This is a genomic window from Phaeocystidibacter luteus (assembly GCF_008933115.1).
Taxonomy (GTDB): domain Bacteria; phylum Bacteroidota; class Bacteroidia; order Flavobacteriales; family Schleiferiaceae; genus Phaeocystidibacter; species Phaeocystidibacter luteus.
Genome location: NZ_WBVO01000001.1, coordinates 461,373 through 573,621, shown reverse-complemented (window position 1 = coordinate 573,621; position 112,249 = coordinate 461,373). Strand labels below are relative to the sequence as shown.

Here is a 112,249-nt window from a genome sequence, read left to right as displayed (position 1 = left end):
GTCGGCGTGTTTTCAATCACACTTACATTAGGTATGTTCTTCACAACCGTATCAGGACCGCAGTCGTTTTCAGTAATCAACATGATGTTGTACGAGCCTCCCACAGTGTAGGAATGAAGTGGGTTTGCAGCAGATGAGGTGTCCCCATCGCCGAAGTCCCAGTAGTACGTATCAATCTGTCCGCTACTGATGTTGGACGAGAACTGTACGTCTAGTCCATTCGTATTTGTTACGAAAGCGTAGGTGTAGTCAGCCGTTGGCTTCTGATTGATTGGCCAAACGACATTCGAACTAACCGTTCCACCAGCATTGGTAGCTGTCATTTCAACCAACTTAGAACCACCGAAGCTGTAGGTCACATTATGCGGACCAGCACCTACGGCCGTGGCAGGTGTAGCTCCAGATCCAAAGTCCCAAGATACGGACGTACCCGCTGTCGTGTTATACGAGAAGCTGTAGGTTCTAGCCAAACAGCTATCTACCAAGTTAGCTGTAAAAGCAGAACTAGGTGGAGTTACACTCAAGTCGTACAACTGGATATTATCAAGATATAGAGCGTTACCACCATCTGTAATGTTGATAAACCTAATCTTGACACTGTTTCCAACATAACTTGATAGGTCAATTGTATCTCTCTTCCAGAATCCACTTCCCGTAGGAATAAATTCGGTGTTGGTGTTGAAATTGAACGTTGTTAATGCAGTACCTGTCGCATCAAACACGGGTGCATCCCACGTATTGCCGCAATCTGAAGAAATCTGAATCTGCAGACGGTCGTTTTTATTCGTGGTAGTACCGATGTACGATAGGTCGTAAACGAGCGCAGGAGAGGTTACCGTTCCCAAATCGATGGAAGGTGAAATGATTCTATCCTGCTGACCATTTGAACCATACACGAAGTTGTTTACGCGCACTGCCATCGTAGCATTTCCATCATATCCAATGCAGCTCTGACCTTCCCAGGTGGTCAGGCCATCTGGGTTTTCGAGTTGCCATCCTGCAGGAAGGAATGGTCCCTGGAAATCTTCCACGTAAGGAAGAGGTAAGCCATTGCCTACGATTACGGCAGACTGAGCAATCACTGAATCTGCGCCATTCACATTACTTGCAACAAGCTTGATGTCGTAATTGCCCAAAGCACTAAATACAACTTCTGGGTTCTGGCTTGTCGCGCTTGTTCCATTCACAAAGCTGTGTGTACCTGGTGTGATCGTCCATGCCCATCCCGCAGGCACGTTCGTGCTTTGATCTGTAATTTGAACCACCTCTCCAGAGCATGGCGTAGGGTTGCTCACACTGAATGCAGCAACAGGAGCGCCAGCAGCTTGAGTGATAGAGAAATCGTCAATTGCCAAGTCACCTTGATAATCGCCCGCTGTTGAGGCTCTAAAGCGAACAGAAACGATTTGTCCCTGCCAAGGGACTAGGCTCAAGTTTTCACCAATCCATTGGTTTCCTTGGTTTCCGATAATCGGCGTAACCACATCCAGATGCCAAACCCCATTGCTGAAGATATCCACGTGAAGTTCACCGATATCACCACCATTCATATGGTAGAAGAATTCCAACTCAGGAAGGGTGATCGTAGAGAGGTCGATACAAGGTGAAACGAGATATGCCCATTTGAAGCTACAGCCTCCACTGGCTTCTAGGTATAGGTATTTACCCGTATTGTTTCCTTGCGTATTGTCGAAAGACGGACCTGTACCGCTCGATGGTGTGCTTCCGTTGTTTGTGCGGAAATCAATATCATCAAACCCACCATTCGTAAGGTTATTCCAATCGTCGAAGAGGTTACAAACTCCCGCCTCGCAGTTCGTCGTTGTGGCACATGAAGTCCATGCATCAAAGTTCTGGGTGTATGGCGCTGATTTAGTTGTGCCGCCGTTGTTTACATCGTATGAAACGAAGGCAGAGTCGTTATAACGGTTGCCATCGTCTGCAATAAAGTTCCAAGCCTCAAAGGTGTATGAACCGATGCTCGATGTATTGTACGTCGTCGTAAAGGTGTGGTTGATCGTTCCTCCAGAAGGAATCTGCGTATAAACGGTATCCCACATGGCAGTTCCGCCATTAAAGCTAATGGCCAATGGAATTGAATCGATCGCCGTGAGACCAGGGTTTGAAATTGCAACCGTTGCCTGAATTGTATTCAAGTTGTGGCAATCACCAATCACCCCGCTTTGAGGAGATACGAACTCGATGGCTACGTCAGTATTCACCAAGCATCCTTGTAAACCAGATTCTTTCTTGCGAGCAATTGCGCGCTGTCCGGCAGGTTGACCTGCAGTTGGGACTGCTGCCACTGACCACCAAACTTCTTGAGTAGGAGGGATGCCCGTGAAAATCTGGAAGGTATCCGTTGTTCTGTTGATACTGTCCATGTACTTCTGTCCAAGCGCGTAAACCTCGTATTCAGCAGCTCCGGCTACTGGGTTCCAACTCACAATAAAGCTATCTGGACAAGCCTGCACTAATCCAAGGCGATTCGGAACGTCAATTAGAGTAACAGGAGAGTCAACCATGTCCGTTTGTGTTCCTCGAGTGATTCTCACGAGTAGATCATTCGTGGCGACATTTGGAAGGTTATTCCAATCCAACTGACGCGCATTTGCGCCCGCTGTGCCAATCGTGCTCCATGAAGTGCCGTTGTCGGTACTGTATTCAAGAGTAAAGCTAGTCGAACCTACTGAGGCGTCCCAGTAAATTGTGGTTGGGTTCGAAGCGTCAATAGCTTCTCCTCCAAATGGATAAGTCAATTCTACTGCGTCAGGTACGAAGCTGTACACCACATAATATTTTTGTGGACCTAGTGGTACATTGGTTCCGTTTACAACGAACCAGTATGACCCTGCAGAAGGAGACGCTACTGTTACCTGCTCTGCATTATTCATGGTATCCGTTGCGCGAACTGCATTTTCGTTGAGCAGTGTAGCATTTGGAGTTGGATCAAGTACCCATGGCTGATATACCGTTGAACCCGGCGCTCGTAGTGTAGCATCAAGATCGTTGACAAGTGCACGCGCCGCAGCTGGTGTCGCGGCAGGATCGGTCCAGTAAAGCATTACACGTACTTCTGCTGTATTCGCAGGAACGTTGATTTGAAAGCTGTCTGCTTGTCCAGTCGTTACCGAATCTGTGAAGAAGTTTCCAGTTTCGATATCGCGAATAGAACGAAGCAAGTTCATTCGGCCGTAACCGTAGATGAAATCTGGACCAGGGTTGCCAAGGTCATCAGCAGAGTTCATCAAGAAAGCTTTCTGCAATCCACCGTCTGGCTCTGAGCCATGAGAGGAGACAAAAGCTTCAAACATTTGTGCCATACCACCGGCAATACCAGGGGCTGACATACTCGTACCCGTCTTAAATGTGTAATCGTCTGGGTCGGTTGTGGAGTAAACCGAGGTACCTACACTTGCGATATCGGGCTTCAGGCGACCATCGGCTGATGGACCGCGTGAGCTAGAAGGCGCAATCGCGTCAGTAGAAGTGATGTTTGCCGTTGCAATAACGTTTTTACCGATTTTATGTCCACCTGTAACGTTACCCCAACCAGCACCTGCGCCGTAACCACAGTTACTAGACCCGCTGTTTCCGGCGCTGAATACGTGCATCAGCTTCGGGTTTTGGATGATGTCCTCATCCATTTGCTGCGTGAACGCGGTATATCCAGCATTACATCCGTTTGAGTAGCTTGAGTTTGTGATACGCACCGCATGTGATGCATAGTCGGCATCTACATTGTTCAAGTTTCTCGGATAGCGATAGTAGAACATGTCTGCACCTGGGGCCATACCGGCGGCAAGTGGATCAATGTTACCCGCTCCGAAGATTGTTCCAGCCACGTGGTCACCGTGGTCACCCGAACTGGCATTCGTATTTCTTGCGATGATACGTCCAGAGTAATCGACGTGTGGACCAATGTCTCCGTCGTCACCTAAACCTACAACAACACCAGAGCCGTCGTAAGCTCGACCACCCGAGTATCTTGTATTTACTGCTCTAGAGCGTGCAGATCTTGTTGCGTTGAAGTTTTCTGGAGATCCGGGATCTTCACCTTCATGCAAAAAGGCTACGGAAGGGTCTGCTGCGATAGTCAGACGATCGTCGATATCGATGATGAGCGTAATCGTGTTGTTTTCAGGGTCATACGAGACCACAGAAACGCCCTCAGAACTCATGCGCTGTGCGATGGCGCTAGTGTTCGAGTACTTTACGAGTCCGGCTACAACTTCAATTTGTCGATCTCCGCGCCAAACATAATCTGGAACATTTAATTCTCTCAATCTGTCGGATATCTTCATTTCCGCTGAGAACTTCTCGACTGCGTGAAGTGGAAGAGAACCAAAATCGTTTAGCTCTGTTCCATTTGGCAATAGCATGGAGTAAGCGTTGATGGGAAGGTAGTTGATGATTTCACCAACATTGTTTTCTAACCATTCGCGTTCTTCCTGAATGAGAGGTCGGCTAAACTGCACAATGCGCAGCATGGTCATCGATTCCTCTTGAGTAGCAGAAAGCGAAACAGAGGATTGCTGAGGATTTAGGGAATAAGTACCGCTATTCAGGAGTAACCTAGGCTCATTTTGCCCAAATGCAGGCTGAGCCGCTAGGCCTAAGGCCAATAGCGAGTACGTGTAAAGCTTCTTCATCTATACAATAGATATAGTTAAACGTGCGAGTGTTTCGGCTAAGTTAACGAATATACGGCATGACATGTTCGAAATTACATTCACTTTGTGGTTGTGTTTGGTATCTTCACCACTTAATCAGGGGAAATTTTATGCGCATTAAATTCACGCTGACCGCGTCTGCACTGCTTTTCACGTTTGTGCTTCAGGCTCAGTCATCTGCAGAAATTCAGAAGAAGTTTCAACGCCTTAACAGTTTCAAAAAGGTTCTCTATGTAGCGGCTCATCCCGATGATGAGAACACCAGGGTGATTGCTTGGTTGAGCAACGGCGAGAATGCGTACGTGCGCTACTTGTCGCTAACTCGAGGTGATGGAGGGCAGAACATGATAGGTACCGAACTTGGTCCACACCTCGGTATTCTTCGAACCCAAGAACTTCTTGCCGCAAGGTCTATCGACGGTGGAACACAAGCCTTCTCCAGAGCTGTGGACTTCGGCTACTCAAAAACAGCGGATGAAACCATTGAAAAGTGGGACAAGCGTCTCGTCCTAGGCGATGTAGTTTGGGCCATACGTAAATTTCGTCCTGATGTGATTGTTACGCGTTTCCCACCAGACGCAAGAGGCGGACACGGGCATCACACCGCCTCGGCTATGCTTGCTATAGAGGCATTCGGACTTGCCGGAAGTGATACCGCATTTATGAATCAGTTAGAATGGGTAGAGCCATGGCAGCCTACTTCCATTTATTGGAATACGTACAGCTGGCGCTGGGATCCGAATTTGGATTCACTCGCAACGCACGACCCCAATTATTTCAAATCTGACATCGGCGGATACGATCCGATCATGGGCGTTTCGTATAACGAGATTGGCTCACTAGCAAGAAGTCAGCACAGATGCCAAGGGTTTGGGGTGAGCATTATGCGCGGCGAAACTTTCGAATACTTTCAGCACCTCGACGGTGAGGTCCTAGAAGGTGATCTTCTAAGCCATATTGAAACTTCATGGGAAACCATAGGAGCTTCGGAGAAGATCATATTGATGAGTAAGGCAATTCAAGAGCAGTTCAACCCTGCTGATCCCGCTGCGAGTTTACCGGCGTTGGTAACCTTGAGAAATGAAGTGGCTTCCTCTGATATTGAAGACCATTGGAAAAGCATAAAGATGCGCGAGTTGGATGAGTTGATCGCCATGTGCGGCGGACTATTTGTTGAAGCCGTTGCGCATGAATACGTTCTGCCAACGGGTGGGGTTCCTCAAATAAAACTGAGGTTCATGCCGCGTACTACGGATGAAATGGTGCTTACCCAAGTGAATTTCAAAGTGATTGATGGCATGGGGTCTGCATATCTTAAGCAACCACAGCCACTGCCACAAAATGAGTATTGGGAAATGGATGTGACACCGTCAAATCCACAAAAAATATCCCAACCCTACTGGCTTAGAGCGCCTTTTGGAACTACCTATGAAGTTGATAATCAAGAGTTGATTGGACTTCCTGAGAATCCGCCCACAATTGTGATGCACTTGATGCTTGAGTATCAGAATATGCCTTTTGAAGTTGTGGTTCCTGTGGATTACCGTTGGAGCGATAGAGTAGATGGAGAGCAGCGACGTCCGTATATCGCATCTCCTATGGCCACGGCAACTTTCGATAAAGATGTTGAGATTTTTGCGAACTCCGAATCGAAGACCGTACGGGTAAGAGTAAAAGCATTTGATCCAAATTTCAGTACATCCGTGAAACTCGATGTACCTGAAGGATGGACGTATACCCCTTCTAGCATCCCGCTTTCGCTCACAAACCTGTATGAAGAGAAGGTTGTGGCCTTTGAGGTTACTCCACCTGCCAATGCAAGTGAAGGGGAAATCAGACCGCTTATGGATCGCGTGAAATCGCCTGTTCAAGAGTATTCAGAAATAGAATACACGCATATACCTACTCAGTCTGTTTTTGGAGACGCTTCAGTACGCGTAGTGCGTCTTTCCCTCGACATCAATGCTGGAAATATAGGATACATTCAAGGAGCCGGCGATGAGGTAGATATTGCCATTGAGCAGATGGGATTCACGGTCGAGCGTTTGTCGGAATCCGATTTGGCCTCCAAATCATCTCTAAGTGAATACAAGGCCATCGTGATTGGGATTAGGGCGTACAATGTTCATCCTTGGCTGTTGAATTATCGCGAATCCTTGATGAACTATGTTAGCGGAGGCGGAAACCTCATTGTTCAATACAACACGGCCACGAGAGACTTGCTCACCTCTGATCTCGGTCCATATCCATTTGCATTGAGCAGAAGCCGAGTAACAGAGGAAGATGCCGAAGTTGAGATTCTAGTAGAGGACCACCCATACTTTACCACGCCAAACGAGATTAGCTTTGACGATTTTGAAGGCTGGGTTCAGGAAAGGGGACTTTATTTCGCAGGTGAATGGGACGCTAAGTATACTCCGCTAATTTCATGGCACGACACAGGTGAAGATGATCAAATCGGTGGCTTGCTATTTGCGGAGTTCGGCGAAGGAACATTTACCTACACGGGAATTAGTTTCTTTAGAGAGCTGCCCGCAGGTGTTCCTGGAGCATTCCGACTACTAGCCAATATTTTGTCCTATGAGTAAACCACTATTCAAACAATGGAGCCAGGTCTACGCTCTAGTGCTCGTCGCACTACTGGTAGAAATCGCATTATTCGGCTTTCTAACCTATTTCTATAACTGATGCATTTAGTTGACTGGTTAGTTCTAGGCGGAACACTTGTACTGATCGTGCTCTTTGGAATTTACAAGAGCAGGAATCAAAACTTGAATGGATTCCTTCGTGGCGAAGAGATGTCATGGTCGACCATTGGCCTTTCCATCATGGCCACTCAGGCATCGGCAATTACCTTTTTGAGTACGCCTGGACAAGCCTACGAGGACGGCATGGGCTTCGTCCAATTCTACTTCGGCTTGCCCATAGCAATTGTCATTATTTGCGCCTTTTTCCTCCCCATATATTATAAGTTGAAGGTCTACACGGCCTATGAATATCTAGAGGGGAGATTCGATCTTCGTACCCGACTTCTAACCGCGTTGTTGTTCTTGGTATCTAGAGGGCTTGCGGCTGGAATTACGATTTATGCTCCGGCAATTATTCTTTCCAAGATTATGCAGTGGAACCTTCAGATGACCATCTTGATTGTGGGCATTCTTGTGGTTCTGTACACCGTAAGCGGCGGTACGAAAGCGGTGAGCATGACGCAACGCTGGCAGATGACCATTATCCTCGCGGGTATGGTCTTGGCCTTCGGAATCATTGTTTGGAAACTTCCGGACTCGATGAGTTTCACCGACAGTATTGATTTAGCGGGTGTGTTGGGAAAGATGGAAATCATCAATACAGATTTAGACTTTGAAAACCGGTATACGATATGGTCTGGCTTGACAGGAGGACTCTTCCTGGCCCTGAGCTATTTCGGTACGGATCAGAGTCAGGTTCAGCGCTATCTTGGTGGTAAATCCTTGAAGGAAAGTAGGATAGGGTTGATTTTTAACGGGCTCTTTAAAGTCCCAATGCAGTTCTTTATTCTCTTGGTGGGGGTGATGGTTTTCATTTTCTATCAAGTGAATATTCCGCCCGTAGTATTCAACACGGCCGGTATTGAGAAGGCCGAAGAAATGGGTTTTGGAGGTCAAGTTGAGATACACGAAGAACGATTCCGAGATATACAGATGCAGAAGCAAGAAGCCGTGGCTAAATGGCTCAATGCTGACGCAGCGCATAGGATGGAATATGAAGAGGACATCCTTCACTTCGACCATGCAGCAGAAATTGAGCGCCGTGAGATGAAGCGCTTCTTGGAAAGGGTTGATGAGGATATTGAAACGGAGGACAGCGACTACATCTTTCTCACGTTTATCATGGACCATATGCCGATTGGCATCGTTGGGCTATTGCTGGCGGTGATTCTTTCGGCGGCGATGTCATCAACCGCAGGAGAATTAAATGCGCTTGCGAGCACAACGGTCGTGGACTTCTACAACCGGCTTCGATCCCCTAAATCAGAAGATGAGGAAGAGGAAGAAATCAATGAAGCTGCTACGTTAAGCGTATCGAAGCTGTTCACAGCTCTTTGGGGAATGCTTGCCATAGTTATTGCACTTTCGGCACAATTGGTAGACAACTTAATTGAGTTGGTTAACATTCTTGGATCCCTGTTCTATGGAACCATCTTGGGAATCTTCCTAATCGCTTTCTTCTTTAAGAAGATAAAGGCAAAAGCGCTTTTCCCTGCAGCTGTTATTGCGGAGCTGACGGTACTTACGGTGCACATCCTCAATGTGATGGACGTAATCGAATTGGGATACCTCATGTACAATGTGATAGGTTGTGGGGTTGTGATTGGTTTGGCAATCTTACTGCACATGACCATTAGTTCAGAACTAAATGATCCGATCGAAGAGTGAGCTGGTTTACAGAATTGTGGAAAGGTAAGGAAGAGCCAACCGTGGGACTATGTCTTTCGGGAGGAGGCGCCAGAGGTGTCGTTCACATTGGCTTGTTGAAGGCTCTAGAGGAGCACAAAGTGCCCATTCATGCTGTTTCTGGAACGAGTATGGGGGCTATTGTTGCGGTCATGCATGCTTCGGGAATGAAATCGGACGACATGCTTGAAGCATTCATCAACCTCCATATTGAAAGTCGGATTTCGAAGTTTGAATTGCTCAGAACCGTATTCAGCAAAGGATTAGGAGGACTCTATGAAAGACTTCATGAGACCGTGGGCGTATGCAACTTTGAAGAACTGAAGATACCATGTTCGCTTACCGCTAGCGATGTGAAGGGCGGCCAACCGGTTATTTTTACGAGCGGGGATGCCATTCATGCGGCTCTGGCAAGTGCGACCATTCCCATCATTTTTCATCCCTATGAGATGGATGGGAAGGTATTCGTGGATGGTGGACTATTCAACAACTTTCCGGTGGATCCATTGATAGCTTCTTGCTCTCACATTATTGGATCGCACGCGAACCACATGGGCGCGGTTGACGAGATTGATGGAACAGCTGCATTGGCTGATAGAGTTTTTCGCTTAGCCATCTTTCAGAACGTTCGTTACCGAATGGATTTATGTGACGCGCTAATAGATCCGCCAAAGGCGAGATCTTATGGAACGTTGGATTTCGACAAGGTGAAATTGAAAGAGCTCTTCGACATTGGCTACGAGGCTGGTTGCTCGGAAATCGATGCCATTAAAGACGCCTTGAAGTCTGAGAGCGAGAAGAAGGGCAAGCGTGACAAGTTTACCGACATCATTCAAATCGAGCAGTTGGGCATGTCATAATGCATCACCATTCTGCCTCTTTGTCGGAATTGCTTGATTTCCATGGCATTTCCTCTCATTGGCCTTACCTTTGCCGCTCTTATTTGAAAAAAGAAAACGGATTATGTCCACAGTAAAAGCAAACGACAAAGTACGCGTACACTACACCGGCAAATTGAACGACGGTCAGATCTTCGATTCAAGCGTAGACCGTGAGCCATTGGAGTTCACAGTTGGCACTGGAATGATGATTCCTGGGTTTGACAAGGCGGTTGAAGGTATGGAGGTAAACGAGAAGAAAACGGTTACTCTTAAGCCTGAAGACGCGTACGGCGAAGTAAATAAAGATTTGTTCCACAAGGTTGAGCGTTCACAGCTTCCAGAAGATCTCAAGCCTGAAGTAGGCCAGATTTTGGTTGCGGGTTCACCAGACGGACGTGAAATGCAGGTGACAGTTCAAGAAGTAGAAGAAGAGACTATCACTATCGATGCTAACCACCCATTGGCTGGTAAGGATCTTACATTCGACATTCAAATTGTAGAGATTCTCTAATCTCGCAGTTTTCGAAATAGAAAAGGCGCTCGATTGAGCGCCTTTTTTTATGTCTAATTTTCCAAAATCAAGGAATCCACTTGATATCGGAAAAGTCTGGTTTTCTCTTTTCGAGGAAGGCGTTTCTTCCTTCCTTGGCCTCATCTGTCATATAAGCCAAACGAGTTGCCTCCCCAGCGAATACTTGTTGACCAACCATTCCATCGTCGGTAAGGTTGAAGGCGAACTTGAGCATTTTGATGGAAGTTGGAGACTTTTCGAGGATCTCTTGTGCCCATTCGTACGCTGTGTCTTCTAGTTCGTCATGCGGAATTGAGGCATTGGCCATTCCCATAGCAACCGCATCATCGGCCGAGTAGTTTCTGCCCAAGAAGAAAATCTCGCGCGCTTTCTTTTGCCCAACCATTTTGGCGAGGTATGCAGAACCATACCCACCGTCGAAACTGGTGACGTCTGCGTCCGTTTGCTTAAAGATAGCGTGCTCTTTACTCGCAAGTGTAAGGTCGCAAACGACGTGGAGGCTATGTCCACCACCAACTGACCAACCAGGAACAACGGCGATAACGACCTTCGGCATGAAGCGAATAAGGCGTTGAACCTCGAGGATATTCAAGCGTGGCATTCCGTCATCGTCTACATACCCCTGATGCCCACGGGCATTTTGATCGCCTCCGGAACAGAAGCTGTATACACCATCCTTCGGGGAAGGACCTTCAGCGCTGAAGAGCACGACGCCAATGTTGGTGTCTTCGCGTGCATCAAGAAAAGCTTGATACAGTTCTGCTACAGTCTTTGGTCGAAATGCATTGCGTACTTCGGGGCGGTTGAATGCGATTCTAGCAACCTTACCAGACTTTTTGTACGTGATGTCTTCAAATTCTCGGACGGTGGTCCAATTTGCCTTGCTCATATTCGGTTTGTTCTATTCTGTGGAAACCCGCGTGGGCGGAGTGGTGTCAAAGATAAATTAGATAGATAACGTGGCCTATCGCTTGATGTTCGCTTCGTAGAGGTCAATCCAATCTTGTGGAGTCATTTTGGTGCACAGTTCTCCAAAGAGGTCGTATGGAATGTGCTCGGTTTTTTTGAGTCGGACACAGCTTTTCCCCATATCGAGCTTAGTAGGAACGCGCTTGGTATATTCCTCTTGAAACCACTTGATCAGTTTTGGATCTGCATAGACCCCCATGTGATACACGGCGATAAAGTTCTTTTGGGATGCAATGCTCAAGAAGGGGAGAGGTAGCTTTGTATCGCAATGATAACCAGCGGGATATAAACTGTGAGGAACTACCCATCCTGGCATCCCGTACGATAAGGTTTCCTCGAAACCGGCAGGGATGTTTTGGTTGATTACTTCGCGGAGCTTTTCCATGGCGGCTTTGCGCTCTTCTGGAATGGCCTCCATATACTCTTCGATGGAACTTACTTTATAATTCATTCTAATCTCGATTATAGGTTGATGTGTTTCTAGGTCTACCGGCTGTCCAGTATATGAATAGACTTATCAAACTGAAGAAAAGCAGAAAGAAAACCCACATAAATCTTTGCGTTCCACTGAACTGCTTCTGCTTGTTTACATCATATATCGTGTAAAATACGGCAAAGTAAGCGAGAACTAGAATGATTGTCATGATGACACCAGTACCTGAGACCACAAAATCCATAGTCGAATGAGTTTAGAGCGAAATCAAAATTACTAAAGGTCAGCAGGGCTCAAAAGAAACGGAGGAGGAGATTCGATGGAAATGAGACTTCCAGTCTTTGGATGTTCGAAAGAGTATCGACTTGAATGCAATGCGATGCCAGTATTTTTCCATGAATGCCCACCATAGATTTCATCGCCAAAAATGGGATGTCCATTCGCACTTGCATGCATTCGAATTTGGTGAAAACGGCCAGTTTTAAGCTGAATGGTAAGGAGCGTTTGATCCGATAAATGAGCACTGACCTTCCATCTGGTTTCCGCACTCTGACAGTCTTTTCCCGCGTCTTTACAGATTTCGGCACGCTTTCTATCGGTCGATCTACGCAATGATTGGGTCCACTTTCCAGACCCAGTCAGTTGGCCACTGACTAGGGCCATGTATTCCTTTTGAACAGACCTATTTCTTATTTGCTCGTTCAGCGATTTGAGAGCCATTGGGGTCTTGGCAAAAACGAGAACACCAGAAACCGGACGATCCAGTCGATGAACGACGCCTAAGCCGGTTTTCATCTTTGGCTTCTTTTCGAGCAAGAGTTCAGTTTGACGCACCACGCTGGGATTCCCAAATTTGTCGGGCTCCACCATTAAACCAGCAGGCTTATTTACTGCTATGAGGTAAGGGTCCTCATAGAGGATATCTGCTTTTGATATGCTGTTCAAGACTCGTATTGCTTGGCGGCTTCGCGAAGGTGACTGTAGATTTCAGTTGCCAATGAGGTTGGCTGAATTACCTTCACCTTGGCGCCCATCATGAGAATTCGCTGGACGAACTCATAATTTGGAATCACCTTTACCTCGAATACGGTTTCTAGTTTACCATCGCGAATGATTTTCTGGCTTCGATGAAGCGGAAGTGTCTTCAGGTATTGCGCTTGCACCGGTTCGCAAGAGAAGCGCACAGTTTCCACCTTATCTCTGCTGTGGTTTAATCCAACCACATTTCTAAATCGATCACGAGGATCTCCTTCTGGAGGGGTGAAAGACTGATCGCGCACCTTCAGTTCTTCGATTCGATCGATTCCGAAGGTTCGGTCTTCGCCGTTCTGTTGCTGACCAATCAGATACCATCTTCCTTGATACTGTTTGAGAAGAAGGGGCATTAGTGAATAATGCTTCACCTGATCGGTTTCAAACTTTCGGTAATCGAATCCAACCCATTTATGAGACTTCACGGCCTTCACAAGTTCTGGAAGCCAGCGCGTACCGGCCCACTGGCCTTCGTGCTCAAAACTGAGATAGGGCGAAACCTCTTTTTGCTCTTGCAGAGCTTGACCCACAATCTCCGAAACGCGCGAAACTCCGATGAATTCAAGGAAACGATCTGTGGCTTCTTTACCTCCCTCTGAAATGAAGTAGGCATCCTTTCCTTTGTGAAAGAGGATATCAATATCGAAGGTGTCACGGATGTCGGTAATATCCTTTTGAAGCGACTTCACCGTGGCCTCAAATCCACGGTCAACCAGTTTCCGACTTATTTGAATGCCAGTCGCAAACTCAAGGTTAACGATGGTTTCTATGATCACGGCGTAGCGTGGAAGGGAAGCGTTGAGGTTCATGGGGTAAAAGTAGGGAATTTGGAGAGGCGTATGGAAGGTTAGAGGGTTGGAGGGTTGGAGGGTTAGAGGGTTAGAGGGTTAGAGGGTTGGACGCAGAGCTTGACCTTTCCTGAAATAGAGTGACGCTAAGCCAGCCTCAAGCCTCAAGCCTGAAGCCTGAAGCCTGACGCCTGAAGCCTGAAGCCTGAAGCCTGACGCCTGACGCCTCAAGCCTGACGCCTGTAGCCTCCCGCCACGATAAATCACGCATTAATTTCCAATTTGCGTTTTGCGATTATGCAGCTTGCCAGCCATCCGCCAGTAGAAACACCACCCTCAGCCACTAATTCTCTCACCGCTATTTCACTATATTCGTTCTATGACCATGAAAGCTAAACTGGAACGGATAATTTTCGAGTCCGATACTCCCTCTGGAAAAGCATTTGACGTAATCCTCATTTGGGCCATTGTGGCCAGTATCCTAGTCGTACTGCTCGATAGCGTTCAAAGTCTGAACGAAAAGTATCACGACCTCTTCCTAATTCTGGAATGGGTGTTCACAGCGCTCTTCACCATTGAATATATTCTGCGCGTGGCCATTTCAGAGAAACCCAAAGGTTATGTCTTTTCCTTTCTCGGTGTAATTGATTTGATTTCGGTTCTTCCAACGTATTTATCGTTGCTCGTAGCAGGACCACAGTATTTGATCGTGATTCGTGGTCTGCGAATTTTACGCGTCTTCCGTGTCATGAAGCTGTACCATTACAGTCGCGATGGCATGCTAATGATGCGCGCACTCATTTCCAGCAGCCGTAAGATTAGCGTGTTTATTCTGAGCATTCTCATTCTAGTGACCATTCTTGGTTCCCTGATGTATGTGATAGAAGGGGAGGAAAGTGGATTTCAGGATATCCCCAATTCTATTTACTGGGCAATCGTAACCCTTTCAACTGTGGGGTATGGCGATATCTCACCTGAAACTCCACTGGGTAAAATGCTCGCCTCTGTCATCATGCTTTTGGGATATGGAATCATTGCCGTTCCAACTGGCATTGTAACCTCTGAGTTCGTCTATGCTAGGCGAGACGAAAAGAAAGACCTCAAGGGGCCCATTTGTTCCAATTGTGGGGCCGAAGGGCACGTTGAAGATGCAAATCATTGCTTCAATTGCGGAGCAAGCCTCAAAATAGAATCAACCAAAGACTCATGATTGTAACCACAACAAACTCAGTAGAAGGCCGGAAGATTTCGGAATACAGAGGCGTTGTAGCAGGTGAAACCATCATCGGCGCCAACTTCTTCAAAGACATTTTCGCAGGTATTCGCGATTTCGTAGGCGGCCGATCTGGTTCCTATGAAAAAGTACTTCTCGAAGCTCGAACTACAGCACTTAGGGAGTTGGAACAGCGAGCGGCGCAACTTGGAGCAGATGCGGTCGTAGGCGTAGATATCGACTATGAAGTAATCGGAGCGAATGGAAGTATGTTGATGGTCAGCGCCTCTGGAACAGCAGTAAAACTCGAGTTTTAAGATACCCGTGTTCCGTTATCAACCGGGCGCTCTGGTTGGAGAAGTACGACTTCTGTATCGGCGTCGTCTGACGAGGGTAGGCCAAGTACCAGGCATTCCGATATTACCTTGCCCACCTGTCGTGGAGGTAGGTTTGTCACGGCTATAATCTGCTGTCCAATAAGGTCTTCCGCATTGTACAATCGCGTGATTCGTGCAGAGCTTTTCTTGATTCCCAAAGGGCCAAAGTCAATGGTGAGTACCCAAGCCGGAACATGCGCTTTTGGCAACGGCTCAACTTGAGTAATCGTTCCCACATGTAGTTCTGATTCGAAGAAATTATGAATATCTGTGGTGCCCATCAGAATTGTTCATTGAGCTTTTCAAGGATGGTGTAAACGGCCGGACAAACCGATGCATTTCTCCGTGTAAGATTCAAAATCTGCTGCTGCTTGATTCTGTCCGTATGTGGATATTCTCTGCAGGCTTTCGGACGTACTTCATAGATGCTGCACTTATTGTCATCTTCCAAGAACCTGCATGGAACCTGCTGAAGAACAAAATCATTGTCCTCATCTACCCTCAAGTACTCCGACTCGAACTCCGCAGGCTTCATTCGTAAATGCTTGCTGATTCGATCTATGTCCTTTCGCGTGAAAAGAGGTCCTGTGGTTTTGCAACAGTTCGCACATTGGAGGCAATCGGTGCATGCGAACACCTCGTCGTGAAGCTCATGAATTGCCTTGTCGACCTTTTTCCCGTCAGCCTTGGCAAGTCGGCGCATCAATTTCTGATGCGGTTTCCGCTTGGCACTTGCCAATTGTCTCAAGTCGGGAAGAAGTTCGTGTGACATACTATTCGCCGAGCATTTCTTCAATCAAAGCTTCTGTTTCCACAGAGTAAGGCTCAAATTCGCTCGTTCCTGGTCCGCTGAACCCGGTATGAATTCGTCGAACATTACCTTCAGAATCTATGAAAATTGATGTTGGATAAGACATGAAGTTTTCAATCATGGGCAGGGTAGTGGCGATGCTTTCTGGATTAGCCAAACCTCCATAAACAATGGTGTACGGGATGTCGAGGTCTCGAATCATTTTTTGAATCGCAGGTTTTGCCTCTTCCAATTCAGGTTTGTACTCGTATGTGATACCGATGATTGTCAAGCCTCGTTCAGCATACTTTTCGTGAAGTTGTTTGAAGTAGCGAGTTTCATCCATACAGTTAGGGCACCAAGATCCCATAATTTGAATAATGGTTGGTCCATTTGTACTCTTACCATCAAATGTGAAGTCCTCCCCATTTACAGTAGGAAGACTGAACGAAATGCCTTCGTAACCGTCTTTAATGAATGTTAGCTGCGTAGGATCTCGAAGTTCAAAGTCATCATTAGGAATAGCGGTCCAAGGCTGAGCATAGGTTTTACCACTGTAGTGTGTTCCGCTTAGCTGTTGACCGTCATATACGGCGTCGAAGAAGTAGGCATGAGTTCCATCAAAACCAGATAGTTTAAGATTTCTGCCGTCAAACATGCCTTGTAGAAAACGGTAATCTCCGGTTTCAGTTAGAAATGTGCCTGTTGCAGCTCCGTTCGGCTTCACGTGAAATTCACCGATGGCCGGTTTTTCATTATCGGTCCCTGAACGCAAGGTGACTTCCCATTTAGCGGGGAGACTTATTTCACTTTTCCAAACCACGTTATTGAATCGATATTCGACTCCTTTACTTGCCGTGAAAGGCATGCGGTAATCATCCGCGTCTAACTTTTGCCAGTATCCATTCCACGTTTTAGTATCGCGGTGCACTTTGAAAACAGTTTGGAATACAGGTAGATACAGTTCCGTAGTATCACCAACCTCAACTATTGAATCGATAATCACCTTTTCCTCGCCATTAGTAATAGTCACCAGATCATCTTCTACAACGAAATTGAACGGTAATTCGGTGCTGTCATTCATTTGAAGCACTCCACGCCAAGTTACGGCCGTGTTATTCGCCTCTTGAATGGGCGCTTTTGATGAGTCCGAGTTATTTGAGCAGCTCAGTACAAGTGCAGAGGCGAAGAGTATGGTTAGTGCTGATTTCATCATTTTGCTTTTTATTCCGTCAACAACAAATACGTTTCCTCCACGGCATCCTTACGGGTCTCATTATTCAGGAACTCAGGTGTTGGCATGGTCACGGGGTAAGAAGGGTACATTTGAAGAATCGTATACTCAACGCCACTCTCGTCTAATCGACGCTTACCGCGTTCATCTACGTAGATATAAACTCCGCTTTTGAATCCTCCTTCTTCAGCCACATGTTCCTGTGCGCTGTTGAGTATGAATCCTGTGAAGTATGCCATGCTAAATCGGCCACGCTTGGAATCAATGAAGAACTCGTCTTCTGAAACATCGTATCCTTTCAACGTCTTCGCTACTTCATCTGTAGGCTGATAGTCGGTCAAATTTGGGAAGTAATGCCCATTGATGAACGCATATCCTGTTAACGCGGCAATAGAGCTCGAAAGAACGAGTCTATCCAGGTTTAATCCTTTGAAGAAGAAGTAGAGTGCCACAACCATTCCTGTTCCAAATACAAGCCATAACGACCAAGGCACATCGGGGAAGACGTAGAATCCAATCAACAAGCCGATAATTGTTACCACGGTGATACTCAGTCCTTGAAGAACGAGCGCGGTGTTGTACCAGCCTTTCGATTTCTCGTAGGCAATTCTTAGGGTGAATTCAGAGGTGAAGATGGCCGCAAAAGGAAGTACGACATAGATGTAATGCGGCAGCTTGTACTGCGAGAGACTCAGAGCTATTATGGGCAAGATGAATCCTCCGAGGGTGAGCCATTCTTGCTTCTTTTCTCTCCTCAGTACACTGTTGATGGCACCTACAACCCTCCAGAAGAAGGCCCAAACTGCCAAAAGGGACCAAGGGAAAAAGCTCCATAAGAAGGTGTGCACAAAGAAGAACGGTCCGGCATTGTTGTGCCAAGGGTTATCCCCAGTAATTCTTCCGAAACTCTGATCCCAATAAAAGAACTTGAGTCCGCTCAGGCTATCCTGCGGTACCAATCCATCGGGTGTCGGCATGTATACGACCTTCTCCGGGTGAGCGTCGAACTGCGTATACAATCCGTAACTCATTGGGATGAGTAAAACGGCTACAAGCAAAATTCCAAGTACCCACTGGTATCGGAACAAATCCTTGTATTTCTGTCGTCCGATGGTATAGCTTCCAAGTGCCATAAGCGGGATGAGAAGTCCTAGCGGACCTTTTGTCATCATGGCTATGGCAATGGCTATGAATCCCCAAATCAAATCCCGCTTTCGCTTGTAGTACAAGTAAGCGGTGAGTTTCCAAACGGCGATTACTACTGCTGAGGTGAGAATAGTGTCGGTTCGTACGTCATTGTTCATGAGGACGAAAGCCAAACTACTCATCAGCATAAGTGCGGCTACAAAGCCAATACGCTTGTTATACAGCAGGTTACCTAGCTTATAGGTGGCGATTACTCCAACCGCGCTAAAGAGTACACTGCCTAATTTGAAACTCCACGCGGCATAGCCGAACAAGTAGAAACTAGCTGAGTTCAACCAGAAAAGAAAGGGAGGCTTGTCAAGGTAATCTCGCCCTTGTTGATATACTTCCAGAAAAGAACCGCCTTCCACCATCTCTCGACTGAGAGCGGCGTATTGGGCTGAATCAATCTCGAGAATTTCGACAAACAACCCGAGAAGATAGACTAGTCCGGTTAGGATGAAGATGAGGTTTACAGCCCATCTTTTAAATAATCCCATAGGATAAAGGTGAGGTTTGAAGTCAGGTTATATCGACAAATCCTTCAGCATACGGTCGATGATGCCGTTCAGTTTCGTCTCCATTTCGGTCGAAGAACCACCGGTCCAATCGCGTTTTACGGAGAAATAAAACTTAATCTTCGGCTCAGTTCCCGAAGGACGAGCTGTCGCGATATCGCCATTCTCATTAACAACTTGGATCACATTGCTCTTCGGTAAGCCGGTTGGTTTTTCCGTTCCATCCACCAAGTTGCGAATGATGCCTTGCTGATAGTCTTTTAGTTCTACTACTTTTCTTTCGGCAAGCTCTTTTGGTGGATTTGCGCGTAGGTCTTCCATCATCTTCGCGATGGCTTCGGCACCAGCCTTTCCTTCTTTTTTGATTGAAATCAATCGCTCCAGATAGAATCCATGCTTCTTGTGAATTTCATCGAGTAGACCTAGGTAGCTCGAACCAATGGACTTTGCATAGGCTGCAGCTTCGGCAATCATTACAGCCGCAGATATGGCGTCTTTGTCTCTGACGAAGTCACCAACCATATAGCCATAACTCTCTTCGCCGCCCACAATGAACTTCTTAGCGCCTTCATTCTCACGAATCAAATCGGCAATCCACTTAAATCCTGTAAGGCAGCGCATAGATTCAACTCCGTAACCCAATGCGATATCCTCCATCAAGTTACTCGTTACAATGGTCGTTGCAGAGAACGCGTTGCTAGGAAGTTTGCCCTTAGCGTGAAGTTGACCAAGAATATAGTCCATCAGAACGGCACCCGTTTGGTTACCGTTTAGGAGTTTCATATTTCCCGCGTGGTCACGAACAGCAATACCAACGCGGTCCGTGTCGGGATCGCACCCAATCACCAAGTCGGCTCCTTCACGGTCGGCTTGTTTTACGGCCATGTCGAGCGCAGCGGCTTCTTCGGGGTTTGGGGAATCAACTGTTGGGAAATTTCCATCAGGTTCGGATTGATCTACAACGAGACTAACATTCTTGAATCCAGTGAGTTTTAGTGCTTGTTCCATCAGAACTACACTGGTGCCGTGGAGCGGGGTGAAAACAATCTTGAGTTCATCTTTCCCGGCATTGCCAATGGATAATTGCTGTACTTGCTCTAGGTAGGCGCGGTCAACAGATTCGCCGATGCGCTTAATCATTGCGTCATCATTCGAGAACTGAACTTGAGATAGTTCTACGTTTCTCACTTCTTCAATGATGGCCTTGTCATGCGGAGGTACGAGCTGACCTCCATCATTCCAATAGACCTTATAGCCGTTGTATTCCTTGGGGTTGTGCGAGGCGGTGAGAACGATTCCAGCGTGGCAATTCAGATGTCTGATGGTGAACGAGAGCTCGGGAGTCGGACGAAGGCTCTCGAAGAGTCGAACAGAAATACCATTGGCCGCAAACACCTTTGCCACATCGAGTGCAAGGGTGTCGGAATTATTCCTTGAATCAAAAGCGATAGCTACCGAAATAGTCTCGTTTGGGAACTGTTTTCTGAGGTAGTTCGACAATCCCTGTGTTGCTTGCCCGAGGGTGTAACGATTAATGCGGTTTGAACCTACACCCATGATTCCGCGCATTCCGCCGGTTCCAAAGTCGAGGTCTTTATAAAAGCATTCAACCAGCGCGTCGTGGTCGGTGTCAATCATACGTCTAACCTCGGCTTGAGCTTTGCCATCAATGGGTTCGCGCAGCCAAGATTCAGCTTTCTTGAGGATGTTCGGATCCAAGGTCATAGGGTGTGTTGGATTTTATCGTTTGGTAAGAGAAGAAGCGTAGGAGAGCTCTGATTCGATTTGTGGGTCGCCCTTATACTCAATGTCTGATGCCCCCATAGCTTCTACTTCAAGCGTGTCGAGCACATGAACACGAGCCGAACTAGCGCCCATCGTTTCAATTTCCATGCGGTTCACGATGAGTTCAAACGCCTCGATTTCGGAAGCGCCCATAAGTTCAAACTCGGCAGATCTCGCTTTACCGCGCAGGGTGATTTCGCTTGCTCCGGCAGATTCTAAATCGAGACTAGAAACATCGATGGAAAGATAGATTTCGCTTGCTCCACTGGTAGAAACGGTGAGGTTGGTGGCGTCAATCGTGTTTTTTGATTCAAGCGTAACTGCACCTGAAATTTCAATGTCCGACAAGTTCTGAACGGTTATGTAGATGCGAGTTTCATCGTCGTCACTCGACCATTCCCACATGTCGTTGTCGTGAGCGATACTCAAGGTGCCGTCTTCAACTTCAACTTCAATATCGTCGAAGTTCTCGGACATGGCGATTACTTCGCAAGAAGGGCCTTGGCGAAGGAATACGGTATAACTTCCAGAAATTTCAATTTTGGTGAACTCCTCAGTAGTGAGCGTTCGTCTTTCTTGAGCCATCCCCAAGGTGGTGAGGAGAACGGCAAAGGCTAGGGTGAAAAAATGTCTCATGGTTAGTCCATTTTTGTTGATGGACTAATTTACGGAACTACATTTCAAAACGCGCGTTATCGAGCCTTTCTCTTGCACAAATCCACCATTTTCACGGCGGCAACGGCGGCTTCTACGCCTTTGTTTCCATGTTCTCCACCCGAGCGCGCACGGCTCTGTTCGATATTCATATCGGTGAGTACGCAGAAAATGGTTGGGGCAGAGTAGTGATGGTTGAGCTCAACAATGCCTTGTGTTACGCCATGACAAACGAAATCGAAGTGCTTGGTCTCGCCTTGAATGACTACACCAATGGCGATCACTGCATCGACCTTGTCGTTTTCCAGAATGAGCTTTGCGCCGAATGGCAATTCGAAAGACCCTGGAACGTTTTCTCGAACGATGTTATCTGGAAGAACCCCTAGGTCAACAAGTGTTTCGTATGCCCCGTTGTAGAGTCCTTCGGTGATCTCTTCGTTCCATTCAGAAACAACAATGCCGAAGCGCATCTGAGACGCGTTCGGCATTGTGTTTTTATCGTAGTTCGATAAGTTCTTATTCGCTGTTGCCATTAGCTCTGTGCTACTTTGGCTTCACAGTAAGAAATGAACTTTTCAACGTCTCTCGACTGATCTGCGTTAGGGAATTCTTCTCTCATGCGGTTGTAGTACTTGAGAGCAGTCTTCCAGTCTTTCAACATTTCAGCAGTTTTTGCTGCCTTTTGAAGATAGATTGGGGTAGTGAATTCATTTCCAGAAAGACCAGCAGCCTTCTCGTAGTATTCTAGGGCTTCTTCTGGCTGGTTCAGCTCGTGGAAAGCATCGCCAATAGCTCCTGTCGCGATAACGTTCATTGTTCCGTCATTGCTAGAGAAGTCTTCCAAGTAAGCGATAGCATTCTTGTAATCTCCAGTATTCAAGTAACAAACACCCGCATAGTAGTTTGCAAGGTTACCTGCCTTTGTGCCACTGAATTCGTCAGCTACCTGAACAAATCCCATGTTACCGGCATAACCGTTCAACGCTTTATTCAATGAGTCAGCCTCAAAATATTCTTGTGCAGGGAATATTGCTTGCTGTGCTTCGAGTTCAGCTGGTTCAACGATGTATGACTGATATCCGAAATAGAGGAGGATAACAGCGATTACCGCGCCGATAGCGATACCTACGGAGCGCAGGTTGTTCTCGATAAACTGTTCAGCTCTTGAGATGCTCTCTTCAACACCTTCAATTGGGCTGTGTACTTCTTGGTTTTGTTTCTTCTTTGCCATGTATAGTCTAATTGACAGACCGCAAAAATACCATTTTTATGATACCGTCCAAGTTCTTGTGAACCCAGTCTTTCTCGTACTTTTGAGTCCATGAATACGGCCGTCATATCAAATCTCCATCTGCTTGATTTTAAGAACTATCCGGAAGCGAACCTCGTGTTCTCTCCCAAAGTGAATGTTTTTGTTGGCGATAACGGTGTGGGTAAAACCAATGTCCTCGATGCCATTCACTACCTCGCCGTCACCAAAAGCTACTTCAATCCGGTTGATTCTCAGAATATTCGACATGATCAACCTTTTATGGTTATCGAGGGGGATTTTGAATCAGATCAAGGGAAAGATCACATCTACTGCGGGGTTAAACGCGGTCAAAAGAAGACATTCAAGAAGAATAAGAAGGACTACGAAAGACTCGCCGATCACATTGGGGAAATTCCACTCGTGATGATTTCTCCGGCCGACAGAGATCTAATCCTTGACGGTTCAGAAGTTCGGCGCAAGTTCATGGATGGAGTGATTTCACAGAGCGACAAGCATTATCTCGACGATCTGTTATCCTATAATAAGGCACTGACTCAGAGAAATAGTCTCCTTAAATATTTTGCAAAGAACGGTGTATTCGACCCTGCACAGCTAGAGATATACGATGAGCAACTGATCGAGCGTGGACATCGAATTCACCAGCGTAGAAGCGCATTCATGGAGCAGATGAAGCCAATCATGTTGGAGGCATACGCAACCATTGCTGGTGAACAAGAAGACGTCAGCATCACATATTCATCAAAGTTGAATGAGATGAACATGGACGAAGCTTTGAAAGCTTCACTTCAAAAAGACAGAGTTCTTCAGTATACATCTGTAGGGATTCACAAAGACGATCTCGCTTTTTCACTTAGATCTTATCCGCTCAAGAAAACGGGGTCTCAAGGACAACAGAAGACTTTTACCATTGCATTGAAGCTCGCCCAGTTTGACTTTCTAAAGGAGATTACTGGGAGAAAGCCAATCCTTCTACTAGATGATATCTTTGATAAATTAGACGAGAAAAGGGTGGAATCCATCATTAGTATGGTGAACGACCATCGTTTCGGTCAGATTTTCATTACCGACACCCACGCCGAGCGTACTGGGGGGATTGTGAAGAGAATTGCCGAGGAAAGCAGAGTCTTTAATGTGACATCGAACGGAGAAATCGCACCTTTGGAGGAATGAAGAGATCAAACGAACAGAGTTTAGGTGAGGCCATCAAGGCCTTTGTAAAGAAGCATGAACTTTCAGGCAAGCTGGCTGAAGCAGAGATAGTTGCGGCTTGGTCGAAGGTGCTTGGCCCTGCAATCGACCGAAGAACAACCCAGATTCGTTTGGAGGCGAATGGCTTGGTCCGCGTGAAGTTGGATTCATCATCACTCAGGCAGGAGCTTTCAATGAATCGCACAAAACTTGCCGCCGCGCTGAACGAATCCATCGGCAAGGAGTTGGTAAAGGACATCGTCTTTTCATAATTCTGAAATCTCATTGCGTTGATTCTACGTTTCACCATAGCTCTACTGTCCATCTTCTCAATATCCGCATCGGCACAATTCGATACGCTGTGGTTGAAGAATGGACAAATGCTCTACGGTGAATTCAAATCGATTGATATTGGAATAATGACCTTCGACGCCGAGGTTATTGACGATGTGGAGGTAAAACACTACGAGGTTGCAACCTTCAAGGCTACATCCAACTTTTATCGAATGCGCACCCTGCAAGGAGGGGAGCATTTTGGGTGGGTTCTTCCGGGAGACACTGGAGAAGTGGTCATCTATGATCTCATTGATTCCCTTGAAATTCCATTGCGCGAGTTGGCTTACTTAACGGGGTATGAGGAAGATTTTTTGGAAAGATGGAGCGGCCTCATTGGCGCGGGGTATTCCTATACACGAAGCAGTGATATTGGTCGATTCAACTTTGACTTAAACATCCATTACAAAGGGGAAACGACAGATTTAGATTTTACTGGCAGCGCCATTTTCACGAGTGAAGATGGGATCTTCCTCAGGGAAAGGGAGGAAGCGAGCTTCGTAGTCAATCGCTATGTCTCTCAAAAATGGTCGGTCTTTGGACTCGTCACCTATCAACGGAATGAGCAACTCGGATTGCTCTATCGATATCAGTCGGGTTCGGGTATGACCTATTCCCAATACATCACCAACCAAATGCGACTTGCGCTTGGTGCGGGTGTGGTTTACAACACGGAAGAGAACTTCGAAGGTGTAGATCTACAATCCTGGGAATTACCCATTTTCACCAACTTTCGCTTCTTCAAGTATCGTGACCCGAATATCAGCCTGATTTTTGAACAATCCGTGTATGTGGGGCTCACTGAAATTGGACGTATTCGTCACGATGGCGAGCTACGCCTGAGATGGGAAATCATTGACGACCTTTCGATTGATATCAAAGTTTATGACAACTACGATAGCCAGTCGCCTTCTACCGGGCAAGCCGCGCTTGACTACGGCATTGTTTCAGGCATTTCATACTCCTTGTAAATGAAGTTCTGGCGCACATTTCTGTTGGTTGTCCTCCTTTTGTCCACGTGGACAGTTCGTGGACAAATCAATTATGATTCGTGGGCAGACGTTCAATTACACTGGGGTGATGATGAGGTTCAGCAAGTGGCGGAAATGAGTATCCGCCATAGGTGGAAGTATATCGATTTTACCCAGCAGCTGTTCAGGTATTCCTATCAGCACACGATTAGTGATACGTATAGAAGAGATAGGGGAGGTGCTATCGTTCCAGCTTCCGTCAATTATCAATTGGAGTTTGACCTTGTGGAGCTTCGGTACTTCGATGGATGGCGATTCCGAGTTGCGAATGCTTCTAACATGGATATACATCTCTATCTCAGAAATGAAGTTCGGGGCTTCTTTGAATGGGAGTCAGGAGAATATGACGGATTTTCCATTGCCGATAGAATAAGGGTTCGACCAGAGTTAGGTTACACCATTTGGCGTTCTAGATCAGGCGAACGGGTTTTGGGCGCTTCATTTGATGTCGAGTTTCTCGGAACCTTGGTGTATCACCCTCAATTGCTGTGGGAGTATGATTTGGTGAATCGCTATCGAGCAGGATTGAACTTCAGGATTTCCCCGAAGTGGCAATTGGAAGCGACCTACACCTTGGAGCAAAGTCTGGATGGTGGTGCTGATCGCTCAATGGGAAGGATGGCGGTGAGTTATTTCCTTTAAAACGAAGAAACCCCGACGAATCGCCGGGGTTTCTGCTAAATACTCTGTTCGATTTTACATCCACATAAATCCAATTCGGATGCCCCAATAGGCTTGTGAATTCAAGTTATCGCGCTTAGCGAGGAAGTTATAGTATCCAGACAACTGGAACTTCGTGCTGTAGTCCATATCGAAATTGATACCCACTTCAGTACCTACCGTAAACGGCCACTCTTCATTGTTGAATCTGAAAATACCAACGTCAGTAGTTGACTTGGCCCAACTAATTCCGCCGGCAGCTGCTACGAAAGGAACGTACTCGCTAGAATTCTCAAAGAGGTAAGTGTACTTCAAGAGAATCGGAATAACATTGAGGTAGCGGTATTGATTCCCTGTAACTGTTGTAGAACCAATGGTTTCGGTAACATTATTTACTTCGTCATACAGTGTTACCCAGCCCGTTTCAATTCCTACAAACGAGTTAGAGTGAACATCGTGACCGAATTCTAGGTGATATCCGATCCAGCTAGTGTTATTAATACGCTCGCCGGTATTGGCGCCAGCGCCCCAGCTTATTGGGTATGACATTCTCGTGTACGTCTGAGCATTGAGCATACAGCCGAAAAGGAGAAGTGCGAAGGTGAAATATCTTGCTTTCATGATTTACGGCATTAGGTAAGGTGATTGATCAAATGCTTGGTCGATTGCACCCAAGATGCGATCTCTGTTCGAAAGTGGGTTACCAGAAGCGATTCCGTTGGCAAGGCCCATCCAAACTACGTCGAGTTCGTCAGCCGAATCAGCATCTTCTAGGTCAACCATTTCAATTACCAGTGTACCGATGTCGTAGCTATATGAACCGCCACACCAGCCGTAACCCCAGCCATATCCAGGGTACCCGCCGTACCAGTAGCCCCAGCCGCCCCACCAGCCCCAGCCGTAGCCTGGGTAATAAGAGCAATATGTACCTGAAGCTGTTACCTTCAGTAAGGATACTCTTACCAAGAAGTTTGGAGGAGTAGTGGAAGGCGTGTTCGTGGTGTCGTACTTCTCGTAATTTCTATCGAGTAAGTTTGAGTTTACACGTGCGAGGATATCATCATCCAGAGCACGGCTGAGTGCTTCATCATCATCGCCGATGTGTACAACTGAATCGATAAGTGCATAGGTCGTTTTACCCGCGAATTCGAAACTAGGTTCGAAGTGGGTCATAACGATGTCTAAATCTCGCGTGTTCTCTGCTCCGCCTGGATAGCAACTCGTGAGGATGAGAATTGAGGCGACGCTCAATCCGGAGAGTAATTTTCTCAACATCTTGAATAGTTAATTGGAATTGACTCCGTGAATGTAAGGAATCCCAGCAATACTGGGCTGTATAGAAACAAAAAACTCCGACCATCTAGCCGGAGTTCTATGTTTATGATGCGAATTCGCTTAGTAACGCTCGCGAGCAGAGAAGAAGAAGTTTCCTTCAATCTCAGCGTTTTCGTCACTGTCAGATCCGTGAACCGCATTAGCTGCGATGCTAGTTGCGAACATCTTACGGATGGTTCCTTCGTCAGCCTTAGCTGGGTCAGTGTTACCAATCAAAGTTCGGAAATCAGCAACTGCGTTGTCCTTTTCAAGGATTGCAGCTACGATGTGACCGCTTGTCATGTATTCTACCAATTCACCGAAGAACGGACGCTCTTTGTGCACTGCGTAGAAGTTACCCGCGTCACGACGGCTCAATTGAGTCATTTTCATTGAAACGATGCGGAATCCCGCTTCGTTGATCTTTGCCAAAATAGCACCGATGTGTCCGTTTTCAACAGCATCAGGCTTAATCATGGTGAAGGTTCTGTTACCAGCCATAGTACTTGTGTCGATTAAATCGTAATTCGGCCGCGAAATTAGGCAATTACAACGAATCTCACACGTGAAAGTGTTAAGGAATCAACATTAATCCCAATCGTGAATGATGTTCAACGCATCTTCAATCATCTCATTAACAACACCACTAGGGTCTGGATGGAATTCGCCATTCATTCTATTGGCCAAAAGTGCTGAGATGCTTACCGCATCGTGACCCAAGATTTGTGAGAGACCATAAAGTCCTGCCGTTTCCATCTCTAGATTTGTAAGCCGGCCTCCATCCCGAAAAATAAAGTCTGCGAATCTTGAAAACCTCGTAGCCGTTGGATTTGAAAGTCTAAGTGCTCGCCCCTGTGGCGCATAAAACCCCGGCATAGTGAGTGTATGCCCGCGCTTGTACTTATTCTCTGGGAAGTGTGCCGCAGCTCTTTCAGAGTAAATCGCTCGATAGGGAAGAGGTAAGCCCTCTAAATAGTGTTGAAGCAGCTCACATTCCGATTGGTCATTCGGTAGACCTCCGTAAAAATGGAGTAAATCATCATACCCAAAGGCCGATTCAGAAAGGAGCCAAGTACCCAATGGGATGTCTCGTTGCAAAGCACCTGACGTACCGAGACGGACAAAAGTGAGTGAGGTGTGCTCTTCTTTTACCAAGCGAGTTTTCAAGTCGATATTGACCAGCGCATCCAACTCGTTGAGAACGATATCGACATTGTCCGTTCCAATGCCGGTCGATATAACGGTTATCCGCTTTCCCTTGAAGTAACCTGTGTGGGTGACGAACTCTCGGTGTTGTCTGACGAGCTCGATGGAGTCAAAATGGTCACTAACCTGCTTTACGCGGTCTGGATCGCCCACGGTAATAATGATAGGTGCAATATCTTCCGGTAGAAGATGTAGGTGATAGACTGAACCATCTGGGTTCAATATCAATTCTGAGGGGCCTAATTCGTTTCGTTTCACACGTCCGAAAATACGTATTCGTAGGCTACGCGAAAAGTTCTACATTTGGTGAATGTTCAACTCAGCAAAAATTGACCATGAGTACTAACACCAATAGAATCTTGGTGCCAATTGGCTTCTCAGAGCAATCTATTCAGGCACTTGATCACGCGGTATCTATCGCAAAAAAAACCAACTCTGAAATTACTTTGCTCTCAGTCCTAGAAGACGCCGGCCTTTTTGCGCGTTTGTTCGACAGCGAAGTAGAAAAGCAGAACGAAAGAATGAAGTCTCAAGTAGTAACCAAACTTGAGGAACTCATCGAAAAGCACGCTGGTTCAGGTGTGCGAATGACACACATGACCGCTCAAGGAACTGTATACGAGGAAATTGCTGAGGTAGCAAAGATGTTGGACGTAGACCTCGTAGTAATGGGTACGAACGGTAAGCCTTCAAACGCTCGTAAAGCGGTTCTAGGTTCTAACGCCTACCGCGTTGTGAACAATGTTAAGCCACCGGTATTGACAATCAACGGAGGTATCTCACCTAAGCCTATTGAGCGTATCATCTTCCCTCTTGTTTTGGATAGAAGATCTCGCGAAAAGGTGGGGCCAGCACTTCACTACTCGCGCATTTTCGGAAGCGAAATTCGCATTGTTGGTGTATCCAAGAATAAGGAGGAAGCTCAAAAGCTTTCTGCCAACCTCAAGCAAACCATAGCATTCATTAAAGATGCAGGAGTAAAGGTTGAAGGCGAAATCATTCGTGAAGAGGGCAAAGGTGTTGCCGAAGCCACTCTCGAATATGCGTCTAAAGAAAAAGGCGATTTGATCATCATTATGGAAGAAGGCGATCAAGGACGTAACCTGCGTTTGAGAAGCAGCGATGTAGAAAAAATCCTCTACGCAGCTTCAATGCCTGTAATGAGCATTACGCCATCTAAAGTAGCTTACGAAGCACAGTTCTCGAACTTCTAAAGGAGTTTCGAATAAATGAAAAACCCCATCCACCGCGAGGTAGATGGGGTTTCTTTATTTAGGACATTTCTACGCTTGTGCTGACGGAATCTTTCGTGTGAAGTACATCAGTACGCCCAGCGCGATGAAGAGTATCAGTGCTCCAATCAGTAGTGCGACGTCTTCTAGTTGCATTACCACAAATAGGAATCCATAGGTAAGTACCAAAGTTGAACCTAAGGCAATAGTTGGATTCCTCTTCTTATATATACTGTGCGCATACCAAGTAATCAGTGCAGTAGTCATGATCGAAGCAATCAAGTAAGCAGGAGAGAAGCCGATACGCTCCGAGAATGCAACGAGTAAGAGATAGAAGAGTACAAGCCCAAATCCAACCATCAAATATTGAATCGTGTGAACTTTCAAATTCACTACAAGTTGAATCAGCAAGAACGCGATGAAAGTCAAGCTGATAATCAAGATTCCATATTTGGCTGAACGCTCCGACATCGTGTAGTGGTCTACCGGTTTCATAAGCTCCACACCGAAGTTGTTGTACAGAATCGAATTGTCGTAATCGTGGAAGATTCGGGCATAGCCTCTGTTCATTTCTAATACCTGCCAAGATCCGGCAGATTGACCTTCACCTACTTGTGGTGTTTCTGAGGTTATGTAATCGCCGATGAACTTTGGATGACTCCAGTTTGAGCGGATTTCACCGTTTGTAATGGAGCCAAGTGGAAGTAGCCCCAGTGAGTTTGTTCCATTGATAGAAATGGATCCTTGAAAGTTGATTCGACCTCCTTCGAAGTTTTCAATATTAGCTACAAGCGCTTCTCCGCCAATGAATTTACCCTCGCTTCGCGGATTGAATTCGAGTGACTCACCGTTGAAGAGGAGTTTTGGTGTGGTTCGTAAGCCCTTAACGTCACTTACCTTTAACAGAACCCTTGCACGGTCCCAAAGTATCACACCGTTGTCTTTGCCGATAGCCTTTAATATGTCATCCGTTTCGATGTGTCCGCGGAAGGCGATGTCGGCTTGATAGAGCGGAATACTGTAGATCCCGCGCTTGCGTTCTTCAGCTTTTACGTCAGCCTTATAATCCAGTTGATTTGGTAAGACTACAATGTTGTTGATGTAGTATTTGCTCTCGTTTTCATCGGGATTGGATTTCTCCAGTTGCACTGGGATAATGAGCGCTGGGCCACCGATGGTCTGCGCATTACCCCATTTATAACTGACTTCCCGTATGGCTTCGTTGGAACGACTTTCACGTTCGCGAATGACATCTTGCACCATGGCGAGAGGAATGAGGAGTAGTAGGATGAGCACGCCTACAAAGAGCACACGCGCCGAAATGGATTCGCGAATCCACTTTGAAAAGGTTGAAGCTGGACTTGATTCTGACATAGTTCGTGTAGTGTTAAGTTCGCGGATTTAACGCAGTGGATTCATTTTTAACATTTTGAAGCTCTACCTTTAACAGAATCTTGGCTCATTTAATTGTAGTCCACATCCTGCGATTAGACTGAACAATGAAATGTAGCTTTGCACGGATTAACAGCTCCCGCTATGAAAACCCTCGCAATCATTCCCGCTCGATATGCCTCAACTCGTTTTCCCGGCAAGCCGCTCATCGATCTCGTTGGAAAATCAATGATTCGTAGAGTGTACGAACGAGCTTCAATGGGAGCGGATCACGTTCTGGTAGCTACAGACGACGAGCGCATCATCGAGGAAGTGAAGAGCTTCAATGGAAACGTGATTATGACGGCCTCGCATCACACAACCGGCACAAACCGTTGTTTGGAGGCTTATGAGAAGTATTCAAGGGAATCTGGGGAGACTGCTGAAATCGTAATCAATGTACAAGGAGATGAGCCTATGCTCAATCCCGCTTCGTTGAGAACGCTTATTCATCCATTCAACAATCCGGAATGCGAGATGTCTACACTCGTTCGTCCAGTTACAAACACCGAGACCCTTTCCAATCCCAATAATGTATTCGTAACCTTAGACCAAAATGGAAGGGCGTTGTATTTCAGTCGACACCCCATTCCATATGTACGCGGGGCCGAAATGGAGGAGTGGCTAAACAAAGCCGATTTCTACCAACACATTGGGTTATACGCCTTTCGACCACAAGCCTTGCGCTCGTTTGCTTCAATGGCTATGGGAGACTTGGAGCGCGCAGAATCTCTCGAGCAATTGCGCTGGCTCGAAGGTGGGAGAAATATCTTCTGTGGAATCGTGAACGAAACATCCGTCAGCGTCGACACTCCGGAAGACGCCGACGTCGTTCGTGCACTTTTGGAAAGCTAATTATAAGTTGAAAGCCGACTTGATGTCGTCAACGCGGTCTTCTTTTTCCCACGTGAACAACTCAACTTCGAGTTCTTTCACTTCGGTCTGACCACTATCTGGTCTTTCAAACTTCTTCTTGATAACCTGCGCAGCTCGTCCCATGTGTCCGTATGCTGCTGTCTCACTGTAGATAGGCTGACGAAGCTTTAGGTTCTTTTCAATCAAACCTGGACGAAGGTCGAAGAGCTCTGTTACTTTCTTTGCGATTTCACCATCGGTCATGTTCACCTTTGCAGAACCGTAGGTGTCGACAAATACTCCTGTAGGTTCAACTACACCAATGGCGTAAGATACCTGTACAAGCATTTGATCAGCTACTCCAGCTGCCACCATGTTGCGGGCGATGTGGCGCGCAGCATAAGCCGCAGAACGGTCAACTTTAGATGGATCCTTACCGCTGAAGGCTCCGCCACCGTGGGCGCCTTTACCCCCGTAAGTGTCGACGATAATCTTACGTCCCGTCAGACCAGCGTCGCCGTGTGGACCACCAATCACGAACTTGCCAGTAGGGTTGATGTGGTACTGAATGTCGTCATTGAAAAGCTCTTGAACGTGAGAAGGAAGTTGGGCTTTCACTCGAGGAATGAGAACTTCCTTGATAGCACGCTTAATGTCGTCGTTCGTCACGTCCTCATCATGTTGCGTACTTACAACGATGGTCACGATTCGCTGTGGGGTGTGATCGTCAGAATACTCTAGAGTTACCTGTGCTTTCGCATCTGGACGAAGCCATGTCACTTCTTTGTTTTCTCTGCGAATGTTTGCCAATTCGCGAAGTAGGCGGTGACTTATGTCGAGCGCAAGTGGCATGTAATTGTCGGTTTCGTTTGTAGCATAACCGAACATCATACCTTGGTCGCCTGCGCCTTGTTCTTCAAGAGCTCCGCGATCTACACCTTGATTGATGTCGCTAGATTGCTCGTGAAGGGCAGAGAGCACACCACAACTGTTCGCCTCAAACATATACTCGCTCTTCGTGTATCCAATCTTTGTGATTACTTCACGAACAACTTTTTGAACGTCGATGTACGTATCGCTTTTGATTTCGCCGGCGAGCACAACTTGACCCGTGGTTACGAGGGTCTCGCATGCTACCTTTGAATGTGGGTCGAACGCCAAGAAATTATCAAGGATGGCGTCACTAATTTGATCGGCAATTTTATCTGGGTGTCCTTCTGAAACGGACTCTGATGTAAAGAGATAGCTCATCTTTCTCAATCAATTTTTGCAATTGTATTCTGTGGTGAGATTCGAGTGAGCAAAGAGCCGCTAAGGGCGCTGCTTTAGCATTTTTTAAAGTGGTTGCAATCAGTCAAATCTCTCCACGCGGACGACAAATGTAACAGATAGGCTTGAATATGGGAAGTCGATTTTTAAAAAACTCCTATCACCCGCGTAGCTCGATATATTTCTCATGAGCTTCTTCGGCTTCATCCTCCATGTCAAGACGATTGTAGATGAGCGAAAGCGTGTTCCAGATCATGGCTTCTTCAGGGCGAAGTGCCGATGCCTGTTGGAAGTATGGGAGCGACTTTTCGAGCAAGAATTCAGCTCGCTCCTCGTAATCGTCCTTGTTCTCCTCGTAGGTTTCTTGGTCCATATCATCGAGCTCCCCATAGATATCTGCCGCCTGGTTGAAGTAGTACACGGCCAAGTTGTACACAGCGTCGAAATACTCGGGATTTACCTCAATGGACTTCTTGTAGGCTCTGAGCGCTTCTTCCATGTTCCCCATATCCTCGTTGAGGTAGCCGAGATTGAACCACAGGTTGGCGTTTTCGGGTTCGGTTTCCAGTAACTCGAGCAGACCTGCCTTGGCGGTTTCAGCTTGACCGGTTTGAATGAGCAGGTTCACTTCGTGTTTCATGAACTCCGTTTCATTTGGGAAGCGTTTTCGGGCCTTGCGAGCCCATTCGAGGCTTGCATCCAGATCGTTGTAAATGTTCTTGGAGTAGTAAATAAGCGACAAGTAGATGTCGGGATTGTTATAATCCAATTCCGTAAGCGTTGTGAAGCTTCGCATTACCTCGTCGTAGTTTCCCATTTCCTGCGCGGCAATTCCGGCATAAATGTATGCCGTAGTATCCTTTGGATTGATGATTTGGGTTTCTCGGAAACGTTTGATGGCGAGCTCGTAATTTCCGGAGGAGTATGCCGTAACTCCTTTTGTCAGAGCACCGTTTCCGAGTTGGGTGAGTGCGAGTTCTGCCAGAGCTCCAAAGTTTGCAGGTCCGAGTTCGATCGCCTTGTTCAGCGCATCCACAGCTAGAGGCAGGGCTGAATCCGGATTGGATAATGCTTCGGAATCATTGGAAGTGTAGATATCCCCATAGATTACTCCGTAGAAATACCACGCTTGCCCGTTGTTCTTCGTCGCATCGTTGGTTACCACCTGGTCTATGGAGGATTTTGCAGAGCTGAGATCACCCATTTGATGAAAGGCTTGTGCCTCTTTCATTAGGTCCTCTTGGGAAAAGCCGGTGAGGGAAAAGGTGAGAAGGAGTAGGGTCGAGATATACTTCATAGGAAACGAAATGAAGGGAGAAAGTTACTTAGATGGTTTATAGAATCAAAGGCGAGTACTAAGGGAGGTTGATCAAATAATTCTCTACAAACTGAAGATTAGTCGCTTCGAAATGAAGGGGATATGAAATCAACTCTAAAATGATGTTCTGAGATTCGAATTCTTGAAAATCGCATAAATACCTTTGAAAAATGAACGATATTCGCATTATGAACTTCAAGGAATTCATCACTATCGATCCCAATAAGCGGTTTGGTCGTCCTATTATAAAAGGGACCCGTATTGGTGTGAATGATATTCTGAATTGGCTTGCCAACGGTATGACGAAATCCGAAATTCTTGAGGATTTTCCTGAGCTATCAGAGGAGATGATAGATGCCTCATTGTTCTACGTTTCTTCTCGCTAGGAGTATTCATAGAATCCGCGGGCTTCAAAGTTATTTTCTTGTTCTCATTTGGAACTTCCAAATTTTTGTCACTTACTTTGTGGCATCGTTCTACGACATATTGGCTTATCCAGAAAGGTGGAGGGACATGGCCCTATGAAACCTTAGCAACCTGGTCTATCGACTAAGGTGCTAATTCCTGTTCCCGCAACAAAGAAGCGGGAAATAGATGAGTGAGTGGAGACTTCAGTGCACATTTCGAAATTCGAGAAGTTCTCTCCTGACACATCGGGAGGAACTGATAAGCTGTACTTGTATTTGCCCCGGCAGATATGAGCTACGGCTTTTGGTGTTTCCCGGCGTCACGTTTGATTCGCATTTCTGGATGCCGTTGTCTTCACTCAAAAAAATGACTAGAAATGCGAAGAGAAACGAAACTTATTCATCAAATCTCAGGGTGTGGCGAAACTGGCGCCATCAGCACCCCTATTTATCAAACTTCCACCTTCGTGCAAGACGCACCTGGCGTCAACCGAGGGTACGATTATGCTCGATCTAACAACCCAACGCGAGCGGCTCTGGAATCATTAATTGCCGAGCTCGAAGGAGGTTCAAATGGCTATGCATTCGCAAGTGGCCTCGCCGCTGTGGATGCGGTGGTCAAACTTCTATCTGCCGGAGATCACATTGTTGCAGTAGATGATATCTACGGAGGCTCGTACCGAAGTTTTACCCATATCTACGAAAAGCTTGGTATTGAGGTGTCTTACGTTGACACTAGCGACCCCGTGAATGTGGCAGAAGCCATCCGTGAGAACACCAAGTTAGTTTGGCTTGAATCGCCCACAAATCCAACGCTCAAGGTGTCGGACATCAGCGCGATATGCGAGATTGCACACAGGAGAAATGCACTCGTAGTAGTCGATAATACGTTCGCATCGCCCATTTTACAGCGACCCATTGAGTTCGGTGCCGACATCATCATTCACAGCGCCACAAAGTACCTCGCTGGTCATAGCGACGTTATTGCTGGCTTGGTTGTTACCAAGACGCCCGAGCTTGGCGAGCAAATCAAATTTGTACAGAATGCCACTGGCGGAATTCTAGGTCCTTTTGATTCGTGGCTTACCATCCGAGGCATTGAAACAGCCGATCTCCGCGTGAGAAAGCAGTCGGAATCGGCACTCAAGATTGCACGATGGCTGCAAAGTCAACCAGAAGTCGATATCGTAAACTATCCCGGACTCGTGACCCATCCAAATCACGAAGTAGCCAAGAAACAGCAAGAAGCTTTCGGAGGGGTAATTTCGTTCTCATTGGTAGACGACACTCAAGATGCGGCCATCGAGTTCGTGACCAAAACCGAACTGTTCCAACTTGCCGAAAGCCTTGGAGGCGTTAAGAGTTTGCTTTGCCACCCCGCAACGATGACGCATAAATCGACCCCAAGAGAACACCGTCTTCAGGCGGGTATTCACGAAAGTACGGTTCGATTGAGTGTTGGTATTGAAGCGGCAGAAGACCTCATAGAAGATTTACAGAACACCTTTGTTTCACTCCAAAAATCTGAACCATGTCTGGAAAAAGCCTAACACTCGGCGTGTTCGGATTCGGTTGTGTAGGTAGCGGTCTCTATGAAACACTTCGCCAATCGAATTTTAAAGGTGCCAATATCAAACGGTTCTGCATCGCTAACCCAGATAAAGAACGTAGCGCTCCAAATGCCTTGTTCACTACCGAGGCCGATGAGCTGCTGAATGACCCTGAAATAGACGTGATTGTTGAGCTGATCGACAATTCGGAGGCAGCCTATCAGATTGTCACCAAGGCCTTGAGAAACGGAAAAGCAGTGGTTACCGCCAACAAAAAGCTGTTAGCCGAACACCTCCAAGAGCTCATCGCGCTTCAAGATGAAACCGGCCAGCCCATTCTATACGAAGGTGCAGCTGCGGCAAGCATTCCTATCATTCGGAATCTAGAGGAATACTACGACAATGACCTTCTTCGTGAAGTTTCAGGGATTCTAAACGGGAGTACAAATTTCATTCTTTCAGCTATTGAAGACGGGGGAACGTTTGACGCAGCGCTAGAATTGGCCCAAAAGCTAGGTTTCGCTGAGTCCGATCCTACGTTAGACGTCGACGGATGGGACGCAAAGTTTAAGCTCACCATCCTGCTTGCGCATGCTTTCGGCATTGTGGTCGAACCTTCTGACATTCCACATGTTGGAATCACACGAATTAGTCCCCAAGTGCAACGTATAGCCAATGAACGACGTGAACGCGTCAAGTTGGTGGGTAAGTGTTGGCGTGAAGACAAGAAGGTCTTCGCCCACGTCATTCCAACGTTTGTGACTCAAGAGGATGAGCTAAACCAAGTGGAGAACGAAGTGAATGGAGTAGTAGTGGAAGGCGCATTTTCGCAGCGACAATTTTTCAGAGGAAAAGGCGCAGGTAGCTTTCCAACTGCGGCAGCAGTGCTTTCGGATATATCGGCACTGACCTATGATTATCGCTACGAATACAAAAAACTGAATCGAGAAAAGGACTTCGAATTCGTCAACGATCACAGTATTTGGGTTCATGTCAGCGGAAATAATAGGGATGTTCTGCCACTTTACGCCTTTGAAGAGGTGGTGAATACGTTCCGCTCACCTGAGCATTCGTACGTTGAAGGAAGAATCGGGCTTCGCAACCTGATAAACCTCAGTAAAGAAGGGAATTGGTCTGCAGTAGCATTATCTTCAGCGGCTGTTTCTCAATTTGAAAAACAAAACAACTTAGAATTAGCAAATTGATGAGTTTGAATTCTGAATTATCGCGTATCGCGAAGGAGCGAATATTGGTGTTAGACGGTGCCATGGGCACCATGATTCAACGCCATAAACTCGATGAAGCTGGATACCGCGGAGAGCGGTACGCCGATTATTCGGAACCGCTTATGGGGAACAACGACCTGCTGTCTATCACTCAGCCAGAGATCATCCTCGATATTCATAGGAAGTATCTTGCCGCAGGAGCAGATTTAATTGAAACCAACACCTTCAATGCCAATCGCATCTCTCAAGCGGATTATGGATTGGAAGATGCCGTTGTTGAAATTAATGTTGAATCAGCCAAGCTTGCCGTTCAGGCGGCGAAAGAATATTCAACGCCAGATAAGCCTAGATTCGTGGTTGGTTCCATTGGTCCAACGAACCGTACGGCATCCCTTTCACCGGATGTCAACAATCCGGGTTTTCGCGCTGTTACCTTCGATGAACTTGTGGAGGTTTATTCCGAACAGGTGGAGGCACTGATAGATGGTGGAGTGCACTTGCTGATGGTAGAAACCGTTTTCGATACACTCAATGCAAAGGCTGCATTATTCGCCATTCAATCGGTATATGATCGCCTGGGTGTTGAGCTTCCTATCATGGTTTCGGGGACCATCACAGATGCTTCGGGGAGGACGCTGAGCGGACAAACTGTGGAGGCCTTCCTCATCAGTTTGGAGCATGTGCCACTATTCTCTATTGGATTAAATTGTGCTTTAGGTGCCGAGCAGTTACGACCTTATATTCAAACACTTGCGGAAAAGGCTCCGTTCTTAGTAAGTGCTCATCCAAACGCTGGCTTACCCAATGCATTTGGTGAGTACGATGAATCTCCAGAGAAGATGGGGAATCAAATTAGCGAGTTTATCGACCGCAATGCTGTGAACATTATTGGGGGCTGTTGTGGTACGACACCTGAGCATATAGCGACCATTGCAAGACTTGCCCAACAGGGTGAGGTAAGAGCTCTTCCTCAAAACTCCGAAGCACTCTAAGTATGGCTAATCTCAGACTATCAGGCTTAGATCCACTCGAGCTTACGCGTGAGTCCAACTTTATGAATGTTGGAGAACGAACCAACGTAACAGGCTCGCGCAAATTCCTGCGTCTCATCAAGGAAGATAGATTCGATGAAGCGGTTGAGGTGGCTCGAGATCAAGTAGAGGGTGGAGCCCAGGTGTTGGATGTCAATATGGACGAAGGCATGATCGACGGCGCGGAAGCGATGACCAAGTTCCTCAATTTGCTTGCTGCCGAACCCGACATTGCCCGAATTCCGATTATGATTGATTCCTCGAAATGGGAAATTATTGTAGCCGGATTGAAATGCGTTCAAGGAAAGTCAATTGTCAATAGCATTAGCCTTAAAGGTGGTGAAGAAGAGTTCATTCGCCAGGCTCGTTATATCCAGCGAATGGGTGCGGCCGTGATCATTATGGCCTTTGATGAAAAAGGGCAAGCCGATACATACGAACGCAGGATAGAAATTTGCGAGCGTGCCTACCGCACCTTGGTGGATGTTGTAAACTTCAATCCTTCGGATATCATATTCGATCCCAATATCTTCCCTGTAGCTACCGGAATGGAAGAGCATCGCCGCAATGCCTTGGATTTCTTCGAAGCCACACAATGGATAAAGGAGAATCTACCAGGCGCAAAGGTGAGTGGGGGAGTTAGTAACGTCAGCTTTTCTTTCCGGGGCAACGACGCAGTGCGAGAAGCAATGCATTCCGCATTCTTGTTTCATGGCATTCGCTATGGAATGGACATGGGGATTGTAAACCCTACACAGCTCATTGTTTACGAGGAAATTGAAGAAAATCTTCGCAAACACGTTGAGGATGTGCTGTTCGACAAAGATGAAGATGCCGCCGAACGGTTATTGGAGTTTGCTCAAAGTGTAAGCGGTGAGCGGAAAAAGTCGGAGCGCGACCTCTCATGGCGAGAGGCCCCCGTTGAGAAACGAATGGAGCATGCCCTTGTCAATGGAATAGGGGAATTCATCGAAATCGATACACGTGAAGCGCTTGCCGAACTTGACTCGCCCTTGCGCGTCATTGAAGGTCCGCTTATGGACGGGATGAACGTGGTTGGCGACCTCTTCGGCTCCGGGAAAATGTTCCTGCCACAGGTTGTGAAGAGTGCACGGGTAATGAAAAAAGCGGTTGCTTGGCTTGAACCGTATCTACTTGAATCCATGAAGGCAGGTGGACAAGCGAATAAGGCAAAACCGAAGATTCTACTTGCAACGGTCAAAGGGGATGTTCATGATATCGGGAAGAACATCGTGAGCGTTGTTCTTCAATGTAATGGCTTTGAAGTGGTCGACCTCGGGGTGATGGTTCCTCCTGAAAAGATTCTCACTACAGCGCTAGAGGAAAAAGTAGATATTATCGGATTGAGCGGACTCATCACTCCATCGCTCGACGAGATGGTGTTTCTCGCAAAAGAGATGGAAGCGAGGAAGCTAGATCTCCCACTCCTCATTGGTGGAGCAACGACTTCAAGGGCGCATACCGCTGTGAAGATTGCACCAGTATATTCTGGACCTGTAATTCATGTGAACGATGCCTCGCGCAGTGTTCCAACAGCTCAGAAGCTTCTGAGCACAGAATCATCAAACTATCATGGTGCCATTCGAGAGGAGTACATCAAACTGGCCGAGCAATATTCAAAGCGACAGCAGAGTAAACCCATCCTCTCACTGGAGGAGGCCAGAGCAAATGCGTTCATTCTCGATAGAACCGGAAAGGCGTCAAGGCCAAACAAACTAGGCGTTCATTCCATTACCACGGACGTTCGCACCCTTCGTCAGTATATTGATTGGACTCCCTTCTTTCAAACGTGGGACCTTCATGGCAAGTTTCCTCGTGTATTGAAAGATGAGGTGGTAGGTGAGCAGGCGTCGGCCTTGTACGAAGATGCGACCAAAATGCTCGATCAAATGGAACGCGAGCGATGGGCTAGTCCAAGCGGCGTATTTGGCTTGTTCCCTGCGCATCGGATCGATGATGACGTTATGGTAGAGCATAATGGTGAAGCGATTCCGTTCCTTAGCCTTCGTCAACAAAATGCCAAAGCCGCAGGAGCTCCAAATTTCGCATTGGCTGACTTTATCGATACACAAGACGATTATATTGGCTGCTTTGCCGTAACCGCAGGAATCGAATTGGCCAAACGTGCTGACGATTTTGAGGCAAGGGGTGATGATTACAACAGCATCATGCTAAAGGCATTGGCAGACAGAATTGCTGAGGCCTTCGCTGAATACTTGCACGAGCGCGTACGGAAAGATTACTGGGGTTATGCGTCGGACGAAAACTTGGATAACACCGATTTGATTGCGGAGAAATACCGCGGCATTCGTCCCGCACCTGGATACCCGGCTTGTCCGGATCACCTTGAGAAGGATACTATTTTCAAGCTGTTAAAGGCAGAGGAATCGACGGGAATTACGCTTACAGAACAAAAAGCGATGTACCCTGCGGCCTCCGTTTCAGGGTATTACTTCGGCCATCGCGATGCCAAATACTTTGGATTGGGAAAAATCGGGAAAGATCAAGTGGAAGATTACGCAGCTCGTAGAGGGATTGCTGTAGAGCTGGCAGAACCTTGGTTGGGACCAACATTGAATTATTAGAGATGAGAATTAATCAACATATAGAAGAAGCTCAGAAGAAGGATAAAACCCTATTCACTTTTGAAATTCTTCCCCCGCTGAAAGGACAGACTATCCATGACATCTATGGGAACATTGATCCGTTGATGGAGTTCAAACCGCCTTTCATCAATGTGACGTATCACCGCGAACAAGTGGTGTACAAGCGACTTTCCAACGGATTGCTAGAACAGAAGGTTGTGCGTAAGCGCCCGGGGACGGTAGGAATATGTGCCGCTTTGATGAACCGCTATCAAGTTGACCCTGTACCTCATTTGTTGTGCGGTGGCTTTTCTAAGGAGGATACAGAAAATGCGCTCATCGACCTCCACTTTTTAGGGGTAGAGAACGTACTCGCCCTCAGAGGCGATGGAATGCAGGATCAAATGTACTTCGTTCCTGAGGCAGATGGCCATACCTATGCCTCCGAGTTAGTAGGCCAAATCGTGAAGATGAACAAAGGGGAGTACCTCGACGAGGAACTCGCTAATAACGCAGCTACCAACTTTAGCATCGGCGTTGCAGGCTATCCAGAAAAGCACTTTGAAGCACCGAGTTTAAACGTTGATATCAGTAACCTCAAGCGAAAGGTAGACGCAGGAGCCGACTATATTGTTACGCAGCTTTTCTTCGACAATTCCAAGTACTTCGAATTTGTCGATAAGTGTAGAAATGCAGGTATCAATGTTCCAATTATCCCAGGGTTGAAGCCAATTGCCACTAAGAAGCATTTGAGTATGCTACCACATCGATTCCATGTCGACTTGCCAGATGAGTTGGCCATGGCGGTTATGCAGGCAAAGGACAATGCAACGGTTCGACAAATTGGAGTGGAGTGGGCTACCCAGCAAGCTAAAGAGCTGAAGGCAGCTGGAATTCCAGTCATCCATTTCTATTCCATGGGCAAGAGCGACAACATTTACGCCATCGCAAAGGAGCTGTTCTAGGAGCTTGAAATGGTTGGAATTGCTATCTTCAACGCAACCAATCATTCCTATGACAGCTACAACGATGAAGTGTGTGACCTGCGGGCATACACAAGACTACGGTCCCGGCGAAACGTATTGCTCTAATTGCGGTCAAAAACAGCCCACCGGTCGCTTTAGTATACGTCACATTTTTAAAGACGCCTTTACCGTATTCCTGAACCTTGAACGCGGACTTATACCGAGTACGAAGTATCTCTTCGTGAATCCGGGCAAACTCGTTCGTGGCTATTGGCGAGGCCAAACTCGGTCCTACACCAATCCACTTCGCTTTCTATTCGTAGCCGTAACGCTGAGTACGTTGACCACCATTGGTACAGGTGTTTACGACAAGCAGATGGAGCAAATGAAGGAGATGAACGCGGGTATGTTTAGTCCGCAAGTTCGCGAGGGAATGACCGAAGAGGAAATTGCGCAACAAGCAGAAATCCAGGAAGCTACGCAACGGTACATTCGAAAATACTTGAATCTATTCTCGTTGATTATGACACCGTTTGCAGCGGCCGCTCTTTGGATATTACTTAAGGATACCGAAGTGTATTATGGTGAACATATTATTTCGGCCTGTTATTACATTGGTCTGACATCCGCTTTAGGCATACCGCTCACATTCCTTTCATTGGCCGATGTTCTTGGTCCATATGAGAATACGGCCATCTCGTTGGGATTGAGTACCGTGTATGGAATGTACATGCTCAAATCAATTTATAAGATTCCGTGGTGGAGGGCGATTATTACTACGCCTGTCTTAATGATACTCACAGCGATTCTGATGACCGTTGTACTCATCGTATTCGGATTCCTCATTGCCTTGATTTTCTAGATATGGACGTAGCCGTTGATTTGGTAGTGTTTGCCTGGCATAACGCAAGTTGGAATGTGCTGCTTGTCAAAAGGAAATACCCACCCTTCGAAGGTCGCTGGGCAATTCCTGGCGGTTTTGTAGAGAATGATGAGGATTTGTCTGATGCCGCCCTTCGAGAGCTAGAAGAGGAGACTGGTGTTCAACTTAGCGGCGTTTATCAAATTGGAGCATTTGGTCAGCCTAAAAGAGATCCTCGTAAAAGAGTAGTGAGCGTAACGTATTGCGCAGTCCTCCATAGAATAGCTTCTACTCAAGCAGGGGATGACGCCGCAGAAAGCGTTTGGCATCCAGTGAATCAACTTCCAGAGTTGGCGTTTGATCACGATGTAATTCTGAAGGTTACTACGACAAAAATGCAGGAGTATTACGCATTGAAAAAGGAGCTCCCTTCTAGCGGACCCCTTGAAGAGGAGGCCGTTGAGGCATTCAGTGCAATCGAATTGTAGGGATTGTTTAGACTTCCGCCTTCAGCGTTCTTCGTTGTAGACTTAGATAACCGGCATATCCTAAGGCTGATACCTGACTGATTAGCCCAGCAACCATTAGAATGTTGGCTCCAGCCATTTCTAGGAATCGCATACACGCACCCAGAATCAATTCACCTGTTCCCGATAAAGTAAGTAGGAGTAAGATTCTGTACGAGCGCTTCATAGGTCTAATTCTTAACGATTCTCTCAGTGTAAATGGCCTCTTCGTCCATGATAACCTCTAAGATGTAAACCCCAGAGGATAAGGTGGCTAAATCGAATTCAAGATAATGTTTTCCACTAGTAATCCTAGAATCTTCGATTAATATCATCTCCTTGCCATTGATATCGGAAATTCTAGCTAGAATGTTGCCTTCTCTTGGACTTTCGAACACCACACCAACAAACCCAGTAGTTGGATTTGGGTAAGTCATGGCTTGATTCGGTACTTCAAATGGAACAACATATTCTCGAACTAGTTCACAACCGCGATCGTCAACAATATTTACGAGCAATGTATCTCCACCGCATGCGGTTTCAGTTCCAGAGCTTGTCTGACCATTCACCGTAATCGTGTAGGGTGTAACTCCTCCGCTAGGGGTAATGTCCACCGTTTGCGAGCATCTTCGGTTACTCGGATTGTGCACCAGCGCTACCTCCAGCTTCGTGCTATCTGGCGATGTCAACTCGGCAAAGTAAGCGGTATTGCTTCGCGTGCTAGTTCCCATAAAGCCGGCTACGTATACCTTACCGGGACGGTTATACTGAGTTTGAATGCCAAAGTAATCACCCCAACGATCTCCGCCGGTTAGTCTTTGGACATAGCCCTCTCCCGCCTTGATCTGAAGTACATCTGAATAGTCGCCATCATTGGAGTAGTAAATGGCGCTCATTCCTGCGAAGTGGGTAGGAGAGGTGTGGTTGAAACCAATAATCATTTCACCGTCACATTCCTCATTACCAGTCCACGTAAGGTTCGGATACCCATAATCTCTCACCGCATCGCCGATAACATTGGCAGTAATGCTGCTTTGTGCTGATCCTGGCTGATGGATGGTGCCATGGTAAATAGCAGCGCGTTGGTTTGTGAAATTGCGTGTTGTACTGACAAATTCGATGTTGCCGTTGGGCATACGAATCGCTCCCAGAACTCGTCCATCATTGGTTTGAAGCCCATCGGTAGGGTCATTCGGATCCGTGTCTTGCTGACGCCCATTTGGCGGTACGCCGTATGGAGTATCGCTCTGACGAACACGAATGCGAAGGTCTTCGGGTTCATTTAAATCACTGTGTAGTGACAATACAAAGATGCTATCGTTTTGAATGTCGAAGTTCCGGTTCGACAGGAAGTAGGCGGTATCAATTTCACCATCATAGCCCTTTACGCAATGTAGGTTTCTGATGAATCGGTTGCCAAACTTTATGTCGTGATGAAGTCTATTCGGCATAACCGTATCACCCGCGAAACCTGCTTTTTTGTCCAATTGCCAAATAATAGAACCATCGAATCCAACTTGCCATGATACATTTGGAATGATGAGGTTACCGGTGATGTATAGGTGGTCTTCCGTAATGCTCATGGCAGGGAAATCTGTCCAACGGTTATTGTTCAAAGGATTGCCGGGAAGTATATAGGTGTACCACGGATCATTTGGGTCGTTGGTAGAGGAGAAGCAAACGGCAATCTTGCTGTTTGAGGGAAGGTTGTTCTTTAGGAAAACCAGAATGAATCTATCAGCATCCTCGTCATACATGAGCTTTGGATCGAATCCACGATCGTTTCCTGCATCTGGACCAACGTTGTCCAAATTGACATAGCTATTTACAATATGTACAGTATCGTTGGGAATGTCATAAGCCCATAGGAATGAATTCACGGCCCCGAGCATCATCCCACCATTGCTGATGGCAAGTGCATTATCGTTTGGAATTCCGGCGTAAAGTGGTCCGGTTGTGCCAATTGTGGTAAACACGCGGTACATCTCTGTACCCCAACCTAAAATGGGCTGTGGCGCGGTTCTTTTAAAATCCGGAAGGGGGTTTACATCCGTAAATCTAAGTGCAGCTTCTTTCTTGATTTCATTGAGCTGAGAGCGCCAATGCATGGCGTCTGGTGCTTCCAGCGATGTTACCCTAGCGTTGAAGCTTGGTTCGATTTCGCGGGGAGTGAAATCGTCTGTTCGCTGCACGTTGAAACTTGTACTTTGTACAGACACCTGTGCGAAGAGGGATAGTCCGATACAAGTTCCAATAAGCGTTGCGTAAAATTTTTTCATTTCGTGTGAGCCTTTAGCCAAATATAGGAAATAGGCTCGTGTGAATTTGGAAGGATGATTGAGCAGACAACGAATCTCTTATTACCTTCGTAATGACCATACCTAAAACCCCCTCCATGGCCAAGTACTTTATCGCATTCTTGTTCGCTTCATTTTTATCGAGTGCGCAGACGGATTCTATTTCGCTAACCGTCCCTTTTAGTACGGATTCAACCTCATTAACTGCTTGGAATGGCGAGCGATATGTTCCCATGTTTTTGAAAGGTATTAACCTGGGAGTGAGTGTGCCGGGTACGTTTCCTGGTGAGTTAGCGGCCACCACGCAAGACTATCAGCGTTGGTTTGAAATGATTCGAGCGGCCGGTTTCAATGTTATTCGAATTTACACGCTGCATTATCCTCGATTTTACGATGAAATTACGGCTTACAATGAGAAGCATCCAGATAAGCCATTGTACTTCATACAAGGGGTTTGGCTAGAAGAGGAAATTCCGAATTACGACCATAACCTTTACTCGTTGAACCCCAGCTTTCATGCAGAAATGATGGCTAATGTTCGCGCTGTTCACGGCGACACTTCCATTCCGCAAAGATTTGGGAAAGCGTATGGTGATTTCACAACAGATGCGAGTAGATGGTGTATGGCCTATTTGATGGGGAGGGAGATCTATCCAGAAGAAGTACTCAACGCAAACGATAGCAGACCCTCAACAACGTCATACAATGGGCGCTTTTTGAGCATACAAAACACGTTTGCAGCGGAGGTTTTCTTAACGGCGCACATGGATTCTCTCATTCAATTTGAGTTTGATGAATACCAAACCATGCGACCTATTTCGGTGAGCAGTTGGCCAACACTCGATCCCATTCCTCATCCCGAAGAAACATTTAGAAACGAGGATACCGCTCAGGTAGACTTCTCTATTGTTGATTTCTCGAATGCGCCAGCGGGATTGTATATCAGCTATCACGCCTATCCTTACTATCCCGATTTTATCAGTAAAACTGCTTCCTACCGAGCTTATTCGGATGCATACGGTCAGAACAGCTACCTCGGCTATTTGCATGATCTCAAGTCGCACTACCAGAATATGCCTCTGATTATAGCCGAGTTTGGTGTTCCTTCAAGTTGGGGAGTGGCGCATTATTCGGCTAGTGATATGAATCATGGTGGACATACTGAAAGGGAACAGGGTGAACTCGGTATGCGCATGCTCAAGAACATCTATTCAGCAAATTGCGGTGGAGGATTCTATTTTGCCTGGATTGACGAATGGTTCAAACAAACCTGGATTACGAATCCATACGAGACTACACCTTCCGCGCGAATCATGTGGCCAAACTACACCGCTGCTGAGCAAAACTTCGGGCTAATTGGTTACCTCGACACTGCCGCACAATGGGAGTTTATTGACAGTTGCGCTGCGTGTCCGATTACAACGGTTTACGCCAAGCCAACAATAGGTGACTTCGAAGTGTACCTCGAAACCAATCCAGTGTTGGCAGAAGGCGACACGCTCTACGTGGCTTTCGATACTTATGGAGATGCCGAAGGGGAAAGTGTACTTCCAAACGGCGACACGCTGAATATCAATGCCGAGTTCTTGCTCGAAGTGATAGACGGTGCAGCCAAGCTGTACGTCATGCGCTCATATGACCTCTACGGCATTTGGCATGGCATATCAGATCCAGATCAGTTGTACCGATCTGTGCCTAGTCAATCCGGTGACTGGCGTCTCGTGCGATGGAAAAACAACCAACCCGATCAGGATATTCAGTACATCGGAAACCTCGACATGACGGATAGCTTCCGCGGGCAGAGTAGTAGGGATGCCGTTATCATTGACACAAACGAAATCTTCATTCGCATTCCATGGACGCTCCTTCAAGTTTCCAATCCTACTCAGCGGATTGTAATGGATGACGATCGCAGTACCGCTGTTACGGAGTACGATACTACAGATGGTATTCACCTAGAAGTTCGCTTCGATGGAGATATCCATAACACTTCCAATCGCATTACTTGGCCAACCTATGTACGTGTCACCCAAGTAGAGGAAATCGAAAAGCGTAGCTATACTATCATGCAACAAGAAATGCCTACCATGGTAGACTTCTCGCTTGCAAGGACGGACGAGTACGATGTGAACGGACGTCTAGTGGTAGACGTTTCAGAAGGCGTTTTAGCCAATGACGAACAACTGAATGGAGGAGAAATGGAGGTTGTGCTAAAAGACGCACCGGCTCATGGTCTACTTCAACTCAGAAGCGATGGTAGCTTTGAATATCAGCCAGAGCCCGATTTTCTGGGAGCCGACATGTTTACCTACAGCGTATTCTCCTTGGGCGATATGAGCGAAAAAGTGACCGTTCACCTCAATGTGCAATCGGGCAGCGACCGCGAATTGCTGCGTGTAGGTCCGGTTCCGACAACCGACGTTCTGCACGTCTATTCAGACATTCTGGTGGATGAAGTGATTGTTTCAGACATAGACGGAAGGATAGTGATGACATATATCCCATCTAATGCCGATTTCGACTTGAATTTAGCCAACCTTGCGAATGGGGCGTATGTGCTTCAGTTTATGGTAGGAGAGGACGCATGGGTGCGGAAAATCACCGTTCAATAATCTTCAAACACCGCCATTTTCACGTTTACTAGGCTGTGATAAATGGTGTCGCCCAACCCGGCTGTAGTATTCACATTCCCGAATTGGTAAAAGGATGCCGATTTTTCAACGTCCGTGAAAAGCTCATACAACTCGAGATTTCCTTCTGAAACATCGTAGAAAAAGTAGTCGTACGTAATAGGCTCACCAAGGTAAAGCTCTTCGTAATACGCAATGTCGTTTATCAAGCTGATTGCGAAAGTGGTATCCCCCTTAAAGCCATAGTACCTCCGCATATAGTCGTGTTTTGGTGCAATTTTCCTCAAGAAACGACTCTTCTCAGGATGGTTTGAATTGTATTCGATTTCAATCTGAATTCCTGGGTCGGGTGATTCCCTATCAAGATTCAAATCGGCCATTTCGAAGTACATCGAATCTTCAGCCTCGTAGAAATACTCCGTCATGATCGTGGCGAGCTTGCCGCTACCGGGTTTGACGGAGCTGTTGATAACCATTCCCCTGGCTTTAATCCAATCAGGCTGTGGTTCGAAGTAGCCGTTCTTCCAGCCGATGTACCCTATACCAGTCAGAATGATAGCTAGAAAGATGAGCGCGAGAGATTTGGTACTCATTTACGCCTGAATAACTCCTGGGTTGTACGGTTTTTCGATCGGAGCTTGGTTAGCCGCTTCAATCCCCATGCTAATCCACTTTCTCGTGTCTAACGGGTCGATAATCGCATCTACCCACAAACGAGATGCGGCATAGTATGGAGACATTTGCTCATCATACTTCGACTTGATCTTGTCGAGAAGTTCCTTCTCTTTTTCCTCTGTAAAGTCATCGCTCATGCGCGACTTCTCGATGGATAGAAGAACCTTAGCGGCTTGATCGCCGCCCATTACGGCGAGTTTTGCATTCGGCCAGGCAACAATTAGACGTGGATCGTAGGCCTTACCATTCATGGCATAGTTACCTGCGCCAAAGCTGTTCCCAATGATTACCGTGAACTTCGGAACTACACTGTTGGCTACTGTATTCACCATCTTCGCTCCATCTTTGATAATTCCGCCGTGTTCAGAACGGCTACCTACCATGAAGCCAGTTACGTCCTGAAGGAAAACAAGCGGAATTTTCTTCTGGTTACAATTTGCCACAAAGCGAGAAGCCTTGTCGGCTGAATCGCTGTAGATTACGCCACCGAATTGCATTTCGCCCTTCTTGCTTTTTACAATTTCGCGGTTGTTAGCTACGATGCCAACGGCCCATCCATCCATACGAGCATATCCCGTAATGATGGTTTGGCCATATCCTTTCTTGTATTCTTCCCAAGAGTCAGCATCAACCAGTCTTTTGATGACTTCGATGGTCTTGTAGGGCTTACTATCGCGCGGAATCAATCCATAAATCTCTTGCTCGTCTTCGGCAGGAGCCTTCGGTTTAATTCGGTTAAATCCTGCGTCTGCCGGCGTTCCCATTTTATCCATGATGTTGCGAATGGATTTCAATGCTTCCTTGTCATTCGGCATTTTGTAATCCGTCACACCACTGATCTCAGTATGGGTAGTCGCTCCACCGAGCGTCTCATTGTCGATATCCTCACCAATAGCAGCTTTAACCAAATAGCTTCCGGCTAAGAATATGCTACCTGTTTTATCCACAATCATGGCTTCATCGCTCATGATTGGCAAGTAGGCTCCACCCGCAACGCAAGAGCCCATGATAGCGGCAATTTGTGTTATGCCCATGGAACTCATCACCGCATTATTGCGGAAAATACGTCCAAAGTTTTCTTTATCAGGGAAGATTTCATCCTGCATTGGAAGGAATACACCGGCGCTGTCGACCAAGTAAACAATAGGAATTCTATTCTCCATCGCAATCTCTTGAGCGCGGAGATTCTTCTTACCGGTAATAGGAAACCAGGCTCCGGCTTTTACAGTAGCGTCATTCGCTACAACGATGGTCATTCTGCCCTTCACGTAGCCTAGTACTACAACTACGCCACCACTCGGACAGCCCCCGTATTCCTCGTACATGCCTTCGCCAGCAAAAGCACCAATCTCAATCTGTGGACGATCCTCGTCGAGGAGGTGAGATACGCGCTCGCGAGCCGTGAGTTTTCCCTGAGCGTGTTGTTTTGCAATTCGCTTTTCTCCGCCGCCTTTCGCTACTTTCTTCCAACGTGAATACATGTCGGAAACTAAGAGCTTAAGCGTGTCTTCGTTTTTGTTGAATTCCAAGTCCACAGTTTCTTCTTTTGTTAGGTTTTGCTTCGTCTACTTACACTTTTCGATAGTCCAGGTAGACGCGAGTTCGTAAAGACCAGTCTCAAGGTTTACGTTACTCATCAACATCGTGAAGACGTTCTTGTTCTCCTCAGGAGAAACATAGATGAGCTCAGGGTAGTTGTCGCCGTTCAAATCGCCAAACCAGTACATATCAGGCATACCACATTCACCCATGGAAGGGAACAGCGGGGTAATATCTTGAACGATTTCGTCACGAGGGCCTTGAGTATTGATCTTAAGGGTATAATCTTCAATGACAGGGCACGCACCAACTTCAATCACTTTTCCAGTGGCAGAAACGAATACGTTAGCTGCGCTAGGCTGGTTGTAGTAGGCGTAGGTTTGGAGTTGCTGTCCAGGGTACAGTTTAGAAGGAGCAATGTAGAATCGATCGGGCGCGAGCTGGTAGGGTCTCGTAGTGTCCAATCTTCGGTTAATGCCAAACAAGAAGTGTGAAACTTCTTCCGAGCTGTTGCGAATGTCAAATTCCATTCCGCCACTGCCGAGTCTGCTTCTGCTCACCAGAATTTCCAAGTTCACTCGCTTAATTCTGTAGTTGCCCATTTGTTCGTTAGGCAAAACGGCGTACCAATTCATGCTTGGGTCCAGAGCGCCAATGTCTCCGCAGTAGTTGTAAGCCTCGGTTACCATTTGCATTTTGATAGGCGGCGGACCTTGTTCTTTTGGCTTTTCTGCAGGAGTGGTTCTTGTAGGAGTAGTGACTGCCACAGTGGGAGCAGCTACTCGCTTTCCACCTGGCATTCCTGCATCAATCCAGGCAATAACTGAATCTTGACTTCCCTTAGTGGGGAGCTTGTGGAGGAAACCAATGAGGCTATCCATGCGCAGATCGTGCTTTCTCAGCGCCGTGGCCAATCCTCTAATTTGTCCTTGATCTAAGCGGCCACCAGAGGGCATTTCGTCTCGCTCGGTTCTTTCCCAAACAAAAGGGGGAACTTGAGGTACGGTGTCAGGCTTCGGCACAACAGCTAGTGCACTATCTGAGATTGTACTGTCCGGAGTTGAAACAAGGGCGGTGGAATCTACTTTTGGGGTGCTAGGTGTGTCCACACGGGTAAGGAATCCGTCAAACATGTAACCTTCATTGCCTTTGTAGTTCACCCTTCGCCAATGTCCATCTATCTCTTCGAATGTGGCTGCACCAAAGGTTTCATCACAGGCTGTAACCACGCTGTCGTGCATGACGTAGGTTACCACAGGCGTGCCCGCTTGAGGCTGTGAGCGCATCTTCATTCCCGATTCTGCAGCAATGATGTAGGTGCGAGTGTATTCACAATCGACCTGCGCAACTGAAAGCACAGAAATTGAAAGAAAGAGAAGTGTAAGTAGCTGTTTCATTGGTGCGCTAAGTTAACAATCATCAAGTGTTAGTGGAAGGGAGATGAGGTCATTCTTGAGAGAATGGAAAAAGCTTCGCTTGTCGCTGTAGAATGTCATAGGCCAAAGGACCTTCATTCATGAGTAAATCAAGCGTGCTCAAATTCGATTGAAACCCATGTTTGTGCGAAAACACTTGTCGATATTCTACTCCATCGACTGCCTTTGAAGGCTTGATGGACATCAGCTCCAAAGGTTGTTCTGATGAGTCAGCCGGCGCATCACAACGCAATTGTCCACACATCCAATTCATCGCTTCTTCAATTCGATCAAGTAGGAAATCATGTTCCTTCAAAATGATACGCGACAACTCGTCTTCAATTGCTTCAAAAAAAGAAGCATTCCGATACGCAGTTTGAAGGGCGCGCCACTCTTTCTCGGTCCAATTGTTTCGACGTTCAAGCTTGATATTGCTCAAACTCGATTTGTCCGATGAGTGATCTATGGGAGCGGAGAGGTCCATTGTTCCGTTGGGACCATAGATTCGGTACCTATTACGCCATGAACCTTTTTGAAATGCGGCAGCCGTATTCCAACTCGCCTTTTCGGAAATCAACCATGCCATGTACGACGTAGGAGGGAAGAGGGCGGGATAGAATACGGCTGGCTTCATGGGTTAGGCCTGAGCCTTCTTCTTGCGACGGTAACGTCCAATGAGGGTCCAGAGAACCACGATTATACCAAATGGAAGCAAGTACGAGAATCTCTCACCCGAACCATTCACAGTGGTGAAGACGCGCTCATTTCTGATTTTCTTAGCACCCGGAGCGTATTTATCGTAACTCATCCAAATAAACACTGGCTTACCTACCAAATGAGTTTCAGGTACGAATCCCCAAAAGCGGCTGTCGAGTGAATTGTGACGGTTGTCTCCCATCATCCAGAAATAGTCTTGTTTGAAGGTGTAAGTAGAGGCCTCTTCACCGTTCAGCACGTACTTACCATCAATCTGTTCGAGGGTGTTGCCCTCGTGAACTGTAATAGCCTTGTAGTAAAAGTCGAGATTCTTCTCATTGAGCTCAATCGTAGCTCCCTCTTGAGGAATCCAAACAGATCCGTAGTTATCAATGGTCCATTTATACTGAATCGGTTCATGGATGTTATTGTTCATAAACATCTGACGTGCAGATGCTTCCATGATTCGGCTTTCATCAGGATTGAAGGACGAAGGATTTCCGTATTCAAGAATCACAGGTTCCATCTGCTTTGCAAAACCAGATTCGCGCATGGCTTGAGCGTTCTCTTCTGTCATTGTGAACCTCCATTTGCTCGCCTGTGCCGATTGTTGAACGGTACCTAGTCCAGGTTGAATATCACTTGGGTCAACCTCAAATTTTTCACGTAGGTATTCAAGTCCGTTTTCATTCAAAATGAAACCCTGGTCAAGCTGCACATAATAGCTAATCTGGCGCTTGGCTCGGTCTGGCAGCTGATTTTCAACCCCATTAATGAATAGAACGCCGTCCACAATTTTGATGGAATCTCCCGGAGTGCCTACGCATCGCTTTACGTAGTTCATCTTTTTGTCGATTGGATCGTGATCTGAATCGGCCGGATAGTTGAAAACTACGGGGTCGTTCAATTGTACCTCAGTGAACTTTGGCAAACGAACGTATGGGAGTTGAACGAGATCCGAATACGATTTCCCTCCAATCAACGGCAATTCGTTGTGAAGTAGTGGAACGGTGAATGGCGTGATAGGAAGTCGAACCCCGTAGTGCATCTTGCTCACAAAGAGGAAGTCACCTGTGTAGAGAGACTCTTCCATAGAGCCAGTCGGGATCGTATACGATTCGAAAGTTGTAGATCGGATGAGGGTAGCAGCGACCACCGCAAAGAGGATGGCGTTGACCGTAGTACCGAGGTTTTTCTTAATCCAAGAATCGTCACGCTGACCATAGTTTAGCGGCTGGGTATAGTTCAAATACCCGAGGTAGAGACCTAGAGTGACAACAGAAAGAATCGCAAATGTGATTTTTCTGAAGTTGAACATGTGTAATAGCTCATACGTAAGAATGATGGCCATTACGTTGTCTACCACAGGAACATAGTAGATGAAAATCCACCATTTTGGACGCTCCGTGATTTGAAGAAGCACATAGGTGTTGTAGAAAGGAACAAAGGCTTCCCAGGCTTGTCGACCTGCGGCAGTGTAGAATTTCCATGTGATTAGGCCGCGGTAAAGGGCGAGCCCAACGAAGAAGTACAAATACATCATAACGGTGTATGCGTAGAGGGGTTAGTTCAGTCCAAGTACGTTATTCATCGTTTGAATTCCCGGGTTTTCAAAAAGGAATTCGGCAGCTATAACGGCGCCAAGGGCAAATCCATTGCGATTGTGTGCCGTGTGTTTTATTTCAATGTCATCAATCTCCGATGAATAGTTGATGACATGCGTTCCAGGTGTAGGGTCAACTCGCTCCGCTCGGATTGGAAGTTCACCTTTTTCAGCATCCTCATTTTTCTCAACGAGTTTCCAAGAGCTGAGCGAATCGCTATTGTCAATTAAGTCTTCAGCTAAGGTAATCGCCGTACCACTAGGAGCATCGAGCTTTTGTGTGTGATGTACCTCAAGCATCGATGCGCGATAGTCATGCGGGTTCATCAAGTTCGCCAGATGCTTATTTAGAGCGAAGAACAAGTTCACACCTAACGAGAAGTTGGATGCGTAAAGGAAGCTTCCGTTCACCTCTTTGCAAAGCGCTTCTACTTCGGGTTTCTTTTCGAGCCAGCCCGTAGTCCCAGAAACAACCGGTACTCCAGCCTTTAAACAAGCAGTGATGTTTTCAAAGGCCACGCTTGGAAGTGAGAAATCAATGGCGACGTCAATGTCGTCTAGGTCAGATGCGACAAATCCTTCACGTCCAACCTTTAATGGTACAGAATGACCTCGTTCGGTGGCCATTTTCTCGATGATCTTACCCATCTTTCCGTATCCCAGAATCGCGATGTTCATGGCTAAAATCTAATACTTACTGATGCTCCATAAATCAACCCATTAAACCGCGGGTCTGCCGCTAAGGTAGGTTCCCAGTTCAAAGAGATGTCATCGGTTACATCAAAATTATACAGGTGAGCATCTACATTGGCGTCAAGAATCTGCAGTCCGTAAATCGCCACCGTAAATATGATGCTCAAATCTCGGTATCTCCGATAGGAATTTTGAATCGTGAAGAGCTGATTATCAGAATAGATACCTTCGTAAATGTCCGTTTGGGTGCTGTCCAGGCGTTGATCGATAATCTCCGACCAAATGTTTAGCTGACGGTTGTTCTCATAGATGTAATACCCGCTGACAGCAAATCCTGTGTAAATGATTGGCACCTTCCACCATCTACCGTTGTACACCTGGCCAGCTCCGGGCAAAGCGACGCTGAGCCATGTAGCTGTGGCAGGGGAGTGGCCAGTATCTCTTGAAACATATTCTGAGGTGTCCTTCAGCGACTCGTCATCGCCTAGTCGAAATAAATCTTGACTCGCTTCCATGCTGGGGAACTCCTTCACAGTGTCTTGCTCAACAGTAACCTGAGCGTGGCCCTGAAATGACAACAGCAGCACTAGGGCCGCTGTTAGCATGAAAATATGATTGGCTTTCGCTATCAACGGTTGATTAATTCAATGATTCGTTCCAGATCTCTATCTGAATCGAACTTGATAACGAGGCTTCCCTTTCCTTTAGCATTTCGCTTTACGTCAACTTTAGCGTTAAAGTATCCTGCAAGCTGCGACTTCAACTCGAGAATCTCGTCGGGCGTCTCAACCTCGCTAGTATTACTTGCTCTGGTTGGTTCTTTAAGCTGACGTACGCGATCTTCAACTTGACGAACGCTTAGGTCGTTCGCGATGATATCGCGGTAGATCTTAAGTTGTTCGTTTTCGTCTTCCACATTCACAAGCGCTCGGGCGTGTCCCATGCTCAGCATTCTATCGCGAATACCGGCTTGAATCAACGGTTGAAGCTTGAGAAGGCGAAGATAATTGGTAACTGTCGAGCGCTTTTTCCCAACGCGATCCGACATCTGCTCTTGGGTGAGGTCGCATTCTTCAATGAGTCGTTTATAGCTCAAAGCAATTTCGATGGCATCGAGATCCTGGCGTTGGATATTCTCGACAAGCGCCATTTCGAGCATGCTCTGGTCATCCGCGATGCGCACATATGCTGGGATGGAGGTGAGTCCAGCCATCTTCGATGCACGAAAACGACGTTCCCCTGAAATCAGCTGGTACTCGTTAAAGCCAACCTTTCGTACGGTGATGGGTTGAACGATTCCAAGTTCCTTGATGGAATTGGAAAGGTCTTCCAAAGCACCTTTGTCGAAATGAGTTCGAGGTTGAAATGGATTGACTTCAATGCTATCAATATCAACCTCCGCAATGTGACCAACAACTTCGGGTGCGCGTTCATCTTTAGCTGAACTCACATTTGTAGATGGGTCTTTGAGGAGGGCGGAAAGTCCTTTTCCGAGGGCTTGCTTCTTCTTTGCGGTCATCTTAAGCTTCTGCGGTTGCTTTTTGGGCGCTGCCGTTTCGCGACAGGAATTCGCGGGCTAAATTAAGATAATTCACCGCACCGTTACTTGTTGCGTCGTACATGATAATAGATTCGCCGAAACTCGGCGCCTCACTCAAACGCACATTGCGCTGAATTATGGTGTCGAAAACCATCTGCTGGAAGTGATTCTTCACTTCGTCAACCACCTGATTTGAAAGTCTCAAACGCTGGTCGAACATGGTGAGGAGCAGCCCCTCAATATCCAAATCCGGATTGTGAAGCTGTTGGACGCTCTTGATTGTATTCAACAATTTGCCCAAGCCTTCAAGTGCAAAGTACTCGCACTGAATAGGAACAATTACCGAATCAGCAGCAGTTAGCGCGTTCAGGGTAATCAATCCTAGCGATGGTGCACAGTCAATCAGCACTACGTCGTAGTTGGCAGCCACTCCTTTAAGCGCGCTCTTGAGCATGTACTCACGGCGATCTTTATCTACCAATTCGATTTCAACTGCTACCAAGTCGAGGTGAGCTGGTACCAAGTCTACATTTGGGGTCTCCGTTTTGAGAACAATATCCTTTACATCGGCTTCGTGCTCGATAGCTTGATATGTTCCTAATTGAATATTGTCGGGATCGAAGCCCAAGGCCGAAGTTGCGTTAGCCTGAGGATCTGCATCAATCAATAATACCTTCTTTTCCAATACACCCAGTGCTGCAGCGAGATTCACAGCAGTGGTTGTCTTTCCTACGCCACCTTTTTGATTGGCAATTGCAACGATTTTACCCATTCTCGGTTATGTTTCTGAATTTTGTCCCCGATTTCGTCCTGTGAAATAGGCGTGTGAGGGGAGGAATCGCAATGTCTTTATAGACGAGTTAAAAGTACAAAAGTCATTCGTCAGCCTCGGGTAAGAATAGCCTCACGTTGACGAATTTTATGAACAGTTTTGATGATTACTATAATCTGCGCAACCAACCGTCCGAAGAATCAAACACTTAAGGTGGTTGAAGTATATAAATCTCTAATCGAGGAGCAAGGTGAGGAGGTTTCAGTCTTCCAAATGGCCGAGCTTCCATCTGATTTTATCGTTACCGATACCTTCGGAAACCGAACCGAGATTGTATCCGAGCTTATTCAAAATAAGATTGTACCAGCCGACAAGCTCGTGGTCATTTCTCCCGAGTATAACGGAAGCTACCCCGGGGTTTTTAAAGCTTTCTTAGATGGTGTGAGTCCCAGTATCTGGCATGGGAAGAAAGCCGCTTTAGTTGGCGTAGCGAGTGGAAGGGCAGGGAACTTGAGAGGGATGGATCACCTCACACATGTTCTTCACCACCTCAAAGTAGAGGTCTACTCAGCCAAGGTTCCGATCTCGAAACTTGATGATCTGCTGGATGACGATGGTTCATTCGTCGATGCCGATACGGTCCAAGTGCTGCGAAATCAGCTCAAGGGTTTTCTCAAATTTTAAATGTCCTCGAACTTTACATCACTGAATTGCTTCACCGTTTCCTCAGTTTCCGAGTCGTTTTCTACAACTTCAGCTTGAGCAACGTGATAATTCGGGTCATGTGTGTCTGAAATTACTTCAGTGCCTTTTCGGCTCACAATGTAGTCGGTGACTTCTTCGAGAATTTCGCAAAACTGCGCGAAATCTTCCTTGTAGAGGTAAAGCTTGTGCTTCTTGTATTGTTCCTGTCCGTCAGGACCAACCTGCTTCTTGCTTTCAGTGATGGTGAGGTAGTAGTCGTCAGCTCTGGTTGCACGAACATCGAAGAAATAAGTGCGGCGACCTGCGCGCATCACTTTAGAGAATATTTCTTCTTTCCCGTTCATTTTCTTGGGATCCATCATCAGTTGGGTGTTTCATAGGTTATCTGACCAAATCTAAAAAAAGATTTCACATAATCTAACACCCCCAATAGCTGTCAACTGATTGGCCATGGCTTATTGCTCCTATATTTCAGGCAAATAAGCGCTGAAATAATACCTCAAAAAAGGTGATTTATACCTGCTCCTCCGCTTCGGTTTGTAGCTGTTGGTCGTACATTTTCTTGTACGCTCCTTCAAGCTCCATGAGTTCAGTGTGGCTGCCGCTTTCAACTACCTCGCCATTGTCTAGAACAAGGATCTGATCTGCGTGCTTAACACTCGATATTCTATGGGCAATGATTACCGTCGTACTGCGGTTAATCATTTTAGCCAAGCTATTTAGAATGATATCTTCAGTCTCCGTATCCACAGCCGACAAGCTGTCGTCGAAAATCAATATTCTAGGTTTCTTAATGATAGCTCGGGCAATCGAAACACGCTGCTTTTGTCCTCCAGAAAGGGTAATGCCACGCTCGCCAACTCTCGTTTCGTATCCGTTAGGGAAATCGATGATGTTGTGGTGGACATGCGCATTTTTGGCAGCCTCCTCAATATCTTCCTGCGTGGCATTGTCCAATCCAAAACCAATATTGTTCCCAATGGTTTCAGAGAAGAGAAAGCCCTCCTGAGGAACATACCCCAACTGATTTCTCAAAGCGTCAAGGTTGATTTCTTTCAGATCAACCCCGTCGACCGTTACAGAACCTTCGGTTGGATCAAATAGTCGACCTATGAGTGTAGCGATGGTCGATTTACCAGAGCCTGTTTTGCCGACAATCGCCAAGGTGTTTCCTGCTTTAACTTTGAAGTTTACCTTGTTCAAAGCGCGAATGCCGCTGTCTGGATAAACGAAGCTGACATCCTTAAACTCTATTTCGCCCGTGTATTCTGCGGCTTCAGGATTCGAATTGACGATTTCTGGCTGGGTAGACCAAAACTCATTGATGCGCTCTTGTGAGGCCGCCGCCCTTTGTACGATACTCGTTACCCAACCAATAGAAGCTACGGGCCATGTGAGCATGAATACGTAGTAAACGAACTCTCCGATGTTTCCAACCGTTATCGTTCCCTCAATCGCTTGCACACCTCCGACGTACACAGTGATTACTGTACTCATGCCTATCAACAATAGCATAACCGGCATGAAGAGGGCGTTGATGCGATATAGACGTTCATTCAAACGATGGTATTCGTCTGCTTCAACCTTGAAATCTTCGTACTGTTTCTTCTCTTGAGCGTAGGCTTTTACGACACGAATCCCAGAGAATGTCTCTTGAACGTAGGTGCTTATGTCGCTCAACTTTGCCTGTACTTTTAAGCTTCGCTTATTGATCATGTCGCTCACCTTATATATCACATACACTAGCACGGGAAGAGGTGCAAGAGTAAGAAGGGTGAGTTTTACATTGATGCCTAGCATGATGGTGATGACGATAACCGTCATGAGTACGGTGCGCACGGTGTACATTACGCCGGGACCGATATACATTCGAACACGACTAACGTCTTCGGAAATTCGGTTCATAAGGTCGCCCGTGCTGTTTCTCTTGTAAAAAGCCAGACTGAGCTCTTGGTAGTGCTTGTACACATCATTCTTAAGGTCAAACTCAATGTGACGTGACATCACAATGATGGTTTGGCGCATGAGGAAGGTGAAGAAACCAGAGATAAGGGAAGAGCCAATGATGAGCAAACCAAAGTTGACAAGTTGACTCGTAACGCCGTCCCAATCGGCTTCGCTCATACTACCAGCCGATTCTACCGTTTCATTAATCTTATCAAGCGCTTCGCGGATGGCAATGGCCGGATAAATTTGAAAGAGGACAGATGCAATTACGAAGAGAACACCGAGTGCCAACAACCACCAGTAACGGAGGAAATATTTATTGAGTGCAGCTAATGATTTCATGAATGTGTTCGTGGTGAAAATTGCTACCTTCGCAGCGCTTAATTGTGAAAACAGATACAACCGTTCTTTTACACTTCGGTTCAAAGTTACAACATCGCAAGTCGATAGACACGACTAATCCGAGTTAAGAACGGCAGATGAAACCCATAGTCGAACTTATATATCACGTGTTATGATCGTTCAGGAACCTTCTAAATCAACTGCGAACCTGCAAAGTGTGTTCGAAAACGACGCATTCCTCGGCCACGAGCAGCTCGTTTTTTGCAACGATGAAGAGACAGGACTTAAAGCTATTATCGGAGTACACAGCACCGTTCTCGGCCCAGCTCTAGGCGGAACCCGTATGTGGAATTACGCCAACGACGCAGAGGCTGTACGCGATGTTCTACGCCTTTCTCGAGGCATGACCTACAAAGCATCTATTTCTGGTTTGAATCTCGGTGGCGGTAAAGCCGTTATCATCGGCGATAGCCGTCAGCATAAAACCGACGAAATGATGCAGAAATTCGGTGAATTTGTAAACCGACTTTCTGGAAACTACATCACCGCAGAGGACGTGGGTATCAATACGCACGACATGGAGATGGTGAAGATGAAAACCGATCACGTAACAGGTATTCCAGAGTCGATGGGCGGAAGTGGAGATCCATCTCCAGTAACGGCTTACGGCGTATTCATGGGAATGAAAGCTTCTGCAAAGTACCGTTGGGGCAGCGATGACTTGGGAGGTAAGAAAGTGCTTGTGCAAGGTGTTGGACACGTTGGAGAGACCCTTGTAAAGCATTTGACCGAATCAGGCGCTAAAGTCATGATCAATGACATCCACGAAGATACTTTGGAGCGTATTGCCAATACGTACAATGCTGAGATTGTTAGAGAGAATATCTACGATTTGGATATGGACATCTACGCTCCATGTGCGCTCGGTGCCACGGTAAATGACGACACCATTGGTCGCTTGAAAGCAGAGGTTATTGCCGGAGCGGCCAACAACCAATTGGCTGACGAAGTACGACACGGTAAGTTGCTTCAAGATAGAGGCGTAGTTTATGCTCCAGATTTCTTGATCAATGCAGGAGGACTCATCAATGTGTACTCTGAAATCGCCAAGTACGATCGCGCAGAAGCCCTTCGCAGAACGGAAGATATCTACAATACAACGCTTCGCATCCTCACCGATGCTGAAACACACGGAATCACTACCCACGCTGCAGCACTGAAGCTTGCAGAAGAAAGAGTGGAGGCCAAACGCAAACAAATGAGAGGCTAAGTCCTCCCCAAACCAAACAAGCATGCTAACGCGCCGACATATTCGGATCAAAGTTCTTCAATCGCTTTACGGTCTCTCTCAAGGGCCAGACGCAGACTTGCGCCTAGCTTTGAAGGAGCTCGATAAGAATTTGGATAGAATCTATGAGCTCTACTTGTACGAGCTCAGAATCTTCATCGAAATGCACCGCCTAGCGGAGGAGCGCATCGAGAAGAATCGCAATAAGTTCCGTCCGACAGAAGAAGACCTCAAGCCGAACATGAAGTTTGTGAATAACAGAGTTTTGCGCGCTTTAGCGAACAATGCTCCGCTTCAAAGAGAGTTTGAAGACCACAAAGTTCATTGGGGTGAAAACCGCGAAATCTTGCAGAAGATTTTTACCAATTTCAGAGAGAGCGAAACCTTTGAACGTTACATGAATAGCGGAAAGGACTCTTTGAAGGAGGACAAGCAACTTCTCAAGATCTTTTATGCGGAGTTCCTGACGAACAATGAAACTATGCACCAGTTGTACGAAGACATTTCGATGCACTGGGCAGACGATCTCGATGCCGCTCAAATGTTTGTGGTGAAGACGTTCAAGTCATTCCAGGAAGTTGATGGGGTAGTTTTCTCTAAGATTTCGTTGAACTCTGAGGCCGATCCTAAATCTGCTGCCGATCTACCTGACGGTTATGATTTATCATCTGCAAAGCTCACGGTAAGCTTGTTTAAGGATGATGACGATGCCGAGTTCGGTGAACTCTTATTGCGTCATACGGTTAATGAGGGAGACGAAAATGAGAAGTTGATTTCGTCGAAAACTAGAAACTGGGATACCGATCGTATTGCAGCCATTGACATTTTGCTCATGAAAATGGCGATTTCGGAGATGATGCATTTCGACCAGATTCCGGTTAAGGTTACGCTCAATGAGTATATCGATTTGAGCAAAGAGTACAGCACACCCAAGTCTGGACAGTTTATCAATGGTATTCTCGACAAGCTCGTTTTGCAGCTTAAGGATGAGAAGAAGATTGTGAAAGTTGGTCGAGGATTGATGTAGCCGTATATTTGATGTCGGAACAATAAAAACAGAAATTAATATGAAATATAGCTTCGGAACATTGGCACTTTTGTCGGTATTCGCGTTGGCGTCATGCGACAATGCTTCTAGCAAAATCAAGGATGACAACACAGCTGCTGTGAATTACAACGATTCGGAAGAGGCTGGCATTAGCGCGGCTGACGTAACAGCTTCTGGATCTCCTGCTTTTGAATTCAACGAAACCACGCATGATTTCGGCGACGTTGAAGAGGGCAGAACGGTTCAGACCGTGTTCACGTTCACAAACACAGGTGATGCGCCATTGATTATCAGCAACGCTAAAGGAAGCTGCGGATGTACAGTGCCAGAATGGCCACGTACTCCAATCCAGCCTGGTGAAACAGGGGAGATGAAGGTGAGCTTCAACTCTTCAAACAAGAGTGGTATGACTCAAAAGCGCGTGACTATCACGGCTAACACCACGCCTCCAACAACCGTACTTAATATCAAGGCGAACGTAATTAACGGCGCTCAATAAGAGAGTAATCTCTAGAATATCTCAAGAAAAGAGAAAGAATGAATTTATCAGCTATGTTCCTTCAAGCCCAAGGTGGCGGCGGTATGCAAACCATTTTGATGATGGTCCTCATGATCGGAATCATTTGGCTCTTCTTCCTTCGTCCACAGGCAAGAAAGCAGAAGGAGGAGACGAAATTCCGCGATCAAATCAACAAGGGAATGAAAGTCGTGACCACTTCAGGTATTCACGGAAAGATCCAAGAAGTAGGAGACACGTACATCATTCTTGAAGTTGATGGCGGCCGTATGAAACTCGAGAAGTCTGCCATTTCTAAGGAACTGAGCGCTCAGTATCTTCCAAAAGAAGACAAGAAGAGCGACAAGAAGAAGTAAGCTTCACCAAAGCGATTTGAAGAATCCTCTGCCGGTTGGTGGGGGATTTTTTTTGTGGGTGATGCTCGTGGGATGTGGTTATAACGAGATGTATTTCTACCGCCGGCTGGCGGGCAAGCTGCAAAATTGTGTTTCTCGCAAAATCGCAAAAAGCAAAACCGCAATAGATAAAGGCGTGAGACGTGAGCCATCAGGCTTGACACTCTCTAGAGTCGACGCAGTCTCTGCGTCTGACCATCTAACCCTCTGACCCTCTCCCGAATCGGCTTCGCCTCTCGGGATTCCTCCTTGCAGTCGGAACTTGCAGTCGGAACTTGCAGTCGGAACTTCCAGTCGGAACTTCCAGTCGGAACATCATCCACGCAGTCCATGAGTCTCTTAGTCCAAAGGTCTAACCCTCTAACCCTCTAACCCTCTAACCCTCTAACCCTCTAACCCTCCCATAGCCCATTAGTCCAAATTCTTCCCTATTTTCCCACCATGGCAGCACCCAATAAAAAATGGAAGTCTAAAAGAGCCCTGTGGCTTAGTCGATTCGGCTTTTTAGTGCTGTCGTTTTTCCTGTGGTCCTTACTCCAACTTGGTCAGAATAAGTTCAGAACAACCGTTGAAGTGCCAATCCTTCTCATCGATACACCCCACGATAGAATGATCTTGGATCCTCCAAAAACAGTTTCCGTGGTGTCGAAATCCGGTGGACTTTACGCCCTGCGTGAAATGTGGAAGTCACAAGATCAAATTGAACTGTCTTTTAAGGCCTTCGAAAGAGGAGGAACCACCGACTTGTACTTGTCGCCAGAAGCTTTTTCCGAGGCTACCACAGACGATGTGCCTGGACATGTCGAATGGACATTATCTGATACCTTGTGGATTCATACCAGCACGCTCCAGCGCAAAGCCCTGCCAGTAGTAGCGCGGCTCGATCTTCAGTTTGAGCATCCCTATTACAAGCATGGTGCTCCGGAAGTCAATCCAGATACCATATTCTTATTCGGACCTCCTGAAGTTCTCGATACCATGTCGGTTTTCAAAACCCCAGTTTTTGCTATGACTGGGGTAGAGGAGGACGTAAATATTACCTGGGAAATTGTAGCTCCCGAAGGTGTGCTCAGTCCGGTTGAAGAACTCGAAATCGTTCAAAAAGTGGCTCCTTATACGGAGAAGTGGGTTGATGTAGAGCTTAATAAAGTGGGAAGTAGACTTTCATGGAAGCCTATTCCTAACAAGGTTTCAGTGAAGTGCAGAGTGCCTCTCGATGAGTATAGTCGACTTCAAGGAAGCATGATTCGAGCCGAAGTAGAACGAATCTTATCCGGCGATGCCGAAGTACCCGTGAAGTTTGTTCACCATCCAGACTTTGCCGAGATTGTAGACTGGGCCCCACGCTATGTCGAAATAATCGAAGTCGAATAATGTCGAAAGTGATACAAGTTGGATTGACCGGAGGTATCGGAAGCGGAAAGAGTACCGTAGCAAAGATCTTCGAAGCTTTCAATATTCCCTGTTATTATGCCGATGATCGGGCCAAGTGGTTGATGGAACACGATGATGAGCTTGTTTCAGAACTAAAAGGTGCATTTGGCGAAGAGTTGTATACCGAAGGACGTTTGAATCGCCCGTGGTTAGCCGAACGCATCTTCAATAATCCGGAAGAGAGAAAGACCGTCAACGCCCTCGTTCATCCTGCAGTGGGGCGAGATTTTGACAAGTGGAGCGCAGAACAGGATTCACCTTATGTGTTGAAGGAAGCGGCAATCCTGTTCGAAACGGGCGGACATGTCCTGTCAGATTTCAATATCCTAGTTACAGCACCAGAGGACCTGCGTATTCAGCGCGTGAAAGATCGAGATGGATCTACCACAGAACAAGTGAAGTCTAGGATGGATGCACAATGGTCTGACGAAAAAAAGGCGGAGCTTGCCGATTTCATTATATTGAATGATGAAAAGCAACCGCTCATTCCTCAAGTAAAGAACATTCATGAAGCTATTCTCCGCAAGTCAAATTAGAGAGATTGATCAGGCAACCATCGAAAACGAGCCAATTTCGTCAATCGATCTTGTAGAAAGAGCTGCCAGTACATGTTCAGATTGGATTATTGAAGCGTATGATCACTCCGTCTCCTTCCACGTTTTCTGTGGTATGGGAAACAACGGGGCAGATGGATTGGCCATCGCGCGTCACCTCGCGCTCGCAGGGTATTCCGTACAAGTTTTCGCCATTGCGCACAGGAGTTCAGGTACTTCAAATTTCACCAGAAACATAGAGCGCTTAGCCGAAGTTAAGCTTGATGTTCACTACGTCAACGCCAAGAAGGAAATGCCCGAAGTTGACGAAACCGCCGTTGCCATTGACGCCATATTGGGCATAGGCCTCGACAAACCGCTCCGCGGCATTTTAAAAGATGTAGTTCAAGCCATTCAAGAGGGATACGACCATGTGATTAGTATTGATGTTCCCACCGGTTTACCTTCCGATCTCGATTCAACTATAAAACTTAGCGAATGTGTCGAAGCGACGCACACGCTCACGTTTCAGTTTCCCAAGCTAAGTTTCATGGTGGCTGGATTGGGTGAATACACAGGCGATGTCCACGTGATGGATATTGGCCTCGACGAAGAAAAGATTCATGATATCGACACCCCATATCACTTGACTACAGGGTATGACGTTGTTGGAATTCGACAAGATAGAAAGGCCTTCAGCCACAAAGGGGATTACGGTCACGCCTTGATTGCAGCCGGACATAAAGGAATGTTAGGCGCAGCCGTTCTAGCCACCAAAGCTTGTTTGAGAAGTGGCGCTGGATTGGTCACCACCCATATTCCTAGCATGGGGTGTGACGTTCTGCAAATCAGCGCTCCGGAGGCAATGGTGCAGCTCGACCATAGCGAGACGTCAATCACGTCCATTCCAATACCCAAGAGGATAACGGCAGTCGGCATTGGACCAGGTTTAGGAAGGGAGAAGTCCAGTTTCAATGCACTCACAGCCCTGCTTGAAGATGTTCAAGTTCCTCTGCTCATTGATGCGGATGCCTTGCACCTTATGAGCATTACAGATTCTTGGTCGAAGTTGCCAGCCAACTCAGTATTAACACCCCATGCCGGCGAATTTCATACGATGACGGGTGTAGAGTTTGGGGATTCAATTTCTCGACTTGAAGCCGCGCGAAGATGGGCTAAAGATCACCATTGCATAGTTCTACTTAAAGGTGCCTATTCCGCCATTTGCGACTCGAGCGGTAATGTTTACTTCAACGGGAGTGGTCACCCTGCCATGGCAGCAGGAGGTAGTGGAGATGTATTGTCGGGGTTGATAACCGGCCTTCTTGCACAAGGCATTGCGCCACTTAAGGCCGCGATTCTCGGTGCTTGGCTTCACGGTAGAGCAGGTGAAGAAGTTGCCATTGATAGAGGAGAGCACGCGGTAGTCGCATCGGATCTGATCGATTATTTATCATAAAAAAGGCGACAGATTTCTCTGCCGCCTCCATGAAATCAATTCACTCGATATTAAGAAGCCGTTGATGAACAGGTCACCTCGTTGGTAAGCGTGACGTCGTTTAATCCTTCAATGGCTTTAAATCCTCCTTCAACATTCGTAAGGTTGGTGTATCCTTCTGCTTCAAGCATGGATAATGCAATCACCGATCGATATCCACCTGCACAGTGAATGAAGGCGTCGTTTTCACGGTCTAACGTTCCCATTTCTCTTAGGATGTCATCCAAGGGGTAAAGTAGGGCGTTTTCCACATGACGACGGTTGTATTCACCTGGCTTGCGAACATCTACTACATTCTTTTCACCGGCAGAGAAGCGCTTGTTAAACTCGTCGGCAGAAATCGATTTTGAAGACTTGGTATCAAAGCCCGCAGTACTCCAAGATTCGATACCTCCATCAAGGTACCCAACAGCGTGATCGTAACCCACACGGGCCAATCGCTTCACTACTTCTTCTTCGCGACCTTCATCGGCCAAGAAAACAATTCTGCGCTTTAAATCGGTAATCAAAGCGCCAACCCACATGGCAAAGTTACCATCAATGCCAATAAACATGCTGTTTGGAATGTGAGCCTCCACGAATTTCGCAGCACTTCGCGTATCTAATACAAGTGCTCCAGCCTCCATATCTGATTGCACATCACTCGCAGATAGCGGACGAACTCCTCGCTTCATGATGTCATCAATAGAGTCGTAGCCAAACTTGTTCATGCGGGCGTTCTCAGGGAAATACTGCGGCGGTGGCGCCAATCCTTCTGTCACTTCCTTTACAAACTCTTCACGAGACATGTTTTCTCGTAGCGCATAGTTGGTACGTTTCTGGTTTCCCAAGGTATCGACCGTGTCTGAGGAAAGATTCTTTCCACATGAAGAACCCGCGCCATGTCCCGGGTATACCGTAATAGAATCTGGCAAAGGCATAATCTTGTTCCGAAGTGAATCGAACAACATGCTCGCCAAATCTTCTTGGGTTAAGTCGGTTTTGATCGCAAGGTCTGGGCGGCCTACATCTCCTAAGAAAAGCGTATCTCCAGTAAAGATTGCACGTTCCTCATCGTTTTCGTCGATAAGAAGGAATGTGGTTGACTCTTGTGTATGACCTGGGGTGTGGAGGACTTTCAGGGAAACATCGCCAATCTTAAAAACCTCGTTGTCTGTGGCTTCGTGAGCCTCAAAAGTTGGATTTGCCTTTGGACCGTATACAATGGTGGCTCCGGTCTTGCGAGCAAGGTCAAGGTGCCCTGAAACGAAATCTGCGTGGTAGTGTGTTTCGAAGATGTACTTGAGTTTCACGCCATCGCGTTCGAGTCGCTCAAGGTATGGCTCGCTCTCGCGAAGCGGATCGATAACAGCGGCTTCTCCGTTAGAAGTGATGTAGTATGCTGCTTCGGCGAGACAATTAGTATATATCTGTTCTACGTTCATATAGACTCCTTTTTCAATTTTGATAGGACAAAGATGCGAAGCTTGGCTTTCATGAAACGTGACTCAAATCACGATTCTAGAACCTCCACACGGTTGCGTCCAAGGGTAACCATGCCGTTTTTCTCCATTTGCTTCAATAAACGACTGATTACTTCACGACTAGAATGTAGGTCGTTGGCAATCTCTTGGTGACTCGCTTTAATGACATTGTCGCCACCCTGATTGTCGATACGCTCGTTAAAGTAGCGCATCAAGCGCTCGTCCAGTTGCTGGAAGGCTATGGCGTCGATCGTTTCGAGCAACTCTTGAAATCTGTCGTGGTAAATGCGCATAACGAAGGCCTTCCATTCCGGAAATTCTTCCATCCATTCGTCCACCAAGTTTGAAGGGATAGCCAGAACTTCGGTGTCTTCTTCAGCAAGAGCTTCCACTTCGCTATTCGTTTTCCCCATACAGCAAGTGAGGCTGCTAGCACAGGTTTCGCCAGCGCGTAGATAGTAGAGTAGGAGTTCCTTATCCTCATCATCTCTCCTCATAATACGCAGACTTCCGGTGAGAAGAAGTGGAATGAACTCAACGGGCATTCCTCGGTCCATTACATAGTCGCCTGCAGCGTAGGTTCGGATGGTTCCTCTGTCGGCCAACACATTCAAAAGTCTTTGGTCGGTAAACAGTGGAAAGATGGAGGAAATGGTTTGTGGATCTGCTTGTATCACGTTGGAAAACGTTTATTGGATTCTGTGGGGTTCGCGATGAGCCGAACATTAAATGTACGTAAATCGCATGGGCGATTAGCGACAAGTTACCAACAGATTTGGACCTCATCTTGTTGATACTTACCCTTCAAAAAATTGTGATTCGGAATAGGGGTTCTTTATCTTTTGACAAACGAATAAATCTATGCCGACTAAAACCACACGGGCGAAGAAATCAACAAAGAAGATTTTTGTGCTCGATACATCTGTGATCCTTTTTGATCACAATGCCATTCTCAACTTCGATGAACACGACGTTGCCATTCCGATTACGGTTTTGGAAGAGCTCGACGAATTTAAGAAGGGGAATGATACCAAGAATTATGAAGCTCGGGAATTTATCAGATTCCTAGATAAGAAAGCGGGAACCGAGAAGGTGAACGAGTGGATTAATCTGAACGGTCCGAAACGAGGTAAGTTCAAGGTGGTGATGTCGGTAACCGGCGACAAAGTAGATGCTCAAAAGGTGTTCGCTTCGCACAAGATGGATCACCGCATCCTAAATGCTGCGCTGAAGCTAGAGAGCGATGAGCCGACTCGTTCCGTGATCCTCGTTACGAAAGACATAAACCTACGTCTGAAGGCAAAAGCTTTAGGGTTAAATGCGGAGGATTATCAAACGGGTAAAATCGAGGACATCTCGAACATCTACACGGGTAAAGAGCAAATCAATACGTTCCCGCAAAAGGTGATTGACAAGCTTTACGCTGATGGACATATTCAGAGAGATAGTCTTACGAAGCTGACAAAGAAGATCAAGCCGGTAGATAATAAGTTCTACATCCTCAAAGGAACGAGAAGCAGCAGCCTAGCCTTTTTCAATGCGCATTCTGAATCTCTTGAACATATTGAGAAGAAGTCTTTCTATGGCGTAAAACCTCGGAATGCGGAACAAACCTTCGCACTTCATGCTATTCTAGACGACAACATCAAGCTGGTGACGCTCACTGGAGTTGCGGGTACGGGTAAGACGCTATTGGCGCTTGCAGGTAGCCTTGAGCAACGGAGAAACTTCAAACAGATCTACTTAGCCCGCCCGATTGTTCCTCTTTCGAATAGAGATATTGGATTCCTGCCAGGAGACGCAGAGCAGAAGGTGAATCCATACATGCAGCCGCTCTGGGATAATCTGAAATACATCAAGAATCAGTTCTCCGAAAGAGATCGCCAGTACAAACAAATTGAAGACATGGTGAACAGCGAGAAGATTCTCGTCACTCCACTCGCATACATTCGCGGTCGAAGCTTGTCAAATGTCATTTTCATTGTGGATGAAGCGCAGAACCTCACACCACACGAAATCAAGACGATAATTACACGTGCGGGTGAAAACTCAAAGTTCATTTTTACTGGAGATATCAATCAGATTGATACGCCGTATCTCGATGAACAATCAAACGGATTGAGCTATTTGGTAGACAAGCTGAAAGGCACACCACTATATGCCCATATCACACTGGAGAAAGGGGAGCGAAGTGAATTGGCCAATTTGGCAAACGAACTCCTCTAGTTCTTCTGAAGAAAATCAACTATCGTAGTTGTGAGCTCTGAATGCAAAGGCAAATCTGGGCGTCCGTAATAGCTTAAAGCAAGCATTCGGGCGCCCGGTGCTTTTCTGAGCATATGGCCCATGCCTTCAATGATTACATACTCAGCATCTGGGTTACATTCGGCGAGGCGATCACCCTCTTCTTGTAAGACTTGAATATCCGTGGAGCCGCCAATGATTAACACCGGTTTCTTTGCAGCAGCAATCGACTCACAAGGGTCGAATGACATCCACGATGCGAGGAACTCCCTATTACCTGGAGCGAACAAAGAGTTCACTGCGAAATGCGGAGATTCAGGAAAGTATCCGTCATGAAGACTATCGAGTGCTACGCCAATTTTACTGATGTACGGCTCAGGGATTTGCTGAGCGTATTGATCCTTTAAAACTTCGTTGATTGGTCGGCCTGCCCCACATAGGCTAATCACACGCTTGACATTTACGTTCTTGGCAAGCTCTAATGCGGTCAATGCTCCTTGTGAGTGCCCAATCACGGTAATGTCGCTATAACCACTATCCACCGCTACAATGACCCAGTCACTGGCAAGGCTGATGAAATCTTCAAACCTCACATCAGCAGTTTCAGATACGGATGAGGCCGCCGCATTCATCTTGTCAGTTGTGAGGACGCTGAAACCGTGCTTATGCAACGAATCCGCCAGGTACGCCAGGTCATTTCCCTGCATACTCCCAGAATTTCCGTCTCTATCTATCGCTCCCGAGCCTGGAATCACAATCACGACAGATTTAGCATTGGCTATTCGCCATTCGCCGTGGAAAGTGCCATTGGCGTTGGAGATCTCAACGAGTTGACTGTGGCATAGGGTGCTGGCAAGTACAAGTGCTAGGAGGGAGGTCAGGTATTTCATGACCACAAGATACGTTACATCCAGAGGTATAACGAAATGGCAAGTATGGTACCGGCAGTTAGTCTCAAATGACTCAACCAATGTGTCCTCTGTCCCTTCTTCTCCACATATTTGAGTCCGAAGTTTGAAACACTCTGCATAATTGCGCTAAACAGAAAGAGCTCCGACGATATAGGTATGCTGTATAGGTGCAATGCATATACCCCTAAGGTGAGGCCGATGCCAATGCCGCCAACGAGCGAATAAATAATATAAGCGATACCCGTTTCTTCTTGCAGCGATCCGTTGATCAAGCTGCGGAATTTTGAACCTGCAAATACTATAGCTCCAAAGTAAAAGTAGAGGGCGGCAGTAAGCAGGAGGGACATGCTCACGTATCCAATAGGAAGCTGAACTCCAAACACGAGCAGAAGCGAGAGCACTGCGGTACTCGCTAATAAGATGAGCTCGATGACATTTATTCTGTGAAGTGTCAAACTGTTGGGTGTTAGGTCTCAATCAAACGTACCCTAAACAACTTGACAACCAAAACCTTAATGAACAAGTGGACCTTCTCAATACACCAACGACTAGCTTTACAGGTAAATGGATACTCCGGCGCGAATCTGATAGAAGTCTAGGAATCCATTGTAATTGTAAAACGTGCTCGACGATTCGCCTGTAAAGAGGTTGTAGAACTCCTCCTCGTATTCCCAGTCGTACCAGTTTCGGTTGAAATCGGCAGCGATGAATACCCCAAACTCATCATTGAAGAAATATCTAATCGACAGCGCGGCATTTATTCCAAGTCCATTCGAGATTGGATTGTCGAGTACATAGTAGGAAAGCTCGTGATAATTGTTGGTGTTGAGTTCTTTGAGCGTGGCTCTTGTCTGCAAGTTTGGAATAGCGGTAATGGACATCCCCGCTTTCATGTTTATGGCGAAACTTCTTTTATTGATTTGATAGCCAGCGCCGAATGACCAATTTACGGGGCTTCTATCGGCATTGATTTCGTTTCCCTCTGAATCTTCAGAAGAGAGTTGGTCCATTTGTTTCACCACAAAGTTCGGGTAGTAATCAGGAATTGCATCGCGCAGTTGTTCTTCTCTATCTGCTATTTGAATATAAACACTGCCACCCGCCCAAATGAACCAATTGTAGCCATGCTTGAATCCGTATTCAAAATTGAAATGAAGAGTGTGATAAGGGGCTTGAAAACCAGCTAAATAATCCGAAGGGACGCCCTTTTTAAAACTGCGAAATGATTGTGTGTATCCATATCCAAAATCCAATGAGCTAACCGATGAAAAGTACACGTAGTGTTCTCGCTCTGTGTCAGATTCGCTATCACCATCGCCCCAAATGTCGGGTAGCTGAGCTTGACTAATTATAGATGTCAGCAGTAGTGAGATAAAGAGGCGTTTCTTCATTTCAAATAAATGGATGAAGTTGTTGCGGAGACCACGGTACTGTCTTGCATAATCAGTTCTACTTCAAAGCTATGGTTACCCTTTATGGCGGGGGCTTCCATCAACAGTGCTCGTACTTTAATTGGGGTGACTGACGCAGCATTTTGTGGGCGTAAAAATGAATTAATGGGCTCGTATTCATGACCTAAATAACGGTAGAAAAGTGAGGTGACTTCATCCCCGGCGTCGTATGTGGTAGAGAAATCATTCACGGTGTAAATATGCACTTCAGTAACCGGATTTCGATTCTCGAAGAATGCATCTGGACAATTACACGAGGCGGCGAAAGCCGAATTCATTAAAAACGAATGAGAGCAAATATCCTCTTGAGTGATGTTCAATGTGATTTCAATAGCGTAGGCATCGGCCAATACGGTATCGCTGGCGGTGGCGGGAGATCCGCCGGCATTATCGATTGAGAGCAGGTCGATACTACAAATTTCGAATGTACCCGTTGGGGCAAAATCGCAATCGCAATAGCAGCCATACAGCACTAGGTCGGCCAAAGACAGCAAGAAAATAGCGAGCAAAGCAGTTTTGAGTCTCATTGATGTTGGATTGATGAAGGGGAAGATAGGGAATTGGGGGGAGTTGGAGGTTCCGACTGGAAGTTCCGACTGCAAGGAGGAATCCCGAGAGGCGAAGCCGATTCGGGAGAGGGTTAGATGTTTAGATGGTTAGATGGTCAGAGGGTTAGAGGGTTGGACTTTTGGACTCATGGACTGCGTGGCAGATGTTCCGACTGGAAGTTCCGACTGTAAGGAGGAATCCCGAGAGGCGGAGCCGATTCGGGAGAGGGTTAGATGTTTAGATGGTTAGAGGGTTAGAGGGTTAGATGGTCAGACGCAGGGACTGAGTCGACTCTAGAGGAGTGTCAAGCCTTAAGGCTCACGTTTCACGCCTTTATCTATTGCGGTTTTGCTTTTTGCGATTTTGCGAGAAACACAATTTTTCTGCTTGCCCGCCAGCCGGTGGAAGATCCACACCGAGCAATCTAATCCTTAGAGTTAGATTAGGAACCACACCCAATAATCTCCTCCAGCATATTTCGTCCTACCGGTTTAGATATAAACCCTTGAATATGAGGGTGGTCCTTCGCCTTTTGAATGTCTGATTCTATAACAGAACTGCTAACCATATGAACTTGGGTAGAAGAGAGCAGTCTCGTATGATTGGATCCAAGCGTGTCGGCGAATTCAAACCCATTCATTATGGGCATTTCGAGATCTAAAAAGATGATTGATGGCGCATCAGATCCTTCCGCAGTACTGAGGTATTCCAGTGCGCGAATGGGTTCGGTAAAATCGATAACGTCCACATCTGGACATGCGTTATTAATTGCCCGTTTTAGGATGACGTTGTGTATTGGATCGTCATCCACGAGTAAAATGGTCTTCATAAAAAGGGTAGGTCTCAGGTCTCTCACCTCTGGAACTCCAAAGGCGTATCGAAAATAGGGAAAGGGTGGGAGAAAACAAATAGGGGGAGGTTCCGACTGGAAGTTCCGACTGCAGGGAGGAATCCCGAGAGGCGAAGCCGATTCGGGAGTTGGACTTTTGGACTTTTAGACTCATGGACTGCGGTGCAGATATTCCGGCTGAAAGTTCTGCTTGCAACGAGGAAGCCCTGAGAGGCGAAGCCTATTCGGGAGAGGGTTGTAGGTTCCGACTGCAGGGAGGAATCCCGAGAGGCGGAGCCGATTCGGGAGAGGGTTAGATGGTCAGAGGGTTAGAGGGTTGGACTCATGGACTGCGTGGCAGATGTTCCGGCTGAAAGTTCTGATTGCAGCGAGGAAGCCCTGAGAGGCGAAGCCTATTCGGGATAGGGTTGGAGGTTCCGACTGCAAGGAGGAATCCCGAGAGGCTAAGCAGATTCGGGAGAGGGTTAGATGGTCAGACGCAGAGCCAAAGTCGTCTGTTGGAGAGTTTCAAGCCTGATGGCTCACATCTCACGCCTTTATCTATTGCGGTTTTGCTTTTTGCGGTTTTGCGTGAACCACACCACACCACACCGTGAACCACGCTACGCAATAAACCAAAAAAGGCCCTCCATATCGGAAAACCTTTTTCTAGTAGCGAGTGCGCCGGGCGTCGCAGAACCCGTGTCCGCCAGCCGGCGGATATGAATCCTGCGCTCATTTCGCGCAAATCATTCTGCGCTGAGGGTTGGAGGGTTAGAGGGTTAGATGGTCAGACGCAGAGCCAGAGTCGACTGTTGGAGAGTTTCAAGCCTGATGGCTCACATCTCACGCCTTTATCTATTGCGGTTTTGCGCGAATCACACCACACCGCGAACCACGCTACGCAATAAACCAAAAAAGGCCCTCCGTATTGGAAGACCTTTTTCTAGTAGCGAGGACGGGAGTGTTAATCCACGCTTTTTAAACCCTAATCCCTTGAAAATCAGTCGTGTAATTTTTGGCAAAATTTGAAAATCTGTGCCATTTTGGTGCCGATATCTAATTAGGTAGAAAACCCAACGAGGTCTTCAATAATCTTGGTTTTGGCTTTCTTCTCACCGTCACTTTCAGGTTCCCAATACTTCTCAATGAACACTTTCATACGCTCAAAAAGCACTTTTTGTCCATACAAAAGGGGATTGCTTTCGTCTACAGGAATTTCATTCTGATCCTGCTGGAAAAAGTGATACATCGATAGGCCAAAATCTCTGCTGATGTTGGCCAGCTGTTGTGCATCGAGTTGGGATTCACCTTCGAGTATGCGTCTTAAACGCATATAACTCATGTCGTATTTCTCCGCAAACTCGCGCTGGGTGTAGTCTGAAGCTTTTACAAACTCCGCAAAGAGAGGTGTGTTGAAACGCATTTCTGGTTAAGTTTTAGCATCGAAACGATACTCGTTGGTATTTTTTCCATACTTTTGGAAAAATTCAAAGTTTAGTCAAATGTACAAACCTAAATCAAAGCGAGTCCAAAAGCGTGCCAAGCAAATATTCGAAGACTTCGTTGATGGGCTGGAAAACGGAAAGAAGAGTTCTGAATTGTACAAGCTGCTTGCAAAGAAGCATGATTACAGCTTGGACTACATACGTAGGATTGTTCCTGTACACGAAGCACATCAGGCTTTAATCGAGCGCTATGAATCCGCAGCAAAAGCAAGCTAAGCTGCGTGAATTTGGGATGATTGTCTGTCCCGGATGTGGTCAGATTACCTCTGTCGACGATCACTGGTGTTCCCAGCACCATACTCAACACCCTCAAACTGTAATAGGCTATGGCGATTCCATTAAGCACCGACCAGCTCACATATTTGATACAGTCGATTTCCCATTACAGGGAAAAATTGTTGTTCAACATTCAGGAATGCCCAGAGACCTCAAAACTGAGCGCCGAGAACCTATGTATTGGGGAAGAGCTCAAAGAGGTGTTTCAAAGAGAACTCGATCGAAGAATGCTAAGTCAAAACGACCAGCCAAACGATTGTGCAACCCCTGCGAAACGTATGCAAAATGACTGAGCAAAAGGCACTGGAGGTTCTCGCTGAGCATTTTCAGCATTTTCGCTCTCGAAGCCGCAATAAATGGGCGGTTGAGCGTCTTTCAAATGCTATCAACACTCTGATAGATGCCGCAGAAACACATGCAACAACGATTCAATTGAACGATTTGCTCACGGTACAAATGCGCAGGCAAAATGAACTCTGGATTAGAAGGATCGAAGCTTTTGCTCTCACCTACGGAATCACCACCACCGAGATAAACTCACTCGGTTTTTTGAATTGGGATGAGGCATTCATCAAAGTCTATATACAGGACTTCATGAACCAGCAAACCACTGATCTCGAAATCCGCGAAGATGGTACCTACCTGGTCACCTATATAGCCCCACCATATCGGTTCGGGCTTTTAGTCCACTCAACCTCTCATGTACCTACAGAGAGAAGAAAGAAAATTGAAGAAATCAGACTTCCATGAGGAAAGTTAGTCCAGATCTAGAGAACGCAGAAGCTCCAGAGAATCACAAGTACACCATGCCTGAAGGTGTTGCATGGGAAGCTGTATATGAGGATGTACTCAAGTACCAGGCTTTCATGGCCCATGGTGTCATATACGGTAGAGAAGGGAAGTACGAGCCTACAGACGATGAAGAGAATCCAAAGTCTAAGTATTGGTTTAAGGCAATCAGCAACTTCACCTTAGAGATCATTCAGCATATAGAGAACGACCGGGCTCCGAGTCGTTTAATTCGTTTGGAAAATCTCGATCACCGTATTCGAACCGTGGACGTGCCTACTTCTTGTTTTACAAGCGTATCCCGGTTCAAAGATGAAATAGGGAAGTTCGGCAACTATCGTTTTTGGGGCCGCACAGACCAGTTTGAGGCCTTGATGGGTATAACGATGGACCAAATGGGTGATGGCCGCTTAATCGACGTGTTAGGTTGGCAAAAAGAGGGATTTTTCGCATTCAACAACTGCGCGGTTAATTCATCAGTCATTGAATACGACGAGAGAGGCTGTTTTGAGTATAAAGGCGTGCAGTATTATGTACCCAGCGCCAATGAGATATATGAGGATGACGATAACAAGTTTCTTGCACAAAAGCTTCTGGTTTGCAAAGAGACAGATGTTACGTTCGAACAGTTTAGTGCTCAGATACTTCGCGTGTTTGGGCCTCAGTCAATTCATGCAATCCTATATGGAATTGCAACGCTTTATGCGGATCACATTCTAAAGTCCTTTACTCAATGGCCGCTCCTTTTCTTCTTTGGAGAGAAGAGTACCGGTAAATCAACCCTTGCTGCAGCGATTCAAGGCATATATGGAAACCCTGCCATGCAGGAGATTACACTTACCGGTAACGCTACAACCGAGAAAGCCGAAATCCGCAAGTTTGCAGAGTTTAGGAACATCATTATTCGTCTGGAGGAGTATCAAAACACGCTAAAAGACGACAAAGTAGAATACCTGAAACGCATCAGTGATCGAAGGGGGTATTCGGCCGGCACAATCACAGGACGTTTTGCCACTACATATACACCTATCCATTGTGGAGCTATTGTCACCGGGAACCATTACCCTATCAACAAATCACTTCTTTCTAGGCTCATCGTAAGTGAATGGGAGAAGCCAGCTGGAGCGAATCCATATACAGACCAGCAAGAATCAGACTTCCAGGAAATCCTAGAATGGAATGAAGAAGGGTTTAGCGGCATCGTTCAAGAGCTTTTGATGCTTCGCAAAGCCTTCGAAAAGCAATTCACTAAATGCATTCCAGCTGCTAGGAAGGATATAAAGAATGCACTCAAAGATGTGAAGGTTGACATCGATGGTCGAATGATTAACAACATGACCATACTTCTAGCTGTACATGACGCCGTTTCAGACTCTCTGAAGCTTCCATTCAATAGAAAGGATGTCATTGACATCTCTACTAAGGTTTTGAAGCGTCAGGCCAAGAGAATGAGTAAATCAGGGCCTGTAGCTACCTTCTGGGAATGCTTTATTCAGTCTATCCCGAATATGATAGGAGAAACTGAATTCATCATACAAGAAAATCATCTTTTCTTCTACATGGGAGCTGTACACACGGCGTACATGAAACAACACTTCAATATTTATCGAGAGCCTGGAATAGACCAGTACAGTCTTCAAGATCAGTTGAAGAACGATCCTTCCTATGTAGGGCGTGTGAGCAAGCGAATTGGCGGAAACAAGTCGAGCGCTATGCAATTCGATATCACCAAGCTACCGCATGAGGATATGCGCCGAATCATCATGAAGTTCAAACTGTTCACCCCCTCTTATACTCACGAGTCAGACGAAAAAGAATCAGATGAGGCCTTTTAAATGGTGAGACATTGAGACATCGGCAGTCTCTATTAGTATAAGTATTTGATTAACAAAGTCTTAAAATAACAAAAGTAATGTCCCAAACCCCGTCCCAACCCTGTCCCAACCCTGTCCCAACCCCCTCCAGACCGGTGGTAAGGTATTTTGGTGGCAAATGGAGGCTGGCCGATAGGATCATAGAGTGTTTTCCAAAACACCACGTATATGTAGAACCTTTCGGTGGGGCTGCTTCTGTATTACTTAGAAAGGAACCAGCTGTGGTGGAGGTTTACAATGATCTCAATGACGACATCGTCAATCTATTCCAAGTTTTAAGAGACCCATACAAATGTGTAAAGCTTCAAGACCTTCTGCGGTTAACGCCTTATGCAAGGGAGGAGTGGTCGAGAAGCTTCGAATCCAAGGACAACATATCTGATGTAGAACATGCCCGAAGAACGATTGTCACGTATTCGATGAGCTATAGCGGAGCTCGAGCAAACAAAAAGTCTTCAGCAGCTTTCAGAACCAACTCTTCAGGACATAATCGCCTGGCAGATTTGTTTCAGAATCACATCGAAGATTTTACAGGGTTTTGCAATCGTCTTAAAGGGGTGATTATCGAAAAATCTGATTACCAGAAGGTTTGCATGGCTCATGATTCGACTAGGACCCTTATATACTTTGACCCTCCTTATCCTAAGACTACTCGAACAAAAGCTACGGGCCGGTATAAGTATGAGCTTCTTTCGATTGATGAACACAGGGAACTATTTGAATTCGCGAATGGCTTAAAATCCATGGTCATTGTGAGCAGCTATGACTCACCAGAGTACAGAGAGTGGTACGGAGCAGCTGGGTGGGAGATGAAATCATTTAAGGCGGTATCAAACGCTGCAAAGAAGGGAGCCTGTTTACGTGACGAAGTGATTTGGATAAATCCACATGCCCAAAGGATGAACGCCCAACTAAAGTTGTTTGAATCATGATAAATCCTATTCGATTTGGATCGGCTTGTTCAGGAATTGATGCCGCCTCGGTTGCCTGGGGCGAATTAGGTTGGAAAGCTCAATGGTTCTCTGAAATTGCCCCTTTCCCTAGCGCCGTACTTAATCACCATTATCCAGAAGTTCCTAATCTGGGAGATTTAAACCACATTCATGAAACCGAAACATTCCAACAAACAGATATCGATGTTCTCGTCGGGGGAACTCCGTGTCAAGACTTTAGCATCGCCGGACCTCGAGGAGGCTTGGATAGCGAAAATGGTCAACTGGCCCTCGTCTTTCTGGGAATTTCTAAGAGAAAACGCCCCCGGTGGGTGGTCTGGGAGAACGTTACCGGTGTATTGTCCGAAAATGAAGGACGGACATTTGCCACAATCACCAAGGAAATGGAAAAAATCGGGTATGGGTGGGCCTATAGAGTCATGGACGCTCAATACTTCGACGTGGCCCAGCACCGCGAGCGTGTGTTCCTTATCGGATATCTTGGAGACTGGCGACCTGCCGCAGCGGTACTATTTGAGCGCGAAAGCCTGTCAAGGAATTCTAAAAAGGGCAAGAAAGTATTCGAAAGAAATTCCAATAGAGCTAGAGAAGGCGTTAGAACGTACCGCTATCTCAACTTCAAAAGCGGAATAATTGAAGACAATAAGTGTGCAACACTTAGAGGTAAAATCGGATCGTGTGATGAGCGAAATGAGCCTGCATACGTAGTTGAAAATGCTCACGTGTTTAAGGTTCGTTCCGGCAAGGTAGATGGTGGGGGAAAGGGCTATCTCGGAAGTGACGAGCTTGCGTTTACTCTTTCAACTGCGAATGATCAAAATCTCTATTTCGATTCAGTACTAAGGAGATTGACTCCTGTCGAATGTGAGCGGTTACAGGGCTTCCCAGATAACTACACCAACATCACCTATCGTAATAAGCCAGCAGCCGACCTTCCTAGATATCACGCGCTAGGGAACTCAATGGCTGTGCCGGTCATGAAGTGGATAGGAGAACGCATTCAACTAGTAGAGAACATAAAGAACCAATCTAATGAAAAGTAAGTATGAAAATTCTGCGCTCGGGTCGTGGATTAAAGCGAATGGAGATGAATTGAAGCCGTTTAAGGCTCCTATGGACTATCTGGTTGCTGCAAGCGGAATATTTAAAAAGAAATATTCGGATGCAATTGACGTGCTAATAGACTCTGGCATTTATGCAGGCGTAGAACGAAATCCTGCAGCTACAAGCATCATAGACTCTATGTTGTTGGTCTTTCGTGATGAGCGCGAAAGAAAGATTGATATCAATTTTACAATCGTGTTTATCTCAAAACGAATCTTCGACTGTAATGCAGAGAACTTGCTAGAGTGCAACGTACATGGTCATGGTGGTGCGAAATTAGAAGATAGTGCTGATCTACTTAGAGCCGTCTGGAAATCGCTTCAAGATCTAGAATCATGAGTGTACTTGAAGTAATAGGTATATGCTATTTCGCAATGTCATTCATTGCAGTAATGCGCTATAAGAGATTCGAGAGAGAAGCACTGAACTTTGCTAATGATTTCATCCAAGCTCATGGTAAAACTTTCAAGTTTGGTAGATGGGTATTCTTTCTATTGGTCTTGATAACAGGTCCATTCTTGCTAATCAATTCACTTCCTACCTATATCGAAATAGTAGTGCTGTACTTAGATAATCTGAGCCTTAGAGCACGTATATATGTGCTTGAGAAGGTATTAGGTGAAGAACTGGTGAATTCAATAGACGAGGACGAAGAAAAAGACACTGTATTATGAATATCAACGTAAAGACCAGGTATTATGACAGTCTTCCTACCCGATGGCCTGAGAAGATGCTGGCTTTTGCTTTTGAAGGAATAAGAGATCATTGGAACTACCAAAAGTGGAAAAGGGTGATTTGGCACGAGAACATCGATTTTGATTTTCATAGGTCTTCATCGAATTATCCATACAAGATTCACCACATGATTACGGATAGCACTTTTATTGATCTGGATGAACCAATTCAGTTTGTGGTGCATGGTGAAACTGATGAAGAGTTCCAGTTCATGCCTGAAATTAAATTGGTACGTGTTCAGAAGATAATCCTGTTTTATGAATCACGGGAAATCTGCATCCTCTCTAAGGATAGGAAAACAGTTGTGCTTAAATCTTCTGATCCAAATTACCTCGAGTTCATCCAAAACGAGGGATTTAACACAGAAGAGCAATTCTGGAATTTTTTCGGTTTTACATGGGATAACCGATACTTCCACTTACTCCATTGGACTGGTAAAAGCTACTAACGAAACATATCGACAGTTATGGGAGCAAAGAAAAACACGTTCTACTGTAAGAAACACTCAGGAGACGCAGCCTTCTCAATTGAGGAATGGAATCACGCCTTAGAAGAGTGTAATCGACTAGGGATTGAGGGCGAAGAACGAGATAGAATTCTTCATCCTGAATTGTTCACTTGTGATGTACAATGTTTCGATTGCCTAGCTGAAGTAGGTAAAACCAGAAAGCGAACTCAAAAGCTATTACAACCCCACGCCGCCGGGGACGAGGCGGATAACAACTTAATACTATGATAGCATTTCACCCTGTAGGAGCTCTGGCCGTTTTCTTCGGTGCCTGGGTTATCTATGAATACGCACTCCCGAAGATTAGGCCTGTTAAGGGACGCATTACCAGTCCTTATGGTGAAAGGGAACACCCAATCTCGGGGCAATGGCACTTTCACAACGGTACTGACTATGCAGGTGATGTGGGTGATCCCATTATTGCTCCAGAATCCGGAGTTGTGGAATCGGTTTACACACACGATCGAGGTGGATTGTCCATGATTGTTAAGACGATTACGGGTAAGAAGTTGGGTTTCGCACATCTCGATGAAGCCAAGAAGAAACCTGGTGACTATGTCATCAAGGGAATGACCATTGCGACGGTCGGCGACTCTGGAAATGTCACCGGTCCACATCTGCATTTCACTGTCAGAGACAAGGACGGTGGCTATGAGAATCCAGAAGAATACTTGTTTTAACTAAACTTTGATGTCATGTTTAAGAAAATGAGAATCAGCGTTCCAGCTATGCTTTGTTACATAGTATGGCTGATACTGATGTATTCAGCATTGGTAGTTATTGCGGGCGAATTCAATCCTTTGGAATGGAAACTAATCGTTCGAATCGCATTCAGTGTTTTAGGGATATTCTGCGGATTCATCTGGCCGCATTGGTATCTGGAATGGGAGGGTAGGTTAAGAGAACACAACGAATCGTAAAGTTTATACGTTATATGAACGTACCTAATAACTTTACTATGTCTCTCTCAAACCTACGCCAGGTTCAGGACCATCCTGAGACCGAAGAAAAATTGGCGCTCTTAAATCAGATGTTCGAAGGCTATATGATTGGAAACGATTTTCAGAACGCCTCAGAACGAAGTGCAACATTCCGCCTTTACTTAGAACTTACAGAAATGCTGAACAAGGCGGACAATCCTAATTGAAATGAGTTTCGAAAAAGAAATACAGGACGCCTCTGGTGGGTGGCCACGCGCTATTCACGGAGGTACGGTATCACTGGATATCATGGTGCTTGAGAAGTTTCCAGATGTTAAGGGGTTAGTGCTTCAGAAGCAGGTTCATTCCTTAAAAATGGAAATCTGGGGGCATCCCGATACGGGACTAACTATTTGGAAGGTTGAGGACTGCGTTTATTGCTATCAGTCTAAAACCGTGATGTCTGGAATCTTCGAATTACACAAGGTTCATAGCCAGGTCAAGCATATGAAGTTTGAGGATATCGTTTCCAAACGCTGAAAAAAATTTACCCGCCAAAGTCTAAAATAGATACTCGTAAGTATCGTTTTTGTTACATTTGATGAAACTCTGGAACGCATTTAGTGAAAAACGCATGAGATTAGACCACTTGTCAGCCCTGGACTTACGCATTAAAACGCTTCGAATCCTTGAGAAAAACGAAGGGGAACAATTGGATTTAGATCAGATTGCTCGAGCGCTTGTCGATGAGTCTGCAATTAACTCTGAATCTCTCGAAGATCGTGACCGCAAGAACTTTCGAAATCGACTTCGAAGAGCGCTTAGAGCATTACAGAGATATGGCGAGGTTCAGCGTAAATGTGTGACAACTACGATCAACACCAAAAAACACACGTACTCCTATGTTCGGAAAGGGTAAAGACATGCTTGCTTCAATGATGAGCAGGAAAATGCTCAAGGCTGGATTGCCTATGGTGCAAAAGGGCATTAACGGGCTGTTTGCAATGGCCGAAGAATTCCCGCTGGAAGAGGGGGAAGCGCAAGTTGGAGCCCTGGCAATGAAGTTCAAAGGTTCACTTAAAATATTGGTAGTCACCATCGCTGAAGACGGAATGAGCTTCATGCGAGTACTAAAGGTGATTGACCTGAGCGAGATTCTTGCTACAGGGAATCTTGATGACTTCGATTTCTCAAAGATTGGGATCAAAGAGAGTGACGTAGAGGATATGATGCAAAAAGCTACAGACGATGACGACGAAGAGTGATTCGACAGGTACAAAACCTCAAGAGCAACCGAGCGCAGGAGTGCCTGTTGAGCAATCGACAACCGCTCCAGCTAATCAACCAGAGCCTAAAAATGCGACAAACTTCGAAGACCTTCAGGACCGATTCACTGCGAAAGAATGGAAGGTTATAGAAGATCACTTTGACGCTAAGCTGAACGCGACGATAGAGAGAGAAAGTAAGCTGAATGAAGAGGTTTTTCAACAAGAGCTCGAAAAGAAGTATTCGGAAGGGTTTGAAGACGGTAAGAAAGAAGCTGCTTCAAATGCCATTATCATTCCAGCGACACCAGAGCTTATTGCCTACTTCGAGAAGTTGGCCGACGATCACATGTCGAGGTTTGACAGTCAAGAGAACACTTGGTTTGAACTAAATACCCGAATGGTCGGAGTGATTTTGAACGATTTACGCAAAGACTAATGGACGAAATCATAGATGAAGTAGAAAAGGTTTCGCTTGACGATATCCTGAACTATCAAAGCGGCAGGAAGGAAAAAACGTCACGACCTCCGGCTCAGGAGTCTAACGATAACCTTGAGTCTGACACAGAGACTCTGGGAGAAGACCCCAGTCGCCAGGGGGTGTTTGCAGCGGCCGAAGCAGCGGCCTCAACAGAGAAAGAGAAACCCGGGAAAGAATCGACCTCAAATGCCGGTGCCTCTGACCCTAGTAGAAGTGCGCTTCTTCAAGCCCGATTCGTTGCCAATGTCATTGACATGGGTGCTTCGAAGGGCTTGCAGGCCGTTGCCAAACACGAAACTTCGAAGCCGTTTAAGGCTGAAAAGGAAGATCAAGATGAATTGATCGATCAGATTGCCATTTACATCGAGCAAACCGGAAGCCAGCTTTCGCCGATTGCTATGATTGTGCTCCTGATTGTCATGATATACGTAACCAAAATCCCTCAAGCGCTACAGCTACGTAAAATCAATACCAGAAGACAGCGTGAAACGGATGCTAAGGATCAGTCTGGATTTCAAAAGGAACGTCCTTCCTCTAGCGACACGACTTCGGATGAACCCGAGGTTGTTGAAGCAGAGGAAGTGACGGACCTGGATCTTGAGCTCGAACGCGAAATGCAGGCCATTAATATGGCGGCCAGAGCCGAAAATCTTCCAGAGTTTAAGAACTACAAACCTCTGCCTGGTTTCTGTAAGTACGAGTGGATGATTAAGGGAGAAAAGGTAGAGGCACAGGAAGGCCTGATGTTCGCCAATAAATCAAACATGGGGCGCTGGAGCCAGCTTATCGGCAAGTATAGGCGTGCGAATGTTCCCCTTCCTCGAATGGCAATTCTCGATTAGATATGGCTGATAACTTGAAAGACTTTGCGAAAGGCAGTCTATTCTCTGTATTACTAGGAACCAACGGTACTGGAAAAAGCACGGTACTGCGCAAGATATTGGACGCGCACCAGGGTAGGGCACTCGTTATTCCCGCGAACCAGCACGAAAAAACCTTTAGCGATTTACCGCTAATCACACTGGATCAAGTGGCCACGTTCGAAGGAAAAGCTAAATACATGTGCTACAAACGTGAAGACTTTGATGAGCTCGTACCACACTTGTCAAACATGCTATTGATATCAGACGATTTTAGAAACTGGCTTTCTGGGTATAGTCCGACGGATAGGGTTCGGAAGTTCTTTATTGATCGTCGGCACATCAATGTAGACATATATTTTGCGGCTCACGGGTTCAGTCAAGTGCCTGTGGAAATATTCACTTGGATTGATGTCTTCTTTCTATTTCGGACCAGAGACTCAATCAAAAGAGGTAAGGATCGGTTGATGAACCCTGAAGCACTTATTAAGATTCAGGAAGAGGTGAATCGAGAAGCCCGAAACAACCCATTTCACTACGAAATCATTAAAAACCAGTAGATATGTTGGAATTAAACGCACGCACCCTGCATTTGGAGCATTCGGAATGCTTGATTCACAAAACAAAGGACGGGGAGAAGTTCTACCAGTTCAAAAAGAAGTTTGTCATCAAGGCAGCTTCGCAGCACAACAAGAAGGAAATGACCATGCACGGTCAGGCGCTAGATATTCTCCATGCCAAGAAGATTGACGGCAAGAACCACTATCGCGTTGTCAGACGACATGAGTGGGAGGCAATGGCTGAAGAAATCCGCAAGGAAATGGATAAGACCAAGGCTGATGACGCGAAAGGTGAGAACCAATAGACCCTGCGCAAGGGTTGAAGTGAGTTAGAGCGTAGTTTTTCAAGTTAGGTTAGTTGGTTTGAAGCCCGGGTATGACTCACGCCCGGGCTTTTTCATTAGATGACTTAATCAATGATTGAAGTTGCTTTTTTGAAAGTAGACCTGTGACCGTTGAGTTTGTTGATTACGATGGACGTCGAATCGGAAAGTTGAAACATGAAAAGATATTCATGTGATTCACCTAGATAGTACAAATCACCACCAGATTCAATACTGAAATTCTCACTTTCATAAGTATAGTACTTTGAGTGTACTTGCTCTTCAAAAATCTTGATTAGCTCATTCGTCCTATTTGAGTGAACAATACTGAAGGCTGAAAAAAGCATCATTACAGCAACCACGAATCCATATTTGCGGGTGTAGTCAATTTGGTCGTTGTTAAAGAACAGCGTCATCAATAGCCCGAATGAAATGAATAAATGAAGAACTATTCCCCAAGTATCTTTTTGTTGTAGTGTTCCTTGCAGATAAATGAAGAAAGAGCCCGCTGCGAAAACTACCAAAAAGAATATCCACATGCCATTCAACCATATTCTCGCACCCTGTGACAGCTCTTTTTTCTTACTGTGGTCATTTTCATCATCAGCCTTTGATTTACTAGTTCGAACGTTGAAGAGAAACACTACCGTAATAATGGTGAATAACAGAGCCATTATAAAGATCCCCAAAAGATCGAGCATTGGAAGCAAATATTCAATTGGGGTGAGATAATGATGTATCTCGATATTGAAGTAGGAATAGTAGTAATTCATTTGGGCATGTGATATAGCCACCAGAAACACATACGTCAAGGGAATTAAGGACTGTAATGAGGGTATTCTTGATTTTGGCTTCTTTTTTGACATCCGAATTGTGGTTAGTGAACCCAAAATTATCACTTTTTGCATCCACATCAGCAACTAATCTAAGTTATTGATAATCAGCGCATGATTGATGAGATAGTGTTTCCTCAGTCTCAAAACGATACTTCTGGGTTTGATTTGCTATGCTGAAGATCTCATTTCTATACACTTGTCGCCCTGATTCGCGCAACATATTGCAATTCAAGTCAATACAGTCGCAATTTTGAGACTCAATATCGCAATGAACGATGTCTCATAAATAACGAAGATTATGACCAAGGTGGCAAGAAACGGCGGAGCCGTGAAACCAATGCAGGTACGAGAGATTATTATGCCTGCCAATCGTGCCCAGGCTATGGAAAGCCTCGTGCATGCACCAGAGGTACGCACCGCTCCAGGTGAAATTCCGCAGCTTGGTGGGGTGGGCACATCGGCGGTTTCTACCCCGATGCAAAACCCTTTTGTATCGACCCTGCGCTTTACGCTGGATAACTCCGCGACAGGTGCGACAACTGCATACATGATTGGTGACCCTCTCGGTATGGTTGCGGCCATTCTAGGAGGTGCATACACTGATCCTGACGGAACGAGTGCCCCGTCTTACACGGCATTCCAGCGCTCAATTGAATTGAGCCCAATCATCACCAAAGGTTTTAACTACACTGTGAGCACCGGAACGAGTGCCCAGTTTAGCGAAGACTTTAAGTACGGTCGCGCTGACATCGGTGGAGGATTTAGTTTGAATCCGATTTACCCTGAGACCGCTCAGCGTAACACGCAGCAAAACGACAAACTTCTGACGTTCAATCAGCCGTTCAAGTTTGATAAGAGCTCTGGGCTCCTTATCAATGTTGCGGCGAACACTACGGTTGTTCTGACCTTCTTTGTAGGGTCTGAATTGAATGTGATTTAATCGCATACGTCGATCTCCTGAAGCAAAAGGCCCGCCTGAGTCATTGGGCGGGCCTTTTTTACTAAAAAGAAGTTTCCATGTCACAAGCAACTGCAAATAAACTCAGCACTGAACCGCTTTACCTTCTCAAGGTGATTGTATACAACAATCCCGCGAAGATTCAGGCGGCTATGCTCGGGCTCGGCTTGACAGGGGCGAGTTTAGACCCATCTTCTCTCCTCGACTTAGTTTTAGAAGTCGGCCCATCACTTTCCGATGGGGATTGGAATTCAATGTTTGACTTTGGTCCCGATCCGCTTGGATGGGAAGGAGCCGAAATCTTGGACTCCTTCAATATTGTGTACGGGGAAGAGCTTTCAAAGGACCATTCAGTAGAGCCCGTATGGAGCGATGTGTTTAGCGAAGAGCTTGGTTTAGTGATCGACACGTTTAGGGATTTCAATAGCCCTGAATTAGACGAAGAGGGTGAAGAGGACGATGACGACGCAACACATTCAAACGGCGCTAAGAAGCCGTGCGGTTGTGGAAAGAAGAAAGGGCCAGATTGGTTTGTAATTCTCACCTCTCTGGCAGTGGTGGTTTTGGCTTGTGTACTGATTAAAAACTGGAAATAGTGGACGAAAAGGTAAAAGATACTGAAGGCGTTGACTGGGATCAAATCCTACGCTATGGAGGCCAAGTGTTGGGAGGGGTGTTTGGAACGAACAACTCTCAGCAGCAAATGCCTACCCCACAGCGTAACCAACGCAACTATACCGGACTCATCTTCGGTGGGTTGGCAATTGTGACGGTAGTCATTGTCGCCGTGGTGCTATTAAAGCGCAAGTAAGATGGGATTAATTGAGACCATCACAGCTGGCTTAGGTCTTGGTAACCAGGTTTTGGGAAACAAGACTTCCGGGTACACTCCGATGTGGGGCACTCGCGACAGAGATAACGCTATGCTTTGGACGGTCCTCATTGTACTGATGTTATCAGCGCTCTTAGTAGCTCTGATCTTTATTCGAAAGAAGTAATGTCTAATTGCGGTCGATATAAAAAGCGTTGCGATAACATGAAATCTGGATGGTTCCAGGCTTCATGCCATACATGGGCGGGCGGTGTTACTGCACAGTGTCAGGAATGCTACCAACAGGCTCGAGCACAACAGGATTTGTGCGAACGGCAGAGCTACGAAGACGATCGCTTTGACACTCAGCAGGGAGTGTTGCTGAATAGTTTTGAGAAGTATGGAGCATGGGTAGGGGGCGCAATAGTCGGGCTTCTGATTCTGTGGTGGATTTTGAAAGATTAAGCATGAATAAGCTGAACAAATTTTTGATCGTCCTTCTGATCGTCGGTGTACTAGCCGGCGCGTACTTCATCTACAAACGAGTGAATGAAACTCGTGTAGAAAAGCAGAAGCGCATTTTCATGCGTGAATTGAACGCCTGGGCGAGTAAGATCTACAAAGCTCGAAGGAATTTGATTCCAGGGTGGGAAGGTTGGTATATCGAAGATCCACGCGATCGAGTAGGGCATACCAGAGAACGTGCAAAGAATGAGGCATTCTATCAAATGACTCAACACAATATTGATTTAGTCCCAGATGGGTATGTGATTTACATCAACCCTGAAACGGACTTGTATGAATTAATCGAAGAGTAACCATAATACACAGTGTATCATGAAAATGTCAGGAAAAGTCTTCTTGTTTTTGTTTGGAGCCCTATTCCTCGCAATTGTAACCGGGTCAATGACCTACGCTTACGTTGCGCCAAAGGTGAAGGCTCGTAGAGCTAGAGCTGCCAACCCTGAAGAGGAACCAGCTACGACTGCCTAAATCAGGAAGCTATGAACCAAAAGCTTGTACAAACAATCGTCATTAGTCTATTGGTGGGGATTGTCTCAACGCTTCTGGTCGAGTGGATAAAAATGCACTGGTTTAAAAAGAACCAGGCAGATGTTTAACCCTTGAGAATTGAACCCATGAAAAAGTGGTTGATTATCGGTCTCGTACTAGCTGCTGTTATTGGCATCGGAGTGTACGTGGCACGATCAAAAAAAAAAGACAAGAAGTAGCCGGAATAAGAACGGGCTCAAGCTCGACATTCCCCTTTCGCTACGGTCACTCACCAGCGCCGGTAGTCAAAGAGCTCCAAGGAAAGCTCAACGCGCTGGCGTTAGCGCGAATGGACTTTATGAATATTCTGGCAGTGGATGGGGTGTTCGGTCCTCTCACGGACAAGGCCCTGGCTCCTCTGGGCATTTTGCCGAATGGTGAGTTAACCCGGTCAGAGTACGACCGTGTAATGTCATTGTAAATGGAAAACGGAATTTTCGGAAGCGATGGAATACGTCACCATGTGACGGTAGATCAGCTCTCTCTAGTAGCACTAGGGGTAGCTGTTTTTGTCGGTGTAATGATCGGCACTATTGCAGGTGTTGCCATTGCAAGTAAGTTCAAGTAAGCTCTGATGAAGTTTGATATCACAGATTTAAAAGAGAGAGCGCGTCGCGCTTTCGACTGGATCTCCTTCTCACCCGAAAAGAGAGGGGATCGTTTCATTTCTGATTATCAAAGCATCTTAGAGGATCGTATCAAGGCACTACAAGAAGCCGGTGCTTCAGATGCTGAACTTGAGACCTTCTACAAGCGATATCGCTCGAAGGTGCAAGACGTAATAAGCGCGAAATCGCGCACGGCCAGCCCAATGATTACCGGTCCAGCTAAATTTCCAACCGATCGAAATAATAAGGCTTTGGATGTGGAAATGAAGCGACACAACGAGCTTCATGACTTCATAGATAAAGCCCTCTCTAGGTTCCAGAAAGGGAAGCGCAAAAGAGAAGGGTATTACCTGCCAGATGCCGAGCTAAAACGACTCGAATCTGACCTGGCCGAGCGCAAAGAGGCTCACAAGTTAATGAAGGAAGTCAACGCTGTCCTTCGTTCAAAGAAGGATGTGAAAAAGCGTCTTCTCGATCTTGGTTTGAAAGATCAGCTTATTGATAGCCTTATGAACCCAGAAAGAGGGAATCGCCGAGGCTACCAGCAATTCGAGTTGAGCAACAACCTTGCGAATATTAAGCGAATAGAGGGAAGGGTTAAACTTCTCAAGAAGAAACAAGCCGCCGCCAAATCTGAGGGCGGCAATTCTGTTTCATTCGATGGTGGTGAAGTGATTCTAAACTTTGCTGATGATCGAGTACAGATTCGCTTTGATGAGATTCCTTCAGCTGATGAAAGAAAGAAGCTCAAATCAAACGGTTTTAGGTGGAGTCCGAAGAACAAGGTTTGGCAGCGTAAGCTCACTAGAGCTTCAATTCATGGAACGAATTCAGCCCTTTCTGAAACGGACCTTTCTTCCAAAACCTTGAATGAACTCTATTTTGAGTTGCTTCACGGAAAATCTGATACGAAACCTACAGAGCCTAAACCAGAGCCAGCTAAAGAGCCCAAGAAAGAAGAGGGTGTTGGCGATCAGCTTGAGTTATTCGTGGACGGAACTCGAGAAGAGGTGAAGGAAGTTCAAAAGGAAATTGAGCAACATTTTACGCTAACCCCAAAACAGGTTCTTGAATATGGACATCGTTTGAACAAACTACGAAAGCCAAACAGTCAAATAATGGATGCTCTGGCCGTCAATAAGAAACGGTTACCACTAACCGCTGAAGGGTTGTTTCGGTGGGCTCAAAACCCTGGACGGTATGACATCCCTGGTGTAGATGCTCCAGCATCGACGAAGCCAAACGTTACACCTCGCGTAGACAAGAAGCTCATGGAAAAAGCAAATAACACTGCCGGGTCATTCTGGCAAAGAATCTGGAACGGATGAAAGCAATAGGTACAGCTGCACAAGGCGTAGTCACTAAAGTGGGTGGATGGTTGAAGAACCCTTCAATTATCACGCTCATCATTGTATTTGTGATTATCTATTTCATCTACAAAGCTGGAAAGAACAAGGGGGAAATGGCAGCTAATGAACCTTCATTCTGGGACAAACTTTGGGGAAATGACGAAGAAAGCCAGGTTGAAGTTCCGATTTACACAACTGGAGGAGGCTCTTCGTCTGGAGGAGGCGGCAGCTGGTCACCAAAACCACTTACAGATAGCATTCACGTTGCTTATGAAGAGCATTGGAATCTATGGGGTAATGGAGATCGGATAAACGAGTTGTGGGGTCGATTTAACACTTTAAGTGATTCGCGCAGGGTCATGGTTGTAAACGACTGGAATCAGCGCTACATGAATACTGATCGTGCAGGGTGGGGTACAGGAGATTATGGCACGCTCAAACAGACTATTGAGAGATATGCAGATGACCTCGTACCTCAAGCTGAAATTGCACTAACCTGGATGACCGGTGCGGGCATTCAATAATACCTAAAGAATGAGTGGCTACGTAGTACAGAATGCAAAAATCATTTCCTTCCAGCAAACTGGTGCATCTGCACCGCCTTCCGAGCCAATTTCAAACGTGCGAAGGGGACAGGTCTACGCTACTGGAGGTGCAAATGCGGCTATCCAAATTAACGGCGTAACAATCCCATTACCTCAAGAGGTTCTGTGGCCTATTGAGTCGGACAGCTCATACCTAGAAGTTACCGAGGTTGACCCTGGAGGTGGTACAATCTACTTGATGTTCATTGATTAAACCCAAATGGAATGACTACTGCGGAACTGTTACAGAAAATTTTTATCGGTTACAAGAAGACGTATACCGATCCGCGTGAGTTTTGGGATGTGCTCAAAGAACTCGCTTCAGGAACCGGAAATGGTTCTTTGGTTGTTGTGTCTGACATCGCATCGATGCAGGGTTATGGTGTTGGTACAGATCAAAATGCAAATACACTAATCGTCGGCAATTTTGATGCTACGGGCGGCGTATTCTATTATACTACAGATGTTCTAGTTCCCGATGGTGAAAATATCTATGAAGCAACAGGTAGAGGCTCTGGTTACTGGGTTCGGGCAGTACGGTCAGGGACTGGTAATTTGCTGACGAAAGAACCTATCACGACAGATGCAAAAGGGGTGTATGATAGTGAAGACTCACTGTCTGCCTTGGCGCTCGCGACAGATCACATAGGTGTATCAGGGCCAATTGCGTCTTGGGTTGAAGACGGCTCTTTTAATGCGAGCTACGATACTTCCTTATTCTCATCACTTCTCGCGCTTGGCTTTCTTTCAAACGCAACAGGACAAAGCGCCAACAACATTGGTCATTTCGGGAACGCACTCGGCGACAACTCTTTCACATTCGGAAGCTCTTCCAGAGCAACCGGACAATATGGTTTTGCATTCCAACAAGCTGACGTAACTGGAAACAACTCAACAGGCTTCCAAAGTTCCGATGTGACGGGAGAATATGCATTTGGTATCGGTCGAACTGCTCTTGCTCATGTCGATGGATCAGTCGGGTATGGATATGGACTTGCTGCAAGCGACGCGAACGTGAATAAACCCACCGTAGGACGTTGTATGCTTATCTACAATACGCCTGATGCTACTCCGATTCCTTTAAGTGAGGGGGTTGGCTTATCGCCTTTGATTCTAAGGGATAACAGTGTTTGGGAATTCCAAATCCATGTAGGTGCGGTCCAAGTAGGAACGTCGAACATGGCAAAATGGAATCTTCGCGGTTGTGTAAAGCGCGATGTCGGTGCGGCAACCGTGGCAATTGTTGGAGTGACCGACAAAGATGTGTTGTTCAATAACCTTAGCACTGCGGATGTGAATTTAGTAGCAGATGTGGTACGCGGATGTTTGAATGTAGAAGCTACGGGGCTGGCCGCTACGAGTATTCGATGGACAGCTGAAATTGTATGGAGTGAAACCCTGAAAGTATAGTTATGGCCACTACACAAATCATAAGAGCACTCAGATCGGAGCTGACAGCACTTAACAAGGTGTATCCTATCGGTACATCAATCGTAGAGACAGATTATGCCTTAGCTAAGATTGCGGACGGGGTAACGGCGTACAACGCATTGCCATACGAGGGTAGTGGTGGAGCTGGTGGGAACCTTGAAACAGCTGCGGCCATCACATCTGCACTTCAAAGGGTGCAAGATGCAGACACAGCTGCTAACTCTGCACTTCTACTTTCAACAATATATTCTGGTGAACAATATGGCCAGTTTGCCGCTGCTGGTGACACTTACGTAGTACGGACGAACTTGATTAAGTCCATTGCTGGAGGTGCATCTTTTACAAACGAAGAAATCTTTATCGGCGGAGTGGCCGATTTCAATATTCAAGTACCGGACGGCATGACGTGTTTTTATGAAGTGCGTTTACGAGCTGAGCTGTCAACAGGTGTAGGGCCGGAAATAACAGTTCGAGATAGCATTATTGAGGGCGCCATGAGTGTCACCTCTGGTGGTGCAAATACGGGCGCTTACTCTTCAGAGCGGAACCTTGTTGACACTACAACGGGGCTGACGTTCAACGTGTCGGCTGATGCGGTCACCAATCCGAATGAAATTCTACTTCGTGCATCTTTCGGGAGTGCGTTTAACAGCTGCCGAATTTTTGGATGGGTGCAACTCATGTTTAATCCTTACATCGATGCCTAAGAAGTACAAATACTTCTCCGAGAATGATTTCGCGAAAAGCAAGATCATTTTAGTTCCTTGTTCAATCAAGGACATGCGTCCTTCAACGCTTGAGCGATTAGATGAAGCACGCGAATACGCCGGGATTCCTTTCAAAGTTACATGTGGAGCTCGATCGTTGGAACACGAACTAAGTAAAGGCAGGGATGGAACAACATCACACCTGGTAGATCACGACAAAGAAATACTGTGTAAGGCGGTTGATTTAAAACTGTCGAATTCGAGCAAAAGAATGATTGCCCTTCGTGCTCTTTTGCGTGCAGGGTTCTCTCGTATAGGTGTGTACTCATGGGGGCTACACGTTGACGATGATGAAAACAAACCTCAAAATGTAATGTGGTATGGAGGCTATTAGATTTAACCTGAAAGACGGAAAAGCATTTACTGATCCATTCGGTGTATCTCATGCTGATGCGGTAATGGTTCCAGGGCATATCATTAACAACCTTGCGGCCAAACGGCTAGAGGTTGTTTTTGTAATCTATGCCAACCCCGCTTCGGTATATGTGAATCAACCATTGGCCATAGGCTTCAAGGTTGAAATCAATAAGGACGGCCGACCGAACCATACAGACGAGAAGGGCAACATCATAGAACATGGTATTCCTTCGTACAGCGAAGCGCTTCAGATGTTTGACATCACGGATGATGGCATCGTTGTTCAGACGCAAGAAGCCGTTGAATGGCTCGTAAATGCGAGTTACGTTCACAAAAAACCGCTAACGGAATTCTGGGAAGTAGCGTAGCTATGAGTTGCACTAGGACGCCTTTATATCAGCCTTCAATTACACCTGTGAGTGATCGAGAATACGTTCTTGACACTACCTACGTAACGACCTTCGATTACTTGGGGGATGGGAACTTGTGTAGGTTGACGATTGATCCTGGTTTTCGTTATGATGGTGCCAGTGTTCCAAGGCTTCTATGGAGTATCAGTGGAATTCGCCCAGACGGACTGAATCGAGCGGCATCCCTGGTACATGATTACATCTATGTGAATAAAGGACACATTCACTTTAAGCAAGTGGAGCTTTGCTGGCATGGTGAATGGTGCAGCGGCCAGAACATTCAGATTTCAAGATCTAGATGCGATCGAATCTTTTTAGAGCAGCTCAAGGAGGCTGGCGTTAAGTGGGTTCCTCGGAATCTTGCGTACACCGCAGTTCGTGCTGCGGGTTGGTTTTTGTGGATGCAAAAGAAGCGGAAATGAATCAGTTGGAGAAAGGAAGTGCAGCTATGGGCGTTTTTCAAAACGTTCTAGGAACTATTATAGCTGCAGCAGCCGTTGGGATTTTCGTGTTTCAATCAAGAACAGATTCGAACATAGCTGTTGTTAAGTCCGAACTTGAAACCATTCATAGTGACATAGAAGAAATAAAAAGAGGTGTAGTAACTACCGAGCTCTTTGAATCGAAGTCAGAGGAATGGAATAGGCGTTTGGCTACTATTGAAAAGAGATTACAAAGCGAAGGTTAGTAGGTAGGTTTGTGTTCATGTCGGCGTCAATTAGGTAACTAGTTGACGCTTTTTAGATTAATTAAATGAAAAAGCCCGCCGATTGGCGGGCTTCAATATTATGCGGCAACCAATCCAGATTGCTTGATTTCTATTAAATGCTGATCAAGCTCTTTTTCAGCTTCCTCAATCTCTTTGATTTTCTTAAACATTAAGCCTACGTCTCGCAGTTGAGCAAATGTTCCCGGGTGCTTTTGCTTAACCTTCTTACTCAATTTATAGCCAGTAGTTCTATTCAAACTATGTAGAAGGTGGTAAAACACAGTAGCCTGCAATTTTACGCTTCTAGGGCAATAACGCTCGAGCTGCCTATAAGCCCCCCTCATAGCTTGTATCATTCTAACGTAGTCAATCATGAGCTCAGGTGGTAGCTGATTCCTCAAGTTGTTATCAGGATCTTTGCTCGGGCCATGTAAAAGAGCCTTAGACATCGATAGAGAAATCTGTTTGTAGTTGGAAGGATTTCGCATCATGACTGTTTGAACACGATAAAAGCGCTTAACCCAATCCTCTCTCGGGTCAATTCTGCCATTCGCAATCATCATCGACAAAATGTGCCTTGCTTCACCAAATGTCGATTTGGTACGAATCTCTCGACTTCGAATACTAACATATCGATATCGTCTGATCTGCAAGTAGACTAACGGGATCATTCCTATGATAAAGAGCATCATGCCCATCATCACGATAGTGTAAGTTGGTTCCATTTTGGGTTTTCAATGAGAGGTTCAATTTTCACTTCCAGAATTGCCACCATTTTTTTGAATTAACTCGCTCTTCATGTGGAGTAGGGTTCAATAAATAGTCAACTTCTTCTTCGGACATTCCGAGACTTATGTAATGCAGTTTTCGCAACTTCAGAGCCTCGTCAGCGATTCTATCTCGCTGGGCGCGCATATCTTCATAAGCTTTGTCTTGCTTAGACTTAGTAAGTCTGCTAAGCGAGTAATAGCTTAATAAAATTATCACAACAAAACTCAGCACGATATAAGCGGTGGTTTTCACACCAAATGCATCGGACAACAGTTTTATAATAGGCTGAATCCAATCAAAAGATGAGTCATCAGCCTGGAGTAGTAACGTTCTCAAGATGTCATATGTTTCAATTGACCTTATCTCTAAATAGTTACTCTTGCGCTTACGCAAGGATAAGTAAAAATGGAAGATTAGGCTGTAAAAGTGGAAGAATTCGCACGTGAAACGCACTGAATGCGACAAAAATATACCCGAGAGTATCGTTTATGTGCTTAAATAGGCAAGGATTAGGCCATTACATGGTGATGAAATGGAGGTGATTTATGTGATACCTTTATCATCAACATCACTACTCAACGACTTTCGAATAATGGAACCCACGAATGAATTGGAGTTTTACGGCATTTTGGCGAACATAGCATTGTTTGCAATTGGAATATATGTAGCAGTCTTGGTAAGCAAGACTCAAGCTACAATGCAGAACATTTCTGATCAGAGGAATGCGGAATTTCTGAGGCAACAAAGTGAGTTGGCACATCGGCGGGAATTGATAAACGAGGTGGTAAAGAATGCCTCTAGTCTCCAAATGCAAATCTTGATTCTGCATTTCTTTATCGAGCAAGATGATGCTGAAAAAATAGCTATTCAATGCAAGTTGTTGAACTCCTTAGCTCATGAAATTAATGTGAATCTCGATCTGGTAGAGAGTGTAGTAGGGGCACAGCTCTTAACAAATGTAGACAACCATGGTACCTTAACAGACATTATTGTGTTCACTACGGATTTGATTTATGAAAAGGAGATACGTGATGCAATAAATGATGATTTCATTAAAAGGTTCAATGGTTATTTAGATGAAGTAAAGAAGCGGTTAATGAAAGATGCAGCTCAAGCAGGTAGTGAAGATGCTTCAAATTAAAGAGGGCCGCAAATTGCGGCCCTTCTTGTTTCACTGCTTTTGGAACCTCATGACCTCTTCGGCCAGAAGCATTTGTGAACATCGACGTAAGGCGTCCCGGTAGGGGGCGAGTAGGCGTATCATAGCCTCTTTATCGTCTGATCCCACCTCTTCATTCTTAACTATAGATTCTGTAATCATTTGCCAAAGAACTTCGCTCACTGGCTCGGTTTCAAATGTTTCGCTGGCAATCTCGGATGCTACCGGCTCGAGGATGAATTTCATTCTGGCCGTAGCGACTTCCTCCAGACTTCCTTTCATGGATAGTATCTCTTGAATGCGCTTAATCATGGCACACCCCCTCTCCATGGCCGTTGATTACAGCTCGTTCAAGATTATACTTCAGTGATGAAAGGAGCTCTTCAACCGTTAAGCTCGAGAGCTCAGGTCGGGCAGGACGTACCCCGTTGGTACGCCCGAAGAGTTTAGCCCAAAACTTTGCGGTTAACATATTGCAAACGTTTAGACATGCGAAGCCCCGGTCAGGTGTGTTAACCCAGTCGTAAGACTGAATGCCGTGCATTTCTACACAGCGCACCTTCGGGGCTTCTATCGTAAATAAGTGTAGTCGAGATTTCTCACAACTGGGTTAACGATTCAAATATAGGGAAAATTCAAATCCTAACCGCCGAGACCTGGGGGAAAGGCAAAAAAGAGCCCCGGTGAGGTGCGTCATACCAGTCATAGGACTGCATACCATGCCTTTCAGCACAGCTCACCTTCGGGGCTCTCCTGGTGAAGATAACACCTTGTAATGTATCAACGGTCCACCGGTGACGATCGAGTGCCTTAGACACCCTCATTTCCATTCAGGCATATATAGATTCTATCTATCACTCACTCCCCCCTTCCCCCACAAAAGAAAAGCGGAGTTGGTGTTAATTCGACGAGGGTTGGGACATCTACCCCCCTTTGAAAGAGGGTTGGGACAGGGTTGGGACAGGGTTTTAAGCGCGTAAAAGACTCAAAATGATACTTTTAGGTCTAAAAAATCAGTTTGTCCCAATGTCCCAACCATTTTCAGTCCTTGTTGGGGAATTTGTTTGAGAAATATAGAGGCTAATTATAAACCTTGGCTATATCTGAGCAGTTCAGGAGCTGCATTCTGGTTCTCTTTCGGGGTGTATTTGTCGGTCACGGAGATGTCGTAATGTCCTGCCTGGTCACGAACGACTATGGTAGGCACACCCATTTGCAGCATGTTGGTAATACCGGTGTCTTTGAGGCTGTAGAACTTGTATGCATTGGAGAAGCCCATTTGCTTTCTGAGCTTTACCCAGGTGTCAGATATTTTCTTTGGGCTCAATTGATTGGGGCCCGGCTTGAATCCATTAGCAGAGAATAGGTAGTAGTGGGGGCGAGCTCGTTTTACGTGATCCTCTAAAATCGACACTAGATCCTGTGGAATGGTGGTAACTCGATCGCGTTTGTTCTTCGTGTCTTCAGCAGTCACGAACAGCACTTGTTTATCTAGGTTCAGGTGCTCAACCTTGATTTTGCAGAGTTCGGTTCGCCGTACGAAGGTATAATAGATGGTCATGCAAAGTGCGTGATAGCCTTGGTCTTGCTTGGTTTGGTCAAAAATCTGTTTAAGGATATCGCGGGGAATAACCTTTCGTTGCTTGATGGATTCTGGCAGCTTCGGAATGGAGTCAGCCGGATTGGAAGGCAGGTATCGCTTCTGTACCATATAGGCACATAATCGATGGAAAAATGAGAGGTAATTGTTTCGCGTCCGAGACGAATTACCTCTCTCTTCCATAATGTGTACCAGGAAATTATCAATGACCGTACCTGTGAGGCGAATAGCTGCCTGCGTCATTGACTTCTCACCGTACCACAAACGAAAGTTCTTCAAGTACGATTTATAGGCTCTAATTGTATCTGGCCGAATGGCGTTTTGCTTCTCGAGGCTCAATTTCTCCTTCATGAAATTGGTGAATGCCTGATCAAGGGAAATGAACGTAAGTGAATTGTCATTCCCAATGAACGGATTCCAGCCTGAAGCAAGTTTGATCGTCAAATCTCGGCAGAGGTCCAAAGCCTTTCGTTCTCGCTCTTTCAGGTCCTTAATTCGATTGAATTTGTATCGGACTTCTTTCAATTTTCCCGTCTCAGGGTGTCGAACACGAAACGAAACGTACCAGGTTGAATTTCCTTTGTGGAGTAGGGCCGGTGTAAAATCGACCATAGGTACGAGAGGTGAGAGCTTTTCGGTCATAAGTAAAGAAACTCCGAACTCCCGTAAAATAGTATGGGCTTAGTGCCGTTTTAGTGCCGTTTGGGGTAACAAAAAACCCGAAATCCCAGTGTTTGTAGGGGTTTCGGGTTATTTAGTAGCGAGGACGGGAGTTGAACCCGTGACCTCAGGGTTATGAATCCTGCGCTCTAACCAACTGAGCTACCTCGCCGTGTTTTGAGGGTGCAAATATAATCGGGATTTGAATTGTGACAAGGGGTAAGAGACTTTTTATTCAAGTTTGAAGTGAGCGATAAATTTCTATATTGCGACCCGTCAATTTGACCAACCCAAAGACGCACGATTCCTATGGATGAAAAGATAAAGTTCGAACTCGAGTATCCCGTAAAAGCTTCACCTGCAATGCTATTTCCTTATTTGTCTACACCTAGTGGACTAAGCGAATGGTTCTGCGATGATGTAAACTCTCGAGGCGAGGTATTCACATTCTTCTGGGGCGACTCCGAAGAAGTGGCGAAACTCATCCGAAAAAAGCAAGATCGTTACATCCAATTCCGCTGGATGAATGACGAAGATGAAGGAATGAAAACTTACTTCGAGTTTAGAATCGTGGTCGATGAACTCACCAAGGATACCTCTCTACTCGTTACCGATTACGCTGAAGAGGACGAAGTAGAAGAGAGTAAGCTCCTCTGGCAAAGTCAGATTAGCGACCTCCTCCACACAATCGGTTCATGATGTCTAAGGGCGGGAGAGTCTATATCGGCCTTACCGTTCTCTTCGCATTAGTATGCCAGACCTTTCTCATTCGCCTAGAAAAAGGTAGCATTCACCTTTCAATGGATGCGTGGCACACAAATGTCGACCCTACCTTTTTTAAGTATATCACACACCTCGGCGACGGCCTCGCTTTCGTGGCGGTAGTTCTTATCCTCCTTGCTTTTAGAAGAAGAGGTGCCATGGTTCTTTCGGTCGTAAGTACTGGAGTGGCCGTGTTGCTACTTGTTGGAGTGCTAAAGCAAGTTGTCTTTCCTGGTGTAGATCGACCTTGGGGTTTCTTTGAAGAAGGAGCATTACGAATCATTCCCGATCTCAAACAACACACTCACAACAGTTTCCCAAGCGGACATACCACCGCAGCTTTTGCCCTTTACGGTGTTCTCGCATTTTGGTTTAACCGACGCTGGATTAGTGTACTCCTCTTCTTGCTCGCCTTAACGGTAGGGTACAGCAGAATCTTCCTAAACCAACACTTCTTGATTGATGTGTTCGTGGGCTCCATGCTCGGAACGGCAATCGCATGGGTCAACTACTGGTTGTTCAGTAAAATGACCCACCCTCGTATGAGAGACCGGCTTTTTTAGGCAAAAAAAAACGCGTTAAACTTTAACGCGCTTGTAGTTCATATTCACCTTAATGCGGTGCAGTGGATTTTCTTCATAGAAGTCTCGAATGCGAGCTGCAATTCTCAAAAAGTCCTTTTTATCTTTTTCGTTGAGAACTTCTAAAAGATTCTCATTTGCCTTGCTGAAAGCTTCTCTAATCTCTGGAAGAACTTCCTCAGCCTTAGGTTGAAGAATTACGTGCTGCTTCCTTCTGTCGTGATCGTCAACCTTTCTCTTAACATACCCAGCTTCAGTCAAGTAATCTACAAGGCGAACAACGGCCACCTTGTCAACTTCTAATAGCTCGGATAATTCGGATTGGGTGAGTGTGGATTCTGCTCTGTCGAGGAGGTAAAGTGCGTAGTAATGTCGCTCGATATCAAGGTGTTGCAAGCGATCAGTTACTTGTGCAACATATTCCTTGGAAAGGTCAAAGAATATCTTGCCAATAACGTCATTCATTGAGTGGTGCATTTGTGTTGTGTTTTTGCGGGTGCAAAGGTAACGCTTGAAACGAATTTCTATTGCATGACCCACATTTACTCTACATAGATATATACGAACTGAATAGGCTTTAGGTTGGAGAAATTTTCTTTGTAACTTCGAATTTCTGCCACTTGATTGTCGTTCTACCCTGAACGACCACCTTTACTATGATAGAAATCACCGACCTCCATAAATATTACTACACTGGTAATAAGCCTCTTCATGTGCTAAAAGGCATAGACCTGCACATCAAGGAAGGGGAGCTAGTTTCCATTATGGGATCTTCCGGTTCCGGAAAATCAACCCTGCTAAATATCCTCGGTATGCTCGATGGATATGAAGAGGGCGTGTATAAACTCGACGATGTTCTCATCAAGGATTTGAGCGAGAAGACCGCTGCCAACTATCGCAATAAGTTTCTCGGTTTCGTCTTCCAGAGTTTTAACCTCATTAGCTATAAAACAGCCCTAGAGAATGTGGCAATGCCGCTCTATTATCAGGGTGTGAAACGCTCCAAAAGAAACAAGAAGGCAATGGAGTATCTCAAATCTGTCGGACTTGAAGATTGGGCCGATCACTTGCCTAGTCAGCTTTCTGGTGGGCAAAAGCAGCGCGTTGCCATAGCACGTTCACTGATAACCGAGCCTAAGGTGCTTCTGGCCGATGAACCTACCGGTGCACTCGATACCACAACATCCCACGAGGTGATGGACCTTTTCAAAAGCATTCATCAGAAGGGGATGACCGTGGTAATCGTCACCCACGAAAATGATATCGCCGCTATGACCAATCGCGTCATTCGCCTGCGTGATGGAGTCGTTGAAAATGCAAATGAGACCGTAGAAGCCATCTAGCATGTTTGATTTAGATAAATGGCAGGAAATATTTGAAACGATACGGAAGAATCCACTCCGTACGATTCTGACAGGTTTCTCAGTAACCTGGGGCATCTTTATGCTCGTTCTCTTGCTAGCTGCCGGTCAAGGTCTGTCTAACGGAGCAAAGTTTGCCTTCGGAGACGACGCGATGAACAGCCTCTGGATTTATTCAGATGTTACCAGTATCGCTCACAATGGGATGAACGTCGGTCGTAGAATTCAGTTCGAAGACGACGATCTAGAGTTTGTGAAAGAGCGATATGACGCTGAAATTGATCAATATACGGGGCGATACTCTCTTTGGGGCGCTCAAATAAATTATGCCGAAAAGTACGGGACGCATCCGATGAGGGGCGTTCACCCAGGTCACCAAGAGTTGGAGCAGACCAAGATTGTAACGGGACGTTACATCAATCAAATGGATATTGATAACATCCGTAAATCGGCGCTCATTGGCAAAAAAACACTGCCGCTGTTTTTCGGCGAGGAAGATCCTCTAGGGAAATGGATTCGCATTAACGGAGTGCCATTTCAAATTGTGGGAGTCTTTCAAGATATTGAGAATGAGAGAGATGAAGAAAACTTTTACGTTCCGATAACCACGGCTCAACGAATATTCAATGGAGGCCGTCGCATTCAACAAATCATGGTTACGCTCGACGAAACCGATCTGCAGCACAGCTTGATGGTTCAAGGTGAGATGAGGTCTGATTTGATTCAAAAGTTTGGTGTTCATCCCAACGACGAACGTGCCATTTTCATCCGAAACCTTCAGGAGCAATTCCAGAATATCCAGAATGTATTGGACGGAATCCAGGCGTTTGTGTGGCTCATTGGAATCATGACCATCATTGCCGGAATTGTAGGAGTAAGCAACATCATGGTGGTGGTTGTGAAGGAGCGAACGAAAGAAATTGGTATTCGCAAAGCACTTGGTGCCACCCCTCGGTCCATTGTGGGTCTGATCATTCAAGAGTCGGTGTTTATAACCGCCGTAGCGGGATATATTGGCTTGGTGCTCGCAGTCGTGGTCGTTGAATTCATCGGTGGCAACCTGGTAGGTTCCTTCTTCCGAAATCCTGAAGTCGACTTTGAGATCGCCATTTACACCACCGTCCTACTTGTTATCACGGGTGCGCTTGCTGGTTTAGTACCAGCGCGGAGAGCAGCCAAAGTTCAACCTATTGAAGCCCTAAGAGAAGAATGAGCATTTTCGATTCAGACAGATGGGCGGAGATTTGGAATACGCTCAGCAAAAATAGAACGCGGACCATCCTCACTGGTTTCGGTGTGGCATGGGGAATTGCTCTGCTCATCATCATGATGGGGTCGGGGAAAGGCCTAGAAAACGGCATTACTCGAGATATGGGCAATGTGGCCACAAACAGTATGTTCTTGTGGACGCAGCGCACGACCATGCCGTATAAAGGATTTCAACGCGGACGGTCTTTCAACCTGAAGAATACGGACGTCGAGTTGATTAAGTCACGCGTGAGTGCAGTAGAGCTCGTTTGTCCACGCACACAACTCGGAGGGTACCGAGGCTCGAATAACGTGATTCACAAAGACAAAACTGGGGCATTCAATGTATACGGTGATGTACCGGAGTATTGGCAGATTGAACCTAAGATTCTCGACTCAGGCCGCTGGCTGAATCAAGCTGACGTCGAAGAGAGTCGGAAAGTATGCGTGATTGGCAAAAGGGTAGAAGAGATGCTCTTCGAATATGGAGAAGAGGTCGTAGGCAGTAGCGTCAAAATTAATGGTGTGTATTTCTCCATTATCGGCGTTTATGAGTCAGCCAGAAAAGGTGATCAAGCGGAGGGAGACCGGCAGTCGATATACATTCCTATTTCAACCTTTCAACGTGCCTTTAATTGGGGAGATAATGTGGGGTGGATGAGCATACTCATGAATCCAGATGCAGATGCCGACCAGGTTCAGGTAGAAGTGAAAGAAGTGCTTGCACGTAGGCACTCTGTTCACCCAGAAGATTTAGCCGCCTTTGGAAGTTGGAGCATGAAAGGCGAATTTGAGAATATCAAAGGCCTATTTACAGGTATCCAAGCGCTGTCACTCTTTGTGAGCATCTTCTCGTTGTTGGCTGGCGCCATCGGTATTAGTAATATCATGCTGGTTGTGGTAAAAGAACGCACGAAGGAACTCGGGATACGAAGAGCGCTCGGTGCAACACCTCGACAAATCATTTCGCAAATTATAAGTGAATCCTTGATTCTGACCGTGATTGCCGGATCCATAGGTATCATCTTTGGAACATGGCTTATGGAGGGGATTGACATGCTCATCGGTGAGAATGTAGATACTTTCCTTCACCCAACAGTTCGGGTAGACGTGGTTGTCTACAGCCTTTTGATTCTAATCGTCTTCGGAATTCTAGCTGGATTGCTTCCTGCCTATAGAGCGGTTCAGGTAAAACCGGTGGAGGCGTTGAGGACAGAATAGGGTGAAAGTTCCCCCGCCTTGCGGCGGTGAAAAGGATTCCGCGCCATTCGGCGGGGAAAAAGGGGGGGAAGTCCACTAAAGCATAAGAAACCCCCTAGTCACGTACCAGACGGAGTCCAACTAGCCCCAAGTCTTTTACCTCCGAACTATAGACATAAAAAAAGGGTCCCCGCGCTATAGGGACCCTTTGCACCTTTGGTAGTTGTTCACGTGCTTCATTCACGTTTAGGTGCCTGCGCTACTCTCCAGTAGCACTCGCTTTACACTTGATACGTTCAATGTAGGAATTTTCTTTGAACTTTCGCTATGCGGAGGCAATATTTTCATCGAGTAACTGGTCATTATGTTGATTCACCGATGGTTTTCGTAGAATAATCGCGATAATCAAGCTAATGATAATGCCTGGTGGTAATGGTTCAATGAGGAGGGTGACAAGGAAGTTCGACAATGGATTATCGTACAAAGCAGAGAAGCTTTCCATTTCTTGAAGCTGGGCTTCCTTCTGTGCATCGGTGAGTTCTGGGTTGTCTTGAATTGACTTTGCGTACATGTCCATCATAGCTTCAACCTGCTCTGGATTATTTTCAGCATAATACACCCAGCCAGCTGAATAGATCATACCACCAACTAGTACAATTCCTAGTCCTGCGCCCCAAGCTTTCAAGAAACCCCATTTAGCTTTTGATTTATCTCGAAGCTGACGAACTCCAAAGAATCCAGCGCCAAACGCAAGAATCATAGAAGCGTAGCCAATGAACTGACCACTGTCGAAGTCCATTTCACTAAAGTCCTTCTTCATAATGACGAGGAAAAACACTCCCATCATGATAAGTCCGGCAATTAGCCCCCAAGTAAGTATTGTTTTCAACATAGTATTATGGTTTTGTTTGATGGCGAAGTACCGTATCTCGTGTCGAGTAGGCCTCATACCAAAGTATGAAATCCCATAAAACTAAAGTATGATTAGGCGATTAAGCCCAGTTCTTGGGCTTTGCTGACTGCCTGAGTACGTCGCTTCACGTCGAGTTTCGTGAACAGGTTCATGTTGTGTGTCTTCACCGTGCTTAGACTAATGTGAAGGGCATCGGCGATTTCCTGATTGCTCAAACCTGTAGACATAAGTTGAAGGATTTCCATCTCACGCGGACGCAAATCGAATTCTTCTGGGGATGTCAAAGGTTTGGAATGCGACGAAGGCTGTTCTTTCGGACGGTTAAAGCGAAGTCCAGCCCATATCCCAAAGGCTGTGAAGAGCAGTGCCATTCCGAAAAGGGCAAGATTGGTCCAATCGGTAGAACCACGCCAGAGACTTTCTAAAATGGCATACGCAAGCAAGAGAATGCCCATCAGTGCGCCGTATTTCAAGATCGTCTTTACCATTCGGTAAATATAAAGGTGACCGTTGTACATTCGTGCATATTCCTTTCCAATATGCCCAGAGTATCTGTGTTGATGTGCGCCTACAATGCCTTTCCTTATATCACAGAGGCGGTTGAGAGCGTATTGGCATCGAGCTATGTCGACTTCCAGTTTGTCATTGTAAATGACGGCAGCACAGATGATACAACTGCGTATTTAAGATCCTTGGCAGATTCGCGAATACATTTAATCGAGAATGATCGAAATATGGGTATTGCACGGGCTGCGAATGTCGGTCTGATGCACTGCTCAGGTGAATACATCGTACGATTTGACGCGGATGATATCATGCACCCGCACAGAATAGAGCGCAGCGTGGCATTTCTGAATGACCATCCCACAGTAGGCGTAGTAGCGTCAAAAGTTGAACTAAGCGAGGCGTCGTTTCAACAAGAGGGTTACCAGCTTTATGTAGATTGGACGAACAACTTGATCACCAATGAAGCCATGTATTCATCGCGATACCGTGATTCCCCGATCGTGAATCCTTCGGCATGCTTCCGATTTTCGTTGATTGAGAAGTTTGGAAACTACAAGACGGATGTTCCAGAAGATTATGAGTTCTGGATGCGACTTTGGTCAAATGATGTGGAGTTCCATAAGTTGGAAGAAGTCCTTCTCAACTGGCGAGATCATTCAAGGCGGCTTACACGAAACCACAAGGATTATGATGACGCTTCCTTCCTAAAAGTGAAACTTGAGTATTTCGCAGCGGAATGGAAGAAAGTTGGAAACGGACGTTCACTTTTTCACTGGGGTAAAAACAAGAACGCCGCCCGCTGGCAGGCTGGACTTCATTCCTATGGTATAGAATCAAAAGCATTTATTGATTTTGAAGACGGCACTTGGAAAGGCATTCCTGTTCATCGTATTCAGTCAGCTCTTGCTGAAATAAACGCGTTCTTCTTGGTCCACGTTCGCGATCGAAAAGGAGGGAAGCTTATTCGGAAAGCCTTAGAAGGCGCAGGTTTTGAGGAGGGGGTGGATTTTTATTTTACGTAGGCCTAGCAGGCAATAGGCGATAGGCGATAGGCTTGAGCCTTGCCTAAAGTCGACCGTTGCTCTGAGTCTATCCCTCTCCCGAATCGGCTTCGCCTCTCGGGATTCCTCCTTTCAGTCGGAACTTCCAGTCGGAACATCAGTCAATGAGTCCGAAAGTCCAACCCTCTAACCCTCTAACCCTCTCCCGAATCGGCTACGCCTCTCGGGATTCCTCATTCAGTCGGAACTTCCAGTCGGAACTTGCAGTCGGAACATCAGTCTATGAGTCCAAAAGTCCAACCCTCCAACCCTCTAACACTCTAACCAATCTCCAAAAAAAGAGCCCCACTCTCGCAGGGCTCTCCAATTTATGTATCTAACTGTACTTATTTCGGCTGACTGATAATATGTACATCTCTTTGAGGGAATGGAATTCCGATGTTCGCCTCGTCGAGTGCTTCTTTGATTGCTTCGAGGTTATCGAAATAAACGTCCCAATAGAGGCCCGTGTCTACCCAACAGCGAACGGAAAGATCTAACGAGCTATCCCCTAGGTTAGTAAGCTTTACAACAGGTGCAGGGTCTTTGTCAATTCTCTCGTCTTTAGCTAGTAGATCAAGAATGACCTTTCGAGCCTCCTTTACACTTGCATCATATGCGATTCCAACCGCAAAATCTACACGACGCTTCGGCTGGCGCCCGATGTTGATGATGGTGTTATTTGCCACTTGACCGTTAGGCATAATAACCTCTTTATTTGTAAGTGTGTGCACCGTTGTGTGTAGCACATCGATTCTAGCTACAGTGCCAATTTCACCCTGTGCATCAATTACATCTCCGACCTTAAACGGCTTAAAGAGAAGGATGAGCACGCCGCCTGCGAAGTTTGCGAGGCTGCCTTGTAGTGCTAAACCAATGGCCAAACCAGCGGCACCCAGAACTGCAACGAAAGAAGTTGTTTCAATTCCAACGCTACTAGCAATCGAAATCACGAGCATAATCCAAAGCAAGAAACGGAGGATGCCGGTGAGGAAGCCGCGCAGACTTTCGTCGACGTTACGCTTCACCATAATCTTCTTAAATGAACGTGTTGCGAACTTGATGACCCAAGCACCGATAATTAGCGTGATGATAGCGATAGCTAGGCCTGGAGCTGCTGCCAAGGCCCAATCCACGGCTTTATCTGCAAAGTCAAATGCTTCTTCGCCTTTGGCAATTAGTTCGTCTGCTGCTCCTGTTACCACATTTGTGGTTTCAGTTTGCTCAACAACCTCAGTTCCTTGAACAACTGAGTCTTGTACTTGATCTTCCATAGGGGGAATCGGTTTAGGTTAAATTCTAAAATATTGATTGATGTTCGATATCTGATCCGGATTGCCCACTACGTAGACGATATCGTCAAGTTCAATCATGGTTTCCGGAGTCAGATGGGTAAGATAATGATTACCTCTTTGAATTGCGAGTAAGTTTATCCCAAATCTCTGTCGTAAATTGGACTCATCCAGGCGCTTTCCTACGACATCATTCTTCACTTGTGAAACTTTAAGGCTGGCGATTTCCATTTCGGGAATCGTCAGGCTGTTTCCAGGTTTAATGCCACCTGCCGAGCGAAGCATTTCGTAATTCCCCGAGCGAATCTGCTGGGTGAACGATTCAATTTCATCAAAGGGGATCAAGTATTTGCGAAGAACCTTTGTGAAGATTTCAATCGAAGTCTCGAATTCCTCAGGAATAACTTCGTCAGCTCCAAGCTTTATGATTTGGTCAATTTCCTTCACATAGCGTGTCCGAACAATGATGTACGCTGTTTCCGTGTACCGTCTAATGTTCCGAATGATGTTCCTTGTAGCATCTTGATCAGAAATGGCGATGACTACCACGCGAGCTAAGTGAATGTTCTGAATGCTCAAGGTCACCTCGTCCGTGGCATCTCCAAAATGAATGGGATGGCCATTGCTTTTACCTTCAGCAATAAGCGTAGGGTCGAGCTCTAATATGGAGTAGGGGATGTCTGCATTACTCGCAGCCTTAGCCACATTTTTTCCATTGATACCGTATCCGATAATGAGAAGGTGATCTTTCAACTCTTCATTGTTCGAATGAGCCGATGCGCGTACCTCCGCAATTCTATCCAAACGTTGTCGTACCGGTTTAGGAATGGCAAGCCTTAGTATTCTATCTGAAATGTACTCCTCATATTTCATCACAAATGGCGTTGCCGCCATGGTGAGAATGGAAACTGACAGGAAGTATTGATAGGTCGAGTCTGCCAGTAAGCCATAGGCAATACCGGTAGCGCTCAGCACAAAGGCGAATTCCCCTACTTGAAAGAGCGTCATCCCCGACAGAATAACCGTTCTAGCAGGATATCGAATGGCACTCGTGGCAATAGCCGCAATGATTCCTTTAACGACGAAAGTTGCGATGGATAGTAGAATAATCCAATGCACGTTCATCAGGAAAAACTTGACGTCGAGGAGCATTCCAATAGACACGAAGAAGAAGCTGATAAAGATCTCTCTGAATGGTAGGATATTCGCCGTGGCTTGATGACTATACGTTGATTCTGAAATGATTAAGCCGGCAAAGAAGGCGCCTAGTGCAAGAGAAAGTCCCACTGAATAGGTCATCCAAGCTGTGGCGAAACAAATCACGACAAGTGTTAGGATAAACAACTCTCGATTCTTGGTTCGAACAACACGGTCGAGAATCCAAGGGACGATATATCTCGCAAGGACGAGGGTAATCGCTATCACGGCCAGAACTTTGAGTACGAGTACGAGAAGTTCATTTACCCAGTTCTCGCTTTGTCCCGCTAACATTGGGGTCACAAGCATAAACGGAACTACGATAATATCCTGAAAGATGAGGATAGCTACGGCCACACGCCCATGTGGTGAGTGAACAGCCCGCTGCTCTTGAAGGAGTTTTAAGACGATAGCAGTGGAGCTCAAGGAGAACAAGAATCCAAGGAATATGGCATGGGTAAGCGGTAGGTCGATTAACGTTCCAATCAACGCTACTGCACCTATAGTAAGGAAAACCTGAAGTGCACCGCCAAGAAAGACCGTTCGCTTAATCTGTGCGAGTTCCCCTAGCGAGAATTCAATTCCAATCACAAATAGGAGGAAGATTACGCCAATTTCACTCATGAGCTCAACGTCGTGAGCTGAGTGCACGAGTGACATCGCAGACGGACCCACAATGATTCCGGCGAGAATCAATCCGAGGATGCTGGGAAGTCTAAACCGCTGAAATAGGAGAATGAGGGGCACAGACACCCCAAGAATGATGACAATATCGGTTAGAAGCGGTAGCTCCATCGGTTCAGTTTGGTTATCTCCAAGACCCTAGGGCTGGAAGGTATACTTTATAGCGGACGGCAAGCACGCGAACACTTGCAATTAGTGAAGCAGAAATGATGAGGTTTAGTTCACGCTCAACATGAAATTTATTCAGGATAAGATAGGAAATGGCCCCAATCATACATGCGCTGGCATAAATTTCCTTTCTGAGGATTACCGGAGTAACGTTGCTGAGGGTGTCGCGGATTACCCCACCCATTACGGCAGAGAAAATTCCCATGATAACGGCAACTTCATCTGGAGCACCGAAATACAGAGCTTTTTCAACACCAAGTACCGTAAACAGACTGATCCCCATAGTGTCGAACAGGAAGAGCG

At 46.2% G+C, this 112,249-nt stretch carries 126 protein-coding genes, 1 tRNA gene and 1 riboswitch (2 of these 128 only partly in view); of the genes, 73 read left to right on the top strand and 54 right to left on the bottom strand.

Annotated elements, in window-relative coordinates:
- A protein-coding gene (locus F8C67_RS02630) for a S8 family serine peptidase (protein WP_151666235.1) crosses the window boundary here: on the bottom strand, positions 1 to 4,652 show its 5' portion. Its footprint begins 244 nt before the window's first position; only the first 4,652 of its 4,896 coding nucleotides appear in the window; the start codon lies at positions 4,650 to 4,652; the stop codon falls past the left edge of the window.
- Between the two features lie 131 nt (positions 4,653 to 4,783).
- Between F8C67_RS02630 and F8C67_RS02625 the strand changes: the two genes are divergently transcribed.
- The 4 genes from F8C67_RS02625 to F8C67_RS02610 all read left to right on the top strand — a co-directional run bounded on the left by F8C67_RS02625 (position 4,784) and on the right by F8C67_RS02610 (position 10,498).
- Positions 4,784 to 7,261, top strand: a complete 2,478-nt coding sequence (locus tag F8C67_RS02625) for a PIG-L family deacetylase (protein WP_170266329.1) — start codon at positions 4,784 to 4,786, stop codon at positions 7,259 to 7,261.
- Between the two features lie 99 nt (positions 7,262 to 7,360).
- Complete coding sequence (locus tag F8C67_RS02620) at positions 7,361 to 9,088, top strand: sodium:solute symporter (RefSeq protein ID WP_151666233.1); 1,728 nt, start codon at positions 7,361 to 7,363, stop codon at positions 9,086 to 9,088.
- A complete protein-coding gene (locus tag F8C67_RS02615) occupies positions 9,085 to 9,966 on the top strand; it encodes a patatin-like phospholipase family protein (RefSeq protein ID WP_151666232.1) in 882 nt (293 codons plus the stop codon). The genes F8C67_RS02620 and F8C67_RS02615 overlap by 4 nt, the downstream gene beginning before the upstream one ends.
- A 103-nt stretch (positions 9,967 to 10,069) precedes the next feature.
- Complete coding sequence (locus F8C67_RS02610) at positions 10,070 to 10,498, top strand: FKBP-type peptidyl-prolyl cis-trans isomerase (RefSeq protein WP_151666231.1); 429 nt, start codon at positions 10,070 to 10,072, stop codon at positions 10,496 to 10,498.
- Positions 10,499 to 10,565: 67 nt separating this feature from the next.
- Here the strand turns inward: F8C67_RS02610 and F8C67_RS02605 are convergent, their stop codons facing one another.
- From F8C67_RS02605 to F8C67_RS02585, 5 genes are all read right to left on the bottom strand, one after another.
- The gene (locus tag F8C67_RS02605; RefSeq protein WP_151666230.1) at positions 10,566 to 11,408 is read right to left on the bottom strand and encodes a 1,4-dihydroxy-2-naphthoyl-CoA synthase; all 843 of its coding nucleotides are present in this window, start codon (positions 11,406 to 11,408) and stop codon (positions 10,566 to 10,568) included.
- Positions 11,409 to 11,483: 75 nt separating this feature from the next.
- Complete coding sequence (locus tag F8C67_RS02600; RefSeq protein ID WP_151666229.1) at positions 11,484 to 11,939, bottom strand: DUF1801 domain-containing protein; 456 nt, start codon at positions 11,937 to 11,939, stop codon at positions 11,484 to 11,486.
- A gap of 1 nt (position 11,940) precedes the next feature.
- Entirely contained in the window at positions 11,941 to 12,165 is a 225-nt protein-coding gene (locus F8C67_RS02595) for a PLDc N-terminal domain-containing protein (RefSeq protein WP_151666228.1), read from the bottom strand.
- 32 nt (positions 12,166 to 12,197) lie between these two features.
- Entirely contained in the window at positions 12,198 to 12,866 is a 669-nt protein-coding gene (locus tag F8C67_RS02590; RefSeq protein ID WP_151666227.1) for an RluA family pseudouridine synthase, read from the bottom strand.
- Complete coding sequence (locus F8C67_RS02585) at positions 12,863 to 13,762, bottom strand: helix-turn-helix transcriptional regulator (protein ID WP_151666226.1); 900 nt, start codon at positions 13,760 to 13,762, stop codon at positions 12,863 to 12,865. The genes F8C67_RS02590 and F8C67_RS02585 overlap by 4 nt, the downstream gene beginning before the upstream one ends.
- Before the next feature lie 358 nt (positions 13,763 to 14,120).
- On the opposite strand from F8C67_RS02585, the gene F8C67_RS02580 reads away from it, so the two are divergent.
- Positions 14,121 to 14,951, top strand: a complete 831-nt coding sequence (locus tag F8C67_RS02580) for an ion transporter (protein WP_151666225.1) — start codon at positions 14,121 to 14,123, stop codon at positions 14,949 to 14,951.
- Entirely contained in the window at positions 14,948 to 15,271 is a 324-nt protein-coding gene (locus F8C67_RS02575; protein ID WP_151666224.1) for a heavy metal-binding domain-containing protein, read from the top strand. The genes F8C67_RS02580 and F8C67_RS02575 overlap by 4 nt, the downstream gene beginning before the upstream one ends.
- Here F8C67_RS02575 and F8C67_RS02570 read toward each other — a convergent pair.
- From F8C67_RS02570 to F8C67_RS02535, 8 genes are read right to left on the bottom strand one after another with little or no spacing between them, the layout of a single operon-like run.
- Positions 15,268 to 15,612, bottom strand: coding sequence for a tRNA-binding protein (locus F8C67_RS02570; RefSeq protein WP_151666223.1), 345 nt, complete (start codon positions 15,610 to 15,612; stop codon positions 15,268 to 15,270). The two genes, F8C67_RS02575 and F8C67_RS02570, sit on opposite strands and share 4 nt — an antisense overlap.
- Positions 15,612 to 16,103, bottom strand: coding sequence for a YkgJ family cysteine cluster protein (locus F8C67_RS02565; RefSeq protein WP_170266328.1), 492 nt, complete (start codon positions 16,101 to 16,103; stop codon positions 15,612 to 15,614). Before F8C67_RS02565 ends, F8C67_RS02570 begins: the two co-directional genes overlap by 1 nt.
- Before the next feature lies 1 nt (position 16,104).
- Complete coding sequence (locus tag F8C67_RS02560; protein ID WP_170266327.1) at positions 16,105 to 17,334, bottom strand: TlpA family protein disulfide reductase; 1,230 nt, start codon at positions 17,332 to 17,334, stop codon at positions 16,105 to 16,107.
- An 11-nt stretch (positions 17,335 to 17,345) separates the two neighbouring features.
- Entirely contained in the window at positions 17,346 to 19,040 is a 1,695-nt protein-coding gene (locus F8C67_RS02555; protein ID WP_151666221.1) for an ArnT family glycosyltransferase, read from the bottom strand.
- A 27-nt stretch (positions 19,041 to 19,067) separates the two neighbouring features.
- On the bottom strand, positions 19,068 to 20,783 hold the full coding sequence (locus tag F8C67_RS02550) for a phospho-sugar mutase (RefSeq protein WP_151666220.1): 1,716 nt from the start codon (positions 20,781 to 20,783) through the stop codon (positions 19,068 to 19,070).
- Positions 20,784 to 20,798: 15 nt separating this feature from the next.
- A complete protein-coding gene (locus F8C67_RS02545) occupies positions 20,799 to 21,479 on the bottom strand; it encodes a head GIN domain-containing protein (RefSeq protein ID WP_151666219.1) in 681 nt (226 codons plus the stop codon).
- A 56-nt stretch (positions 21,480 to 21,535) separates the two neighbouring features.
- A complete protein-coding gene (gene ribH / locus F8C67_RS02540; protein WP_151666218.1) occupies positions 21,536 to 22,030 on the bottom strand; it encodes a 6,7-dimethyl-8-ribityllumazine synthase in 495 nt (164 codons plus the stop codon).
- Complete coding sequence (locus F8C67_RS02535; protein ID WP_151666217.1) at positions 22,030 to 22,728, bottom strand: tetratricopeptide repeat protein; 699 nt, start codon at positions 22,726 to 22,728, stop codon at positions 22,030 to 22,032. The genes ribH and F8C67_RS02535 overlap by 1 nt, the downstream gene beginning before the upstream one ends.
- Positions 22,729 to 22,818: 90 nt before the next feature.
- On the opposite strand from F8C67_RS02535, the gene recF reads away from it, so the two are divergent.
- From recF to F8C67_RS02515, 4 genes are read left to right on the top strand one after another with little or no spacing between them, the layout of a single operon-like run.
- Positions 22,819 to 23,940, top strand: coding sequence for a DNA replication/repair protein RecF (recF, locus tag F8C67_RS02530; protein ID WP_151666216.1), 1,122 nt, complete (start codon positions 22,819 to 22,821; stop codon positions 23,938 to 23,940).
- A complete protein-coding gene (locus F8C67_RS02525) occupies positions 23,937 to 24,230 on the top strand; it encodes a DciA family protein (protein WP_151666215.1) in 294 nt (97 codons plus the stop codon). The genes recF and F8C67_RS02525 overlap by 4 nt, the downstream gene beginning before the upstream one ends.
- A gap of 18 nt (positions 24,231 to 24,248) precedes the next feature.
- A complete protein-coding gene (locus F8C67_RS02520) occupies positions 24,249 to 25,262 on the top strand; it encodes a DUF481 domain-containing protein (protein ID WP_151666214.1) in 1,014 nt (337 codons plus the stop codon).
- Entirely contained in the window at positions 25,263 to 25,964 is a 702-nt protein-coding gene (locus tag F8C67_RS02515; RefSeq protein WP_151666213.1) for a hypothetical protein, read from the top strand.
- A 54-nt stretch (positions 25,965 to 26,018) separates the two neighbouring features.
- Here F8C67_RS02515 and F8C67_RS02510 read toward each other — a convergent pair whose 3' ends face one another.
- The 4 genes from F8C67_RS02510 to F8C67_RS02495 form a co-directional block, all read right to left on the bottom strand.
- A complete protein-coding gene (locus tag F8C67_RS02510) occupies positions 26,019 to 26,603 on the bottom strand; it encodes a hypothetical protein (protein ID WP_151666212.1) in 585 nt (194 codons plus the stop codon).
- A gap of 3 nt (positions 26,604 to 26,606) precedes the next feature.
- The gene (locus F8C67_RS02505; RefSeq protein ID WP_151666211.1) at positions 26,607 to 27,257 is read right to left on the bottom strand and encodes a DUF4136 domain-containing protein; all 651 of its coding nucleotides are present in this window, start codon (positions 27,255 to 27,257) and stop codon (positions 26,607 to 26,609) included.
- A gap of 120 nt (positions 27,258 to 27,377) precedes the next feature.
- Entirely contained in the window at positions 27,378 to 27,797 is a 420-nt protein-coding gene (locus tag F8C67_RS02500; protein ID WP_151666210.1) for a nucleoside-diphosphate kinase, read from the bottom strand.
- A gap of 87 nt (positions 27,798 to 27,884) precedes the next feature.
- A complete protein-coding gene (locus F8C67_RS02495) occupies positions 27,885 to 28,760 on the bottom strand; it encodes a nucleoside phosphorylase (protein ID WP_151666209.1) in 876 nt (291 codons plus the stop codon).
- Between the two features lie 77 nt (positions 28,761 to 28,837).
- Between F8C67_RS02495 and F8C67_RS02490 the strand changes: the two genes are divergently transcribed.
- Positions 28,838 to 29,716 (top strand): universal stress protein, encoded by an 879-nt coding sequence (locus F8C67_RS02490; RefSeq protein ID WP_151666208.1) that lies wholly within the window; start codon positions 28,838 to 28,840, stop codon positions 29,714 to 29,716.
- 69 nt (positions 29,717 to 29,785) lie between these two features.
- Here F8C67_RS02490 and creD read toward each other — a convergent pair whose 3' ends face one another.
- Positions 29,786 to 31,108, bottom strand: a complete 1,323-nt coding sequence (gene creD, locus F8C67_RS02485; protein WP_151666207.1) for a cell envelope integrity protein CreD — start codon at positions 31,106 to 31,108, stop codon at positions 29,786 to 29,788.
- A 162-nt stretch (positions 31,109 to 31,270) separates the two neighbouring features.
- On the opposite strand from creD, the gene kdsB reads away from it, so the two are divergent.
- Positions 31,271 to 32,020 (top strand): 3-deoxy-manno-octulosonate cytidylyltransferase, encoded by a 750-nt coding sequence (gene kdsB / locus F8C67_RS02480; RefSeq protein ID WP_151666206.1) that lies wholly within the window; start codon positions 31,271 to 31,273, stop codon positions 32,018 to 32,020.
- Here kdsB and metK read toward each other — a convergent pair whose 3' ends face one another.
- Together metK and F8C67_RS02470 are read right to left on the bottom strand one after the other, a co-directional pair.
- On the bottom strand, positions 32,021 to 33,271 hold the full coding sequence (metK, locus tag F8C67_RS02475; RefSeq protein WP_151666205.1) for a methionine adenosyltransferase: 1,251 nt from the start codon (positions 33,269 to 33,271) through the stop codon (positions 32,021 to 32,023).
- 178 nt (positions 33,272 to 33,449) lie between these two features.
- The gene (locus F8C67_RS02470) at positions 33,450 to 34,586 is read right to left on the bottom strand and encodes a tetratricopeptide repeat protein (protein ID WP_151666204.1); all 1,137 of its coding nucleotides are present in this window, start codon (positions 34,584 to 34,586) and stop codon (positions 33,450 to 33,452) included.
- 191 nt (positions 34,587 to 34,777) lie between these two features.
- Between F8C67_RS02470 and F8C67_RS02465 the strand changes: the two genes are divergently transcribed.
- The 8 genes from F8C67_RS02465 to F8C67_RS02430 all read left to right on the top strand — a co-directional run bounded on the left by F8C67_RS02465 (position 34,778) and on the right by F8C67_RS02430 (position 43,742).
- Positions 34,778 to 34,993, top strand: a complete 216-nt coding sequence (locus F8C67_RS02465) for a DUF433 domain-containing protein (RefSeq protein ID WP_223277498.1) — start codon at positions 34,778 to 34,780, stop codon at positions 34,991 to 34,993.
- 102 nt (positions 34,994 to 35,095) lie between these two features.
- Positions 35,096 to 35,208: riboswitch (SAM riboswitch) on the top strand.
- 183 nt (positions 35,209 to 35,391) lie between these two features.
- Positions 35,392 to 36,564 carry a trans-sulfuration enzyme family protein gene (locus tag F8C67_RS02460; protein ID WP_151666203.1) on the top strand — a complete coding sequence of 391 codons (1,173 nt, stop codon included), beginning with the start codon at positions 35,392 to 35,394 and terminating at the stop codon, positions 36,562 to 36,564.
- The gene (locus tag F8C67_RS02455; RefSeq protein ID WP_151666202.1) at positions 36,546 to 37,769 is read left to right on the top strand and encodes a homoserine dehydrogenase; all 1,224 of its coding nucleotides are present in this window, start codon (positions 36,546 to 36,548) and stop codon (positions 37,767 to 37,769) included. The genes F8C67_RS02460 and F8C67_RS02455 overlap by 19 nt, the downstream gene beginning before the upstream one ends.
- Positions 37,769 to 38,782, top strand: a complete 1,014-nt coding sequence (locus F8C67_RS02450) for a homocysteine S-methyltransferase family protein (protein ID WP_151666201.1) — start codon at positions 37,769 to 37,771, stop codon at positions 38,780 to 38,782. The genes F8C67_RS02455 and F8C67_RS02450 overlap by 1 nt, the downstream gene beginning before the upstream one ends.
- Before the next feature lie 2 nt (positions 38,783 to 38,784).
- Positions 38,785 to 41,427, top strand: coding sequence for a methionine synthase (gene metH, locus F8C67_RS02445; protein WP_151666200.1), 2,643 nt, complete (start codon positions 38,785 to 38,787; stop codon positions 41,425 to 41,427).
- 2 nt (positions 41,428 to 41,429) lie between these two features.
- On the top strand, positions 41,430 to 42,392 hold the full coding sequence (gene metF / locus F8C67_RS02440) for a methylenetetrahydrofolate reductase [NAD(P)H] (RefSeq protein ID WP_151666199.1): 963 nt from the start codon (positions 41,430 to 41,432) through the stop codon (positions 42,390 to 42,392).
- Positions 42,393 to 42,441: 49 nt separating this feature from the next.
- Positions 42,442 to 43,254, top strand: a complete 813-nt coding sequence (locus F8C67_RS02435) for a DUF3667 domain-containing protein (RefSeq protein WP_151666198.1) — start codon at positions 42,442 to 42,444, stop codon at positions 43,252 to 43,254.
- A gap of 2 nt (positions 43,255 to 43,256) precedes the next feature.
- Positions 43,257 to 43,742 carry an NUDIX domain-containing protein gene (locus F8C67_RS02430; RefSeq protein ID WP_151666197.1) on the top strand — a complete coding sequence of 162 codons (486 nt, stop codon included), beginning with the start codon at positions 43,257 to 43,259 and terminating at the stop codon, positions 43,740 to 43,742.
- Positions 43,743 to 43,749: 7 nt separating this feature from the next.
- Here F8C67_RS02430 and F8C67_RS02425 read toward each other — a convergent pair whose 3' ends face one another.
- Complete coding sequence (locus tag F8C67_RS02425) at positions 43,750 to 43,947, bottom strand: hypothetical protein (protein ID WP_151666196.1); 198 nt, start codon at positions 43,945 to 43,947, stop codon at positions 43,750 to 43,752.
- Positions 43,948 to 43,951: 4 nt separating this feature from the next.
- The gene (locus F8C67_RS02420) at positions 43,952 to 46,039 is read right to left on the bottom strand and encodes a T9SS type A sorting domain-containing protein (RefSeq protein WP_151666195.1); all 2,088 of its coding nucleotides are present in this window, start codon (positions 46,037 to 46,039) and stop codon (positions 43,952 to 43,954) included.
- Positions 46,040 to 46,155: 116 nt separating this feature from the next.
- Here F8C67_RS02420 and F8C67_RS02415 point away from each other — a divergent pair, with 116 nt between their 5' ends.
- Complete coding sequence (locus tag F8C67_RS02415; protein ID WP_170266326.1) at positions 46,156 to 48,669, top strand: Ig-like domain-containing protein; 2,514 nt, start codon at positions 46,156 to 46,158, stop codon at positions 48,667 to 48,669.
- On the opposite strand, the gene F8C67_RS02410 is transcribed toward F8C67_RS02415, so the two are convergent.
- From F8C67_RS02410 to F8C67_RS02370, 9 genes are read right to left on the bottom strand one after another with little or no spacing between them, the layout of a single operon-like run.
- Entirely contained in the window at positions 48,663 to 49,280 is a 618-nt protein-coding gene (locus F8C67_RS02410) for a hypothetical protein (protein WP_151666193.1), read from the bottom strand. The two genes, F8C67_RS02415 and F8C67_RS02410, sit on opposite strands and share 7 nt — an antisense overlap.
- A complete protein-coding gene (locus F8C67_RS02405; RefSeq protein WP_151666192.1) occupies positions 49,281 to 50,897 on the bottom strand; it encodes an acyl-CoA carboxylase subunit beta in 1,617 nt (538 codons plus the stop codon).
- Positions 50,898 to 50,927: 30 nt separating this feature from the next.
- The gene (locus F8C67_RS02400; RefSeq protein ID WP_151666191.1) at positions 50,928 to 52,298 is read right to left on the bottom strand and encodes an SH3 domain-containing protein; all 1,371 of its coding nucleotides are present in this window, start codon (positions 52,296 to 52,298) and stop codon (positions 50,928 to 50,930) included.
- 49 nt (positions 52,299 to 52,347) lie between these two features.
- Positions 52,348 to 52,950 (bottom strand): WbqC family protein, encoded by a 603-nt coding sequence (locus tag F8C67_RS02395; protein WP_151666190.1) that lies wholly within the window; start codon positions 52,948 to 52,950, stop codon positions 52,348 to 52,350.
- 3 nt (positions 52,951 to 52,953) lie between these two features.
- Complete coding sequence (gene lepB / locus F8C67_RS02390; protein ID WP_170266325.1) at positions 52,954 to 54,552, bottom strand: signal peptidase I; 1,599 nt, start codon at positions 54,550 to 54,552, stop codon at positions 52,954 to 52,956.
- Between the two features lie 24 nt (positions 54,553 to 54,576).
- Positions 54,577 to 55,293: a 4-hydroxy-tetrahydrodipicolinate reductase gene (dapB, locus tag F8C67_RS02385; RefSeq protein ID WP_151666188.1), complete on the bottom strand. Its 717-nt coding sequence runs from the start codon at positions 55,291 to 55,293 to the stop codon at positions 54,577 to 54,579.
- A gap of 2 nt (positions 55,294 to 55,295) precedes the next feature.
- Positions 55,296 to 55,913, bottom strand: coding sequence for a DUF5683 domain-containing protein (locus F8C67_RS02380; protein ID WP_151666187.1), 618 nt, complete (start codon positions 55,911 to 55,913; stop codon positions 55,296 to 55,298).
- Between the two features lie 23 nt (positions 55,914 to 55,936).
- Positions 55,937 to 56,827, bottom strand: a complete 891-nt coding sequence (locus F8C67_RS02375; RefSeq protein WP_151666186.1) for a ParB/RepB/Spo0J family partition protein — start codon at positions 56,825 to 56,827, stop codon at positions 55,937 to 55,939.
- 1 nt (position 56,828) lies between these two features.
- Positions 56,829 to 57,620: a ParA family protein gene (locus tag F8C67_RS02370; protein ID WP_151666185.1), complete on the bottom strand. Its 792-nt coding sequence runs from the start codon at positions 57,618 to 57,620 to the stop codon at positions 56,829 to 56,831.
- 162 nt (positions 57,621 to 57,782) lie between these two features.
- Between F8C67_RS02370 and F8C67_RS02365 the strand changes: the two genes are divergently transcribed.
- Positions 57,783 to 58,304, top strand: a complete 522-nt coding sequence (locus F8C67_RS02365; protein ID WP_151666184.1) for an NADPH-dependent FMN reductase — start codon at positions 57,783 to 57,785, stop codon at positions 58,302 to 58,304.
- Here F8C67_RS02365 and F8C67_RS02360 read toward each other — a convergent pair.
- A complete protein-coding gene (locus F8C67_RS02360; RefSeq protein ID WP_151666183.1) occupies positions 58,301 to 58,684 on the bottom strand; it encodes a PUR family DNA/RNA-binding protein in 384 nt (127 codons plus the stop codon). The two genes, F8C67_RS02365 and F8C67_RS02360, sit on opposite strands and share 4 nt — an antisense overlap.
- A gap of 154 nt (positions 58,685 to 58,838) precedes the next feature.
- Positions 58,839 to 60,614, bottom strand: coding sequence for an ABC transporter ATP-binding protein (locus F8C67_RS02355; protein ID WP_151666182.1), 1,776 nt, complete (start codon positions 60,612 to 60,614; stop codon positions 58,839 to 58,841).
- 172 nt (positions 60,615 to 60,786) lie between these two features.
- On the opposite strand from F8C67_RS02355, the gene F8C67_RS02350 reads away from it, so the two are divergent.
- The 7 genes from F8C67_RS02350 (at position 60,787) to F8C67_RS02320 (ending at position 67,288) form a co-directional block, all read left to right on the top strand.
- Positions 60,787 to 61,884 carry a Glu/Leu/Phe/Val family dehydrogenase gene (locus F8C67_RS02350; RefSeq protein ID WP_151666181.1) on the top strand — a complete coding sequence of 366 codons (1,098 nt, stop codon included), beginning with the start codon at positions 60,787 to 60,789 and terminating at the stop codon, positions 61,882 to 61,884.
- Positions 61,885 to 61,906: 22 nt separating this feature from the next.
- A complete protein-coding gene (locus tag F8C67_RS02345) occupies positions 61,907 to 62,929 on the top strand; it encodes a transcription antitermination protein NusB (protein WP_151666180.1) in 1,023 nt (340 codons plus the stop codon).
- A 40-nt stretch (positions 62,930 to 62,969) separates the two neighbouring features.
- Positions 62,970 to 63,449, top strand: coding sequence for a DUF1573 domain-containing protein (locus F8C67_RS02340; RefSeq protein ID WP_151666179.1), 480 nt, complete (start codon positions 62,970 to 62,972; stop codon positions 63,447 to 63,449).
- A 38-nt stretch (positions 63,450 to 63,487) separates the two neighbouring features.
- Positions 63,488 to 63,823 (top strand): preprotein translocase subunit YajC, encoded by a 336-nt coding sequence (yajC, locus tag F8C67_RS02335; protein ID WP_151666178.1) that lies wholly within the window; start codon positions 63,488 to 63,490, stop codon positions 63,821 to 63,823.
- 480 nt (positions 63,824 to 64,303) lie between these two features.
- On the top strand, positions 64,304 to 65,236 hold the full coding sequence (locus F8C67_RS02330; protein WP_151666177.1) for a YbbR-like domain-containing protein: 933 nt from the start codon (positions 64,304 to 64,306) through the stop codon (positions 65,234 to 65,236).
- Positions 65,236 to 65,832: a dephospho-CoA kinase gene (gene coaE / locus F8C67_RS02325; protein ID WP_151666176.1), complete on the top strand. Its 597-nt coding sequence runs from the start codon at positions 65,236 to 65,238 to the stop codon at positions 65,830 to 65,832. The genes F8C67_RS02330 and coaE overlap by 1 nt, the downstream gene beginning before the upstream one ends.
- Positions 65,804 to 67,288, top strand: a complete 1,485-nt coding sequence (locus F8C67_RS02320; protein ID WP_151666175.1) for an NAD(P)H-hydrate dehydratase — start codon at positions 65,804 to 65,806, stop codon at positions 67,286 to 67,288. The genes coaE and F8C67_RS02320 overlap by 29 nt, the downstream gene beginning before the upstream one ends.
- Positions 67,289 to 67,338: 50 nt before the next feature.
- Here F8C67_RS02320 and F8C67_RS02315 read toward each other — a convergent pair whose 3' ends face one another.
- Positions 67,339 to 68,751: an MBL fold metallo-hydrolase gene (locus F8C67_RS02315; protein WP_151666174.1), complete on the bottom strand. Its 1,413-nt coding sequence runs from the start codon at positions 68,749 to 68,751 to the stop codon at positions 67,339 to 67,341.
- Between the two features lie 68 nt (positions 68,752 to 68,819).
- Positions 68,820 to 69,467: a Crp/Fnr family transcriptional regulator gene (locus F8C67_RS02310; protein WP_151666173.1), complete on the bottom strand. Its 648-nt coding sequence runs from the start codon at positions 69,465 to 69,467 to the stop codon at positions 68,820 to 68,822.
- A gap of 184 nt (positions 69,468 to 69,651) precedes the next feature.
- Between F8C67_RS02310 and F8C67_RS02305 the strand changes: the two genes are divergently transcribed.
- Positions 69,652 to 71,016: a PhoH family protein gene (locus F8C67_RS02305; protein ID WP_151666172.1), complete on the top strand. Its 1,365-nt coding sequence runs from the start codon at positions 69,652 to 69,654 to the stop codon at positions 71,014 to 71,016.
- Here F8C67_RS02305 and F8C67_RS02300 read toward each other — a convergent pair.
- The 6 genes from F8C67_RS02300 to F8C67_RS02275 all read right to left on the bottom strand — a co-directional run bounded on the left by F8C67_RS02300 (position 71,013) and on the right by F8C67_RS02275 (position 76,200).
- Positions 71,013 to 71,924, bottom strand: a complete 912-nt coding sequence (locus F8C67_RS02300; RefSeq protein ID WP_151666171.1) for an alpha/beta fold hydrolase — start codon at positions 71,922 to 71,924, stop codon at positions 71,013 to 71,015. The two genes, F8C67_RS02305 and F8C67_RS02300, sit on opposite strands and share 4 nt — an antisense overlap.
- Positions 71,925 to 71,938: 14 nt before the next feature.
- The gene (locus F8C67_RS02295) at positions 71,939 to 72,400 is read right to left on the bottom strand and encodes a hypothetical protein (RefSeq protein ID WP_151666170.1); all 462 of its coding nucleotides are present in this window, start codon (positions 72,398 to 72,400) and stop codon (positions 71,939 to 71,941) included.
- Positions 72,401 to 72,499: 99 nt separating this feature from the next.
- Positions 72,500 to 73,336 (bottom strand): hypothetical protein, encoded by an 837-nt coding sequence (locus tag F8C67_RS02290; RefSeq protein WP_151666169.1) that lies wholly within the window; start codon positions 73,334 to 73,336, stop codon positions 72,500 to 72,502.
- Positions 73,333 to 73,923 carry a DUF5034 domain-containing protein gene (locus tag F8C67_RS02285; protein ID WP_151666168.1) on the bottom strand — a complete coding sequence of 197 codons (591 nt, stop codon included), beginning with the start codon at positions 73,921 to 73,923 and terminating at the stop codon, positions 73,333 to 73,335. Before F8C67_RS02285 ends, F8C67_RS02290 begins: the two co-directional genes overlap by 4 nt.
- Positions 73,924 to 74,387: 464 nt before the next feature.
- A complete protein-coding gene (locus F8C67_RS02280) occupies positions 74,388 to 74,774 on the bottom strand; it encodes a response regulator (RefSeq protein ID WP_151666167.1) in 387 nt (128 codons plus the stop codon).
- A gap of 1,063 nt (positions 74,775 to 75,837) precedes the next feature.
- Positions 75,838 to 76,200 carry a helix-turn-helix domain-containing protein gene (locus F8C67_RS02275; protein WP_151666166.1) on the bottom strand — a complete coding sequence of 121 codons (363 nt, stop codon included), beginning with the start codon at positions 76,198 to 76,200 and terminating at the stop codon, positions 75,838 to 75,840.
- Between the two features lie 79 nt (positions 76,201 to 76,279).
- Here F8C67_RS02275 and F8C67_RS02270 point away from each other — a divergent pair, with 79 nt between their 5' ends.
- The 19 genes from F8C67_RS02270 to F8C67_RS02175 all read left to right on the top strand — a co-directional run bounded on the left by F8C67_RS02270 (position 76,280) and on the right by F8C67_RS02175 (position 86,912).
- Positions 76,280 to 76,498 carry a hypothetical protein gene (locus tag F8C67_RS02270; RefSeq protein ID WP_151666165.1) on the top strand — a complete coding sequence of 73 codons (219 nt, stop codon included), beginning with the start codon at positions 76,280 to 76,282 and terminating at the stop codon, positions 76,496 to 76,498.
- A 345-nt stretch (positions 76,499 to 76,843) separates the two neighbouring features.
- Entirely contained in the window at positions 76,844 to 77,308 is a 465-nt protein-coding gene (locus F8C67_RS02260) for a hypothetical protein (RefSeq protein WP_151666163.1), read from the top strand.
- The gene (locus F8C67_RS02255) at positions 77,305 to 79,182 is read left to right on the top strand and encodes a hypothetical protein (protein WP_151666162.1); all 1,878 of its coding nucleotides are present in this window, start codon (positions 77,305 to 77,307) and stop codon (positions 79,180 to 79,182) included. Before F8C67_RS02260 ends, F8C67_RS02255 begins: the two co-directional genes overlap by 4 nt.
- Before the next feature lie 134 nt (positions 79,183 to 79,316).
- Positions 79,317 to 80,153 (top strand): DNA adenine methylase, encoded by an 837-nt coding sequence (locus tag F8C67_RS02250; protein WP_170266324.1) that lies wholly within the window; start codon positions 79,317 to 79,319, stop codon positions 80,151 to 80,153.
- On the top strand, positions 80,150 to 81,217 hold the full coding sequence (locus tag F8C67_RS02245) for a DNA cytosine methyltransferase (RefSeq protein WP_151666160.1): 1,068 nt from the start codon (positions 80,150 to 80,152) through the stop codon (positions 81,215 to 81,217). The genes F8C67_RS02250 and F8C67_RS02245 overlap by 4 nt, the downstream gene beginning before the upstream one ends.
- Positions 81,207 to 81,617 carry a hypothetical protein gene (locus F8C67_RS02240; RefSeq protein ID WP_151666159.1) on the top strand — a complete coding sequence of 137 codons (411 nt, stop codon included), beginning with the start codon at positions 81,207 to 81,209 and terminating at the stop codon, positions 81,615 to 81,617. The genes F8C67_RS02245 and F8C67_RS02240 overlap by 11 nt, the downstream gene beginning before the upstream one ends.
- A gap of 35 nt (positions 81,618 to 81,652) precedes the next feature.
- Positions 81,653 to 81,952, top strand: a complete 300-nt coding sequence (locus F8C67_RS02235; protein WP_170266323.1) for a hypothetical protein — start codon at positions 81,653 to 81,655, stop codon at positions 81,950 to 81,952.
- Positions 81,949 to 82,461, top strand: a complete 513-nt coding sequence (locus F8C67_RS02230; RefSeq protein ID WP_151666157.1) for a hypothetical protein — start codon at positions 81,949 to 81,951, stop codon at positions 82,459 to 82,461. The genes F8C67_RS02235 and F8C67_RS02230 overlap by 4 nt, the downstream gene beginning before the upstream one ends.
- A gap of 18 nt (positions 82,462 to 82,479) precedes the next feature.
- Positions 82,480 to 82,749: a hypothetical protein gene (locus tag F8C67_RS02225; protein ID WP_151666156.1), complete on the top strand. Its 270-nt coding sequence runs from the start codon at positions 82,480 to 82,482 to the stop codon at positions 82,747 to 82,749.
- On the top strand, positions 82,746 to 83,201 hold the full coding sequence (locus tag F8C67_RS02220; RefSeq protein ID WP_151666155.1) for a M23 family metallopeptidase: 456 nt from the start codon (positions 82,746 to 82,748) through the stop codon (positions 83,199 to 83,201). Before F8C67_RS02225 ends, F8C67_RS02220 begins: the two co-directional genes overlap by 4 nt.
- 15 nt (positions 83,202 to 83,216) lie before the next feature.
- On the top strand, positions 83,217 to 83,441 hold the full coding sequence (locus F8C67_RS02215; protein ID WP_151666154.1) for a hypothetical protein: 225 nt from the start codon (positions 83,217 to 83,219) through the stop codon (positions 83,439 to 83,441).
- 38 nt (positions 83,442 to 83,479) lie between these two features.
- Complete coding sequence (locus tag F8C67_RS02210; RefSeq protein ID WP_151666153.1) at positions 83,480 to 83,668, top strand: hypothetical protein; 189 nt, start codon at positions 83,480 to 83,482, stop codon at positions 83,666 to 83,668.
- A 1-nt stretch (position 83,669) separates the two neighbouring features.
- On the top strand, positions 83,670 to 83,981 hold the full coding sequence (locus tag F8C67_RS02205) for a hypothetical protein (protein WP_151666152.1): 312 nt from the start codon (positions 83,670 to 83,672) through the stop codon (positions 83,979 to 83,981).
- Between the two features lie 61 nt (positions 83,982 to 84,042).
- Positions 84,043 to 84,360 (top strand): hypothetical protein, encoded by a 318-nt coding sequence (locus F8C67_RS02200; RefSeq protein WP_170266322.1) that lies wholly within the window; start codon positions 84,043 to 84,045, stop codon positions 84,358 to 84,360.
- The gene (locus tag F8C67_RS02195) at positions 84,344 to 84,706 is read left to right on the top strand and encodes a hypothetical protein (protein ID WP_151666150.1); all 363 of its coding nucleotides are present in this window, start codon (positions 84,344 to 84,346) and stop codon (positions 84,704 to 84,706) included. The genes F8C67_RS02200 and F8C67_RS02195 overlap by 17 nt, the downstream gene beginning before the upstream one ends.
- Complete coding sequence (locus F8C67_RS02190; protein ID WP_151666149.1) at positions 84,690 to 85,145, top strand: hypothetical protein; 456 nt, start codon at positions 84,690 to 84,692, stop codon at positions 85,143 to 85,145. The genes F8C67_RS02195 and F8C67_RS02190 overlap by 17 nt, the downstream gene beginning before the upstream one ends.
- A complete protein-coding gene (locus F8C67_RS02185) occupies positions 85,145 to 86,029 on the top strand; it encodes a hypothetical protein (RefSeq protein ID WP_151666148.1) in 885 nt (294 codons plus the stop codon). Before F8C67_RS02190 ends, F8C67_RS02185 begins: the two co-directional genes overlap by 1 nt.
- A gap of 2 nt (positions 86,030 to 86,031) precedes the next feature.
- Positions 86,032 to 86,607 (top strand): hypothetical protein, encoded by a 576-nt coding sequence (locus F8C67_RS02180; protein WP_151666147.1) that lies wholly within the window; start codon positions 86,032 to 86,034, stop codon positions 86,605 to 86,607.
- A gap of 2 nt (positions 86,608 to 86,609) precedes the next feature.
- Positions 86,610 to 86,912: a hypothetical protein gene (locus F8C67_RS02175; RefSeq protein ID WP_151666146.1), complete on the top strand. Its 303-nt coding sequence runs from the start codon at positions 86,610 to 86,612 to the stop codon at positions 86,910 to 86,912.
- A gap of 104 nt (positions 86,913 to 87,016) precedes the next feature.
- Here F8C67_RS02175 and F8C67_RS02170 read toward each other — a convergent pair whose 3' ends face one another.
- The gene (locus F8C67_RS02170; protein ID WP_151666145.1) at positions 87,017 to 87,703 is read right to left on the bottom strand and encodes a hypothetical protein; all 687 of its coding nucleotides are present in this window, start codon (positions 87,701 to 87,703) and stop codon (positions 87,017 to 87,019) included.
- 361 nt (positions 87,704 to 88,064) lie between these two features.
- Between F8C67_RS02170 and F8C67_RS02165 the strand changes: the two genes are divergently transcribed.
- From F8C67_RS02165 to F8C67_RS02095, 17 genes are all read left to right on the top strand, one after another.
- Complete coding sequence (locus F8C67_RS02165) at positions 88,065 to 88,706, top strand: hypothetical protein (protein ID WP_151666144.1); 642 nt, start codon at positions 88,065 to 88,067, stop codon at positions 88,704 to 88,706.
- 77 nt (positions 88,707 to 88,783) lie between these two features.
- The gene (locus tag F8C67_RS02160; RefSeq protein WP_151666143.1) at positions 88,784 to 89,320 is read left to right on the top strand and encodes a hypothetical protein; all 537 of its coding nucleotides are present in this window, start codon (positions 88,784 to 88,786) and stop codon (positions 89,318 to 89,320) included.
- Positions 89,320 to 89,535, top strand: a complete 216-nt coding sequence (locus F8C67_RS02155) for a hypothetical protein (protein WP_151666142.1) — start codon at positions 89,320 to 89,322, stop codon at positions 89,533 to 89,535. The genes F8C67_RS02160 and F8C67_RS02155 overlap by 1 nt, the downstream gene beginning before the upstream one ends.
- Before the next feature lies 1 nt (position 89,536).
- Complete coding sequence (locus F8C67_RS02150; RefSeq protein ID WP_151666141.1) at positions 89,537 to 89,722, top strand: hypothetical protein; 186 nt, start codon at positions 89,537 to 89,539, stop codon at positions 89,720 to 89,722.
- A 38-nt stretch (positions 89,723 to 89,760) separates the two neighbouring features.
- On the top strand, positions 89,761 to 90,000 hold the full coding sequence (locus F8C67_RS02145; protein WP_151666140.1) for a hypothetical protein: 240 nt from the start codon (positions 89,761 to 89,763) through the stop codon (positions 89,998 to 90,000).
- Between the two features lie 2 nt (positions 90,001 to 90,002).
- Entirely contained in the window at positions 90,003 to 90,353 is a 351-nt protein-coding gene (locus F8C67_RS02140) for a hypothetical protein (RefSeq protein ID WP_151666139.1), read from the top strand.
- Between the two features lie 19 nt (positions 90,354 to 90,372).
- The gene (locus F8C67_RS14265) at positions 90,373 to 90,528 is read left to right on the top strand and encodes a hypothetical protein (protein ID WP_170266321.1); all 156 of its coding nucleotides are present in this window, start codon (positions 90,373 to 90,375) and stop codon (positions 90,526 to 90,528) included.
- Between the two features lie 481 nt (positions 90,529 to 91,009).
- Positions 91,010 to 91,156, top strand: a complete 147-nt coding sequence (locus F8C67_RS14260; RefSeq protein ID WP_170266320.1) for a hypothetical protein — start codon at positions 91,010 to 91,012, stop codon at positions 91,154 to 91,156.
- Between the two features lie 6 nt (positions 91,157 to 91,162).
- On the top strand, positions 91,163 to 92,524 hold the full coding sequence (locus F8C67_RS02135) for a hypothetical protein (RefSeq protein WP_151666138.1): 1,362 nt from the start codon (positions 91,163 to 91,165) through the stop codon (positions 92,522 to 92,524).
- Positions 92,521 to 93,069, top strand: a complete 549-nt coding sequence (locus F8C67_RS02130) for a hypothetical protein (RefSeq protein ID WP_151666137.1) — start codon at positions 92,521 to 92,523, stop codon at positions 93,067 to 93,069. Before F8C67_RS02135 ends, F8C67_RS02130 begins: the two co-directional genes overlap by 4 nt.
- Positions 93,070 to 93,079: 10 nt before the next feature.
- Complete coding sequence (locus tag F8C67_RS02125) at positions 93,080 to 93,343, top strand: hypothetical protein (RefSeq protein ID WP_151666136.1); 264 nt, start codon at positions 93,080 to 93,082, stop codon at positions 93,341 to 93,343.
- An 11-nt stretch (positions 93,344 to 93,354) separates the two neighbouring features.
- Positions 93,355 to 94,539 carry a hypothetical protein gene (locus tag F8C67_RS02120; RefSeq protein WP_151666135.1) on the top strand — a complete coding sequence of 395 codons (1,185 nt, stop codon included), beginning with the start codon at positions 93,355 to 93,357 and terminating at the stop codon, positions 94,537 to 94,539.
- Between the two features lie 2 nt (positions 94,540 to 94,541).
- Positions 94,542 to 95,267 carry a hypothetical protein gene (locus F8C67_RS02115; protein WP_151666134.1) on the top strand — a complete coding sequence of 242 codons (726 nt, stop codon included), beginning with the start codon at positions 94,542 to 94,544 and terminating at the stop codon, positions 95,265 to 95,267.
- Positions 95,260 to 95,661: a hypothetical protein gene (locus tag F8C67_RS02110; RefSeq protein WP_151666133.1), complete on the top strand. Its 402-nt coding sequence runs from the start codon at positions 95,260 to 95,262 to the stop codon at positions 95,659 to 95,661. The genes F8C67_RS02115 and F8C67_RS02110 overlap by 8 nt, the downstream gene beginning before the upstream one ends.
- On the top strand, positions 95,648 to 96,052 hold the full coding sequence (locus tag F8C67_RS02105) for a hypothetical protein (RefSeq protein WP_151666132.1): 405 nt from the start codon (positions 95,648 to 95,650) through the stop codon (positions 96,050 to 96,052). Before F8C67_RS02110 ends, F8C67_RS02105 begins: the two co-directional genes overlap by 14 nt.
- A 47-nt stretch (positions 96,053 to 96,099) precedes the next feature.
- The gene (locus F8C67_RS02100; RefSeq protein ID WP_170266319.1) at positions 96,100 to 96,516 is read left to right on the top strand and encodes a DUF1353 domain-containing protein; all 417 of its coding nucleotides are present in this window, start codon (positions 96,100 to 96,102) and stop codon (positions 96,514 to 96,516) included.
- Positions 96,513 to 96,782, top strand: coding sequence for a hypothetical protein (locus F8C67_RS02095; protein ID WP_151666130.1), 270 nt, complete (start codon positions 96,513 to 96,515; stop codon positions 96,780 to 96,782). The genes F8C67_RS02100 and F8C67_RS02095 overlap by 4 nt, the downstream gene beginning before the upstream one ends.
- A 98-nt stretch (positions 96,783 to 96,880) precedes the next feature.
- Here F8C67_RS02095 and F8C67_RS02090 read toward each other — a convergent pair whose 3' ends face one another.
- Together F8C67_RS02090 and F8C67_RS02085 are read right to left on the bottom strand one after the other, a co-directional pair.
- Positions 96,881 to 97,528 carry a hypothetical protein gene (locus F8C67_RS02090; protein WP_151666129.1) on the bottom strand — a complete coding sequence of 216 codons (648 nt, stop codon included), beginning with the start codon at positions 97,526 to 97,528 and terminating at the stop codon, positions 96,881 to 96,883.
- Between the two features lie 28 nt (positions 97,529 to 97,556).
- On the bottom strand, positions 97,557 to 97,910 hold the full coding sequence (locus tag F8C67_RS02085; RefSeq protein WP_151666128.1) for a hypothetical protein: 354 nt from the start codon (positions 97,908 to 97,910) through the stop codon (positions 97,557 to 97,559).
- Positions 97,911 to 98,166: 256 nt separating this feature from the next.
- Between F8C67_RS02085 and F8C67_RS02080 the strand changes: the two genes are divergently transcribed.
- Complete coding sequence (locus F8C67_RS02080) at positions 98,167 to 98,715, top strand: hypothetical protein (protein WP_151666127.1); 549 nt, start codon at positions 98,167 to 98,169, stop codon at positions 98,713 to 98,715.
- A gap of 30 nt (positions 98,716 to 98,745) precedes the next feature.
- Here F8C67_RS02080 and F8C67_RS02075 read toward each other — a convergent pair whose 3' ends face one another.
- From F8C67_RS02075 to F8C67_RS02065, 3 genes are all read right to left on the bottom strand, one after another.
- Positions 98,746 to 99,063 carry a hypothetical protein gene (locus F8C67_RS02075; protein ID WP_170266318.1) on the bottom strand — a complete coding sequence of 106 codons (318 nt, stop codon included), beginning with the start codon at positions 99,061 to 99,063 and terminating at the stop codon, positions 98,746 to 98,748.
- Positions 99,064 to 99,817: 754 nt separating this feature from the next.
- Positions 99,818 to 100,975 (bottom strand): tyrosine-type recombinase/integrase, encoded by a 1,158-nt coding sequence (locus F8C67_RS02070; protein WP_151666125.1) that lies wholly within the window; start codon positions 100,973 to 100,975, stop codon positions 99,818 to 99,820.
- A 116-nt stretch (positions 100,976 to 101,091) separates the two neighbouring features.
- A tRNA-Met gene (locus F8C67_RS02065) sits at positions 101,092 to 101,165 on the bottom strand.
- 137 nt (positions 101,166 to 101,302) lie between these two features.
- On the opposite strand from F8C67_RS02065, the gene F8C67_RS02060 reads away from it, so the two are divergent.
- Positions 101,303 to 101,692 (top strand): START-like domain-containing protein, encoded by a 390-nt coding sequence (locus F8C67_RS02060; protein ID WP_151666124.1) that lies wholly within the window; start codon positions 101,303 to 101,305, stop codon positions 101,690 to 101,692.
- Positions 101,692 to 102,318, top strand: a complete 627-nt coding sequence (locus F8C67_RS02055) for a phosphatase PAP2 family protein (protein WP_170266317.1) — start codon at positions 101,692 to 101,694, stop codon at positions 102,316 to 102,318. Before F8C67_RS02060 ends, F8C67_RS02055 begins: the two co-directional genes overlap by 1 nt.
- Before the next feature lie 15 nt (positions 102,319 to 102,333).
- Here the strand turns inward: F8C67_RS02055 and F8C67_RS02050 are convergent, their stop codons facing one another.
- The gene (locus F8C67_RS02050) at positions 102,334 to 102,813 is read right to left on the bottom strand and encodes a MarR family winged helix-turn-helix transcriptional regulator (protein WP_151666122.1); all 480 of its coding nucleotides are present in this window, start codon (positions 102,811 to 102,813) and stop codon (positions 102,334 to 102,336) included.
- A 179-nt stretch (positions 102,814 to 102,992) separates the two neighbouring features.
- Here F8C67_RS02050 and F8C67_RS02045 point away from each other — a divergent pair, with 179 nt between their 5' ends.
- From F8C67_RS02045 to F8C67_RS02035, 3 genes are read left to right on the top strand one after another with little or no spacing between them, the layout of a single operon-like run.
- Positions 102,993 to 103,679 (top strand): ABC transporter ATP-binding protein, encoded by a 687-nt coding sequence (locus tag F8C67_RS02045; protein ID WP_151666121.1) that lies wholly within the window; start codon positions 102,993 to 102,995, stop codon positions 103,677 to 103,679.
- Between the two features lies 1 nt (position 103,680).
- Positions 103,681 to 104,910 (top strand): ABC transporter permease, encoded by a 1,230-nt coding sequence (locus F8C67_RS02040; RefSeq protein WP_151666120.1) that lies wholly within the window; start codon positions 103,681 to 103,683, stop codon positions 104,908 to 104,910.
- A complete protein-coding gene (locus F8C67_RS02035) occupies positions 104,907 to 106,166 on the top strand; it encodes an ABC transporter permease (protein ID WP_151666119.1) in 1,260 nt (419 codons plus the stop codon). Before F8C67_RS02040 ends, F8C67_RS02035 begins: the two co-directional genes overlap by 4 nt.
- 304 nt (positions 106,167 to 106,470) lie before the next feature.
- Here F8C67_RS02035 and F8C67_RS02030 read toward each other — a convergent pair whose 3' ends face one another.
- Together F8C67_RS02030 and F8C67_RS14450 are read right to left on the bottom strand one after the other, a co-directional pair.
- Positions 106,471 to 107,037: a DUF4199 domain-containing protein gene (locus F8C67_RS02030; RefSeq protein WP_170266316.1), complete on the bottom strand. Its 567-nt coding sequence runs from the start codon at positions 107,035 to 107,037 to the stop codon at positions 106,471 to 106,473.
- 92 nt (positions 107,038 to 107,129) lie between these two features.
- A complete protein-coding gene (locus F8C67_RS14450) occupies positions 107,130 to 107,546 on the bottom strand; it encodes a response regulator transcription factor (RefSeq protein ID WP_317132313.1) in 417 nt (138 codons plus the stop codon).
- A 51-nt stretch (positions 107,547 to 107,597) separates the two neighbouring features.
- Between F8C67_RS14450 and F8C67_RS02020 the strand changes: the two genes are divergently transcribed.
- Positions 107,598 to 108,587, top strand: a complete 990-nt coding sequence (locus F8C67_RS02020; protein WP_151666117.1) for a glycosyltransferase family 2 protein — start codon at positions 107,598 to 107,600, stop codon at positions 108,585 to 108,587.
- 365 nt (positions 108,588 to 108,952) lie between these two features.
- On the opposite strand, the gene F8C67_RS02015 is transcribed toward F8C67_RS02020, so the two are convergent.
- The 3 genes in view from F8C67_RS02015 to F8C67_RS02005 are tightly spaced (at most 18 nt apart) and all read right to left on the bottom strand, a layout consistent with a single transcriptional unit that may run on beyond the window.
- Positions 108,953 to 109,879, bottom strand: a complete 927-nt coding sequence (locus F8C67_RS02015) for a mechanosensitive ion channel family protein (RefSeq protein ID WP_151666116.1) — start codon at positions 109,877 to 109,879, stop codon at positions 108,953 to 108,955.
- Positions 109,880 to 109,897: 18 nt separating this feature from the next.
- Complete coding sequence (locus F8C67_RS02010) at positions 109,898 to 111,889, bottom strand: cation:proton antiporter domain-containing protein (RefSeq protein WP_151666115.1); 1,992 nt, start codon at positions 111,887 to 111,889, stop codon at positions 109,898 to 109,900.
- 13 nt (positions 111,890 to 111,902) lie between these two features.
- Positions 111,903 to 112,249, bottom strand: partial view of a trimeric intracellular cation channel family protein gene (locus tag F8C67_RS02005; RefSeq protein ID WP_151666114.1) — the 3' portion only. Its footprint extends 265 nt past the window's final position; only the last 347 of its 612 coding nucleotides appear in the window; its start codon lies off the right edge, out of view; it ends in the stop codon at positions 111,903 to 111,905.

Bases quoted from the DNA above. Each gene is read 5' to 3' on its own strand.
- F8C67_RS02195 (WP_151666150.1), top strand. From the start codon at position 84,344: ATGTTCGGAAAGGGTAAAGACATGCTTGCTTCAATGATGAGCAGGAAA.
- F8C67_RS02300 (WP_151666171.1), bottom strand. From the start codon at position 71,924: ATGAAATACCTGACCTCCCTCCTAGCACTTGTACTTGCCAGCACCCTA.
- F8C67_RS02565 (WP_170266328.1), bottom strand. From the start codon at position 16,103: ATGTCACACGAACTTCTTCCCGACTTGAGACAATTGGCAAGTGCCAAG.
- F8C67_RS02105 (WP_151666132.1), top strand. From the start codon at position 95,648: ATGGAGGCTATTAGATTTAACCTGAAAGACGGAAAAGCATTTACTGAT.
- F8C67_RS02165 (WP_151666144.1), top strand. From the start codon at position 88,065: ATGACCAAGGTGGCAAGAAACGGCGGAGCCGTGAAACCAATGCAGGTA.
- F8C67_RS02605 (WP_151666230.1), bottom strand. From the start codon at position 11,408: ATGAGCAAGGCAAATTGGACCACCGTCCGAGAATTTGAAGACATCACG.
- F8C67_RS02360 (WP_151666183.1), bottom strand. From the start codon at position 58,684: ATGGATCCCAAGAAAATGAACGGGAAAGAAGAAATATTCTCTAAAGTG.
- F8C67_RS02420 (WP_151666195.1), bottom strand. From the start codon at position 46,039: ATGAAAAAATTTTACGCAACGCTTATTGGAACTTGTATCGGACTATCC.
- F8C67_RS02465 (WP_223277498.1), top strand. From the start codon at position 34,778: ATGAACGATATTCGCATTATGAACTTCAAGGAATTCATCACTATCGAT.
- F8C67_RS02215 (WP_151666154.1), top strand. From the start codon at position 83,217: ATGTTTAAGAAAATGAGAATCAGCGTTCCAGCTATGCTTTGTTACATA.
- F8C67_RS02260 (WP_151666163.1), top strand. From the start codon at position 76,844: ATGACTGAGCAAAAGGCACTGGAGGTTCTCGCTGAGCATTTTCAGCAT.
- F8C67_RS14265 (WP_170266321.1), top strand. From the start codon at position 90,373: ATGAAAATGTCAGGAAAAGTCTTCTTGTTTTTGTTTGGAGCCCTATTC.
- F8C67_RS02225 (WP_151666156.1), top strand. From the start codon at position 82,480: ATGGGAGCAAAGAAAAACACGTTCTACTGTAAGAAACACTCAGGAGAC.
- F8C67_RS02010 (WP_151666115.1), bottom strand. From the start codon at position 111,889: ATGGAGCTACCGCTTCTAACCGATATTGTCATCATTCTTGGGGTGTCT.
- F8C67_RS02130 (WP_151666137.1), top strand. From the start codon at position 92,521: ATGAAAGCAATAGGTACAGCTGCACAAGGCGTAGTCACTAAAGTGGGT.
- F8C67_RS02600 (WP_151666229.1), bottom strand. From the start codon at position 11,939: ATGAATTATAAAGTAAGTTCCATCGAAGAGTATATGGAGGCCATTCCA.
- F8C67_RS02580 (WP_151666225.1), top strand. From the start codon at position 14,121: ATGACCATGAAAGCTAAACTGGAACGGATAATTTTCGAGTCCGATACT.
- F8C67_RS02430 (WP_151666197.1), top strand. From the start codon at position 43,257: ATGGACGTAGCCGTTGATTTGGTAGTGTTTGCCTGGCATAACGCAAGT.
- F8C67_RS02055 (WP_170266317.1), top strand. From the start codon at position 101,692: ATGTCTAAGGGCGGGAGAGTCTATATCGGCCTTACCGTTCTCTTCGCA.
- F8C67_RS14450 (WP_317132313.1), bottom strand. From the start codon at position 107,546: ATGGTAAAGACGATCTTGAAATACGGCGCACTGATGGGCATTCTCTTG.
- F8C67_RS02040 (WP_151666120.1), top strand. From the start codon at position 103,681: ATGTTTGATTTAGATAAATGGCAGGAAATATTTGAAACGATACGGAAG.
- F8C67_RS02285 (WP_151666168.1), bottom strand. From the start codon at position 73,923: ATGAGACTCAAAACTGCTTTGCTCGCTATTTTCTTGCTGTCTTTGGCC.
- F8C67_RS02125 (WP_151666136.1), top strand. From the start codon at position 93,080: ATGAGTGGCTACGTAGTACAGAATGCAAAAATCATTTCCTTCCAGCAA.
- metF (WP_151666199.1), top strand. From the start codon at position 41,430: ATGAGAATTAATCAACATATAGAAGAAGCTCAGAAGAAGGATAAAACC.
- F8C67_RS02620 (WP_151666233.1), top strand. From the start codon at position 7,361: ATGCATTTAGTTGACTGGTTAGTTCTAGGCGGAACACTTGTACTGATC.
- F8C67_RS02255 (WP_151666162.1), top strand. From the start codon at position 77,305: ATGAGGAAAGTTAGTCCAGATCTAGAGAACGCAGAAGCTCCAGAGAAT.
- kdsB (WP_151666206.1), top strand. From the start codon at position 31,271: ATGAAAACCCTCGCAATCATTCCCGCTCGATATGCCTCAACTCGTTTT.
- F8C67_RS02200 (WP_170266322.1), top strand. From the start codon at position 84,043: ATGAAACTCTGGAACGCATTTAGTGAAAAACGCATGAGATTAGACCAC.
- F8C67_RS02180 (WP_151666147.1), top strand. From the start codon at position 86,032: ATGGCTGATAACTTGAAAGACTTTGCGAAAGGCAGTCTATTCTCTGTA.
- F8C67_RS02380 (WP_151666187.1), bottom strand. From the start codon at position 55,913: ATGCTAACAGCGGCCCTAGTGCTGCTGTTGTCATTTCAGGGCCACGCT.
- F8C67_RS02220 (WP_151666155.1), top strand. From the start codon at position 82,746: ATGATAGCATTTCACCCTGTAGGAGCTCTGGCCGTTTTCTTCGGTGCC.
- F8C67_RS02020 (WP_151666117.1), top strand. From the start codon at position 107,598: ATGCCCAGAGTATCTGTGTTGATGTGCGCCTACAATGCCTTTCCTTAT.
- F8C67_RS02500 (WP_151666210.1), bottom strand. From the start codon at position 27,797: ATGGCTGGTAACAGAACCTTCACCATGATTAAGCCTGATGCTGTTGAA.
- F8C67_RS02355 (WP_151666182.1), bottom strand. From the start codon at position 60,614: ATGAAATCATTAGCTGCACTCAATAAATATTTCCTCCGTTACTGGTGG.
- F8C67_RS02315 (WP_151666174.1), bottom strand. From the start codon at position 68,751: ATGAACGTAGAACAGATATATACTAATTGTCTCGCCGAAGCAGCATAC.
- F8C67_RS02030 (WP_170266316.1), bottom strand. From the start codon at position 107,037: ATGTTGAAAACAATACTTACTTGGGGGCTAATTGCCGGACTTATCATG.
- F8C67_RS02585 (WP_151666226.1), bottom strand. From the start codon at position 13,762: ATGAACCTCAACGCTTCCCTTCCACGCTACGCCGTGATCATAGAAACC.
- F8C67_RS02345 (WP_151666180.1), top strand. From the start codon at position 61,907: ATGCTAACGCGCCGACATATTCGGATCAAAGTTCTTCAATCGCTTTAC.
- F8C67_RS02095 (WP_151666130.1), top strand. From the start codon at position 96,513: ATGAATCAGTTGGAGAAAGGAAGTGCAGCTATGGGCGTTTTTCAAAAC.
- F8C67_RS02330 (WP_151666177.1), top strand. From the start codon at position 64,304: ATGGCAGCACCCAATAAAAAATGGAAGTCTAAAAGAGCCCTGTGGCTT.
- F8C67_RS02170 (WP_151666145.1), bottom strand. From the start codon at position 87,703: ATGAATTACTACTATTCCTACTTCAATATCGAGATACATCATTATCTC.
- F8C67_RS02160 (WP_151666143.1), top strand. From the start codon at position 88,784: ATGTCACAAGCAACTGCAAATAAACTCAGCACTGAACCGCTTTACCTT.
- F8C67_RS02080 (WP_151666127.1), top strand. From the start codon at position 98,167: ATGGAACCCACGAATGAATTGGAGTTTTACGGCATTTTGGCGAACATA.
- recF (WP_151666216.1), top strand. From the start codon at position 22,819: ATGAATACGGCCGTCATATCAAATCTCCATCTGCTTGATTTTAAGAAC.
- F8C67_RS14260 (WP_170266320.1), top strand. From the start codon at position 91,010: ATGGAAAACGGAATTTTCGGAAGCGATGGAATACGTCACCATGTGACG.
- F8C67_RS02570 (WP_151666223.1), bottom strand. From the start codon at position 15,612: ATGGGCACCACAGATATTCATAATTTCTTCGAATCAGAACTACATGTG.
- F8C67_RS02050 (WP_151666122.1), bottom strand. From the start codon at position 102,813: ATGCACCACTCAATGAATGACGTTATTGGCAAGATATTCTTTGACCTT.
- F8C67_RS02270 (WP_151666165.1), top strand. From the start codon at position 76,280: ATGTACAAACCTAAATCAAAGCGAGTCCAAAAGCGTGCCAAGCAAATA.
- F8C67_RS02035 (WP_151666119.1), top strand. From the start codon at position 104,907: ATGAGCATTTTCGATTCAGACAGATGGGCGGAGATTTGGAATACGCTC.
- F8C67_RS02525 (WP_151666215.1), top strand. From the start codon at position 23,937: ATGAAGAGATCAAACGAACAGAGTTTAGGTGAGGCCATCAAGGCCTTT.
- F8C67_RS02210 (WP_151666153.1), top strand. From the start codon at position 83,480: ATGTCTCTCTCAAACCTACGCCAGGTTCAGGACCATCCTGAGACCGAA.
- F8C67_RS02075 (WP_170266318.1), bottom strand. From the start codon at position 99,063: ATGGAGAGGGGGTGTGCCATGATTAAGCGCATTCAAGAGATACTATCC.
- F8C67_RS02550 (WP_151666220.1), bottom strand. From the start codon at position 20,783: ATGACCTTGGATCCGAACATCCTCAAGAAAGCTGAATCTTGGCTGCGC.
- F8C67_RS02175 (WP_151666146.1), top strand. From the start codon at position 86,610: ATGTTGGAATTAAACGCACGCACCCTGCATTTGGAGCATTCGGAATGC.
- F8C67_RS02230 (WP_151666157.1), top strand. From the start codon at position 81,949: ATGAATATCAACGTAAAGACCAGGTATTATGACAGTCTTCCTACCCGA.
- metH (WP_151666200.1), top strand. From the start codon at position 38,785: ATGGCTAATCTCAGACTATCAGGCTTAGATCCACTCGAGCTTACGCGT.
- F8C67_RS02395 (WP_151666190.1), bottom strand. From the start codon at position 52,950: ATGAAGCCAGCCGTATTCTATCCCGCCCTCTTCCCTCCTACGTCGTAC.
- F8C67_RS02560 (WP_170266327.1), bottom strand. From the start codon at position 17,334: ATGAAATCAGCACTAACCATACTCTTCGCCTCTGCACTTGTACTGAGC.
- F8C67_RS02280 (WP_151666167.1), bottom strand. From the start codon at position 74,774: ATGAAGACCATTTTACTCGTGGATGACGATCCAATACACAACGTCATC.
- F8C67_RS02135 (WP_151666138.1), top strand. From the start codon at position 91,163: ATGAAGTTTGATATCACAGATTTAAAAGAGAGAGCGCGTCGCGCTTTC.
- F8C67_RS02490 (WP_151666208.1), top strand. From the start codon at position 28,838: ATGAGTACTAACACCAATAGAATCTTGGTGCCAATTGGCTTCTCAGAG.
- F8C67_RS02370 (WP_151666185.1), bottom strand. From the start codon at position 57,620: ATGGGTAAAATCGTTGCAATTGCCAATCAAAAAGGTGGCGTAGGAAAG.
- F8C67_RS02455 (WP_151666202.1), top strand. From the start codon at position 36,546: ATGTCTGGAAAAAGCCTAACACTCGGCGTGTTCGGATTCGGTTGTGTA.
- F8C67_RS02610 (WP_151666231.1), top strand. From the start codon at position 10,070: ATGTCCACAGTAAAAGCAAACGACAAAGTACGCGTACACTACACCGGC.
- F8C67_RS02410 (WP_151666193.1), bottom strand. From the start codon at position 49,280: ATGAGTACCAAATCTCTCGCGCTCATCTTTCTAGCTATCATTCTGACT.
- F8C67_RS02145 (WP_151666140.1), top strand. From the start codon at position 89,761: ATGAAATCTGGATGGTTCCAGGCTTCATGCCATACATGGGCGGGCGGT.
- F8C67_RS02150 (WP_151666141.1), top strand. From the start codon at position 89,537: ATGGGATTAATTGAGACCATCACAGCTGGCTTAGGTCTTGGTAACCAG.
- coaE (WP_151666176.1), top strand. From the start codon at position 65,236: ATGTCGAAAGTGATACAAGTTGGATTGACCGGAGGTATCGGAAGCGGA.
- dapB (WP_151666188.1), bottom strand. From the start codon at position 55,293: ATGAACATCGCGATTCTGGGATACGGAAAGATGGGTAAGATCATCGAG.
- F8C67_RS02545 (WP_151666219.1), bottom strand. From the start codon at position 21,479: ATGAGACATTTTTTCACCCTAGCCTTTGCCGTTCTCCTCACCACCTTG.
- lepB (WP_170266325.1), bottom strand. From the start codon at position 54,552: ATGTATTTGTACTTCTTCGTTGGGCTCGCCCTTTACCGCGGCCTAATC.
- F8C67_RS02045 (WP_151666121.1), top strand. From the start codon at position 102,993: ATGATAGAAATCACCGACCTCCATAAATATTACTACACTGGTAATAAG.
- F8C67_RS02505 (WP_151666211.1), bottom strand. From the start codon at position 27,257: ATGTTGAGAAAATTACTCTCCGGATTGAGCGTCGCCTCAATTCTCATC.
- F8C67_RS02275 (WP_151666166.1), bottom strand. From the start codon at position 76,200: ATGCGTTTCAACACACCTCTCTTTGCGGAGTTTGTAAAAGCTTCAGAC.
- F8C67_RS02120 (WP_151666135.1), top strand. From the start codon at position 93,355: ATGACTACTGCGGAACTGTTACAGAAAATTTTTATCGGTTACAAGAAG.
- F8C67_RS02320 (WP_151666175.1), top strand. From the start codon at position 65,804: ATGAAGCTATTCTCCGCAAGTCAAATTAGAGAGATTGATCAGGCAACC.
- F8C67_RS02240 (WP_151666159.1), top strand. From the start codon at position 81,207: ATGAAAAGTAAGTATGAAAATTCTGCGCTCGGGTCGTGGATTAAAGCG.
- F8C67_RS02415 (WP_170266326.1), top strand. From the start codon at position 46,156: ATGGCCAAGTACTTTATCGCATTCTTGTTCGCTTCATTTTTATCGAGT.
- F8C67_RS02625 (WP_170266329.1), top strand. From the start codon at position 4,784: ATGCGCATTAAATTCACGCTGACCGCGTCTGCACTGCTTTTCACGTTT.
- F8C67_RS02375 (WP_151666186.1), bottom strand. From the start codon at position 56,827: ATGACCGCAAAGAAGAAGCAAGCCCTCGGAAAAGGACTTTCCGCCCTC.
- yajC (WP_151666178.1), top strand. From the start codon at position 63,488: ATGAATTTATCAGCTATGTTCCTTCAAGCCCAAGGTGGCGGCGGTATG.
- F8C67_RS02515 (WP_151666213.1), top strand. From the start codon at position 25,263: ATGAAGTTCTGGCGCACATTTCTGTTGGTTGTCCTCCTTTTGTCCACG.
- F8C67_RS02535 (WP_151666217.1), bottom strand. From the start codon at position 22,728: ATGGCAAAGAAGAAACAAAACCAAGAAGTACACAGCCCAATTGAAGGT.
- F8C67_RS02185 (WP_151666148.1), top strand. From the start codon at position 85,145: ATGGACGAAATCATAGATGAAGTAGAAAAGGTTTCGCTTGACGATATC.
- F8C67_RS02400 (WP_151666191.1), bottom strand. From the start codon at position 52,298: ATGAAACAGCTACTTACACTTCTCTTTCTTTCAATTTCTGTGCTTTCA.
- F8C67_RS02340 (WP_151666179.1), top strand. From the start codon at position 62,970: ATGAAATATAGCTTCGGAACATTGGCACTTTTGTCGGTATTCGCGTTG.
- F8C67_RS02140 (WP_151666139.1), top strand. From the start codon at position 90,003: ATGAATAAGCTGAACAAATTTTTGATCGTCCTTCTGATCGTCGGTGTA.
- F8C67_RS02060 (WP_151666124.1), top strand. From the start codon at position 101,303: ATGGATGAAAAGATAAAGTTCGAACTCGAGTATCCCGTAAAAGCTTCA.
- metK (WP_151666205.1), bottom strand. From the start codon at position 33,271: ATGAGCTATCTCTTTACATCAGAGTCCGTTTCAGAAGGACACCCAGAT.
- F8C67_RS02575 (WP_151666224.1), top strand. From the start codon at position 14,948: ATGATTGTAACCACAACAAACTCAGTAGAAGGCCGGAAGATTTCGGAA.
- F8C67_RS02450 (WP_151666201.1), top strand. From the start codon at position 37,769: ATGAGTTTGAATTCTGAATTATCGCGTATCGCGAAGGAGCGAATATTG.
- F8C67_RS02115 (WP_151666134.1), top strand. From the start codon at position 94,542: ATGGCCACTACACAAATCATAAGAGCACTCAGATCGGAGCTGACAGCA.
- F8C67_RS02110 (WP_151666133.1), top strand. From the start codon at position 95,260: ATGCCTAAGAAGTACAAATACTTCTCCGAGAATGATTTCGCGAAAAGC.
- F8C67_RS02290 (WP_151666169.1), bottom strand. From the start codon at position 73,336: ATGAAGAAACGCCTCTTTATCTCACTACTGCTGACATCTATAATTAGT.
- F8C67_RS02070 (WP_151666125.1), bottom strand. From the start codon at position 100,975: ATGACCGAAAAGCTCTCACCTCTCGTACCTATGGTCGATTTTACACCG.
- F8C67_RS02245 (WP_151666160.1), top strand. From the start codon at position 80,150: ATGATAAATCCTATTCGATTTGGATCGGCTTGTTCAGGAATTGATGCC.
- creD (WP_151666207.1), bottom strand. From the start codon at position 31,108: ATGTCAGAATCAAGTCCAGCTTCAACCTTTTCAAAGTGGATTCGCGAA.
- F8C67_RS02460 (WP_151666203.1), top strand. From the start codon at position 35,392: ATGCGAAGAGAAACGAAACTTATTCATCAAATCTCAGGGTGTGGCGAA.
- F8C67_RS02510 (WP_151666212.1), bottom strand. From the start codon at position 26,603: ATGAAAGCAAGATATTTCACCTTCGCACTTCTCCTTTTCGGCTGTATG.
- F8C67_RS02595 (WP_151666228.1), bottom strand. From the start codon at position 12,165: ATGGATTTTGTGGTCTCAGGTACTGGTGTCATCATGACAATCATTCTA.
- F8C67_RS02555 (WP_151666221.1), bottom strand. From the start codon at position 19,040: ATGGGATTATTTAAAAGATGGGCTGTAAACCTCATCTTCATCCTAACC.
- F8C67_RS02190 (WP_151666149.1), top strand. From the start codon at position 84,690: ATGACGACGAAGAGTGATTCGACAGGTACAAAACCTCAAGAGCAACCG.
- F8C67_RS02235 (WP_170266323.1), top strand. From the start codon at position 81,653: ATGTCATTCATTGCAGTAATGCGCTATAAGAGATTCGAGAGAGAAGCA.
- F8C67_RS02015 (WP_151666116.1), bottom strand. From the start codon at position 109,879: ATGGAAGATCAAGTACAAGACTCAGTTGTTCAAGGAACTGAGGTTGTT.
- F8C67_RS02350 (WP_151666181.1), top strand. From the start codon at position 60,787: ATGATCGTTCAGGAACCTTCTAAATCAACTGCGAACCTGCAAAGTGTG.
- ribH (WP_151666218.1), bottom strand. From the start codon at position 22,030: ATGGCAACAGCGAATAAGAACTTATCGAACTACGATAAAAACACAATG.
- F8C67_RS02365 (WP_151666184.1), top strand. From the start codon at position 57,783: ATGATTACTATAATCTGCGCAACCAACCGTCCGAAGAATCAAACACTT.
- F8C67_RS02470 (WP_151666204.1), bottom strand. From the start codon at position 34,586: ATGAAGTATATCTCGACCCTACTCCTTCTCACCTTTTCCCTCACCGGC.
- F8C67_RS02205 (WP_151666152.1), top strand. From the start codon at position 83,670: ATGAGTTTCGAAAAAGAAATACAGGACGCCTCTGGTGGGTGGCCACGC.
- F8C67_RS02425 (WP_151666196.1), bottom strand. From the start codon at position 43,947: ATGAAGCGCTCGTACAGAATCTTACTCCTACTTACTTTATCGGGAACA.
- F8C67_RS02305 (WP_151666172.1), top strand. From the start codon at position 69,652: ATGCCGACTAAAACCACACGGGCGAAGAAATCAACAAAGAAGATTTTT.
- F8C67_RS02090 (WP_151666129.1), bottom strand. From the start codon at position 97,528: ATGGAACCAACTTACACTATCGTGATGATGGGCATGATGCTCTTTATC.
- F8C67_RS02435 (WP_151666198.1), top strand. From the start codon at position 42,442: ATGACAGCTACAACGATGAAGTGTGTGACCTGCGGGCATACACAAGAC.